Origin of the sequence: Xylanibacillus composti (assembly GCF_018403685.1) — a bacterium.
Classification (GTDB): Bacteria; Bacillota; Bacilli; order Paenibacillales; family K13; genus Xylanibacillus; species Xylanibacillus composti.
Genome location: NZ_BOVK01000032.1, coordinates 1 through 105,020, shown reverse-complemented (window position 1 = coordinate 105,020; position 105,020 = coordinate 1). Strand labels below are relative to the sequence as shown.

The following is a 105,020-nucleotide window of genomic DNA, read 5'->3' as shown; positions in this document are numbered from 1 at the left end:
GTTTGATGCAAGGCTAGTGAATCTACTGGTCTTATTGCGCTCATAATGCATGTCTGCCGCGTGGCTTTACCGTAATAGATACAAATATTCCCGTTACTAGCCTGAATCGGTGAGTTCAAGCGGCAATAAGACCAAAGATTCCACTAATTTGTGTATGCGCCTATGGTGGTCCGAATCGACTGCATAGACTCAGCCTTATGACTATGACGGCCGTCCGCATGACGCCGCATTCGAGCCACGTGCCTGCGCCGCATCCCATGTGCCTTGATCGTATTGTCAGCATTCGCTTTACCGTATTTGCCGAACCAACTATGTTCACGCGGTTTGATCCGCCGCATTCGCCAATCAGCAGTGCACATGTCACCAGCTCCGCGAGCGTTGACATATAGCGCTGCTGATTGCATAAAGCGCGAATGCGCCAAAACCGCTGCTCGTTAGGCTTTGATGCGGAAGCTGGCATATTCCTTCAAGGTTTCGATGGCAAGACGAATACGATAGCCGCCGCCATCCAAACCTTCGATCTCCTTGACCTGGATGCTGCCTTCCGCATGCATCGGCTCAACCGCAGGCTCCACGGAAACGGGCAGCGTCAGTTCCACCTCGATGTGGTGCAGCGGGATGATTTCCAGCACCGGTCGGAAAGGTGCAGATGTGGTGTTGATCGCATGGACCACATAGTCACTGCTGTCGGCAATCCGATTCAATTGGAAGTGCACGCTTTGCGGCGCATTGGATTTCAGCTTCTGTGCGCCACCGAGCAGCATTCGGCATGCATTGGCAAGCAAGGTCCGGAAGTCTTGATGGCCGTGCATCCAAACTTGCTTGTCAACCCCGAATGGGAAGTAGACGGATTGCCCCTGTCCGTAGTTGTGAACGACGCAGGTCGGGAACTTGGTCTCAAAGCTGCGCGGCCAAGCCCGCTCAGGCGACTGCGGATAAATTTGCGGCACGAAGGTAAGCGGGCACACAGCTCCATCCTTCGGACTGACCAGCAGATTCGTCCCCCAGTTCGCCAGCAGTTCCGTCTGTTCAAAGCCTTGCGTCATCGGATGCGCCTGGGCATGCTTGACGTACTGGTAGCCGTAGTGGGAGCCATCCTTGCGCAATCCGGTGAAGCTGCAGCCGAACACTTCGCCAAGGCCGAAGTCATTGCGTTCGCGGCCGTGCTCGTCATACAAAGAAGTTTCATAGGTAGAGATGATTTTGCCTCCTCCATGCACATATTGCCGGATTAAGCGGATCTCTTCATCTGACAGACAAGCGCCGTTCGGAATGACAAGCACTTTCACCTTGCTAAGCGTTTCTTCGGACAAGTCCTGATCCAACAGGAAGTTGTATTGCAATTTCTCACCCAACAGCATCTGCTCCAGCCCGATGATATGAGTAATGTAGGCGTCCTTCTGGCGGTCTGCTTTGTTGAATGTGTTGTTGCTGGCGCGAGAATAGAAGATCGTGACATCTGCTTCCGCATGCTGGGCGGACAAAATATCCTCATACTTCTCCATATAGGCGTAGATATCTTGACACAATAATGCATTGCGGCGGTCATAGGTTGCACCGGGGTGCTGGCCGTTAAAGGTTACATCCCAGACGGAACCGCCGGAACTGACTGCCTCCCACAGCCAAATGCGCGTTTCCGGCACGGAAGAGGCGACATAGCGAAGCTCATTGTTGGTGCCAAGATGTCCGAACAGCATAACCGGTGTCTTGTCCGGTTCCAGTCCTTTCAGGAACTTGATCAGGGTGGACGGGGCGTTCAGCGGCTCGTGATTGGCCGTAAACAGCGGCGTGACCAAGAAATCGAAATGGTCCTTGACTTGATAAAGGTCAGAGCTGTTTTTCGTATACGTCTCATAGAATAAACCGAAAATTTCTGCGCAGTATATTTTGTCTTCGCCGTATTTCTTGATGACCTTCCGATAACGGGCCAGATGCTCATTCAAGTTGCCCGCCTTCCATGCACGGTATTCATCATAGCTTGCGTCTGCGAAGTCGCCGCCGCGCGGGAGCTCCTTGCCCATTTCCTCCCGGTAGCGCGTGCTGCATCTTTCACAATAGCAGACGCGGTTTTGGAACGGAGCATTCTCCCAAATGCCGTCGATATCGTAGCGTTCCAGCAATATCTCCGAAAGCTTGAAGGCATGCTCGTTCCGGTAATAACTCAAATAGCATGGCGCATACAGCGGATTCGGAATATGGGGAAGATCGGCCCAGAACATCGGCTGCCCGTGCTCGTCCATGGCGAACCAGTCCGGATTCAGATCATAAATCTTTTTGTCGACACCGCGAAAATCCATGCGCACTATGACCTTGATGCCGCGCTTATGGCAGGCTTCCGTAATGTCCTTCAATATATCTTGATCGGCGCTCATAAACGGATTGGGATTGGCCGTTTCCAAATCATGGCGGAAGAAATCGATAATGCCGCCGCCATTAATGATGAACGTATTGGCATGTACACTTTCCAAATAATGGGCAATCGCTTCCGCATTATAGTCAACAATGTCCGGTTCGCGCAACACCGTTTGAATCATGCGCAGCTGCTTTTCGTACCATTTCTTATTCTCCATGCGGGGAATCCTCCTTGTAGCTGGGTTGAGCCATTATGCTTAACGAATCGCCTGAACCGGATTGCTAAGGCTGCCAATGCCTTCAATCGTGCACGCCACCGCATCGCCATCGCGCACCATATCCGCGCCGGCCGGCGTGCCAGTCAGGATAACATCGCCCGGCTGCAGGGTCGTAAAGGTGCTGATGTAGGCAATCATTTGATCAACAGGCATAATGATCCGCTCCATCAGACTGTCCTGCTTCATGACGCCGTTGACAGCAGCTTGAATGCGCGCCGAACGGTAATCAAAGTTCGTCTCGATCACGGGGCCAAGCGGACAGAAGGTATCGAAGGATTTGCCGACAGTCCAGTGACCTTCCGGATGAAAGAACTGCAGGGCCGCGAGGTCATTGGCAACCGTGTAGCCGAAGATGACCTCCTCCGCCTGATCCGGGCGGATGCGGGATGCAGTGCGTCCAATAATAACAGCAAGCTCCGATTCAAATTTGACTTCTGCTACGCCTGGCGGGAGCAGGATCGGCTCATCAGGCCCTATGACCGTCGACAGCGGTTTCATGAAAAAAATAGGGAGGTCGGGAACTGGCGGCTTGACTTGGCCTTCCGCGACGAAGTTTTTGCCGATGCCGATAATATTGCCCGGCTTTAGCGGAGCATGCAAGCGCACATCCGCGAGCGGATAAACTTCCCCGGTCGGGGACTTGTCGCCGAATAGATCGCCGGCAAAGGCGCGGACGGTCGTTCCGTCCAGGATGCCGCCGCGCACTTCATTGCGGTCGGGAAGAGAAAATCGAATCAGCTTCATGGGTCACAACTCCTTTGTCATCGATCGCTTGCTTTGTTCTATATATTGAACAATGTTTCCTATGTGGCATTAGCTTTATAGTCTTACATTTTGAATACGTTGTCAATGCGTATTTCCGCTAGATAGGGGGGCGAATAACTCTCTATGATTTTGATCTGCTGCCCAGATTGCGTGTTGACATTTTTCCAAAGGGGCGCTTACAATGACTGTAATGAATACGTATTCAAAATAACCAGAAGGAGTCAATCATGGCTAAAATCATCAAGAGCGGAAAAAGTCTGGAACAGCTGCAATCCGAACAAGCCCGGGTGACAGCAACCGTGCAGGACATGATTCATGAAGTCGAACAGCGGGGAGACGCCGCGGTCAAAGCGTATTCCAGCAAGCTGGACAAGTGGGAGCCGGATGCATTCCGCCTTACGGGGAAACAAATTGAAGAGGTGATGCAGGCGGTCGCGCCCAAAGCGAAGGAAGATATCCGCTTTGCGCAAGAACAGATTCGAAGATTTGCCGAGCATCAGAAAGCCAGCATGCGCGACATAGAAGTAGAGACATTGCCTGGCGTTATTCTCGGTCACAGGCATATTCCTGTCAACAGCGTGGGCTGTTACATACCGGGCGGACGCTACCCGATGGTGGCCTCTGCTCATATGAGCATCCTGACGGCGAAAGTAGCGGGAGTGAAGCGGGTCATTGCTTGCACGCCCCCGATCGACGGACAAATTCCGAAGGAAACAGTGTGCGCCATGGCGATGGCGGGTGCTGACGAGATTTATATTTTGGGCGGTGTGCAGGCACTAGCCGCTATGGCGATCGGCACAGAAACGATTGAACCGGTTGACATGCTGGTCGGACCGGGCAACGCATATGTAGCGGAGGCCAAACGCTTGCTATTCGGACGTGTAGGCATTGACTTGCTCGCCGGCCCGACGGAGACGCTCGTGATTGCCGATGAAAGTGCGGATGCGGAAATGATCGCCTGCGATATACTGGGGCAGGCCGAGCACGGTCCGACTTCGCCTGGAGCGCTGATTACAACTAGCGAAGCGCTGGCGCACGAAGTGATGAAAGAAATCGAAAGACAGCTGGAATCATTGCCGACAGCAGATGTGGCCCGCCAGGCGTGGCAGGACTGCGGGATAGTGATTGTGGCCGATTCCGAGGAGGAAATGCTGAAGGAAGCGGATAAGCTTGCCTATGAGCACGTGGAGGTGCTCACGAAGGAGCCGTCCTATTATTTGGAGCGGCTGACCAATTATGGCGCGCTGTTCCTTGGGCCGGAGACGAATGTCGCGTACGGGGACAAAGTAATTGGAACGAATCATACGCTCCCCACGAAAAAAGCAGCCCGGTACACAGGGGGGCTGTGGGTCGGGAAGTTCCTGAAAACCTGCACCTACCAGCGCTGTACGCCGGAAGCCAGCGCTCACGTAGGAGAATACGCCGCACGGTTATGCGAAATTGAGCGGTTTATGGGCCATCGCGAGCAGGCATTGCTGCGTGTTCGCCGTTATGGTAGCGATGAGCAGCTGAAGCGGGCGACCACTTCCTCAGAGGATTGGGGTTAGGCGTTTGGCCAAGTCTGTGATCGCCTCTATGGCGTCCGCTTTTTTCGCTTCCCACTGGTGAATGGGCATAGAGCAGCTGACTGCTGCCACCGCCTCGCCATTGGCGCGGCGAATGGGCGCGGCAGCGCAGCAGAAGCCCATCACTCCTTCCTGCAAGTCGAGCGCGTAGCCATTCTTCCGAATGCGGGCAAGTTCCAGCAGCAGCGCCTCGCGGCTGTCCAGCGTATGGGAAGTAACAGCCTTCAGCTTGTCGGAAGGGAATAGACGGCAGACCTGCTCGTCCTGGAGACAGGCGAGCAGCGACTTGCCAAGCCCAGTTGCATGAGCGGGGAAGCGCACCCCCGGTCCGGCAACCATCTGTACGGGCGACGGCGCTTCCATCTTCGCCAAGTACAGCACATCGGTCTCTTCGAGCCGGGCAAGCTGCACGGTCTCTTGCAGCTTGCGCATGACGGGCTGCGCGAGCCTGCGAAATTCTTCGATGAGGTCGTATTGTCCGGCATAAGCGCTGACCAGCTTGCCAATGGCGCTGCCCAGCGCATACGTATCATGCCGGTCGCGGTTCACCCAATGCAGTCTTTCCATCGTCAACAGCAGCGAATACATAGTGCTTTTGCTAATATTCAAATGGCGGGACAGCTCGGATAAGGTCCAGGTGTACGGCTCTTGGGCGAGCAGGGAGAGCACTGCGTTGGCTCGTTCCAGCGCAGGCACAGCGTATTTTTCGGACATCCTGTCACACTCCTGTCTTGCACGACGTTGGCGTGCTGTGCATTCTGACATAGATCGTACCACTGCCGGCGGAACGGCGTCAACGATGGTGTGGAAGTGTGCTGTTTCGTGTAAGATTGATGAAGGAAAGGAGTGGTGATCATCGTTTCTTCCAAAGATGTGGCCAAGCTGGCGGGGTGCTCGCAATCGACCGTATCCCGTGTCCTGAACAGGCCGGAGACGGTGCATCCGGACAAGCGCGAGAAAGTGCTGCAAGCCATCGAAGCGCTGCAATACAAGCCCAATATAGCTGCGCGCAGTCTGGTTGCCAAGCGGACAAATACCATCGCCCTTATTTCTGGCACTTTGCGCAATGATTACTTCGCAGAATCGACCGACCGTATCGTCGAATATGCCAGCAAGCACGGTTACCGAACCATGGTCTACTTTGAGAGCGAAGGCAGTCTCGGAGACATTCTGGCGCAGATCAAAAGCTACAAAGTGGACGGCATTCTTATTTCATGCATGAAATTGGACGATCCGCACTACGAGGCATTTGCCGCATCCGGTATTCCTTGCATCTGGTTTAACCGCCGACACCGGCGCGGCGGACATTATGTCAGCATGGACAACGTTCTGGCAGCAAAAATGCTGACTCGCCATTTGCTGGACTTGGGCCATCGCCGGATTGCTTACCTTTCAGGCCCTCTCGATATTTCTACCTTGTATGAGCGCTGGACTGGCTTTGAGGCGGTGATGCGGGAAGCGAGTGTGCCCGTAAGGGAAAGCTATGTGCATATTCTGGAGCCGAATGACCAGGCTGTGCAGAAGCTCACCTGGAAGCTGATGCATCAGCCGGAGCCGCCCACTGCGATTGTTTGCGGCAACGACGAGCTGGCGATTGCCAGCATGGATGCGCTGCTGTCGATGGGCCTGCGAATCCCCGCGGACGTCAGCATTGCCGGGTTCGACGATATTCGCATGTCCGGCCATCAAGCGATTCAATTAACGAGCGTGGGCCAGCATCGATTCGATATGGGGGAAGTGGCGGCGGAGCATCTGATGATGCTGATTGAAGCTAAAGACGGACAGGAGCAGCCAAGCATCCAATTTTTATGCAAGCCCGAGCTGTTCGTCAGAAGATCAACAGGTGTGGCACGCACGGAAAAGAATTAGGAGGAGAGGCTATGTCGGCTTTACCGAAGTGGATCAAGATCAGGCAGCGGTTTGCGGGCAGAGCTGTCGGGGATATAGAGGCGGAAGTAGCTGCTCAGCTGGCATCCATTCAAATTCGCGAACGCATAAAGCCAGGCATGCGCATCGCCTTGACAGCGGGGAGCCGGGGCATATCCAACATTGCGCAGATTTTGAAGGCTGCTGCAGACGTATTGAAAGAGCTTGGCGCCTTGCCATTCTTAATCCCGGCGATGGGCAGCCATGGCGGCGCGACAGCCGAAGGACAGGTCCAGGTGCTGGAAAGCCTGGGCATTACGGAAGCGTACTGCGGCGTGCCGATTCGCTCATCGATGGAGACGGTTTGCATAGGCGCAACGCCGCAAGGCATCCCAGTCCATACGGATAAGCTGGCTTGGGAAGCGGATGGCGTCATCATCGTGAACCGGATTAAGGTGCATACAGACTTCAAGTCGCGAGTCGGTCTGGAGAGCGGGCTCATGAAGATGGCTGCCATAGGCATGGGCAAGCATCGGCAGGCGACGCTCTTGCACCACCGAGGCGTGCATGGCATTCGCGATTTGATGCCGGAAGTGGCCGAAGTAGTCCTAGCCCAGCATCGGATTATTTGCGGCATCGGCATTGTGGAGAACGCATTGGACGAGACCGCGTTGATTGAAGCCATCGAGCCCCGGCGGATTCGAGAACGGGAACAGGCTTTGTTGAAGCTGGCAGCTGCCTGGATGCCGAAGCTGCCAACGGATAAGCTGGATTTGCTGATTGTGGATGAAATCGGCAAGGATCACAGCGGCACCGGGATGGATACGAACATTATCGGCAGAATGCGCATCTTGGGTGAGCCGGAGCCGGAAACACCCTCCATCCAGTACATTATGGCATGTGATCTGAGCGAGGCTTCTCATGGCAATGCGCTGGGAATCGGTCTCGCAGATGTCACCACGAGGAAGCTCGTTGATAAGATCGATCGTCGAGCGATGAACGAAAATGTCATTACGAGCTCCTTCCTGGCCCGGGCGAACATTCCCATTACGCTGGACAACGATTTGGAAGCGGTGCGGGCTGCAATGCGGGGGTTGTGGGGCATAGAAGGACCGGAAGCCCGCATCATGCGCATTCGCAGCACCCTGCACTTGGGCGAGATGTACGTGTCTGAAGCTGTTTTCGAGGAGATTCGCGGCTTTCCTGCAATTGAGCCGATAGGGGAGTGGCAGCAGCCCGCTTTTGATGCGGAAGGTTTCCTTGTTCCTTTTTAGATAGAAGGATAACCCTAAATACGCAGGTCCAATTGCCCTCGCAGAGGGTTGCACCGGATATCGAGCGCTGTTTTCGCCGCAGCGGCGAAAACAGCGGTAATGCGGGAGGAAAAGAAATGTCGAAGACATCCACAGGCGATTCGACCGAATGGTTGGGCAACAAGGTGTTGATTATAGCCGATGACCTGACTGGGGCAGACGACACGGCCGTCCAATTCGTGAAGCGCGGCAAGAGAGCAGTCGTACATATGAATAAACAGATGGAACTGAACGGGGACTATAGCGCAGATGTGCATGTGCTGAATACAGATTCCCGTTCGCAGTCGCCCGAGAATGCCGCGGAGCAGGTGCGCATGAGCTTGGCTTCAGTCGATTGGTCCCGGTATAGCATCGTTTACAAAAAGATTGACTCGACATTTCGCGGGAATATAGGCGCGGAGCTGGATGCGCTCATGGAAGCAGGCGATTTCGATTGCGCTGTGCTGACGCCCGCTTACCCGAATCAGAAAAGAATCGTTGTCGGCGGCTATTTGCTTGTCGATGGACAATTGTTGGAAGACACGCAGGCGGCAAGCGACCCTGTGCACCCGGTACGTTCCTCTTATTTGCCCGATCTGCTGCATGCGCAAAGCCAGACCGGGTTCGTTCCCGTGACTGTCGGAGAGATGAGGGAAGTACTCCGGAATCAGCCTCGGTTGGAGGACAGCGCCCGCACACTAGTTAACAGCTTGCTGGCAAGCAAGAGGCCTGAAAGCGATGGCGGCAAGATAGGCTGGATCTTCGACGCTGTCAGCAGCGAGGACCTGCGTCTGATTGCCGCTGTCGCCAATGCCGCAGCGCCAATGCGAATACTGTGGGCAGGATCGGCAGGCCTTGCCGGCGCGCTGGCAGAGGGTATGTCAAGCGGAGCTTCGTTATCCGGGGAAGCGACGAGCGCAGAGCTTATGGATGGAGTCCATCGAGCTGCGGGCGAGCGTTCAGGCTGTGCGGAAGACGTTCTGGTTGTGGCTGGCAGCGTGCATCCTGCTGCGCGCAAGCAAGCAGCATGCTTGCGCGAGCAAGGGTTCGGATGGCTCGAGTTAGATCCGGTTCAGCTGGCAGCCGGCCGCGCGGAGCTGACGGTAGCTCAGCTCCGGGCTTGGGAGAGTTCGCGGACGAAGGGCGGCTGGGTATTGACGACCGTCTGTACAGAAGGCAGCCGTCAAAGCCTGGAGCAATATTGCCGGGAGCAAGGGTGGACGCAGGCAGAAGCAGGTGCCCGCATCGCGCACAGTTTGGGTCGGCTGACGGCCGAATTGACCAAGGAATGGGATTTGCGCGGACTTGTATTGACGGGCGGGGATGTGGCGTATAGCGCGATGGAAGCGCTCGATGTGCAAGCGTTGGAAGTTATGGGAGAAGTGGAGGAAGGTCTGCCCTGGTGCCTTCCATGCGGCGGGCGCTGGTCGGAGCTGGTCATCGTCACGAAGGCTGGCGGATTTGGCAGTGAGCAATCGTTATGCCGTGCAGCCCGGGCAGCAGGAGCAAGAACGAGGGGAGATAAGCGGGATGAGTAATGCAAGGAAGCCGGTAATTGGAATTACGATGGGGGATGCGGCTGGCATCGGACCGGAAATCATCGTCAAGAGTTTGCATGATGAAGGCCTATATGATCAGTGCAAGCCAATTGTGATCGGGGACGCCAAGCGGTTGAAGCAGGCGGCTCGCATCGTCGGGTTGCCGCTCGTCATCGAGGCGGTCGAACGCGTATCAGAAGGGAAGTACGTTTATGGAACGATTGATTGCTTGGATCTGAACCTTCTGCCGGAAGACATTCCATTTGGAGAAATATCGGGACGCAACGGGGATGCGGCTTTTCAATATGTGAAGCGGGCGGTGGAGCTGACACTCGGAGGGGAGCTCGAGGCAATCTGCACAGCCCCGCTCAGTAAGGAAGCCCTTCATATGGGAGGACATCTTTATCCAGGGCATACAGAAATATTGGCGGCGCTATCCGGCACGAAGGACTACGCCATGCTCTTGTCTACTAGCGATCTCCATGTCATCCATGTGACGACGCATATCGGCCTGTTGGATGCGATTCGCAAGATCACCCCGGAAAGGGTATACACGACGATACGCATTGCGCATGAAACGCTGCTCAGAATGGGAGTCGCAGAGCCCAAAATCGGTGTCTGCGGCATTAACCCGCATGCAGGGGAGAATGGATTGTTCGGTTACGGTGAAGAAGAAGAGAAGATTGCGCCTGCGATTCGTCGTACTGTGTCAGAAGGGATGAATGCGGCCGGACCGCTTCCCGCAGATACGTTGTTTTTCCGTGCGCGGCGGGGAGATTTCGACATGGTGGTCGCCATGTATCACGACCAGGGGCACGGTCCGGTGAAGGTGCTCGGTCTGGAGGCAGGCGTGAACATGACTGCCGGGCTGCCATTTGTCCGGACGAGTGTGGATCATGGAACGGCCTTCGATATTGCAGGCAAAGGGGTCGCGGACGAGCTGAGCATGAAGGAAGCGATTAGGCAGGCGATCCGAATGATCGAATGATTGCAAACGGTTCATGAACGGACTGCGTTTTGCGGGTGAGTGTTCGGTGCTCCCGCAGAACGCTTTTTTTATGTAAAAGGGAAGCCTTTACAAAATGTTCATGGAAAAAAGGTATACGGAGTGACAAATTATCCTGTAAAAATAGAAAAAATGGGTTACAAAATCAACAGGAATGTGATACAATACGTATCAAAATGAACTAAATAAAGAAAATAATCATCGAATTGATACGTTATGGATCGAAAAAAGGAGGGGCTCGGGCTTGATTTCGCCTAAGGGACATAATCTGGTGTTTTTGCTCTGCACGCCTCGCAGCGGCAGTTCCCTCACCACGGTCATGCTGCAAAACCACAGCCAAATATTTGCCTCGCAAGAAATGTGGTTTCTCATGAGCTTGTTCGATTTGCAGCATCCATCCTATCGGCCGTACGGCGGGACTACGATCATCCAGCAATTCTTCAACGGGGTGCTGACAGAAGAAGCCTTTGATGAAGCCTGTCGGGCATTTGCGCTTTCGGTTTACAATGGTCTGCTCCAAAGCTGCAATGCGCGCGTTGTCGTTGACAAGTCCCCGCGGTATTTTTACTGCCTGGAGTTTTTGGATCGGCTCTTTCCCGAGTCCCGCCGCATCTGGTTAATTCGCAATCCGCTGGATGTGGTGGCCTCGTACAAGAAGGTGAACCGCCACGTCCATGACCGGTTCGATTTGAAGCAGGATTTGCGAGCCGATTCCTTTCATATCAAAATGGCGGATATTACAATCGGCTTGCTGCGATACATGTCCTATTTTGCGGAAGAACATCCGAACGCTTACCGACTTCATTATGAACAGTTGGTGCGTTCGCCGCGCGATGAACTTTCCCGGCTGTTTGATTTTCTGGGACTGCAGTATGAAGAGGGCATTGAGAAATATGGCGCATTCATGGAAACTGACAAGTCAGGCATGTTTTACAGCATGGGAGTCGGCGATCCGTTTCTGACCAGGCACGGGGAGCCCCATCTGAACGCAGTAGGAACCTGGCAAACAACGTTGGACAAGGAGGAGGTGGCGCTCTATGTTCAAGCAGTGGGCGCCCGCGTGTTCCGAAGACTAGGGTATGCGGAAGCGCTCGAGGAGGCGGAGCGTTGGACAGGCATGCGGTTTCCGGATGAGCCTGACCTGTCGCTCATGACCAGAAGAACCCGGCAACTGGAGGAGGCGACAGGCTGCAAGTGGCTGCCTGATTATCGGATGAAGGCAGCAACGCCTGGCGCGCCCCTCGCACAGTCCCACGCACCTGCACTGCATTCGTCCGAAGCGGCTGTGCTGCAGCTCCAGAGTACGCTTCGCTCATTAGAGAGAAGGTTGGAGAAAAGCTATATGGAGCAGGAGCGCTTTCGCAAAAAATATGAAGAAATCCGCTTCAAGCTGGAGCGCATCAAAGCTTTGGTGCCGTTCAGACGAACGTTGTCGCGTCTAGCATCCTCTTACCTGACAGGAGGGAGACGGCCATGAGCGCCATAGCCGGCATTGTGCACTTTCACGATGAGCCAATAAGACCGGAAACGGGCGGGAGATTCATGGAGGCGCTGCAGCAATATCCGGCAGATCAGAGCGCCGCATTGTGTACAGAACGGGCATATTTGGGATGCCATGCGCAATGGACGTCGCCAGAATCGGCGATGGAAGAGCTCCCCTTAAAGCACCGGGAGAGGCAGATCTATATGACTGCCGACGTCATTCTGGACAATCGCGAAGCATTATTTGATCTGCTGCAGGTAGACCGGGAACGGAGAAACGGTATCGGTGACGGCGAGCTGATTTTGCTGGCCTATGACAAATGGGGGACGGAAGCGCCCAAGCAGCTGATCGGGGAATTTGCTTTTATGATTTGGGATGAGAAGGAACGCAAGCTCTTTGGCGCTCGCGACCAAACCGGCATGCGGACGCTGTTCTATCACTTTTCGCAGGGGCGCTTCGCCTTTTGCACAGCAATGCCTCCTCTCTTTGCGCTGCCGTGGATAGAACGGCGTGTCAATGAGCGGTGGATGGCTGAATTTTTGGCCATACCCGGCATGATGGAATCGGCCGACTTGTTCTCTACTGCCTATGAGGACATTTGCCAATTGCCGCCTGCGCACACCATTGAGATTAGGGAGGGGCGCATCGTCTGTGCCCATTATGACACTTTGATGCCCCGGAAGACGCTGCGGCTTCGTTCTAACGAGGAGTATGAGGAAGCATTTCGTGAGGTTCTGCAGCAGGCGGTCGATGCAAGAGTCCGTACACCTAAAAAAGTAGGCGCCACATTAAGCGGCGGTCTGGACTCCGGTACAGTGGCCAGTTTTGCTTCCAATACGCTCCGTGAGCAGGGGAAACGGCTGCACACGTACAGCTTTATTCCGGTCCAGAGCTTTGAGGATTGGACGAACCGAAGAATGATTGCCAATGAGCGGCCTTATATCGAGCAAACCGTACAGCATATTGGCAATGTAGAACCGCAGTTTTTGGATTTTGCGGACAGGAATCCTTATCTCGAGATCGACACATGGCTGAGTATGTTAGGCATACCTTATAAGTATTATGAAAATTCCTTTTGGATAAGAGGCATTTACGAACGCGCCCGACAGGACCAGGTTGGCGTCTTGCTTACTGGAGCACGAGGAAACTTCACCATATCATGGGGACCTGCCATCGATTACTACACCCACCTGCTGAAGCAATTAAGATGGGCACGTCTGTACCACGAGCTGCGTCTCTATAGCGGCTACAAACGGATCAAACGCACCAGATTGCTGTCCATTCTCGTTCGAAAGGCGTTTCCGCTGACGGCATTCAAAGGGAAGCTTCAGGAGGAAGTGGTGCCCTCGCTCGCCCACCCTGATCTGGAGCAGAAATACGAGGTTTTGGACAGGATCAGGGAGCATGAGCTGCACAGCGGTGCCTCGCTTGATTCTTTTGACGTCCGGCGCAGGAAATTTTCCAATTTGTCCATTGCCAACAAGAACGGTATGCTGAGCACCAGCCTATCGCTCCGTTATGGCGTTCGGGAGCGTGATCCAAGCGGTGACCCGCGCGTTATACGCTTCTGCCTGTCTGTTCCGGCGGATCAGTTCGTGCAGCACGGCATGGATCGGGCATTAATTCGCCGGGCAACCAAGCAATACTTGCCGGATGCAGTGCGCTTGAACCAGCATGTGCGCGGCGTGCAGGGCGCGGATTGGCTCCATCGGATGCTGCCGCAATGGCCGCAGTTTGTCGGCGAGATTCGCGAAATGCTGGGCCACGACAAAGCTGCTCATTACATGGATATGGCACGAATAAGCGAAGCGCTTGCCGTATTCGTCAATCCGCCCAGACCTGACTTTGCGAGCCATCCGAGTCTGCGCCTGTTGATGCGCAGCCTCATCGTCTACCGTTTTATCCGGCGCATGGATTGATTTTGACTACTGCGGGAAGGGGGTGAGAACTATGCAAAACGCAAAGAAAGAATGGGCTGCTCCAAACCTGGAAGTGCTGAACGTGAACAAGACGATGGAAGGACCAGGATGGAGAAATATTGACTGGGCTACGCCTAGCGATGCAGACCTGTACAACAGCTAAGCACTTGTAACTACTTAACGCTTGCCCTTATGCGGTTGCGGCTGCATAGGGGCCCACTTTTTTGAATTGTAACCAGATGGAGTGAAGCAGATGTCTAATGTTGCGCCATGCACATGGTATCAAGCGTTTGGCATGCGCATAGCCAGCGAATTGATCTTGGCGGAATGGCCTGAGGCGAATGGCTGGACTTGCGAACCGGACATCTCCATTCAATATACTGATCTTGCGGAGTGGAGACCTCGCCTGCAAGAACGCAAGGTGCTTGCACACGGCGGTTCTGTCTATTTCTATCTTGCCGGAGCGGCAGTATTCAAAGTGGAGAGCGGGAAGCATATCTGGATTTCTCCGGAGGACAATGCCGATGAAGAATTGATTCGCCTGTGTGTAACCAGCACTTGCGTAGGGGCGCTGCTCTTGCAAAAGGGGATGCTGCCGCTGCATGGGAGCGCGGTAGTCGCAGGCGACAAGGCTTATGCGTTTGTGGGCCATTCTGGTGCGGGAAAGTCAACTTTGGCTGCAGCATTGGTGAACCGGGGCTTTCCATTCATAAGCGATGATATTGTAGCCGTATGCCGATCACAAGACGGGTACTTGGCGGTGCCCGCTTTCCCCCGTCAGCGGTTGTGGGCGTCCAGTCTGGATCAGTTAGGCATGCGTCGCACAGTTTATGCCTTGGTCGACAAGCATGAGTCCAAATATGTGGTGCCTGCCGCCAGTTCCTTTAGCGCTGCCCCTGTCTCGCTGGGCGGTGTGTTTGAAATGGTTTCCGGACAATCGGAACGCCTCGTCATTCGGCGGCTGGATCGCTTGCAGGGAATACGAATGCTTATGCTGCACACGTATCGCAACTTTCTAATCCCTGCTCTCGGCCTGCAGCAGTGGCAATTCTCGTTCGCCGCAGCACTTGCGTCCGGAACGGAACATTATCGATTGGAAAGGCCCATTCACGGACTTTCGGCTGCCCAATTGGCGGAACATGTAGTTAAGACCATAAGAAAGGAAGGCGAGCGAAATGGATCAGAACATGAAGCTGTCCCTGTCCAACACCGTTGTGCAAACGAACGGCCACCTTGTCAGTGATATGGACGGAGAAAAGGTTATGATGAGCGTGAACACTGGCAAGTATTATAACCTTGGCACAGTGGGAGGACGGATCTGGGAGTTGATTGCCTCTCCAGTCCAGGTTCAGCATTTGATCGAGCAGCTGATGGAGGAATATGAAATCGATGTGGATACGTGCAGAACGCAAGTTCTGGAATTTTTGCAAATGCTGCTGAAGGAAGATTTGATTCAGTCAGCCCATTCCGTTCATTCGTAAAAGGTAGGGAATTGCATTGGGAAATAAGATGAGAACATTTCTCTCGCTGCCTATGCGGCAAAAGCTGCTGTATATAGAAGCGTTTTATTTCTTGGGCTGGGCTCGAGTGTTTAAGATGCTGCCATTTTCCAAGGTGGCACCTGCTCTGGGTGTATACATGCAAGAGACCCCCTATACTTATGAGGATGCTCATGTCCCCGTCATCGTCGATGTATCGAGAGCGGTTCGCACAATGAGCCGATATACATGGTGGGAGAGCAGATGTCTGGTGATGGCTATCGCGGCGATGAAAATGCTGGAGCGCAGAGGCGTGGCTTGTACGCTGTACATGGGAACGGCAAAGGATGAGAATGGCAGGATGATCGCCCACGCTTGGCTGCGCAGCGGCAGACGTACGTTAACAGGTGCGGAGGGAAAAGAGAGGTTCACAGTGGTGGGGAAATTTGCGAAGTACGTGCAGGTAAGGTGAGCGTTGAGCGCTATATCTGCTAACGAGTGCTTGTTCTGATACGAAATGTATCATAATGGATTAACCGTCAGTTTCTTCATGAAAGCTTCAAAGACAAAGTGCGCTTCAAGCAGGGTAAGATAAACGGTCGACGCAAAAAACGACAAAACGAAAAAACAACTTGACAATGATACTAAATGTAACTTACATTTGATATGTAAGAAAATGATACAAAATGTATCTATTCGGAAAATAGCATTCATGCAGACTAAATATTTCAGTGCGAGGTGCACGAGACGGAGGGGAACATGGAATCCATCGAATTCAAAAAGCTATTTCGGATTCTTTCGAAACGAATTTGGCTAATAGCTCTGATTGTCATTGTCGGCTGTGCGATTTCTGCCGTGTATAGCTTTTTCTACGTTACACCTGTCTATCAAGCCTCGGCAAAAATATTAGTCAACAAAACAGATAATGGTTTTGTTCAGGCTCAGCCACTTAACGCCAGTGAGATAACTGCAAATATAATGCTGGTCAATACGTATAAGGAAATTATCAAATCAAGAGCTATTATGGATGAGGTAGTGGCCCAGTATCCGCAATTGAACCTGACCACAGATCAGCTTATTCGAAAGGTAAGCGTCAGTTCGCTCAATGAAACACAGGTTATGACGATTAGTGTAACAGATTTTTCGCATGAAAGGGCTGTTCTGGCAGTCAATGCGGTTTCTCAAGTTTTTCAGGAGCAGATCCCGTTCCTTATGCGGGTGGACAACGTTAAAATTCTGAACGAAGCCAATGTAAGAGATAATCCTGTTCCTATTAATTCCGGACCTTTCGTCAACATGTTAATCAGTTTTATTGCCTCGCTGTTCCTGGCTGTATGTCTTTCATTGCTGCTGGATTATTGGGATGACACAATCAAAAGCGAGCATGATGTGACGATTGTATTGGGAGTGCCGACTTACGGGGTTATCCAGAAAATAAAGCCTAAAGATCTCAACCCATCGTCGAAAAATAAAAAAATGATGGAGAAGAAGGAGAGAGTGGAGGAAAATCGCTATGCCTCGGTCAACCAATGAATGTCCTGTGATCATGCATCAAAACCCGCAGTCTCATATTGCGGAAGCTTACCGTTTGTTAAGAACTAACGTGGAGTATTGCTCGCCTGACCATGATCTGAAAACCATTGCTATTACCTCGGCCATTCCGAGAGAAGGGAAGACTACCACGGCTGTTAATTTGGCAATAGCCTTCGCTCATAAGGAATCTAACGTATTGTTGATTGATGCCGATTTGCGCCAACCATCGATTCACCGAATTTTTCATAAGCACAATAGAGGCGGGCTTACGAATGTGATCCTAAACCAAAACGAACTGTTGGAAATGGTGCAGGAAACATCGATTCCTCATTTATCCATATTGACTTCTGGACCTGTGCCCCCAAATCCGGCAGAACTGCTTTCATCGAAACGGATGACGCAAATTTTGCATCAGCTGGAAGAAAGGTTCGATATCATACTGATTGACACCCCTCCGGTATTGGGTTTTACCGATACGCCGATTGTCGCGACGAAAAGTGACGGGGTATTAATCGTCTTGCAGGCGGGAAAGACCAAACGCGGAGATATCATGAAGAGCAAGCAATTGTTGGGGAACGTGAAGGCCAATGTACTGGGAGTTATTTTGAACCAGGCGACAAGTAAATCTATGAAGGAACAGCTCTCTTAAGAAGCTAGTTTACAACAGGTAGTCTTGGGAGCGGGAACGGTTTTTCAACTATATAGGAAATAGCAATCAGAAATTAATTTTTAATAGGTAATGTCTACTGCACCTCTATCACTGTAGGCACTCGGTCATGCTGTGGGTTCAAGGACCTTAGACGTGTATCGTCGGAGGTGTGATGTGAGGGAGGGTTGAATGCCCTGTATTGACTATCTGCTGTACATAGATAGGAGGGAGTTAGACATGAACAAAGTGAGAAAAGCAATCATTCCGGCCGCGGGCTTAGGGACCCGATTTCTACCAGCGACCAAAGCGATGCCTAAAGAAATGCTTCCTATCATTAACAAGCCGACCATCCAATATATTGTCGAGGAGGCCGTCGAGTCGGGTATTGAGGATATTATTATCGTAACCGGCAAGGGCAAGCGGGCTATCGAGGATCACTTCGATCATGCCATCGAGCTGGAAACGAACCTGGCCGAAAAAGGAAAGCTGAAATTGCTTGAGGAAGTGCAGCGCTCCTCTTCTGTGGACATTCATTACATTCGCCAAAAGGAGCCCAAGGGTTTGGGGCATGCCGTATGGTGTGCAAGAAGGTTCATCGGCGACGAGCCTTTTGCCGTTCTATTGGGCGATGACATTGTTTCTGGCGATGTTCCATGTCTGAAACAGCTTATGCAACACTATGAGATTACACAGTCGTCTGTAATAGGAGTACAACCTGTAGCCGATCAAGATACAAGCAGATACGGCATTATTGATCCAGTTAAGAAGGATGGGCGGCTGTATGAAGTAAGAAGATTTGTTGAAAAACCAAGGCCGGGAACGGCGCCTTCCAACCTCGCTATTATGGGGCGGTATATTCTGACGCCTGAAATATTCGACTTCTTGTCTCTTCAAGAAAAAGGAGCGGGAGGAGAAATACAACTGACCGACGCCATCCAAAAACTGAATGAACATCAGCCGGTATATGGCTATCATTTTGAAGGCACGCGCTATGATGTAGGAGAGAAGCTCGGTTTTATCCTGACGACCATGGATTTCGCAGTTCGCAATGAGGAACTGAGGGCTCCGCTACTGAAAGCGCTGGAGGAATTATTGGAGCGGGAAACGGTGCAAAAGGAAATTGGTTAATTACCACATATCGGGAGTGTTCTATCATGAATCTGGCTGTTATCGGAACGGGCTATGTGGGGCTTGTAACTGGCGTATGCTTCTCGGATATAGGTCACCGCGTTACGTGCGTAGACAAAGATGCGGCAAAGGTAGAAAAGCTGAGAGCCGGTCAATCCCCCATTTATGAGCCCGGGTTGGAAGAGCTTATCCGGAAAAATATGAACGAAGGTCGGCTGCACGTAACGACCGATCTTGAATCAGCTGTGGAAGAAGCAGAGATTGTAGTGCTTGCAGTCGGAACACCGCAATCGGTTAATGGAGAAGCCAATCTGCAATATATCGAGCAGGCGGCGCGCGAAGTTGCGACTGCTATGAATGGTTATAAAATCATAGTCGTCAAGAGCACAGTGCCAGTTGGGACGAATGAGCGGATCGCAGCACGGATCGGCGGGCTGACCGAGCATCCATTTGATGTCGTGTCGGTGCCGGAGTTTCTGCGGGAGGGCTCGGCCATTAAGGATACGTTCCATCCTGATCGCATAGTGATCGGTGCGGCATCCCGGGAAGCTGCCGAAAAAATAAAGGAGCTTCACCAGCCTCTGACAACGAAAATGATGCTGACGGATCTTCGAAGCGCCGAGATGATCAAATACGCTTCTAATGCGTTTTTGGCGACAAAAATTTCATTTATCAATGAAATTGCCAATCTTTGCGAATTGGTTGGAGCAGATGTTGCCCAGGTAGCCCAAGGGATGGGGTACGACCGGCGAATAGGGGATTCCTTCCTGAACGCGGGCGTTGGTTACGGGGGATCCTGTTTCCCCAAGGACACCCAGGCATTGATTCAGATTGCAGGGAACGTGAACTACGATTTCAAATTGCTTCGGTCTGTTGTAGAGGTCAACAAGAACCAAAGATTTAATGTGTTCAACCAGTTAGTCCGTCTGCTTAACGGGCTGCATCATAAGACAGTAGGTGTATGGGGACTATCATTCAAGCCTAATACCGACGATGTTCGTGATGCTCCATCGTTAGAAATTGTCGGAATGCTTCTGGCAAGCGGTGCCAAAGTAAAAATCTATGATCCAGTCGCGATGGAACGGTTCTGCGAAATGCTCAATGATCCTTCGGTCATTTGTTGTTCCAGCGCCTCGGAGGCTGCTTCAAACAGCGATGCGGTATGTCTCTTGACGGAGTGGGACGAGTTCAGGCATTTGGATCTCAAGCATATCGCGAGCTTGATGAGGCAGCCCATACTGGTTGATGGACGAAATGTTTATACGGCTGAGGATCTTAACGGTGCAGGTTTGATTTATCGTTCAGTTGGCAGGCCAATGCTGTCCAGCCCAGTTCAGGAAGAAGAAAATGTCTCCGCTTTGCAGGCATAACAATCATACGCGGTATGGCGGACGGGATGCTTGTTGTTTCCCTATCTCTGCATTCATCGAGCTGCTCCCCTGAGTGATTGATTATAGAAGGGAAAGGTTGCGAATGGTGAAAACAGTGGATTTGGATGCATGCAGCAAGGAATTGGCGTTCTTGTTTGCCATTTTGGGGTTCGAGAATAATCCGGGACGCCTGGAACAGCTGATGAGAAATGAGCAGGAACTGGATTGGGAGCAGTTTTTGGTGCTGGTTGACCATCACCGTGTATACCCGGTTGTGTATGCAACGCTTAAGAAGATCGAGCATCACATTGTTCCGCCGCATATCTTAAGTGCTCTGCACACGAGGTATAGTCAAAATACGTTTCGGATGCTTTATTTGACAGGCGAAATGGAGAGAATATCCAGGGCGTTGAGCGATGCGGGTGTGCATTTGCTCATGATGAAGGGGCCAGTTCTGGCACACAAGTTGTACGGCGATCTGTCCCTGCGTACTTCTAAGGACCTGGACGTTTTAGTACCGCCGCATATGGCAGAAGCTGCCGATCATGTGTTGACTAGTCAAGGATATGTATCTTTAGAAAACAAAAAGAAAAAAGATAGAAAGAAGGATCATCACTTAACCTATAGACATGTTCAAAGCAACGCTGAGATTGAGCTGCATTGGCGATTAAATCGGGAGACGGGTAGGGAGCCGGATTTTTCAGAGCTATGGAGCCGAAGGCAGAAAAGTGCGATTACGACATTCCCGGTTTACTGCTTGGGCGATGAGGACTTATTTTTCTATTTGCTCACGCACGGAGCAAGACATGGATGGTTTCGCCTTCGCTGGCTGGATGACCTGGACCACATGCTGAAACATGACCTCGACTGGAGAGAAATCAATGATCGTTTGCATGAATTTAAGTTCACTCATCTGAAAGACCATACGCTCTTGTTAGCCAGTAGATTGCTGGGGACTCCCATCAAGCATGCGGAAAGGCTGAAGGAAGACAAACGTTCGGTAATGCTGGCAAATCTCGCTCTGCAGTCTATTAGCGGTGAAAATGTCAGTAAGTACAGGTACACCATAAAATCGCCGAGGCAAAAAGTAAAGCACGTGCTGGAACTGTTCGTTCCAAAAGCGAGGGACAAGGAAATGCTGGCACTTCCGGAATCCTTGTCTATACTCTACTTTCCGCTGCGGCCAGTTCTCTGGTTTTGCAGAAGATGTAAGCAGTGGTTTCTTACTAAATCAAACTGAATGTGATCATGCGCCAAGAATGAAAAATTTTTTGAAGTTACCGATACAAAATGTAACATTCCCTTGGGTGGTACAGGAGGTTGTAATTGTGAGTTCTATGGATAGGCAAGATAGGTTAATCGTTAAAAGCACTGTTTCCGTTCAAGAGGCGAGGCCAAGACTTCCTAGAGCGAGCCAAATATATGTGGATGCCAAAAGAGTCTTTGATTGTTTGATCGCGGTTATCGGATTAACCCTTTCTATGCCGATTATGATTTTGTTTTCCATACTAATAAAACTGGAGTCACCGGGACCGATATTGTTCGCCCAAGAAAGAGTAGGCCTGCACGGCAAGGTTTTCAGAATTTACAAGCTGCGTTCCATGGTAAAAGATGCGGAGAAGAATGGCGCGAAGTGGGCGGAGAAGAACGATGCGAGAATTACAAAAATCGGGAAGTTTATCCGCAACACTCGTATTGACGAACTTCCGCAATTTATTAACGTGCTGAAAGGGGACATGAGCTTCATCGGTCCCAGGCCGGAACGGCCCGTATTCGTGGAGCAATTTGCTCGGGAAATACCCGGTTTCAAGGATAGGCAACAGGTCAAACCAGGCATTACCGGATGGGCCCAAGTAAATGGCGGTTACGATATTACGCCGCAGCAAAAGCTTGCATTGGATTTGGAGTACATTGAACATTTTTCATTTTGGATGGATGTTAAAATAATTCTAAAAACAGTAAAAGTTGTCATCACTGGGGACGGCGCCAGATAATCTTTCACACTGAAGAAAAACATTCGGTAATGACAAAACGGAATGGTGGAGAGGAAATATGAACCCGAAAGTAAGTGTCGTGATTCCAACGTATAAAAGACCTGGTCACTTCTTGAAACGTGCCCTAGAATCCGTTCTGAGTCAAACATACGAGAACATCGAGTTGGTTATTGTGGATGACAATCCCGCTGACTCTCCTTTTCGAGGAGAGATTGAGCAATTCATGGAGTCCTACGAGAATGACCAAAGAGTCGTTTACGTGAAAAACAAAAAGAATTTGGGCGGCGGGCTGGCCCGCAATGAGGGGATCGCACGCGCTTCCGGTGATTACATTTCGTTCTTGGATGATGATGATAAATATTTGCCTGAGAAAATATCCAGGCAACTGGCATTTATGGAGAGCAATGAGTATGATCTGACGTTTACGAATCTGCGCGTTCATAACACAGAGGACAAGTTGATCGACTACAGAGACTTTACATTCATTAAAGATTTTAATCAATCAGCATTATTAAAAGCTCATCTGATGCGGCACATTACAGGAACGTCCACTTTCATGTTCAGACAAGAGGCCCTGAGGAAGATTGGCGGTTTTCAACAAGTGAGGATGGGGCAAGAATTTATGCTGATGCTCCACTCTATTGAAAAAAGTCTGAAGATCGGCTACCTGCCAATTTGCGAGGTCGTTCAGTATGTACATAGCGGGGAGAGAATTTCAAACGGTATAAACAAGCTCGACGGCGAAAAAGAAATGATTCAATTCAAGAAACAATACTTCTCCAGATTTACATGGCGAGAAAAGATGTTCATACGATTCAGACATCATGCTGTCATGGCGATAACGGCACGAAGAAGCAACATGCACTTCGTCTTTGCTCTGCATGCATGTCTGGCTGTGTTGAACTCCCCGATCGATGCCGTACTGGAACCGGTGCAATACTTGATGAAGCTAAAGAATTTCAACAAGCCAGCAACCGAAATGTACAAGAATGAAGGGGATGTAAGAGGGTTGTCCCGATAGACAGAAGATTTTTCGTTAGGAGAGAGGAATCATGAAATTTTTAGTTACAGGCGGCGCCGGTTTTATTGGCAGTCATTTAGTAGATGCGCTATTGAACGATCAGCACAATGTGATTGCAATAGATAACTTTGACCCTTTTTACCCAAGAAGCATCAAGGAATCGAACATCGCCGGCCATTTGCAATCGCCTAACTTTCAATTCATCGAAGCGGACATCCGAAGCAGGGATATAATATTCGAAATTTTCAAAGAAAAATCCCCGGAGGTAGTCATTCACTTGGCTGCAAAAGCCGGTGTACGCCCATCGTTGCAAGATCCTCAGGCTTACATCGAAGTCAATATTAACGGGACTGCAAACGTGTTGGATGCAAGTGTGGCCAGCGGCGTACAAAAATTTATTTTTGCTTCATCGAGTTCTGTGTATGGTTTGAATGATAAAGTCCCCTTCTCCGAGGAAGACCCTATATTAAGGTCGGCTTCGCCTTATGGGGCAACGAAAGCGGCAGGAGAAGCCATTTGCACAAGCTACAATAATTGTTATGGATTGCCAATTGTGGCACTCCGATTCTTCACCGTATACGGACCTCGCCAAAGGCCGGATTTGGCCATCCACAAATTTGCTAAGAACATGCTGCAGCGTGAAGTGATTCCCATTTTCGGCGACGGCTCTACTTGCCGGGATTACACTTACATATCCGACATCGTCAAGGGGATCAAGGCAGCTATTCATTATCAAACCTCAGGATACGAGGTATTTAATTTGGGGAACGACAGACCTGTCAGGCTAATCGATTTAGTCCAGCTTCTTGAAAGCGCCTTGCGCTGCGAAGCGAGATGGCAGCGGCTTCCCGAACAGATGGGGGACGTACCACAGACATGGGCCGATATTACCAGGTCCCGAAAGCTGCTGGGTTATGAGCCGGAAATAGAGATTCATGAAGGACTCGAACAGTTTGCAGACTGGCTGAAAAACGGCGAGCTGCACATCATGCGATGAAGCAGGGTGGGGAAAATGAGGAACATCGGAATTGTAGGCCACGTGGCGAGAGGGTTGTCGATGGCTGATGGCCAAACGATTAAAACTAGAATGCTGATAGAGGAGCTTAACGGAAAATTGAACGATGAAGTCCAAGTTGTGGATACGCATAATTGGACGAAAAGGCCGATTCAGCTAATTGTGCAATGCATACAGTTGATTCGCACATGCAAACATATTGTGATCATGCCTGCCTATAAAGGCATACTGGTATTTTTGCCGCTGTTTGTACTGCTCAATATGCTGTACAGGAGAAAAATCCATTACGTCGTAATAGGCGGCTGGCTGGTCGGATACCTAAAAAAGCGAAAAGCGCTTGTGCCATTCGCCAAGAGACTGGAGACGATTCATGTGGAGAGTGCTGCCATGATTGCAGGTCTCGAGGAGCTGGGCTTTGCGAACGCTTATTATATGCCCAATTTCAAGCGGCTTCCCCTAATTGCCGAGCATGAACTAGTGTACGACCACCATCCTCCCTATAAGCTGTGTACCTTTTCGAGAGTGATGAAAGAAAAAGGGATTGAGGAAGCTATTGATGCGGTAACTCAAGTGAATCTTCTGATGGGGAGAACCGTATATACCCTGGATATTTACGGAGCGATCGAAGAAGGGTACAATAGCCGATTCCAATCTGTATTAGGGCAATCCGGGGAGGACGTACAATATCGCGGGATTGTTGCCTATGATCAATCCGTCAATGTCCTGAAGGACTATTTCCTGATGCTGTTCCCTACCTATTTCCCGGGGGAAGGGTTTGCAGGAACCTTGCTTGACTGCTTGGCATCGGGACTGCCGGTATTGGCTACAGATTGGAAGTATAACAAGGAAATTGTGAAAGACGAGGTTACAGGCTATATTTATGACCATCGTGCGAACAGCTTGAAGGAAGAACTGCTGCGGATTCTGCAAAATCCTGAATTGGTCTTGGCATTGAAGGGGAACTGCGTGAAAGAGTACCAACGCTATCATCCGGACCATGTGATCGAACATTTTCTTGCGGTTATTGACAGGGAGGATAGCACCTCCAGTAACGAAGGCAGAAAATTGTATGGCGAAAGGAATCAAGCCCAATGATTCATCGATTTATGTACATGTTGACGAAGTGGAGCAAAATGCTTGCCGGCAACAGCGTCTTTCATGTAGATCAAAATGCCGGCTTGTATTATTCCACAACAGCGGTTAGAGGCTACTACAATGATTTGAGAGGGAAAGTTTCGGAGAACACCATACTTGATTCGGCAGGCGTCCCTATAAATATGAAGACATCTGGGGAGTGGATTTACTTCCCTATCTCTATTTTTCAATACGGGCTAGGGGCATATGATTTGTATTTGGAGACGAATGAAGAGCGCTTTCTGGCCTGCTTCCGAAGCGCGCTGGAATGGAGCGTCAACAATCAGGCCGCCAATGGTTCATGGGACACATTCGGATATGTGGGCAGCCCTGAGTTGTCAGCTGTATCCGCTATGGCTCAGGGCGAGGGGGCATCACTGCTCCTAAGGGGGTATGCCCTGACAAACGAGCTTACATATATGGAATGCGCCAAAAGCGCGATCGACTTTATGCTGCGTCCCATTGAGAATGGAGGGACCGCCGCGTATAAGGACGGCGGCATAATCCTGGAGGAGTACATCGGGAAAGGACAATCAACCGTGCTGAACGGCTGGATATTCGCCGCATTTGGCCTGTATGATTACTGCCTCTCAACGAAGGACGCCGGCTATCGCGACCTGCTGAACACAACGGTTCATACCATGGCTGAACAATTGCACCTGTTCGACAGGGGCTATTGGACCAATTACAACACCAAGGGGACCATTGCAAGTCCGTTCTATCATAACCTGCACATTGCGCAATTGTATGTGATGGCTGAATTGTTCGGTCACGAACAGTTTGTCTACTACCACGACAAATGGATTTCATACAGAGAAAGTTCAATCAAGAGCAAGTATGCGTTTATGGTAAAGGCTTGCCAGAAGCTATTGAACAGCAACCTGAAGGGAGCGCTTGTCAAGTAGCGCAGTCCGAGCAAGGAATCCAGAATAAGAGAGGGCAGGACAGGAAATGAACGAGAACATGAAACTCTCCATCATTGTTGTTACGATGAACCGAAAAGATCAAGTAATCGAAGCGCTAAGGAGTTGTATGGCTTGCAAGCTGCCGGAAAAGACGGAGTTTGTCATCATCGACAATGCCTCTGCAGATGGAACCGGCGAAAGCATCCATTCCTTATTTGCACATGAAGGCAGGGGACACACCTATATTTACCAATACTTGGAGGAGAATGTTGGTCCGGGCGGCGGCCGCAATGAGGGCTATAAACTGTCTAACGGAGAGTACCTCTACTTCTTGGATGACGACGCAGTAATCGATGAGAACAGCCAAGACCGTTTTTTTGTTCAGACGGTCGCATATCTTGATCGAAATACCCAAGTAGGAACGGTTTCCACGAGGGTATGGGATGAATGCTTGCAGAAGAACCGCGAGGTAAGAAAGTCAAAAACAACGGTCATTGACGGATATGCTTCCATCTACGATTTTCATGGCGGCAGTCATTTTTTGCGGAAGAGCGTGTTCGGGAACATGATGCCTTATCTTTACAAGGCATATGGGTTTGAGGAAATATGTCCGTCCCTAATTATCTTGGATAAGGCTTATTATAATGTTTACGCTCCCGATGTCGTGGCGATCCACAAGCCGATCGTGGATAAGTGGAGAGCAGATTCCGAGCAAAGGGGGAATGTGCTTTGCCTGGAACTTGCAGGGTTGTTGGGCTCCAAGTATCTCTTGTATCCGGGAATTCTTAGACCTGTGTTATTCGCTGTTTTCCTTGTACGGTGGTACTTGTATTTAAGAAAGGTTGAAGGGGGCTTTGCGAAAAGCCTGCAACTGTTTAGAGTGCACACCAGGGGAGTGAAGGCACGCAAAATCAAGTTCACCACCCTCTTCAAAATTATAAGGGAGTTTGGGATTAGGGCAGGGGTGTAGGAGTGTGGAGAGAAAAAAGACGATTTTATTTATCATCCATAGGCTGGGATACGGCGGGGCAGAAAAGATGCTGACTTTCACAGCAAATGCCCTGGCGGAGCGGGGGTACCAGGTATTGGTGTATACCTATGAAGATACGTCCCGACATTACCCTTTGCATCCAGACATCAGGCACATAACCGAGGAAAGGATAGCCCGGACAAGGGGAGTAAGAAGACTGATCCAGCTTTTTCAGATCCGGAAAGTCATCAAACGGGAGAAGCCGAGCATGGTCATTTCGTTTTTGAATTATCCGAATCTGTTAACCATATTAGCCAAGCTTTCAGGAAGCGCAGTCCCTGTCGTGATTTCCGAGAGAGGCGACCCGTACCAATATAAGGGGGTATTTGAGAATTTCCGTTCTTACATGTATCGCTTCGCCGATGGATGGGTATTTCAAACTGAAGGGGCCAGGGACTTCTTCAACAGCAAGATCAGGTCTCGGGGCAGCATCATACCGAATCCGGTTATAGTGGAACAGACGGTGCACAGCAAGCAGAAGCATCGGGAAATCGCTTTTGTCGCCAGATTTGAAATGGTGCAGAAACGTCAGGATATCATGGTGCAGGCTTTTCGCAAAGTAGTAGATCGGTACCCGGATATGACGCTTGTGTTCTATGGGGATGGCCCTGATGAACAGCGAGTGCGCGAGATGGTCGAAAAATTGAATCTTGTCGGACATGTGCGGTTTGAAGGAATGGTGAGCAATATAAGCGAGAGGATAAGTACAGCTCTTATGTTTGTGCTTACATCCGACTATGAAGGTATTCCCAACGCTTTAATCGAAGCAATGGCGGCAGGGCTGCCGGTCATTGCGACGGATTGCAGTCCGGGCGGAGCCAGGCTGCTTATTGAGAACAAGAAAAACGGCATATTGGTTCCAAGAGGGGATGTGGACGGGGTGGCTCAATCCGTCATTTATTTAATAGAGAACGAACAAGCGCGTCAAGACCTTGGATTGCAAGCCAGAAACATAACGGAGCGGTTCCACCCATCGAAAATCCAAGAGATGTGGGAGGATTACATTAATCAGATACTAGGTGAGAAGCATGCCGGGTGAATTGCTAAATCGAACATCGGTGAGCGTTAGAAACATGGGCATAGGCTTTGTCTATGTGTATATCGTATTGTCCTATATCGGCCAGCCCTCCATCGTGGATCCAAGACTGCACAGCCTAAGTCTGTATATGTTGCTGGCTGTGAGTATCCTGACTATTTTTTATACCAAAAGATTTCATATCAACCATTATCTCATCTGGTATGTACTATTCCTTGCGATCTCGCTGTTTTCAACCACATATGCCTATAACGCCAATGTTGCGCTAGCGGGCTTGTACAGCATGATTGTCGTCTTGGGGTTAGCTGTAGCCATCACATCCATTCTTAGAGACAGTATGGATATCAAGAACGTGCTGGTTTGCTTTTCGCTTTCCGGATTTCTTCTGTTTACTGTGCTGTTATGGAGAGATCAGCTCTTTGTGGATGAAAGGCTCGGTGAAAGCTTGTTCGGCAATGCCAACATATTTGCCAACCTCATGATGCTTTCGCTCATCTGTTCCATATGGCTTTCTTTGTACAGCCAGGGCATAAAGAGAGCGGCCTATCTGTTTATCATTATGACACAGGTATACACGTTGTTTCTGTCGGGAGGAAGGAAATACATCCTGGTTCCGGCACTTTTCTTTTATTTGCTTCTCATCCTGAAGAAAGACGCGGATGGCAGAAATAGAGTGATCCGGTATACCGTGTTATTTGCTCTTGTTATCAGTTCTGTTTTCTGGCTGATCTTCTCGGTTCCATTGTTTTACGATACCATTGGCTACCGAATGGCAGGCTTTCTGGATTTGCTAACCGGAGATAACCAGAATGTGCTGAATGGCGATATGGAAAGACAGTATATGATGGATTATGGAATCGATTTTTTCAAGGAACGTCCGATTACGGGATATGGTACCGATAACTTCAAAATTTTGTTTGGCGATGCTTACGGCAGGTATGTTTATTCGCATAACAACTTTATTGAAATGCTAGTAAATTATGGCGTAATGGGGTTCATCCTCTACTACTCGTTTTATATGTTTCTGATTTGCAAGCTGTGGCTTATGAAAAATGACAATAGCAAATTGAGGGATTTTTTCCTGGCCTTTATGATTTGCCTGCTTCCATTCGAAATGGGCGTAGTGTCCTACAATCTGTATTTTATACAGTTGTTTATCTGCTTCGGCAGTGTCATCGTTTTGCAGAAGACACCAAAAGAGAATAAGAAATGGGGCTTGCCGACTCATGCGTACAAAGAGCAATTTTGACACAGGATTCTCCGGTGTGTTTTGGATGGGGATGATGACGATTCTCAACTACTGTGCGCAATTGGTCATCACCTACTTCTTGGCGCGTTTGTTGTCCCCAGCTGACTATGGTGAGGTCGTAGCCCTAACCATCCTCATCGGTTTGGCGGAATTGTTCTGGATGTTTGGCGTAGGCCCTGCCATAGTCCAGAAAGCAGATATCAGCAAAGATGACATTATAACTGGAAATACCTTGAATATACTGTTTGGCATTTTTGTATTTATTGTGATCAACATATTGGCCATTCCGCTGGTGAAGCTGTTCAGCATCTCGGATATCGTGATGCTGCGCGTATTTTCGTTTGTATTTATCCTGAACAGCCTCGCCAGCTTGTCGCAGGCACTTAGCCAGAAAAAGTGCAGGTTTAAACGGATCTCTGTCGTCAGGAGCATATCCATAATCTTTTACGGTGGAGCAGCGATATCGTTGGCTTTTATGCAATTTGGTCCCTGGGCGCTTGTCTATGCGAACCTGTTGCAAGCCCTGCTGGTAAGCGTATTGTTCTTAATCCTGGAACCTGTACCAGTGAAGTTCAAGATCCATAAAGAATCGGCAGGCAAGCTGCTGCATTTCGGCGGAGGATTTACATTGGCCAGGTTTTTCAATTATTTGGCTACCCGCGGCGACTCCTTTGTCATTAACAAATTGATGGGCAAGTCAGAGCTGGGACTGTACACCAGAGCCCAACAGCTGCTCATGTACCCGGTCAATCTTGTTGGAGAAACGCTTGACCAGGTGCTGTTCCCTCTTCTATCCCAGAATAACGGAGATAAAAAGAAATTAAAGCAGGTCTTTCTTAATGGCACGGGAACGATTGCTTTTATAACAGCTCCGATCGCAATAGCGGCTTTTATTCGAGCGGAAGAAATGATCGTGTTTTTTCTGGGGGAGAACTGGCTGGATGCTGTACTTCCATTCAGGATGCTGATCATTGGTCTCTTTTTCAGAACCGGCTATAAGCTCAGCGAATCATTGGTGAGAGCGATGGGGAAGGTCTATCAGGGAGCGCTGATTCAGGTGATCTATGCGCTTTTTGTTGTAGCCGGCGCATACCTGGGGCATTTCTATGGCTTGGCAGGTGTGGCATCCGGCGTTACTGTTGCCTTCACAGTCAATTATATTTTGTTGACGGGATTGTGTATGTACCTGGTTCGCATCAGCATGGCGGATCTGCTCAGAACGATCGTTCCTTCGCTGATCTATAGTACAATTGCGATTGCAGCTGTCATGCAAGCCGATCCGTTGTTTATAACCTTGAACAATCCTTTGCTTATCTGTGTTGTGACGGCTGTTTTTGTATTTTTGGTCTATCTGCTGTGCTTTGTGATGTTGAAAAAATGGACGATGTCTGCCGAACTGCGGGCATTTATACTGGCTTTGGCGCAGCGATTTTCCTTGCGCCGCCGAAAGCTGAAGCGAGTACAGGAAGCAAATGCGTAAGAAGTTACATCACTCCATAATAGAAGACTGCGTGGGATCATAGGAATGAGGAGCAAACGTGTTTCCGTTTTACAGTGGTTTTGTTTTTTCTACCCGTTTCTAATTTATCCTTGGGGTCAGGGGGATTATTATACGAATGTCAAAGCCTATTATTTAATAGGATTTGTCATCCTGCTCGGCTGGATGCACGTATGGTCGCTGCTGACACAGTACAAATATGGAAAGTTGAAACCAAAACCGATGGAGTGGCTGATGGTTGCCTTGCTGCTCTTAATCGGTTTTTCTACTTTAAATTCCGATTACCCTTCACTAATTGGCGATCGCACGCAGCATCAGGGAATCGTCATCATGGGTACATATGTTGCGCTGTTTATGCATGCATCCCGCATGTCTGTGCTCGATCAGAGCAAAGTCCTGCAGTATATGGCGGCAAGCTCTTTGGTTTGTGCATGTTATGGGATTGCTCAATATTATGGTTTTGCTATTTTTCCGCAGGATCATATGAACCATCACTTTGCCAATCGAAGCTTTTCCTTTTTCGACAATCCGGATTACTTTGGTTCCTATTTGGTCATGGCCTCACTGCTGGCCTTTACCTTTTTTTTGATGGCTGCCAAGAAATCGGCCGCATTCATGTATTTGCTGTTGTTCGGCATACTCATCGCAGCGTCGCTGCATTCCGAAACACGAAGCGCTTGGGTGGGTATTGCGGCGGGATTAAGCGTATTTCTGCTCTTGTTCGCCAGAACGAGGAAGGGGCTGTGGAAAAAAGGCATGCTTGGCATCGTCACTCTCTTCCTCGTACTGATCGTGCTGAACGGACTGTCTCAGAATACCTATTGGGAACGAGCTCAAAGCATTTGGCACGATACTCATATAATTGTGGCAGATGCCGACAGAAATTGGGCAGGAGCCTCCAGATGGTATATCTGGCAAACAGCGATTCCTCTAATTGAAGCTTACTTTTGGACTGGCTCCGGGCCGAATACGTTTCAACATGTTTTTCATCCGGGTGTTGATCCAGACTATTCGACCTATATTCGTACCCCCATCCACGACATGAATAACGATTATTTGCAAATTGCGCTGACGATGGGCGTACCGGCGCTTCTGCTCTATCTGCTGATTTTGGGGATGGTCTTCAAGAAAGGCGTCCAAAAGGTCAGAACCTCAGAGGGCGCAAACCAAATCTTTCACTGCGGTTTGCTCGCCAGCACAGCAGGATATTTGATTCAAGCCGTCTTCAACATAAGCGTAGTTTCCGTGGCGCCTTTCTTTTGGATTATTTTCGGCTTCTTATATAGCGAGACAAAGGTAACAGGAGTGAAAAGGATGGAGGGATAAGCATTGTCCATACTAGTTACAGGCGGAGCAGGGTATATAGGGAGTCACACCTGTGTAGAGCTGTTAAATGCAGGGCATCAACTTGTTGTGGTGGATAATTTATCGAATAGTAACGCCAAGTCGCTTGAGAGAGTCCAGGAGATTACCAGAAAGCGAATCCAATTTTACAAAGCAGATTTGCTTGACAGATCATCGATAGAGATGATATTCGAACAGAATCCAATTGAAGCAGTTGTTCATCTTGCCGGCTTGAAAGCGGTAGGCGAGTCTGTGCAGACCCCGTTGCAATACTATGAAAATAACGTAACGGGTACAGTCATTCTGTGTGAAGTCATGAAAAAATTCGGAGTAAAGAAACTGGTGTTCAGCTCCTCAGCTACAGTATATGGCGTACCGAAAGTGGTGCCCATACCGGAGCATGCGCCGCTTGGCGCCACAAATCCTTACGGACGCACAAAGCTCATGATAGAGGAGATACTGCGAGATTTGTACAGCTCGGACTCTGCGTGGAGCATTTTGCTGCTGCGCTATTTTAACCCAATAGGCGCCCACCCGAGCGGGCTCATTGGCGAAGATCCTGCAGGAACGCCGAACAATCTGCTCCCTTATATTTCTCAGGTAGCAATAGGAAAGCTGGATGAACTGAACATTTACGGTGCGGACTATCCGACTCCCGACGGAACAGGCATCAGGGACTACATTCATGTGGTTGATCTGGCGAGAGGGCATCAGAAAGCAGTAGACAAAGTGCTAACAGGCCACGGAATTGACGCATACAATCTCGGTACGGGGAAAGGGTGCAGCGTGCTCGAAATGGTTCGGATCTTTGAGAAAGTGTCCGGCAAAGTAATTCCATACAGAATTGTCGAGCGTCGTCCAGGGGACGTCGCGCTTTGCTATGCAGATCCCACTAAGGCCAAAAAGCATTTGGGATGGTGCGCTGAGTATGGAATTGAGCAGATGTGCAGAGATTCCTGGGCCTGGAATGTACAAAATCCTGACGGCTATGGACGTGATATTCATGAGGAACACAAGTCCCAAGTACTCGCTTGATCAATTCACCCTTGAACTGCAAGCGTTCATTCGCGACGCCCAGGAACGTGCGATTCATGCCGATGAAGCTTCTGTTCAATGCTATATCAACGAGCTGAAACCGCTTGTCATGAAGCTGCTGCAAGCTCCCGATCACCAGCAGTCCGAGGTGCGAACGCGCACAGCGTTAAGGGAGAAATAAACCGGTGGGATTTCACTATGGAGAGGAGTTTGCTGATGGAGACAATGGCTGATGCATGGATGTTTCAACGCGGCGATTCGGATAGCCGATCCGAAAGTCTGGCGCAATACCCTTATCTCAACTGCTTTGTGGTTTGGCTGACCGGGTTGTCAGGCTCGGGCAAATCCACGATCGCCTCAGCCCTGCAAGCTGAATTGAGTCGAAGACTCATCCCTTCGCTGGTGCTGGACGGGGATCAAGTCCGTCAAGGGTTGAGCCGGGATTTAGGTTTTTCCATGGAAGAGCGTGCGGAGAATATCAGAAGAGTGGGAGAGGTTGCCAAGTTGCTGCAGGATGCCGGCCTCGTCGTCATCGTCTCGGCGATTTCGCCGCGGCAAGCGGATCGCGTTCGGGTGCGCGACAGTATCGGGGAACGTTTCATTGAAGTTTTTGTCGACTGCCCGTTAGCCGTTTGCGAGCAGAGAGACACGAAGGGATTGTATCGAAAAGCGCGTGAAGGCAAGCTGCACAATTTGACCGGGATCGGCTCGCCTTACGAAATTCCGGAGAATCCGGAAGTGGTGCTGAAAACAGATCGGCTCTCATTGGCCGAGTCTATCGAACAACTCATCAGCTATCTTGAACAAAGACAGCTTGTTTAAGGAGGAATAGCCATGTGCGGCATTGTGGGATACGTAGGGAAGCGAAACGCGCTGGAGGTTTTATTGAATGGATTGCAAAAGTTGGAGTATCGGGGCTATGATTCGGCAGGCGTTGCGGTATTTACGGAAGTGGGACTGCAAATCCGGAAATCGAAGGGGCGATTGGCCTCTCTCGAATCGAAGCTTCGGGAGCAGCCGCTGCAGGGAAACATCGGAATGGGCCACACGCGATGGGCCACGCATGGCAAGCCTTCAGATGTAAATTCGCACCCTCATACAGATAATAGCAGCAAATTTTCGGTCGTGCACAACGGCATCATTGAGAACTATTCCACGCTAAAGGAAGAATTGGTCAGGCAGGGACATATCTTTGTGTCCGAGACAGATACGGAGGTGATTTCGCACTTGATTGCCAGCCTGTATGTGGGGGACATTGTCAAGACAGTTCAACAGGCTGTCAAGCGAATGAAGGGAGCTTTCGCGCTGGGTGTGCTGACCGAATACGAGCCGGACAAGCTGGTAGCCGTTCGCATGGCCAGTCCGCTTATTGTTGGAATCGGGGAAGGGGAGAATTTCATCGGCTCCGATATCCCGGCGTTGTTGGAGCATACCCGCGATATTTACGTTCTGCATGACGGTGAAATGGCTGTGTTAACGGACCGAGCTGTGGAGCTGATGACTGTGGAAGGACAATCCATTGCTCGAGATGTGCTGCACGTGGACTGGGATATAGATACTGCCGAGAAGGCCGGGTTTGACCATTTTATGCTGAAAGAGATTTTCGAACAGCCGGAAGCCTACAGCAAAACGATGCGTGCGCGATTAGATTCATCGGGCACGGAGGTTACGCTTTCGGAAATCGGCGTGGGGCCGGAAGAGCTGCGTCAGATTGATCGGGTGCACATCATTGGATGCGGAACAGCTTATCACGCCGGAGTGGTTGGCAAGAAGTTGATCGAACGTATAGCGGGATATCCGGTAGAGCTCGACATTGCATCGGAATATCGCTATCGAGCGCCGATCGTGACGAGGACGACGTTGGTTATTGTAGTAAGCCAGTCTGGCGAAACAGCCGATACGCTGGCGGCCATGCGTGAGGCGAGAGCGAGAGGCGCGCGTGTTCTGGCGATTACGAATGTGATCGGCAGTTCCATAGCCAGAGAGGCCGATGATGTGCTTCTGACTTGTGCGGGGCCGGAAATTGCCGTCGCCTCCACCAAGGCCTACACGACGCAAGTCATCGCTTTCGCCCTGCTTGCTATTCATATGGGGCAGGCTGTCAACCGCTTGGAGAAGTGTGAAAGGATGGCATGGATCGACGCTCTGCTGAAGCTGCCGAAGCAAGCGGAGCAGATTTTACAGCAAGCCAACTCCTTCAAGCAGATGGCGGAGCAGCTCGCTACGCATCCTAACCTGTTTTTTATAGGAAGAGGCATAGACTATGCTGCAGTGCTGGAGGGTTCGCTGAAGTTGAAAGAAATCTCTTATATTCATTCCGAGGCGCTTGCTGCCGGGGAGCTCAAGCACGGTACGCTGGCGCTGGTTGAGGATGGTTTTCCAATCGTGGCCTTGCTGACGCAAGGAGACGTAGCCGAGAAGACCATCAGCAATATGAAGGAAGTCAAGGCAAGAGGCGCTTATGTTTTCGCTATCGCATCCGAAAACATCCCGCCGTTGGATCATGTGGCAGACCAATGCACGTTCATACCCGCAACTGCAGATTTGCTAAGTCCCGCATTGTCGGTAATTCCGCTGCAGCTTATCGCATACTATGCATCCCTGGCACGGGGGAACGACGTGGATAAGCCGCGCAATTTGGCGAAGAGCGTAACAGTCGAATAATGGGATGCGAAATATTGTTTGATTGATAGGAGCTGATGGTTTGTCTTGCAAAAGCATCGCTACAATTCCAAGTGGGTGATTTCCTATAAGGGGAAAGCTTACGCCACCGTTTATGGGAAGAAGAAAGCTTACGAGATGTATGTAAGGCTCAGCCACTGCATGGTTGGGCTGAGTGTGGAGCCCGCACCCAAGCGGGACAGGAAGCGCACTCCGGAGGAGATAGCTGAGTACAACAGACAGTGGAGAAGAAAAAATCCGGATAAGGTGAAGGCCTATAATCGAAGAAGCTACTTGAAAAAAGCGGCTCAAAGCAGTCAGCGCCAACAGGGCGACGGAAGAAGTCAAAGGCAAGGTCCATAGCCAAAAGCCAAAGCAATGCGAGCAAGAGGGGATTGGAAGGTTTTTCTCTTAGAGAGGAGGAGGAGGGAATGCATAACAGGTCAGGACCCGGACGGGTATCGGGTACTCTTCGCAACAATCTGGAGCCGGCCGGAAGAAATAGGTTCATCAATCGGGACGATCCATTGTATTACGAAAAAATTCTTCGTTATGTGGATCCACATTCCTATGAGGCGCATTACGAGGTGGGACAAGCCTACAAGCAAAAAGGAGAGAACAACAAGGCGCTTTATCATCTGAGGAAAAGCGCTGCGGCAGGTTCCCCCTATGCGGCCAGGGCTCGCGAGGCGTTGAAGGAGTTGGAGGAGGCCAACGAGAGCAGTCCGCCGGATTCCGTGCCAGAGCGAAAGCGTATGCTTCCTGTTCTCCCTCTGGCGGTAGGCGCGATGTTTCTATGCCTGCTTCTATTCCTGCTGCTCGCCAGCTATCAACCGGGGGTCCGCTCTGTCGTTTCGCGTTTCGTCATGGAGCCCGTCGGCATGAGTGTCGTCTATGAGGCCGGAGAACGCCCATTCTACCTGTATTTCGACCCGCAGCGGCCTACCCGCGAGATTGAGCAGGTCTTGTTTGACCAAGCGCTTCAGCTTGGGAAGCAGTATCCGGAGGATCGCATCATCCTGCATGGCGTTTATGCCGCCGGTGAAGAGGACATGCGTGTTCGTCCGATGTCAGACCGCAGCATAGCGGACAGAGCGTTTGTCATCGCGCATTACCATGCCGGCAGTGACAGCCATGTGCATATTCGCTTCGTTCATCCGGATTACGGGGAAGCACAGGCCGCGGCGCAACCGGATTTGCACATTGCCACGAACCTCATACGGACAGCGCTCGAGCAATTCCATCAGGATCACGGTCATTATCCTCAGCAACTGCAGGAATTGGCTGACAGCTACCCCCATAATTATTTGAGTTTTATACCGAAGCCCTTGCACGGCAGGGCAGAACGAACAGACAGGGAGCACGCCACAGGCCCGGATTGGCTCTATCAGCCTTCCTTGACCAACCTGGAAGAGGTGCTGCAGCCTTATAGCCAGGCTCAAATTCCTTATCATCCGATGGAAGTGCTAGTAACCACAAGCAGCCACACGCTCCGGGTTGTAAACGGCCCCTTCCTGCTGCAGCAAAGTCAGGTCGGGCTCGGAGCAGACCATCGCACGCCCGAAGGGATATTCAAAATCGATGAACGTGTATGGGAACCGAATGGCAGTCAGCCGGGAGTGTATGGAACCGCCGCACTGGGATTTGGTCCTTATGCGGTGCATGGAACAAACGAGCTCGCATCGATCGGGGCCAATCAGTCGCAGGGCTGTGTGCGTGTGGCTGATGCAGACATGGCCAAGATATATCCTTTGCTTCCGAAAGGTTCCGTGATTCGGATCGCGGCAGATGAGGGAGCTTCCTTTCAGCAGAAGATTGCCGTGAATAGTCCGCTGTGGAGCGAGCGGTTGTCCTTCGAGGATGAAATCGCCCAGGGTCAAATATTCGCTTGGCTGCAATAAGAGAATGTCCTGTTATCCAAGCAACTAACGATAAAGGGGAATGCGTATGCATGAACAAAAGGTGAGTCTGGATATTTATACTGTCCTGGCGCAAATGGGGATCGATACGGAAAAATGGGAGGCCTGCTGTCGACAGGCAAGAGAGGGGCAAGGCGATCATGGATGCGATCACGACAATGAAGAGCCGCTGTGACCATTGATCAAGGGTAATCCCATATGATGCGCCATGCTCCCTCCAGCTTGACGGCATAGACCTCTTGATGGAGGTCAAATAAGCCGAAGGTCCTTCCTTGAAAATGCTGCGTGACCGGTATTTGATAGACATTGGACAAAGCGGGGGCATCGAAGGACATCGTCCAATTGCCGATCAGCTTGGCGCTGCCGACCGTGAATGCAAATGTGTCTACGCCAAAATGCTCCAGAATCACGTGGTTGCGTGTTTTAATGTACTGGGCCTTGTTGAATTTTTGCTGCATATAGGGGTGGAACATCTCCCAGGCGCTGCCGAAGTCGCCCGTCTGCTCATAGCGATAGAAAACAATGACAGCCTCGCGGGCTTCGGCGCTTTCACCTCGTGAGAAAGAGCGGATCAGAAGCGTGACGACGAGCAGCAGCACGAGGAAAAGCAGGAGCACAAATTTGGCGATTCTTACTTTTCTATATCCGGTTCGGCGGAATCCACCCCTCCCGAACATCGCATGCTCCCACCTTTCCCTGTCCGTTTATCTAAAACTATGAGGGCAGGCCAGCTCTTATGATCAAGTTCAAGAAAGTTCGAAAGTGACGCTCCCGAAGGCAGCCCGGGCAGGTCCTAAAATACACTTCCTCCATATAGAAAGCGATATTCCCAAGCGCCTTCAATGGAATCGATCCGTACGCCGCCGGAATTCTCGGAATACGTATGGAGCATCTCCCCATTTCCCAAATAGATGCCGACATGCGTTACGCGCTGCTTCGCCCGGTTTATGCCAGCGTAATCGGAACGATTCGATCCTTGGTAATCCATGAAGAATACCAGGTCGCCCCGCTTGAGCTGATTCAGGCTGTGAACGAGATTGCCCAGGTCCTTTACATAGCTGGCTTGCTTGCGCGAGTCAGTCGGCAAATACAATCCAATCGCCTCTATAAAGGAACGGCGCACAAAGTCTGAGCAATCGAAAGTGCGGGTCGAATTCCGGTTGGACCCGAATTCGTAAGGGGTACCCCAATAAGATTTTCCCTCGGCAATAACATCTTCTATTGACTTCCTCTTATTTCCGGTTAGTTGATCGGAGTTTTGCGTCATGACATAGTCGGTTTCTATAAACTCCTCTTTGCTGCTGACGAAGCCCGTCTTTCCCTCGCTGTCCTTCACTTTGTACCAGTAGCTGCTCGCTTGCTGAACAATCTCGACCTGTTCGCCGTTCTCCAGATACCTGATCAGCTTTCCAGACACGGAAGGTTCTTCGCGGAAGGAAACTTGTTTTACAATACGACTGTCCGCTGTCTCCGCTTCAGAAGCATCCGCCAGCAACCCCAAGGATGATATCAATAGGGCTGCAGAAATAGTCAACTTGCCTATGCTCGTATTCATCTTATGCACCTCCGACAGCCATATTACCACGAATGGCTCTGCTGTGAGCTAGCAGTTCCTGGAAGTTCTAGGGGAGGGAGATAGAGACGCGTGCATGAAAGTCCTCGGTTTGTGGAATAACAACCGATACTATGTCAAACTCTATGTGTCAACAATGCCGGAGGAAATGAGCGTGGGAGAACATAAAAAAGGGAAGGGTCATTTAAGCTGGTGGGGACTCGCTTTGCTCGGATTAGGCTTTACAACGGGAACGGGATTTTTTCTCGGTTCCAGCATCGCCATCGAAAAAAGCGGATTCTCCATACTGCTGTTATTTTTGATTGCGGCAGTCTGTACCTACTTTGTTTTTGACGCATTGGCGAATATGATTGCCCAGCATGCAGAAGAAGGTTCATTCCGCACTTATTCGAAAAAAGCGTTCGGCCGCTGGTCGGGCTTCAGCCACGGGTGGATGTACTGGTCGTCCGAAATTCTGATTCTGGGCAGTCAGCTGACGGCTATTGGCTTATTTACCCGATTCTGGTTTTCGGATACGCCGCTTTGGCTGCTTACGGCCATCTATGCCTTGTTAGGGGTTGTGATCGTCTTGTTCGGGACCGCGGGCTTTGAGAAGGCGGAAAATGTATTCGCCATTGTGAAAGTATCCGCAATCGTTTTGTTCATTGCCTTAGCCCTGCTGGTCATTCCCGGTGTGCTGGGCAAGGAAAATGCTCACATTCACGAACCCCAAAGTATGGATCACTTCTTTACGGGCGGGGCAATGGGCATGTGGACAGCCTTGATCTATGTGTTTTTTGCATTCGCAGGCATCGAAGTGATGGGGTTGATGGCGGCTGAGCTGAAGCAGCCTAAGGAAGCGCCCAAATCCGGAAAGGTGATGCTCACTATCATCACCATCCTTTACGTGGCTTCCATGGGATTGACTTTGCTGCTGGCGCCGCTGGACAAGTTCAATACGAACGAAAGTCCTTTCGTTACAGCACTCAAGGATCTGAAATTCACGCCTGTTGTGCATGTGTTCAACGGTGTCCTGATTATCGCCGGATTTTCGAGCCTTGTGGCCTCCTTGTTTGCCGTAACACAGATGATGGCCAATATGGCCAAAACGGGCGATGCGCCGAAGCTGTTGAGCAAGAGAACGAAGCGGAAGCTTCCCTATGCTTCCCTGCTGCTGACGATTGGGGGGATGATCGTTTCGATCATTACAGCGCTGGTTTTGCCGGATAAGGTTTTTGAATATTTGACGACGGCCGGCGGATTGATGCTGCTTTATTCGTGGCTGTTTATCGTCTTTGCTTCCCGCAAGCTGTTAAAGCTGACCGCATGGGGCCAGATCAAGACCATCATTGCTGTCGCGATGATCCTGCTGGCTGCAGCAGGCACGCTTTTCGACAAGATCTCAAGACCCGGATTTTTCATCAGCCTGGGGTTTCTTGTAGTACTGGGTGCCGTAACCTGGATCATGACAAGAAGGTGGAAAAGAGAGGAAGAGGCGTCAGAGGCGTGATGCCAGCATATGAACAGCCTGCCAGCCGAAATAAACGCCGAACACGATTAAAGAAAAGCCTGCGATTCTGGTAATCCAGCCGAGCACATGGGAGTTGAGCCATCGGGCAAACAGGCTGGCTGCGGCAGCCATGCCGACGTCCCACAAGAATATGCCAATGAATATGCCCGAACTGTATAGCAGCAGATCCCAGGTCGCATAGGTTTCTGCCGTTTTGGCCAGGATGGAGCCGTAGATGCCGAGCCAAAACAGGATGCTGAGGGGATTGGTCAATGTCATGAAGAAGCCGGAGGAAAAGGAGCGAAGGGAAGACTCGTTTCCCTGCCGCATATCAGCCTGAAGGGCATGCGCGTTCCGCATGCTGTCGATGCCGCAATAAAGCAGGACAAAGCAGCCGAAAGACCACAGGAAGGTCTTCATAAAGGGTGTGCTTAAAAAGTGGGCCAAGCCGAAGTAAATGAGCAGCATGAAGACGGCATCGGCGACCATCGCCCCTAATCCTACGAGCCATGCATGGAAAAAGCCGAAGCGGATGCCTTTGTCAAGCTGAGCCGAGTTGACGGGACCAATCGGTGCGGCTAAGGTCAGTCCTAACACAATATAGCCAAGAAAACTGTTCATGTTCGCTTCTCCTTCTACAAGTAAGAATAAGGCTTGACCAACAAGTACATGCTGTACATTGTATTCCTTGGCTGCCCGGTGTAGAACAGGAGATAGGGGTCATGGACAAAAAAAGAGACTGTCTGCAAGTCGAAAGTCTTGCAGACAGTCCTATAGTTAGGGAAATGAATTCTTTAATTGCGAATGAGATAGTCGAATGCCCCCAAGGCTGCATTCGCTCCAGATCCCATAGAAATGATGATTTGCTTGTAGGGACTGTTCGTGCAGTCGCCTGCGGCGAAAACGCCCGGCACGTTCGTAGCTCCGCGGTTATCGACGACAATTTCGCCGAAGCGGGTACGCTCAACCGTATCGCCAAGCCAGTCTGTATTAGGAACTAGGCCGATTTGCACGAATACGCCCTGCAGGTCGATATGCTTCGTGGCTTCGGTATCGCGTTCTAAGTAGGCAATGCCGTTTACTTTGTCGTCGCCTGTGATTTCCTTCACCTGCACGTTGGTCAATACCGTTACGTTAGACAAGCTGTGCAAGCGGTCTTGCAGAACAGCGTCAGCCTTCATCTCCGGCATGAATTCGAAGACCGTGACATGACCAGCTATGCCGGCCAGGTCGATAGCCGCTTCGACGCCGGAGTTGCCGCCGCCTACTACAGCTACATGCTTGCCTTCGAACAACGGTCCGTCGCAGTGCGGGCAATAGGCTACCCCTTTGTTCTTGAATTCTGCTTCGCCCGGCACTCCTAAATTGCGCCAGCGGGCGCCTGTGGAGAGGATGACTGTTTTGCTCTTCAGCACTGCGCCGTTTTCGAGCTCAACTTCGACCAGTTCCTTCTTCTCCAACCGTTTGGCACGCTGCAGATTCATGATATCGATCCCGTACTCTTTCACATGCTCTTCCAAGCTGGCTACGAGTTTAGGACCTTCCGTATATTTAACGCTGATAAAGTTCTCTATTCCCAAGGTGTCCATCACCTGACCGCCGAAGCGTTCCGCCACAATACCCGTGCGAATGCCTTTGCGCGCGGCATAGATGGCTGCGCTTGCCCCTGCCGGGCCGCCGCCGATGACAAGAACGTCAAAGGGATCTTTGTCGGCAAAGGCCGATGCGTCCGGCGCGCTTCCGATCTTGGCCAGAATTTCTTCAAGCGACATGCGGCCGCTCTCGAAAAACTCGCCGTTCAGGAAGACGGAAGGAACAGCCATGACATCTCTGCTCTCGGCCTCTTCTTTGAAGGCCGCGCCATCGATCATGGTGTGCGTGATGCCGGGATGGACCACGCTCATGACATTGAGCGCCTGCACGACATCCGGACAATTGTGGCAGCTCAGGCTGACAAACGTTTCGAAATGATATTCGCCAGGCAGTGCCTTGATCTGGTCAATGACGCTCTGATCCACCTTGGGAGCTCTGCCGCTAACTTGCAGCAGAGCCAGCACCAAGGATGTGAACTCATGGCCAAGCGGGACTCCGGCGAACGTGACACCCGTGTCTTCGCCAACGCGGTTTACACTGAAGCTTGGTGTACGGGGCAGCTCTGTTTTTTCGATAGTGATTCTGGCGGACATGCTGGACAACTCCTCGACCAGATCCAGCATTTCTTTGGATACAGCATCGGAGCCTGCGCTGACTTTCAGCACAATATCTCCTTCCAATAGTTCGAGATATTGCGCAAGTTGTGATTTGATCTCTGTGTCCAGTGCCATATTCGGGCCCTTAAATCTTTCCTACAAGGTCCAGGCTAGGCTTGAGTGTTTCTGCGCCTTCCTGCCATTTGGCCGGGCACACTTCGCCTGGATGCTTGCGAACATATTGTGCTGCTTTGATTTTGTTGATCAGCGTGCTTGCGTCGCGTCCGATGCCGCCAGCGTTAATTTCTACAGCTTGGATGATGCCGTCCGGGTCGATGATGAACGTACCGCGATCCGCCAGGCCGTCCTCTTCAATCAAGACGTCAAAGTTGCGGCTGATTGTATGGGAAGGGTCGCCAATCATCGTGTAAGTGATTTTGCCGATCGCTTCAGAGCTGTCATGCCATGCTTTGTGAGTGAAGTGAGTATCTGTGGATACGGAATACACTTCCGTGCCAAGAGCCTTCAGCTCCTCGTAGTGGTTCTGCAGATCTTCAAGCTCAGTCGGGCAAACAAATGTGAAGTCTGCCGGATAGAAGCATACTACACTCCATTTTCCCTTCAGATCCTGTTCTGTCACCTCGATAAACTCTCCGTTGCGGAATGCTTGTGCTTTAAATGGGGCAACTTCTTTTCCAATCAGAGACATACTGCATCTTCCTCCTAATGAGTTATTTGTATGATCAATATAGCTGACAGTGTCAAGCAAGGAAGCTCTGCTTGCCTGAACTGTAACTATAATGATTACAATTATGTAATTATTATTACTTACATTCGCCTATCATGTCAAGGGACTTCTCGCATTTTTTCTAATTAGACACAAATTGCAGGATGCGGAGGCTGGCAAACACTCATATTATATGCCCATGAATATGCAGCTAATCTTTCTCGCTCAGGCACATTGGCATTGACCGATGCGGGGCGTAAAAGCAGGGAATGACGCTTCGCCTATGCTTGCCAAGCCAAACTCCCCCTTACTCCTGCCAGCGGAAATAGCTTTCGTTAGTCGCAAGGTAGGGGGCGCCTGTCATGCTTAGTGAAGACGATTTTAATGCCGGCTAGCGTATTTTCCGTAATCAGGGATTGCCATACGGTCAAATTCATTCGCAAGCTTCTTCAAGCCGTTCGCTAACATTTCGCCGGATAGAGGCTTTCCATGACCCGTAATAGCAACGCTTGGCTTGAGTGCTTCCAGTTTTCTGACGGATTCCCAAGCGGCTTGCCAATCCGTGGTCAGATATCTAGGCGGTCCGCTGATTTCCATTTGTTGTGTCAGAACCTTATAGAGCGAATCCTGCTTGACAGCTACGAACGCATCCGCTGCAATGAGTGCACGGTCCTTGTCTCGAAACAACGATATGTGCCCTGGGGTATGCCCGGGCGTATGAATCCAGCGAAAACCCGTTAAATAAGGCACACTTCCATCTGACGGCAGCGTATGGATATGATTTCCCAAATTGACCGGTTCGTTTGGAAAAAGGGGAGACATCTTGGCAACCATGCCTCCTTCTACAGTCGGATCTGGCTCTGGATAGCTCATTTTCCCGGTCAAGTAGGGAAGCTCTAATTCATGAGCATATACAGGAACATTCCAATGCTTGACCAAGTCAATGGCGGCACCTACATGATCAAAATGCCCGTGTGTCAAAACGATAGCTTTCGGCCGACTGTTCGGGCCAAAGCGTTCTTCTGTAACCGAGATAATTTCGTCAGCAGATTTCGGCATTCCTGTGTCAACTAAGACAAAATCCTTAGATCCCGGGTTTCCGACCAAACAGATATTGACGATTTGGATAGTGTGACCCAAGAGATCGGGAAGTACCTCGTAGCTAAGACCGCTGCCGACAGATGTAACCGGAATGTAGTTGTAATCACTTCCATATTCCATCTCTGTGTCCATTGGCTCATGCACTCCTTTCATTATAATAGGCAACAGCATTATCGTTCCAATCCCCCGGGATGGTTATGCAGCCTCCAGAAGTACGGGTGCCAGATAAAGGGCGACACAGCGATCTAGCTTTGACTTAATACGCGCGCCGTACCTAAAGCCAAGTGATGCCAAAGTATTTCCTCAACCGTATCGCCTTGCTGTTCTTCACATTCGATGATTAAGATGACCTCAAGGTTCTTGCCACGGAGCAGACGTTGATGCTTCTTAATCACCTTGTAATAAAAGAAGTTAATGAGAAATCCTAAGAAGAAGCCTGAAGCTGCTCCGATCAATCCCCAATAGATCGGCCCCCAATTCAACTTGAATCCTATGCTTGCTCCTATAACAGCTAAGGCTGTTCCCAATGCAGCTCCTGTACTGATGAGAGAAATGCCGTCAGCATTATGCATGCTATCGAACATCCTGCGCTCTGTCTTGCGATTGGTTAGCGGAACAGCGAAAATCTTTTCCTTGTTTATTCCGTTTTTCTCCAGATAACTGATAGCCAGCTCCAAATGAGTTGAATGTTCAAAGGCAGAAAAAATTTGAATCACGGTTGTCCACTCACCACTTTCCCTCGCATTACCTTGAAACCGGGGTTTTGAAAATCTTTTATAAGAAAGCTTTTCTGTTCAGCGCCATACAGTTTATTGTTTTCAACCGTATTGACATACGAATCGTACACAGCAAACCCCCACATGGACGGCATAAAGAGAAGCCACTGCTTGTTAAGGACAGCCGTTCCACTCGCGATGTCCCCCATAAACAGAAAATGGACAGCGACGAGCAAATTTGAAAAATACAGAAAGACAATGGTCCATACCTGCGCAAAAAATGCGGTCAATAGCCGGTGAATATGCAGCTGCCCTAATCCGGGCATGAACAGTGACCAGATGACGGACATAAGCGGGCTGCGCTTGTCCAAATAATTAATTTCAAGCGCGCCGATGCTGAAGGAATTAAAGGGCGCGTCTTCCCGTTCAGCAAGCAGATACACATTGTTCATATCTATTGTTGTCCGGTAGCTGTCCCAGATGCCGAACAAATAGACGGGAATATACAAAAGCATCCATCTAGTCTCGAGCACTTCCTTGGCCAGCGCAATATCACCGCAAAAGGAGTGAACCATCGCCAGATTGATTTTTGCCTGAATATTGACGAATACTTCCCAGCAAAACAAAACGAGCCCCCGCAAATACTTGCTGAGCAACAGATGTCCAAAGCCCGGAAACGCGGCTGACCACCAAGCGATGACATAGGGGTTCCGCAGGTGGAACTGCGTTGTGCCGGCGATACTGACATGAGCTTTGTATCGTCTGAATTTGTTCTCGGTGTTTTCGTAGTTTTTCGTCGGAATCGCAACCTTTGCTTGTTATAGCATTATTATCCTAAATTTCACAATGGCTATACGTATGATTCCAACTTTTTGTCTTCATGTACACGTTGTTTGGCTGACAATTTGAATCTTCCCCACGTACAGGCACACATAGGCGTACCCCCACATACAATGGTAACAGTCCGCTCCTTGATGAGCGGTTCTGTTGCCTTTTTTGCAGGTGGACCTCATGACGGGGCGCTCAGCCAGCCATCCCTTTGGCGATACGCTGTGGGGGTTGCAGGTCCACTTCCGGGCAAGTCAGGCTTCAACCTTAACCTTTGCGGCCAGTTCCTGCCGCTCTGACTCTGATGGAGGTGTGAACAGCGTGCCTGGATTATTTGCTGCCATTGCCATGTTCGTCAAAGAATTGATGCTGCTGGTTTCGTATGTGAAGAGCAACGTCTTTCCCCAACCGCTTGAGGAGCAGGAAGAAGCGCTTCATCTGAAGCGCATGGCAGAAGGAGATGCCGTATCCCGCAATATTTTGATTGAACATAACTTGCGCTTGGTCGCGCATATTGTCAAAAAGTTCGACAATACCGGGGAAGATCAAGAGGATCTCATCTCGATTGGAACGATCGGGTTAATTAAGGCAATTGAGAGCTATAGTCCGAATAAAGGAACGAAGCTGGCGACCTTTGCGGCACGCTGCATCGAGAATGAGATTCTCATGCACCTGCGCTCGCTGAAGAAAACCCGCAAGGACGTATCTCTGCACGATCCGATCGGCACGGACAAGGAAGGAAATGAAATTACGCTTCAGGATATTCTCGGAACGGAGCACGACGAGGTCGTGGAGAAGGTGCAGGTGAAAATCGAAAAGAATAAAATTTACAGTCATTTGCACATATTGGATGAGCGTGAGCAGGAAGTCATTCGCGGCCGGTTCGGCTTGGATAAAGGGGGCGAAGAACGCACCCAACGGGAAATTGCCAAGGAATTGGGGATTTCGCGTTCCTACGTATCGCGCATTGAGAAGCGCGCCTTAATGAAGCTTTACCATGAATTTTATAAACAAAAGCAGCGGTAAAGCCAAACGCCCGGCCGGTTAACTCCGGTCGGGCGTTCGCTTTAGCTCCATCATGCGTCTGAGTTTGCGGGGAGCAGCAAGCGGAGAATGGCTTCTTCTAGGGTAAAGCGGAAACCTGGGCTTGTCTTTGACAATCGGGAATGTAATCGCAAAGGTTGTCCCTTCCCCGACGGTGCTGTCAACGAAAACACTGCCCTCCATGGCATCTATGATGCTGTAAGCGACCATGAGTCCGAGTCCGGTTCCCTTGCCAGCATGGGCATAGAACGGACTGCCGAGATGCTTGATTTGCTCCTCATCCATACCGATCCCCGTATCGGTGATTGTGATCACGACTTCGCGTGAATGTTTGCCGGGGGCAAGATCGATCACAAGCTTGCCGCCATGGGGCATCGCTTCGATTCCATTTTTCATCACATTGATCAAGCATTGCCTTAGTTTCTGCTCATTTCCGCGTATGTATATGCCTTCTGCAGCTATATAGGATATCATTTGCACGCCGTTCAGTTTGGCGAACGGTCCAAGCAGTGTCAAGCAGGCCTCTGCTTCTTTCCGGAGATCAAGCGTCTGATTAACAGTAGTCTTGGCATGGGTGAGCGACAAATAATCCGAGACGATGCCCTCCGCTTTTTTCAATTCATCCAAGGCTACCTGAATATAAAGATCGCGTTTTTCAGCGGGAAGGTCATGCTGCTTCAACAGCTGGAGGAAGCCGGCTGTAACGGTCAATGGATTGCGCACTTCATGGGATACACTGGCTGCCAATTGATTGACAACTTTGGTTTTCTCCGCTTGCCAAAACTTCAAGCGAAGCGCATGGTTTCGCAGCATTTCCTCTATTAAATAAAAAACTAGCGCCGCGCTTCCGGCTTGAATCAACGCGATTGTTCCGTATTTTTGCAATTGGGTTAAGGTGTACGGTCCGGGGTGGTACAGGGAGTAAATGAATGCGAATACAGCAGAATGGGTCATGCTTAGCGCAACGCCTGCGGCAATTCGTTTTCCTCGATGTGACCTGCTGAAGGCACTTGTGCACAAATAGCCAATCAGAAGCACGGGCAAAACAATTACTAGCGAAACCCAAAATCCTTCTCCCCCAATATAAGCTCGAAAGAGGATAAACACCACAGTGGTCGTGAGTCCAGCCCAAGGACCGCCATATAAGAAACTGACAAGAAGCGGGATGATGCGCAAATCATAATAGTAGCCGGCGCCAATTTCGTATGGAAGCAGCATGCAAAAGATGACTGTGCAACTGCAAAGCAAACCCACATACAGGGCGGGAGGCCTCTTGCTGCGATTGGGACGCTCGTGCCAGAAAAGATGGTAGAGAAATATGGGGAGAATAACAAAAAGTACATTAAGCAGCAGTGCCTGGAAATCTTCGCTCACGCGATCACCCGTAATTTGAATGTCTTACTAGGTATTACTTTGTCTTATTTTAGCGGATTTTGCAACAGCTTTTTTAAGACTGGGGCATGTCGGCAAGCTCATGATGGAGCCGCTCAGACAGCCCCAGCACGGCTCGATGATGAGCTGGGGCTGGGGCGTACCCGAATGCATGAATGAAATTAAAACCCTTTATATTGCGGCTCTTCGTTTTCCAGTTCCTGCACGCGCGAGCTTACTTGGTCCACCACCTGCTGTGTCGTTTGTGCGGCCTGCTCAAACATCGATTTGGCTTCCTGGTTTTGCGTGCTTAGCGCGAACTGTTCCAGGCTGGCCTGTGCGCTCTTCAAGGACGCCAAACAAGTTTTGACATTGGATGCGACGGTCATTGCTTCTACCTCCTTTCCGATAGCCCATCAGTAATTTGTCTGTTCCTTCCCTTTTTATCAATGACAATATTTCACTAATCATAAGTATTTGCCATTGCGCTCATAATGTGTATATCAAACATGCGAAAAAAGGGAGAGAACATGTAAAATGCCACAGTGGTTGGAGGTTGCGCTGCGGACTTTTTCTGCGCTGGTTGTACTGTTTATTATTACACGTTTTATTCTTGGCAAAAGACAAATCACCCAATTGACCTACTTCGAATACATCACAGGCATCACCATCGGCAGCATTGCCGCATTTATCTCCCTGCATCCGGACCAGAACTGGATGTACGGTCTGGTCGCCCTTCTCGTATGGGCCATCGTTATGGCAGGGATCGAATACTTCAGCTTGAAGAGCAAGCGGCTGCGCAGTCTGGTTGAGGGCAAGGGAACTGTCTTAATCAAGGATGGAAAAATCATGGAAGAGAATATGGCCAAGGTCCGGTACACCAGCGAGGATTTGCTGGAGCAGCTGCGCAAGAAAAATGCCTTTCAAGCTGCCGATGTGGAATTTGCAGTTCTGGAGACATCTGGCGATTTGTCTGTCCTCATGAAGCCAAACAAACAGCCCATTACACCGGCCCATCTGGGACTTCGGCTTCCGAATCAAGTAGAGCCGCAAGCCGTCATCATGGACGGGGAGCTCATTACGGAGGGATTGGCCACGCTCGGCCTGAGTCCCGGGTGGCTAAAAACAGAGCTGGACAAGCAGGGCATACTGCAGGAAAACGTCTATTTGGCCCAGGCAAACCAATATGGCGAGCTGTATGTAGATTTGTACGACGATCAATTGAAGGTGCCGTCTCCCTCCGCGAGACCGCTTTTGCAGGCAACGCTGAAGAAATGCCAGGCCGATCTTGAATTGTTTGCCTTGTCCACACAAGATCAGAAGGCCAAAAATCTATATGCGAACTGTGCGGATCAGATGAGGCAAGTGATGGAAGACATGGAGCCGCTTTTAACGACTTCGTAAGCAGAGAGGAGCAGGGACAAATGGCCAATCAAAAACTGAAAAAAACGACGCCTGTTCAGAAAAAATATCAAGCGTTAGCCAAGCAAAAAGAGCCGCCCAGGCCGATTCTGCTGAATTGCATCCGCGCTTTTATAACCGGAGGAGCGATTTGCCTGCTTGGCCAAGGCATTATGGAAGCAATGATACACTGGTTCAATCTGGACAAGGAAAAAGCGAGTGACCCGACAGTGGCCATTCTCATTCTGATTTCAGTCATTCTCACCAGCTTGGGGGTATACGACAAAATCGCGCAGTGGGCTGGTGCGGGTTCCGCCGTCCCTGTAACGGGATTTGCCAATTCCCTCTGCTCCTCCGCCTTGGAGCACAGGAGCGAAGGGCTTGTGCTGGGGGTTGGCGGCAATATGTTCAAGCTGGCCGGATCGGTCATTGTATTTGGCGTGGTAGCCGCGTTTTTTGTCGGTATCCTGCATTACATTTTTGGAGGGGGGCCTCATTGATGCTCACCGGTCAACAAACCTGGACATTCGACAAGCGGCCCGTGATTCGGGCAACAGCTACGGTAGTGGGTCCGTATGAAGGCAATGGTCCGCTTGCACAGGACTTTGACATCATTCATGAAGACAGCATGCTGGGGCAGAAAAGCTGGGAACAGGCGGAACGCCTGCTGTTGGAGGAAGCGGCCAAGCTGGCGATTGAAAATGCAAAGCTGACCAAAGAACATGTGCAATTTTTCGTGGGCGGCGATCTGATGAATCAGATTATTAGCGCAACCTTTTCGGCGCGCACCTTGGGTATTCCTTACATTGGTGTATTCGGAGCATGCTCGACATCGATGGAGAGCTTGGCGCTTGCAGCGATGATCGTGAACAGCGGCGGTGCGAGCCATGTTCTTGCGGGTACTTGCAGCCACAATTCCTCTGTGGAGAAGCAGTTTCGCTATCCGACGGAATATGGCGCACAGAAGCCGCCTACTGCGCAGTTCACTGTGACGGGTGCGGGAGCGGCAATCGTAGCCGCCGAAGGCAGCGGTCCTCGCGTAGCATCAGCGACAATCGGTCGCATTTTGGATTTGGGAATTAAAGATCCGAACAATATGGGAGCCGCCATGGCGCCTGCGGCAGTGGATACCATACAGGCACACTTGAAGGATACCGGCAAACAACCGGGTGACTTCGATCTGATTGTAACGGGCGACCTGGCGCAGGTAGGCCATGACATTGCAGGAGAGCTGCTGCGAGAGCATCGCGTGCCAATAGAGGACACGACATTTCATGATTGCGGTTTAATGATTTATGACCGCGACCGGCAAAGTGTGTGGGCTGGCGGCAGCGGCTGCGCTTGCTCGGCCGTCGTGACCTACGGGCATATTATGAAGAAGCTCCGGGCAGGTGAATGGAAGCGTGTTTTGGTCGTGGCGACTGGCGCACTGCTTTCTCCGTTGACGTATCAGCAGGGGGAGAGCATCCCGTGCATTGCACATGCCGTATGCCTGGAAAGCGAGGTGAATTAGAACATGCAGTTTTTGTGGGCTTTTCTCGTAGGAGGGGCTATTTGTGTGATTGGTCAGCTCATGTTCGATGTGGCCAAGCTGACCCCGGGACACACGATGAGCTTGCTGGTCGTAGCGGGTGCAGTGGCCGACGGTCTCGGCTTGTATGACCCCCTCGTAAAATTTGCCGGGGCTGGCGCGACCGTGCCGATTACGAGCTTCGGCAACTCCTTGGTTCACGGAGCGTTGTCCGAGCTGGAAAGGGACGGCATTATGGGGGTCATTACAGGCATCTTCGAGGTCACGAGTGGAGGGATATCCTCAGCGATCATCTTCTCCTTCCTTGCTGCCCTTGTGTTCAGGCCGAAAGGCTGAACCAAGGGCTTTTCGCTTATATGCTGCGACTGCGAAGCTTCACTTCACTTTCGTGGGTATAAAAATCGGGCCCCGCGAAAGTAATCGGAATAAGCTGCGAAGCTTTTCTTCACTTTCGTGGGTACCTTAGTAGTTTCTGACAATGTTTTTTTGACGTTTTACCGATGTACGTCTCGGCATATCTCCGGTATGATGTTAAGGAGGACCTTTACAATACTGGAGGTATGACCATGACTGTGCAGCAAGCCGATATGGATAAGATCCGGCAACTCATTACTAACCTCGATACCTGCATCATGGGCAAGAAACAAGAGATTGAATGGATCGTCACAACCCTGCTGGCAGAGGGGCATTTGCTTCTCGAAGATGTGCCGGGTACGGGGAAGACGGTATTAATTAAAGCACTATCCAAGTCCATTGACAGCACGTTTCGCCGCGTGCAATGCAACCCCGATCTGTTGCCTACAGATATAACCGGCGTTTCGATTTTTCATCCCAAGGATGAAACGTTCGTGTTCAGGCCAGGACCTGTCATGACGAATATTTTGCTTGCCGACGAAATCAATCGGGCGACGACGAAGACGCAATCCGCCTTGCTGGAAGCCATGGAGGAAGGGCATGTGACGGTCGATGGGGAATCGCACAGGCTGCCGCGGCCTTTTCTGGTATTTGCAACACAAAATCCGATTGATTTTGAAGGGACCTACTCGCTGCCCGAGGCTCAGCTGGATCGCTTTATGATGAAGATCAGCTTGGGTTACCCGGATCAAGAGACCGAAGCCCGGCTTGTCAGCAGCCAATCGGTCCGCCATCCGTTGGATACGCTTGCACCGGTTATGTCGGTGCAGGATGTGCTCCAGCTTCAAGCTGCCGCCAAGCATGTGCATATGGATGAGGCCGTGCTTGAATACGGAATCGCGATTACCCGGCAAACCCGCCAGCACAGCGGCGTATTCCTCGGGGCAAGTCCTCGCGCATCGCTTGCATTGATCGCGGCAGCGAAGGCGTATGCCCTCGTGCAGGGACGGGATTATGTGATACCGGACGATCTGAAGAAGCTGGCTTATCCTGTTCTGGCCCATAGGCTAATGCTTCGCGCCGAGGCAAGAATGGAGGGCGCCACGGAAGCCAAAATTTTGCAATCCATCTTGGAGCAAGTGGCCGCGCCGGTGCGGCTGGGGAGATAACGGATGGACCCGATAACGGCAAAAAACGCCCTGCGCAGTGGAAATGCCAGACGCGCAGCCGTACTGATCGGACTTGCGGTCTGCTCTATATTTTTCGTGATGTTCCAGGGCGGGAAATTGGCGCTGATGCTGTTTATTTTCGTATGCATGCTGGGCATCTACCTGGCTTTGGGCAGATGGAGCGGCATTGCGCACGTCCAAGCGGCCAGAAGTTTGGCGAATGTCGGTAAGGATAACAAGCTTGCAGCCGGCAGCCCGCTCCAAGTGAAGGTTGATGTGACGATCCCTGGACTTTTTCCCATCCCTTATGTTTTGTTTGAAGAACATATCCAATCGAGCAAAGGACAGTCCTATCCTATTTCCTCCACCTTTATCCCCGACTATCGGCGAAGGGGTGAGGTGTACTATGAGACGGCGCCGCTGGAAAGAGGCGTGTATGCCTTCAAGGAGATGGTCTTTGCAACAGAGGATATTTTCGGTTTGTTCGAGCATCGGGGACAGGTCAAAAGCGTTCGCCACGTGCGCGTATATCCCCGCACGGTCGATATCACGGATTGGATGTATTACAAGCAGCTGAGCAAAGGAGCGCATGCGCATACGGCAACATCCAGAGCGACCCGGGAGACTACGCAAATTAATGGCGTCCGGGAGTATGTGTATGGCGACAAGCTTTCGCGCATCCATTGGAATGCCACAGCAAGGACGGGTACATGGAAGTCAAAGGAATATGAGCGGGAGGCCATGCCCAAGCTTGTCCTGCTGCTGGACCGAAGAAAGGCAGCATATCCCGAACAAACGGTGTTGGAGAATGCGGTGTCCGCTGCTGCCTCTCTTATTCGGTATGGGAGCCGCCAACAGATGATGATGGGGCTGATTACGGCAGGGAAGCGGGCAGCTGTATTTCCTGCCAAGCGCGGCGAACTCCATGCGGAATCGATGATGGATCATCTCATTGAAGTGGAGGCGGATTCCGCCTTTACCCCCATGCAGCTGGCAGAAGGTTTTGCCGGCGCGCTCGGAAGAGGCACTATGGTAGCGCTTATTTCCCCCATGCAGGACAAATCTGTCATGGATACGCTTGCGTGGGCGGCCCGCAATCACATGAGCGCCTGCCACTTGCTGCCCATTCGCAGAGGCGAAGAGGAGAAAGCCATGCAGTGGTCAAGCGTGCTGCGCGAGCGCGGTTTTGTCAGCTATCCGTTCGCCCAGCTGAAGGAACTCTCGCAGATGCTGGGGGGGCGGCACTCATGATCAAAGCCAGGTTGAAAGCATTGCTGAGCAAGATAGGACAAAGCTGGATGGCCGCTTGGTCTGATCGGTTGGCTTCGGCCGCGTGGGCGGCAATTGTGCTTCAATTTGCTTTTTGGCTGGGACACGAATCTTATAATGGATATACCTGGTACGCCGAAACGAGGACGGTTGTATTCACATCGCTGATCCTTTGCGGCCTTGCAGAGGCTCTGCTTCCTATGCGAAAAACAATACGGGTCCTTGTGCAGCTTGGAGTAATCTTGTGGGTACATGGACATGTGCTTCAATACGAACCATTCTGGGAGGAGGGACGCTCTTTTGGCGGCAATTTGCTGCAGAATGTTCAGCCGTTCCTGCCTTATTTGTGGTATGCGCTGGCGTTTTGGTGCGCTTATCAATTTGTTCTGGCCTGGGCCAAGTCCAAGATCAGAGTAATCGGCTTGGTGTTGGCAGCTATCCTGGTAATGGCTGTAGCGGACAGTACCGGCAAGATTTATTTATGGCAAGAAACGGCCATCATTGTCTGCAGCGGACTGGTTCTTGCCATACTGTCCCATTATAATGATTTCCGCAAGCGCCATCCGCAAGCCTGGAAGTACCTTGAAGACTACCCCGGTACGATCATATGGCCTGCGGTAATCGTGATCGCTGCAACAGTAGGCGCCGGCACTGCGGCGCCGGAGGCGCGTCCGCTGCTGACTGACCCTTATACAGCCTGGCAAAACTGGAAGGGGAATGATGTATCCAGGATCGGACAGAAACCGTTGAGCAGTTCCAGCGCAACGCAGTCCACAGCGAATGCCTCTTCCGGCTACGGCAGGGATGATCGTGAGCTGGGCGGAGGCTTTGATTACGATCACAGCGAAGTCATGAGCGTCGTGACTGATCGAAGAAGCTACTGGCGGGGGGAAAGTAAGTCCACGTATACAGGGGAAGGCTGGGAAGCCGTATTGACAGAAGCTGTTCCGATCCGCCTGCAGACGCCGATCGCAACCCCAGCAATGGGCGACTATGTGGAAGTCAGGCAGACGGTGACCGTCTTGTCCGAGCATGCTTATCCGGTGTTGTTCGGAGCGATGCAACCGGCTGTCATTGAACAGGTCAATGGGGATTCCGAAGGTCCGACGCCCGATCTGGCGTGGTCGGCTGAAAATGCGGCCTTGCTGTATCGGGGCGACGATGACGAATATCCAAAAACGTATACGCTCGTTTCCCATGTGCCGGTGATCGATGCTGAGGCACTGCGAAACGCGGAGCCCCGAACTTCGAGCATGAACCAGTACACGGCATTGCCGGATACAGTGCCGGAACGGGTCAAGGCGCTTGCCGAGGAGATCGCGGCGGAAGCGAATAATGACTACGACCGCGCCAAAGCGGTGGAAACCTATTTGCGTGAGACGTTCCCTTATACGAATCAGCCTGATATCGGCAAAGGGAGCAGTCCGGATTTCGTAGACCGCTTCCTCTTTGAGATTCAGGAAGGCTATTGCGATTATTATTCCACGGCAATGGCCGTGATGCTGCGTACCCTGGATATACCGACACGCTGGGTAAAGGGATACACGTCCGGATCGAACCGTCTTGAGATTTACGGGTTCGAGGACGCAATCAATCGCTTTTCGGATCCGAATGGCGCGGGCGATTACATGGTGCGGAACTCCGATGCCCATTCTTGGGTAGAAGTATATTTTGAAGGACACGGCTGGATACCGTTCGAGCCTACGGCCAGCTTCTTTATGCCGATAGCCGAATCGGTGGAAGAAACATCTCCGGCATTCGAGCTGCCCGAAGTGGAAACAGGCGGAGTCGAGGAGAGCGAAGCGCCGGCAGGGGATAATCGTTCGGCGATTGGCATTGCGGCTGGCGCCGTTATCCTTGCAGGCTTGCTGCTCTACGTATTATTTAAGAAAGGCATGCTCACCTCTGCAGGCAGCTACTTGCTGCGGCCTATACGGAAGAAGCCCAGAGGACACGATGAGCAGGTGATCCTTACATTCGAAGCCCTGCTTAAATTCGCCCGCAAGCGCGGATATACCCGCCATGATTCGGAGACGGCTAGGGAATCGATTGAAAGGTGGATCGCGAATAACCGCGGTCTCGAGCCTGAATTGACCGCGGTGCTGCAGCTATTTGAAGAGGCCAAGTACAGCGGGGTCGCCGTGAAGGAGCAGGATGCGGAGCGCATAGCCGAGCTTTTGGAACACCTGAAAAAGGCGATGTAGCCGCACAGTGTTCATCCACCCGTCTGCGGCCGGGGAACAACCTTGTTGTCCCGGCAGCAGCGGGTTTTTGTTTTTTGCAACAAAATGGTGGGATGTGGTATAGTTTGTTCCATGAAAACACTTCTGAGGTGAACGGATATTGCTGAATAAGCTTGTACCGAAGGAAATGGTCGAATCCATCTATCAGATTGATCTGGACCGGCTATGGCTGCAGGGGAAACGTGGAATTATAACGGATTTGGACAATACATTAGTGGGCGCCGAGGACCCGCTGGCTACGCCTGAACTGGTTGCTTGGCTAAAGAGTATTCGCGAGCGCGGCTGGAAAGTGGCGATTGTCTCCAACAATAACCGGACGCGTGTTTCTGCGTTTGCGGAGCCGCTGAATGTGCCGTTCCTGCACAGCGCCCGCAAGCCGTCTGCCAGAGCGTTCGTTCAGGCAATGCAGGCGCTGCAAACGGACACGGCTGAGACGGTCGTAGTCGGGGACCAAATGCTGACTGATGTATTGGGCGGCAACCGGCTGGGCATGCATACGGTTCTGGTGAAGCCTGTATCGCTTGCGGGCGAGGGCATCTTTACAAGGTTCAATCGCAGACTGGAGAAGATCGCCGTGTCGCGGCTGAAAAAGCAGGGCCATCATATGTTCAAGGAGGAGAAGCGATGACAGCGGCAGACATAAATAACGACAGCAAGCGCTGCTTTGGCTGCGGCGCCGCATTGCAAAGCGGGGACACTGCGAAGCCCGGCTTTGTTCCTGCTTCGGCCTTGAAAGCGGAAACAGCGATTTGCAAGCGCTGCTTTCGCATCCGTCATTACAATGAAATCTCGACCGTTACGGTAGACCAGAACGCTTTTGTACAACTGCTGTCCTCCATAGCGGATACAGACAGCCTGGTTGTAGCAATCGCAGATATTTTTGATTTTGAAGGCAGCTTAATCTCCGGGCTTCACCGCTTTATCGGCCGCAATCCGGTGCTGCTGGTCGCTAACAAGATGGATTTGCTGCCGAAGGGATTGAACTGGAACCGGATATTGAATTGGGTGCAGCAGCAGGCGAAAGCGCAAGGATTGAAGGTGGAAGGTGTCGCGCTGTGCAGCGCCAAGCGGAATGTGGGCTTTGAGCGTGTAGTCGAGCGCATCGACCAGCTGCGAAAAGGACGGGATGTTTATGTAGTCGGCGCAACCAATGTCGGCAAATCCACATTGATCAATCGGCTCATTCGCGATTACAGCGACATGGATGCAGAGCTTACGACCTCGCCTATTCCGGGCACGACACTCGATGCGGTCCGGATTCCGCTGGAGGACGGCAAAGCTGTAATCGATACGCCGGGCATTGTGTATCCGCACAGGCTTACCGAAGTCGTGCCGAAGCGAGTTCTGAGCAAGTTAATGCCGGATAAGCCGGTGAAGCCTCTCGTTTATCAGCTGCAGGAGAAGCAGACGTTGTTCTTCGGCGCTTTGGCCAGATTCGATTTTGTTCAGGGCGAACCGCAATCGTTCACCTGTTATGTTTCGAACAGCATCAAGGTGCATCGAACGAAGCTGGAAAAGGCGGATGCCCTGTATGCCGAACACAAAGGCGGCTTGTTATCTCCGCCGGATTCGGAAGAATGGAACGAGCTGCCTCCTCTCGCAAGGCATCGTCTGTTCATACCGAAGGGGAAAAAAGCGGATGTCTATGTGTCTGGATTGGGATGGATAGCGGTAAACGGAGAAAGCGGAGCGGAATTGTCCCTTCATCTTCCGGAAGGGGTTAAGTACGCGGTTCGCGACCGATTGATATAGAGACAGGGAGGAGTTTCATGTTGAGCGGACTAGAGGGGCTTGGGAATGCTCGGCTTAATAGCGATACGGTCATCTATGGTGTGCTTGGCCATCCGGTTCGGCAGTCCAAATCGCCCATTATGCTGAACCGCGCTTTCCAGACAGCGGGAGTCCATGCGGCTTATGCGGCATTTGACGTAGCTCCCGAACGGATTGGCGACGCATTGGCAGGCATTCGTTCATTGGGATTCGGCGGAGCGAATGTCACCATTCCGCACAAGGTTGCCGTGATGGGCCACCTGGACGAGATCGATGAGGCTGCGCGCGTGATCGGCGCTGTCAATACGATTGTGAACAAGAATGGCAGATTAATCGGGTATAATACGGATGGCATCGGTTACGTACGCTCCCTGAAGCAAGAGACGGGCGTTTCCTTAAAGAGCAAGCGCATATTGGTGCTTGGCGCAGGGGGAGCGGCCAGAGGAGTCGTATATGCGCTGCTAAGGGAGCACCCGGCTTCTGTAGCGATTGCCAATCGAACAGAACAAAAAGCCTTGGAGCTGGCAGCGGCTCTTAAGGATTACGGGACGGTTGACAGCGTTCCCTGGTCAAGCTGCAGGCAATTTTCTTACGATCTAATCATCAACACTACGCCGATCGGCATGCACCCGAATGAGGATGAATGGCCGGCAGATCCTGCTTGTTGGCCGGATGCGGAAGTGTTCAGCGATCTTATTTACAACCCGCTGGAAACCCGGTTTCTGCAGGAAGCCAAGCGGCTTGGCCGCACGATCCACGGGGGGCTCGGGATGTTCGTGTATCAAGGTGCGTATGCATTCGAATATTGGACAGGTATGACAGCTCCTGTTGCGGAGATGCGGAGCGCGGTATTGCAGTCCTTTGAAAAGTGAGGTGAAATCATTGCTGACAGGGAAACAAAAGCGCTATCTTCGCGCACTCGCCCATCATTTGGACCCGATCTTCCAGGTAGGCAAGGGAGGCGTCAATGACCATTTAATCCGCCATGTGCAAGAAGCGATAGAAAAGCGGGAATTGATGAAGATCAGCGTGCTGCCGAACTGCATGGAAGAGCGCCATGAGGTAGCGGCCGAAATTGCGGAGAAAGCTGGCGCAGAGCTGGTGCAGGTCATAGGCAAGGTCATTGTGCTGTACAAAGAATCCAAAGATCACAAGCAGATCGATCTGGTGGGCATGCCATGAGAATCGGAATCCTTGGCGGCAGCTTCGATCCTGTACACCTCGGTCATCTCATCGCTGCTGAAAGGGCGAGGGAAGAGCTGAGACTGGATGAAGTGTGGCTGATGCCGGCCTTCGTTCCGCCGCATAAGCGCCAAGCCGGCGATGCCGCGCCGGCAGCCGACCGCTTGGCCATGCTGGAAAGGGCAATCGCCCCTTATGCCGGAATCCGTGTGACGGATATAGAAATAAAGCGCGGCGGCATTTCGTATACGGCCGACACGATGAAGACATTGACGGAATTGTATCCCGAACATCAGTTCAGCTTTATTATCGGTGCGGATATGGTACAAATACTGCCGGCTTGGCAACGAATCAACGAACTGATCCGTTATGTGCGATTTGCGGCGCTGGATCGCCCCGGCTTTCCGGCAGTAAGCCAAATCGCGCTCCCCAAGGATCTTGCGTCGCAGATCGATTGGGTGGAGATGCCGGCGATCGATCTGTCGTCAACCTATGTTCGATCATTGTGCAAAAAAGGGCGGTCTGTCCGTTTCCTCGTGCCGGATTCGGTCTATGATTATATAAAGGAGCGTAGATTGTATGAAGCCTGATTTGCAAGCCGTCATGGAGAGCGTACGGGCCCAGATGCCGGAAAAGCGGTGGCAGCATACAATCGGCGTGCGGGACACGGCGATCAGACTCTCCCTGCAATACGGAGCCGATCCGGTGCAAGCAGAGTGGGCGGCTGTCCTGCATGATGTTGCAAAATATTGGCCTGTTGAAAAGCAGCGCCAAACGCTTGTCGACGCTGGGGAGCAGGAACCATGGCTGCAGTATGACAAGCCGCTTTGGCACGCTCCCGCAGGAGCCATAGTAGCTGAGCGACAATACAGCGTGACGGACAGCATGATCCTGGACGCGATTCGTTACCATACATCAGGCCGGCCTGGAATGACTTTGCTGGACAAGGTGGTCTGCCTGGCCGATTACATGGAGCCCGGCAGAGCCTTTCCGGGTGTTGACCGAATTCGGGAATTGGCCGAAAGGAGTCTGGAGGCTGCGCTGATAGCCGGCTTCGAAGGAACGATCGGCCAGTTGATCGAGCAAGGCGCACCCATCTTCCCGATGACCGTACTTGCGCGCAACAGCTTGTTGGAGGAACTGGATGCAGCCCGGCAAGAAAAAAAGGAGGAAGGACATTCATGACGCAATCCGCACAGTTGATGCAAACTATTATGAAAGCCATTGAAGAGAAGAAGGGGCATGACCCGGTAGCGCTTGATCTGCAGGGTCTTTCGACGATTGCCGATTACTTTGTCATATGTCACGGCAACTCGGATATTCAAGTGCAGTCGATCACGACGGAAGTGAAGCAGCAGGCGGAAAAAGCGGGATGGCGCATGCGGGGCATGGAAGGGTTCGACACCGGCAGATGGGTGCTCATGGATTTCGGAGATGTGATTGTGCACATCTTTCATCGGGAGGACCGCCAATTTTACAATATTGAACGCCTCTGGTCGGATGCCCGCACCGTGGAAACGGTATGAGACTCCGGGCAGGCATGAAGGCGAGTATGATTGTTGCCAGGGAAGTGCCGCCTATCGGGTACTTCCTGACTTTGCCCGATGTGCCGGACGTGCTGCTGCACTACAGTGAAGCACTCGGCGAGGTGAAGACAGGCGAGCGGGTTGAAGTGTTCCTGTTCCACGACAGCGAAGACCGATTGGCCGCAACGATGCGTCAGCCTTACATCGAGGAGGGCAAGGTATCGCGGCTGCAGGTCGCGGACATACACCCTCGCCTTGGCTGCTTTCTTGATATGGGATTGAGCCGGCATTTGCTCTTGCCTGTCAGGGAGCTTCCCGAGCTCAGGGAGTTGTGGCCCCAGGTAGGCGATCACGTATTCATTGTGCCGTCACATGACAAGCAGGGCAGGCTGCTGGCCAAGGCGGCGGGGGAGGAAGAACTGGCGCCCCTCATGTTGCGCGCTCCCGAAGACTGGAAGAATCGAACGTTGAAAGCAACGGTGTATAAGCCTTTGCAGATTGGAGATTTCGCGGTGGTGGATGCCGGCGTGCTGGGCTTCGGCGCGTTCGGATTCGTCCATGAGTCGGAACGGACAAGGAAGCTTCGCATGGGGGAAGAGGCGGAATTTCGCGTGATTTTTGTGCGCGATGACGGCCGTGTGAACTTGTCCATGCGTCCCCTTAAACAGGAAAGCCGCAGTGAAGATGCCGAGAAGCTGCTCGCCGTACTGCGGGAGCGGCCGAACGGAGCGATGCCTTATTCAGACGAAACCCCCGCAGATATTATCCAGAAGCGCTTCGGGATCAGCAAATCAGCGTTCAAGCGTGCGCTTGGAAAACTGCTGAAAGACGGTATTGTGATCCAGGAAGGAAGCTGGACTAAGCTGAAGCACCATGCGCCAGCTGAGCGGGAGGAATAGCTATGGCCTACAATCAATTCGCTTATGTATACGACCGTTTGATGGCAGAAATGCCGTACGACCAGTGGGTCGGTTATGCTGAGGCGATGTGGGAGCTGCTTGGCAAGCCGGTGCGAATTGCCGACATTGGCTGCGGAACGGGCAACATTACGATCCCGCTGGCATTGAAAGGCTATGAACTGACGGGCTTAGATCTGTCGAAGGAAATGCTGCAGGTGGCTGCAGGGAAATGGGAGGCAACCGCCCGCCAACAGCCGTTCGGCGTCACCGGCACTTGCGAGTGGCAGCAGCAAGACGCCCGGAACTGGCGGCTGCCCGAGCCAACGGATGCAGTCATTTCGTTTTGCGACTGCCTGAACTACTTGCTGGAGCCGGAGGAGTTGAAGCAGGCGTTTCATTGCGCTTATGAGGCATTAAAGCCGGGCGGCACCTTTCTGTTCGATCTGCACCACCCCAGACAGCTGCAGGCGTATGCGGAGGAGCAGCCCTTTATCTGGAATGAGCCGGACTTGGCCTATTTATGGGCTTGCCTGTTCGATGAAGAGCGCTGTCAGGTGGAGCATCAGCTGACGATCTTCCGCCGTTGTGAAGGGGACGTACGCTATGAACGGATCGATGAGATCCACCGGCAGCGAACCTATGAGCCGGAGGTTGTGGTTGATCTGCTGCGCGACGCAGGTTTCGGCGAAGTGCTGGTCCATGCTGATTTCACGATGGAAGCGCCGGAGGAGCACGCGCAGCGAGTCTTTTACACAGCGGTCAAATGATCTTGGAGCCCGTATCTTGACAGCGGGAATGGAAGTTTTTTATAATCGGTTACATATGAATGTCGAAAGGCAAAGAAGAGGAGTAGTAGCTTCGGATATGCTGTTCAGAGAGCCGGCGTCGGGTGCAAGCCGGTCAGCAGCCGCGGTGAACTCGCCTCAGAGCCGCACGCACATGCTCTCGGAGGCAAGGGAGCACAGCTTGCCGTTTTGTCCGCGTTAAGGATTTGAGTGGGCTTCCATGACCAGGCAGGTCTAGTAAGCCAACTAGGGTGGTACCACGGGAATGCAACCTCTCGTCCCTAGCGATAGCAGCTAGCGGCGTGAGGTTTTTTTGCATAATGGGCATGCGTCATTCCCGATGTGCAATGTTCGGGACCCCGCGAAAGTAATCGGAATAGGCTTCGGAGATCTGCTTCGCTTTCGCGGGTGGAGAATCGGGCTCTGCGAAAGTAATCGGAATAGGCTTCGGAGGTCTCTTCGCTTTCGTGGGTGTAAGAATCGGGCCCCGCGAAAGTAATCGGAATAAGCTTCGGAAGCGCATCTTCACTTTCGTGGGTAATTAAAGGAGGATAATGCGATGCAAGAGGGGAAAGGACACAGTTATGATCCGCAAACAATAGAACCGAAATGGCAAACGTTTTGGGACGAGCACAAAACATTTCGCGTAGAGGAAGGTACGGACAAGCCGAAGTTCTACGCGCTGGATATGTTTCCGTATCCGTCCGGCGCGGGCTTGCACGTCGGCCATCCCGAAGGGTACACAGCAACAGACATCGTATCCCGTTACAAGCGCATGCGCGGCTACAATGTGCTGCATCCGATGGGATGGGATGCGTTTGGACTTCCGGCAGAGCAGCATGCGCTGGATACCGGCGAGCATCCGCGCGACATTACGGTCAAAAATATCAACAATTTCCGGCGCCAAATCAAGTCGCTGGGCTTCTCCTATGACTGGGACAGGGAAATCAGCACAACGGATCCGGCGTATTATAAGTGGACGCAGTGGATTTTCCTCCAGCTTTACAAGAAAGGCCTTGCGTATGTAGCGGAGGTTCCGGTGAACTGGTGTCCGGCACTCGGCACGGTGCTCGCCAACGAGGAAGTCATAGACGGCAAGAGCGAGCGGGGCGGCCATCCGGTCATTCGCAAGCCGATGCGCCAATGGATCTTGAAAATTACCGAATATGCGGAACGGCTGCTGGAGGACCTCGAGGAACTGGATTGGTCCGAGAGCATCAAGGATATGCAGCGCAACTGGATCGGCAAATCCAAAGGAGCCGAAGTGCGCTTCCCCATTGAGACAGAAGCAGGAGAAGCCGGCGAATTAACGGTATTTACGACCCGGCCGGATACACTGTTCGGCGCCACTTACTGTGTGCTTGCGCCGGAGCATGAGCTTGTGGAGCGCATTACGTCCTCCGGGCAGCGGTCTGCTATTGCAGCCTATCAAGAACAGGCGGCGCGCAAAAGCGATCTGGAGCGGACAGATCTGGCCAAGGATAAAAGCGGTGTGTTTACGGGCGCATATGCAGTCAATCCGGTCAACGGCGCCAAGCTGCCAATCTGGATTGCCGATTACGTGTTGGCAGGCTATGGAACGGGCGCCATTATGGCCGTGCCCGGCCATGACCAGCGGGATTGGGAATTTGCGAAGAAGTTCGAGCTGCCGATCATCGAGGTCATTGAGGGCGGCGATGTGGACAAGGAAGCCTATACAGGAGACGGTCCGCATATTCGTTCCGACTTTCTGGATGGATTGAACAATGAGCAGGCGATTGCCCAAATGATTGAATGGCTGGAGAGCAGCGGCAAAGGAGCGGGCAAGGTTACTTACCGGCTGCGGGACTGGCTGTTCAGCCGCCAGCGGTACTGGGGAGAGCCGATCCCGATCCTTCACCTGGAAGACGGCACGATGAAGCCTGTGCCGGAGGACCAGCTGCCGCTCTTGCTGCCGGAGGTTGACGAGATCAAGCCTTCCGGCACAGGGGAATCGCCTCTGGCCAATGTGACCGAATGGGTGAATACCGTAGATCCCGAGACCGGCCAGCCGGCAAGGAGGGAAACGAATACGATGCCGCAGTGGGCCGGCAGCTGCTGGTACTATTTGCGGTTCATCGATCCGCATAATGATGAGGCGCTGTGTTCGCCGGAGAAGCAGAAGGAATGGCTGCCGGTGGATCTCTACATTGGCGGCGCCGAGCATGCTGTCCTGCACCTGCTTTATGCCCGTTTCTGGCACAAGGTGCTGTATGATCTTGGAGTTGTCTCCACGAAGGAGCCTTTCCACAAGCTCGTCAATCAGGGGATGATCCTTGGCGAGAACATGGAGAAGATGAGCAAATCCCGGGGCAATGTCATTAATCCTGATGAGATTGTTGCTGAGTATGGCGCGGATACGCTGCGCATGTACGAGATGTTCATGGGACCGCTTGAGGCGACCAAGCCGTGGAATGCGAGCGGCGTAGAAGGCACGCATCGCTTCCTAAGCCGCGTGTGGCGGTTGTTCATTGGCGACAATGGCGAAATGAATCCGAAGATCGCGGAAGCGGGCGGTACGGAGGAGTTCAAGCGCGTGTGGCATCGTACCGTGAAGAAAGTTACCGATGATTTCGAGCATCTGCGCTTCAACACTGCTATCAGTCAGCTCATGATTTTTGTTAACGAAGCTTACAAAGCGGAGACGCTGCCGAAACAAGCGATGGAGCATTTCGTGCAGCTGTTGTCTCCTCTTGCGCCGCATATTGCCGAGGAACTGTGGAGCCGCCTGGGCCATCGCGATACGATAACGTATGAGCCGTGGCCGACCTATGACGAGGCAATGACAGTGGACAATGAGGTGGAGATCGTCGTGCAGATTAGCGGCAAAATCGTCGACCGCATCCAAATCCCGAGCGGCATGGAGCAGGAAGAGATGGAGCGTGTCGCGATGGAAGCCGAGAAGGTCAAGGCGGCGCTTGCGGGCAAGACGGTAAGGAAAGTCATTGCGGTAAAAGGCAAGCTGGTGAATATAGTAGCAAATTAATAGGTTGACATTCGTGTACCGAGCATCAACATACAACAGCAGTCAGGCATTCCGTGAAGCGAACAATACGGTGCCCGACTGCTGTTTTTTTTGTCCGGCCGAGAAGCTGGGGTTTGCTGCCGTCCGCTCTCAAGCGGACAGGGGAGACTGGCAGCCGGGGCTAATCGACACGCGTAGAAAAAAACATCGTTTCCACCTTTTCGATGTCTTCCCTGTACTTTTTATGCGTTGTTTGGATAAGCCTGTCGAACATGCCATGCAGCTCTTGATCCATCAGGCGGATGCCCTCGGCTGTTATGCCCCCCGGAACGGAAACCCGTTCGCGCAGCGCATCCGGCGTAAACTTCCCCGATGTAAGGAGCTTGCCGGTGCCGAGCGTCATTTCAGACGCCAGCCGCTCGGCATCGATTTTGGGAATGCCGGTTTCAGCGACGGCCGCATGGATGAACTGCTGGATGAAGAAGGCCAAAAAAGCCGGCCCGCAGCTCGACAGGTCTGACGCGACGCGCGTGTAGTCCTCTTCGATTTCAATGGGCTCGCTCATATGCCGGAACAGACGTTCCAGGAGCTCTCGGTCGGCACTTCCGATTCTGCTTCCGTATACGCAGAGGGTAGCTCCGCTGCATACATAGTTGGTGATGCTTGGAACAACCTTGGCGATTTTGCAGGGAAGCAGTTCTTCCAGGTGCCGGACGAGAACCGGGCTGGTAATGGATACGAGGATGTGGGAAGGCTGGACGATTGCCCCAATTTCATCGATGACAGGCTTGTACTCGCCCGGCTTGACGCACAAAAACACAATCTCGCTTTCCGCGATCACCTCTGCATTTGATTTCGCCGCACACAAGCCCGGATACATCTCAGACAGCCGTTCGGCCTTCCAGTGCGAGCGATTGCTGGCAGTAATGTTCTCGGGAAGCAAGGCGCCGGAACGAAGGAATGATTCAATAAGTATGCTCCCCATGCTTCCTGTTCCTATAAATCCCACATTCATATGAAACCCTCCTACGCGCAAAAATTGCAGTCTACCTCATCTATATGCGGCGCAGCCAATAATATACAAGAAAGGAGAAGCGCATGTCGGAAAAAAGAAAGCAAACAGGCTGGCTTTCCATGAAGAGAGGGTCAGCCACGCTTAAGGGGAAAAGCATAAGCGGCAAGGTCGATGTCCGCATCGAGGTGCGCCAATGGCTGCTGTGGGCCCTATTGGCGACGGCTGTCGTGATTATGTGGATTTGGATTATTGTTGATCAATCGGCAAGCCCGGTGCAGCTTGGGGATGCCGCTGACGGGCAAGTGGAGAGGGCGCTCGGCGAACAGACAGGGGAAGGGAGTCCCGAGGATAGCGGAGGAGCCGATCCCGGCCCTGCAACGAGTGAGGAGCCTTCCCCTTTCCCCGTTCGGATTAACCGGGCCGGCATTGAAGAACTGCAGCAGCTGCCGGGCATCGGACCGGCCAAAGCGCATGCGATTGTGCAGCATCGCATGCTGCATGGATTGTTCGAATCCAAGGAAGAGCTGCAGGAGGTCAAGGGCATCGGTCCCAAGACACTGGAGAACTTGCGGGATCTGATCGCAGTCGATTAGAGCGGCCGCGTGTCCAGATGTGGCAGAGCGATCAAGCGAGCCAGGCATTCAGCTCGGCAAACCGTCGCTTCGCCGCTTCATACCCTTCCTGGTAAAGGGCCGTCAGTTTGCGCTTGTCCTTCTCCATACGTCCCACCTTGCGGGCATATTCCGGACGAAATACGAACGCGGTGCCGTCCTTCTCCATTGCAGAAATGCGGTCCAGCGTGTCGTTGTAATGCTTATGCCTCCTCTCCATTGTCTCTACCAATCGCGGGTATTGCCGAAATAAGCGCTTGTTCAACCACGACATGCGGGAGGGGGTTTTGCGGTAGCCTGCCTCGCGGGTAAGAACAATGATATGCCTCTCGTTGCCGTCCTGTTCTGATTTCGCTACGGGAATCGGCTCGGATATGCCGCCATCCAGATAAGGGACGCGGTCGATCTCCACGATTGGCGAGATGATCGGAAGGCTGCTGGATGCTCTGACGACACGGAGCACGTCATCTGATTCATTTTTATGGAAGAAGCGGGCTTGCCCGGTCCGGCAATCAGTGGTGCCGATCCAAAACTGCTGGTCAGGGGAGTGAAAGGTCTTGTAGTCAAGAGGAACGAGCACATTCGGGAGTTCGCCGAAGACGAAGTCCATACCGAAGAGGCTGCGCTCGCGAAACCAGTTGCCGATCCCGATATAGCGTGGATCATCAATATAGCCGATTGTAATTTTTTCGTTGCGTCCTCGCTGACGGGACACATAGGAGGCGCCGATGGAGGCGCCGGCAGATACGCCGGTCACATGCGGAATATGAAATTCCTGCTCTAAGAAATATTCCAGCACGCCTGCCGTGTAGACACCGCGCATGCCGCCGCCCTCCAATACCAAGCCTGTTCTATTCATGAAGTATCGCTCCTCCGGCTTTAATAGGTTCGAACTCTTACAATCGTTGTAAGAGCGTAAAGGATTCTACCTTTTATTCTACAGGAAATTATGAGAAAATAAACGACAAGAAGTGGACAAGTTTATTATAAGAAGAGAGGAAGATGCTGAGATGGCAGAAGAACGCAAGCTGTCCTTAGAAACTTTGGCGGTACATGCCGGACAGGAAATTGATCCGACGACGATGTCCAGGGCGGTGCCGATATACCAAACAACCTCATACGGCTTCCGCGATTCCGAGCACGCTGCAAATCTGTTCGCCTTGAAGGAATTCGGCAACATCTATTCCCGTATCATGAACCCGACGAATGATGTGTTTGAACAGCGTATCGCGGCATTGGAGGGAGGCGCTGCCGCGCTGGCAACCTCATCGGGACAGGCCGCAATTACATACGCCATCCTGAACATTGCCGGTGCGGGCGATGAGATCGTATCCGCTTCCAGTTTGTATGGCGGCACTTATAATCTGTTCTACATCACATTGCCGAAGCTGGGCATCAACGTCAAGTTTGTGGATCCAACCGATCCGGAAAATTTCCGCAAGGCAATTACTCCGAAGACGAAAGCGATCTATGCAGAATCGGTAGGCAATCCGCGCGGCGACATTCTCGACATCGAGGCAGTGGCCCAAATTGCCCACGAGAACGGGCTCCCGCTTATTGTGGACAATACGCTGCCGAGCCCATACCTGCTCCGTCCGATTGAGCACGGCGCCGACATTGTGGTCCATTCCGCTACCAAATTTATTGGCGGTCACGGCACGTCGATCGGCGGCGTAATCGTAGACGGGGGCAAGTTCGACTGGAAAGCCAGCGGCAAGTTCCCCGGACTGACTGAACCGGATCCAAGCTACAACGGCGTGGTCTATACAGACGCAGTTGGCCCAATCGCTTACGTTATCAAGGCGCGTGTTCAACTGCTGCGCGATATGGGCGCATCGCTTTCTCCATTCAACAGCTTCCTGTTGCTTCAAGGCTTGGAGACTTTGCATTTGCGGTTGGAGCGGCATAGTGAGAATGCGCTGGCGACAGCCCGCTTCCTGGAGAAGCATGAGGCGGTGGAGTCGGTCAGCTATGCAGGATTGCCGAATCATCCATCCTACCATTTGGCCCAGAAGTATATGCCTAAAGGACAAGGCGCGATTCTGACCTTTGAAATCAAAGGCGGTGTAGAAGCCGGCAAGAAAGTCATAAATGCCTGCAAGCTGTTCTCGCATCTGGCCAATGTCGGCGATTCCAAGTCGCTGATCATTCATCCAGCAAGCACGACCCATTCCCAGCTGTCAGGGGAACGGCTTGCGTCTACAGGTGTAACGCCAGGGATGATCCGCCTTTCCGTCGGCACAGAAAATATCGATGATATTTTGTACGATTTGGATCAAGCGCTAAAGGCCAGCCAACAATAAGAGCAATCCGGCTGCACAGGAAAGGAGAGGCAGGCGATGAGCGTACCTCCACGGAAAGATTGGGACACGTACTTCATGGATATCGCATACATGGCCTCTACCCGGTCGCGCTGCGGCAGGCGGCAGGTCGGGGCTGTGCTTGTACTAGGCAAGAAGCTGCTCGGGACTGCATACAACGGTGCGCCTACCGGAGTAGAGGACTGCTCCGAGGCCGGCTGTATGCTGGTAGAGGAGTACGAAATCGTTCAGCGCGACAGCAAGGAAGAAATGGTCAAGAAGCAGCGCTGCATCCGCACGATTCATGCGGAACAAAATTTGCTGCTGTTCACGGACCGGAGCGACCGCGAGGGAGCGACCGTATATGTCACCGACCAGCCTTGCTGGACATGCGCGAATATGCTGGCCAACAGCGGGGTGCGTGAAATTGTGTACCACCGCGGATATCCGAAGGACAGCGACAAGGTGATCAAATTGATGGAGCAGTGCGGAATCGCTATTCGCCGTTTGGAAGACTACGCGATTCCTACTGGCATACAGACGTTGGAACCGCAGCGTTGAGCTGTGTGCAGATCGGCAGTTTGGAACGGCTGTAAGTCCATATACACAAAAAGCATGAGGAAGAACCTCTGCTTGCCTTCAAGCAAAGTCTGTTGAACAGACGATGTTTGGGGCGGGCAGAGGTTTTTTTTTCGGTTTCTCAGTATCTGGCGGACTAAGTGTGACGCAAGGCTGAATAGCTGCGGCAATGTGAACCGCGGTGAAGAGAGGGAAGACAAAATGGACGAGTCGCAGAGCAAAAAACAATCGCAGGCCGGCAAGAGCGGGCGGATGACCTCAATGACAGCGGGAGCCGTATGCTGGATATGTGGGACGGCGGCAGGTTTCATGCTGCCCTTAGTAGCTGTTGCTAGTGCATGTACCCTCGCAGGGATCGGACTGCTGCTTGCATGGCGCAGACTCGGGCAGGCGCGCATTCCTGCGTTAACATGCGCGCTGATCGCGATTGCGGCTGTCCTCTATACGACGGCCGTCATTCGATACAATCAAACCATGCTGCACCTGCCGGATGAAGGGGAGACCAGCAAGGCAACGAATTTCGCAGGTACGATAGCCGGGAAAATCAAGATGGATGGGGATCGGCTCTCCTTCGTGCTCAAGCTGCCAAATGGCGAGGATGTGCAAACCTTCCTCTACTTGGCCAGCGAGGAAGAACGCGAAGCTGCTTATGTCTGGGGGAGAGGAGATCGTCTGCAGCTTGCTGCAGGCACACTCAGCCGTCCTGACACAGCGCGCAATGAAGGTTTGTTCGATTATCGCGAATATTTGCTGCGCAAGCGCATTCATGCGGTGCTGCGAGTGGACGGTTTGGATGCAGTAACCCGAGAGGCTGCACGCTTCGATCCCGTCAGTCCTCATACAGCCTTTCTGCGTGTTTTGGACCGATTGCAGGCAGCGATGGCCGTCAAGTTGGACCAGATTTATCCGCCTGCCTGGAGCGGCTTGATGCGCAGCCTGCTGCTTGGGGACCGCAGCGAATTGGATCCGCTGCAGTTCGATGCTTTCGCAGCGCTCGGATTGACGCATCTGATCGCGATCTCCGGACTGCACATTGGCATATGGCTGGCGATCTGGTACGGTCTGCTGCGCAGGCTGGGCATGCCCGAGGAATGGGTTCGCGTATGTGCATTTGGGCTTGTGCCCTTTTACGTGCTGCTCACCGGAGCTTCCCCTTCGGCAGTGAGAGCGGGCTGCATGGCGCTTGTCGGGCTTTGGTTCTGGAAAAAGCGCAGTCTGCGCGGAGGAATGACAGCAATTGCCTGGACGGCTTGCGCCATGCTGATCTATGATCCCTATTACCTCATGGACGTCGGCTTCCAATTGTCCTTCGCCGTTACCTTTAGCCTGATCGTCGCCGTGCCCTCCCTGGTTCGGGTCCTTCCGCTGCCGGGTATCGGATTAAGAAGCTTTCTTGCTGTCTCGATTGTAGCGCAGGTTGCTTCATTTCCGCTCGTGATGTACCATTTCAACGGCATTTCCCTGCTTTCCCTTCCTGCCAATTTGGGGATAGTGCCCATTTTTACCGGTCTTGTGCTTCCGCTTGGGCTGGCCTCCGCAGCTTTGGCGATCTTCTGGGAGTCAGGCAGTCAACTGCTGGCGTTCCCTGTAAGCCGATTGCTGACATTCGTATTTGAAGCGGCGGATTGGATGGCCGGCGTGCAGTCCGTGCTGCTGGTCGGGGCTTCGCCCTCCTTGGCCTGGATGGGGATATTTTGGGGCACCTCCGCCTGCTTGCTGCATCTCAGTTTGAGGAAGAAGCCGCTGCCCGCATTGCTGGCTGGGCTGAGTTTGCTGGCACTAGTGACCTTCGGCTTTCAAGCCGAACGGTGGAGCCGTGAAGGCTGGGTGGAGTTCATCGATGTCGGACAAGGGGATGCCGCACTGGTCCGCACGCCGCAAGGGAAGGCTTTTCTTATTGACGCGGGCGGGACATTCCGCTTCGGCAAGCAGGAAGCATGGCGTGCGCGCCGCGACCCGTATGAGACAGGCAAAGATCTGATCGTTCCGCTGCTGCGCAAGCGCGGCATTGCAAAGCTGGATGCCGTGATCGCCACACATGGCGATCACGATCACATTGGGGGCATGCCTGCAGTGCTTCAAAGGATGAAGGTCGGCACGCTACTATTCAATGGGCAAGTCCGGCAAGCAGAGTCTTCGAAGGCATTGTTTCAGACAGCGCTGGAGAAGCAAGTGCCGATAAAATCCGTTAGAGCTGGGCATGTGCTGCAGGCCGATGCGCAAACAGAACTCCGCATTCTGTGGCCGAAGGAGGACGTATACCGAAACAACAGCGAAAACGAGAACTCCATTGTCATCTGGATGCGCATGGGAGAAGCGACTTTTTTGTTCACTGGAGACACCGGAACGGTCAGCGAGACGGCTTGGCTTTCCGCATTCAAGGGCGGCGAACTCATCCCTGCTTGCGAGTTTCGCGCTGAATGTGCAGTTGATGTGATGAAAGTTGGCCATCACGGCAGCCGGCATTCCACATCGCACGAGTGGTTGCAATACTGGCAGCCTCAGCATGCGGTTGTGTCTGCAGGCTCTCGCAATGCATACGGCCATCCGCATCCGGATACGCTTGGTCGATTGGCCTCCGCGGAGGCTCGGATTTGGCGCACGGATCGGCAAGGCGGTATCCGCATTGTCGTGAAGCAAGGCGGACGCGAGCTGCAAGTTCGGCCAACGTTAACCCCCATATCATGATATTGGAAGTTTGCACTATTCGGCGCGGGCATTATAATAGGAATGTAAAGAGATAGAGAAAAATATCGTACTGATCACGCAGGTAGTGCAACATATTCGGAATACTTTCCGTCTAGAAGGTTGCAAGAGAGGAGGATCAGGGTGGTAGAGCAGGATCTCATCATAGCCGCTCAATCGGGCGATCGCGACGCTCTCGTCACTCTTTTGCGCGATATTGAAACCCACGTATACCGGACGGCTTATTATATCTTGGGGAATGAACAGGACGCGATGGACGCTGCCCAAGAAGCGCTCATCCGCATTTATACGAAGATTGATACCTACGAGGAGAAGGCCTTGTTCAAAACATGGGTACAGCGGATCGTCACCAACATTTGCATTGACAAGTTCCGACGCAGAAAACCGACTGTATCCATCGAAGAGCATAACATGGTGTTTCAGTCGGAGCGCGATGTGGAGGATGAAATTGTGTCCGCTTACGTTGCCAAGGATATTCAAGAGGCGATAGAAAAGCTGCCCGAGCACCACCGTGCTGTCGTGGTACTCCGGTATTTACAGGATTTTTCATACAATGAGATTGCAGAATCGCTGAACCTGCCCCTCAACACCGTGAAGTCATATTTGTACAGGGCGAGGCAGCAGCTGCAATCGTTACTTCATGAGTATCAGAAGGGTGGTGTTCGCGGATGAAGTGCCAAGAGGTGATCGAACTGATACAGAGACATCTGGATCAGGAGTTGACAGAAGAAGAAACGGTGGCGATGCACAACCATATGGAGCATTGTGATGAATGCGCGGGAATGTTTGCACGCATGGCGAAGCTCTCCGAGGAGCTGGTCAGCTTGCCCAAGGTCGCGCCGGCATTCAGTCTGGTAGATCAAATTCTTCCCCGTCTCCAAGAAATTGACGAGCTTCGCAACCAAGGGATTGCCCTGGATGAGAATGGCCGTCCGTTGAACGAACCGACCGTTCCGGAGCGCAGGGTTGGCTTTTTGGGCCGGATTCAACATAGCGCATCCATCAAGACAGCGGGCGGCATTGCCGCTGCAGCCGTACTGCTGCTCGTCGTGTTTGCCGCTATTCAGCCGATAGGCACTCCACTGGATAATGCCGGCGAGGCGCGTCTGGATGATGCTGATCGGGCGGGAGCCAATGGACTGGCGAATCACGCGGAAGCAGGGGATGTGGCGCAATCTGCCGCCCTCACAGCCAAATCGCAGGTAGTGACCAGCGGCGGGCAATCCGGTGCGGATAACGATGCTTCCAGCGGGCAGGAACCGGCGGAAGGCCAGCGCCATGAAGCGAACCATGAGTTGGGGCCATCTGTCGAGACGCCTGATGATAACGGGGTCGCTTTTGAAGGCCTTGCGCAGGACTATGCCGCTTCTGGCCATGATCCGGATGAGTCTGTTACCAGTTATGGGGAGCCAGGGAAACAGCCAACGCAACAAGGTCGTTCTCCCCTTGGCGATGACGAGGATAAGGAGCTGTTTGCGTTGCAGGAGCCCTCCGAAGAGTCGGGGAAGCCAGCAACAGAGCTTGAGCCAGGGATGGAGGAGCAGAGGTATGCCGTTGCGGATTATCCGGTGGCTACTTCATCAGTGGAAGTTCAGCGACTGGACAGCAGCTTGTCCGATACGGGCGAGCTTACCGCGTATGTGGAAGAGTCCGGCGGAATGTACAGATTGGCTGTGTACGAGACTGCAACAGGGGCTGCCCTTTATGTCGGCGCCTTTATGGAGATGGAGGATGTCCCTCAATTGGTGTGGAGCACCGAGGAGGAAGAGCTTGTCTTCATGCGCTACAGGATTGAGAATGAGTCCTATCGGCTTGCCGTGAATGCAAGAGCGAAATCAGCCGAAAATATTCGGGAGTAGGCTGCACATTTAGCCAGAGGCTGACGTATAGTGAAAACAAATGAAGGATTCGACAGCACTGCACGGTACGCCTTGTATGGCCACTGCCGGGGAAGATCCTAGGCATTCTCCCGGAGTGTTTATATAGATGTGCCGACGAAGGGACGTCACCTGATAATCAGGGGCGTCCCTTCGTTGCTCAATGGCCGAAATTCCTGTACGATGAATAGAAAGCGGGCCAGGATTCCGTATCCTAGTTAAGTACGAAAAGAGGATGAAACATGAGCGATCGCACGGTATGGAGACAAATGACAAAGGGCCAGCTGAAGCCCGTTTATGTCTGCTACGGATCCGAGGGCTACCTGATGGAGGAATTTCTGAGACAGCTGACAGCTCAAGTCGTGGAGCCCGGGACAGAGGAGCTGGCAGTGAGCAAATATGACTGTTCGGAAACACCGCTTGCGCATGTGCTGGAGGATGCCGAGACTCTTCCCTTCATGGCGGCCCGCAAGCTTGTGGTCGCTGTGAATGCAGTGTTCCTGACGGGAAGCAAGGACAAGAGCAAGGTAGACCACGATGTAGAGCGTCTGCATCAATATCTCGAAGCGCCCTCCGAGACGACGGTATTGCTGTTCACCGTTCATGAGAACAAACTCGACGAGCGGAAAAAAATCGTCAAGAAGCTGAAACAGCTGGACGGCATGGTGCCTTGCACCTCCCTGACACCAGGAGAATTGGCCGTATGGATCGAGCGGAGGCTCGAGAAGCTTGGCTGTCGAATTGAAGGGGAAGCGTTGGAGACGGTCGCCGCTTCCGGCGGGAATAATTTGCAGCTGCTGGCTGGCGAGTTGGATAAGCTGGCTGCCTTGGCCGGGAGAAACAGCACTGTGACGCAGGAGATGGTGCTGGCAATTATGACGCGGACCGTAGAGCAGAACATATTTCAGATGGTCGATGATATCGTCAATAACCGGATGGACAAGGCGTTCGCGATGCTGGATGAGTTGTTGAAGCAAAAGGAAGAGCCGATCAAGATTGCATCCCTCATCGCAAGGCAATATCGAATCATCGCACAGGTGAAAGAGCTTAGTCGGCGGGGATATTCGCAGCAGCAGATCGCTTCATCCATTGGGGTGCATCCCTATGCGGTAAAAGTTGCTGTCGGACAAAGCCGTCATTATGAAGACAGACGGCTGGCGAATATTTTGCAATGGCTGGGGGAACTGGATTACGATATGAAGACGGGGCGCGTGGAGAAGCAGCTCGGTCTCGACATGTTCCTGCTTCAATTGGCTGCCGGATCAAGGGCAAGCGGTTGAAACGAAAAAAGAACGGGGCTGCTCCTGCTAAGTCAAACTTAGAGGAACAGCCCCGTTTTTGTCGTTCGATTACTGGGCAAGCTCATTGATTTTTTTGGCAAGGCGGGACTTTTTGCGAGCCGCCGCATTTTTATGAATCAAGCCTTTCGTAACGGCTTTGTCCAATTTCTTGGTCGCCTCAATAAAAGCTGACTTCGCTTGCTCCACGTCGCTGGTTTGGATCGCGCTGTCCACGGCTTTAACCGAAGTTCTCAGCGCAGACTTTTGCGATGCGTTGCGAAGACGACGCTTTTCGCTTGTTTTTACACGTTTGATTGCGGATTTAATGTTTGGCACTGCATTCACCTCCTAAACTGCTTTACACGGGCGAGCCGTGAAGGTGGATTTCCGTGAATACGCTGGTATGCGATGGCTGGCAGCCGCTTTGCAGACAACGAATCCTAGCGTTTTCTAGTCACAACTCTGAACATTTTACCATGCAGTGAGCGAAAAATCAATAGAGCACAGAGGAGACACATGCTGGAGCTACCTGTGCCTGCGGCTCAAAGGCAGGAAATTTGCATAAGGAACCTCCGAATATCGCACAATAGGGATCAAAAACATCCGGGAGGCATGCGCAGCATGAACAACAAAGCAAGCGGTCAGGACAAATTGGAAGAAATTCGATTGGACTTGGCCCTGGAGGCGCGCGAACTGGCAAGCCAAACCTATGGCGATCAAATACCGGGCGTGACGATGGAACAGTCGGAACAGGATGGCATCCGAATGTCCCGCATAGATGTGGAGTCGGATGAAGGCGCGCGCGCAATGGGCAAGTTGAAAGGCCACTATATTACGATAGAGGTTCCGGGGCTGCGGAACAAAGATTCTGACTTGCAAGACCGGGTAGCGAAGGCGTTCGCCAAGGAATTTGAACGTTTCCTGGAAAAGGTGAACATCCCGAAGGACGCCAAGGTTCTCGTGATCGGACTGGGCAATTGGAACGTCACTCCCGATGCGCTCGGCCCGATTGTAGTAGAGAATGTGATGGTGACTCGCCACTACTTTGAACTGATGCCGGACCAGGTGAGCCCGGGATACAGACAGGTAAGCGCCATTGCGCCCGGCGTGCTGGGAACCACCGGCATCGAAACGAGCGAAGTGGTGCAGGGCGTGGTCGAAAAATCCAGGCCGGATTTGGTCATTGCAGTGGATGCGCTGGCGAGCAAGGCCATCGATCGCGTCAACACGACGATACAAATTGCGGATACCGGCATCCATCCGGGCTCCGGCATTGGCAACAAGCGGAAAGGGGTAACGCAAGAGATTCTGGGCGTGCCCGTCATCGCAATCGGCGTTCCAACGGTCGTGTACGCCTCCACGATTGTCAACAACAGCATCGAGATGGTCATGCAGCACTTCCGCCAGCAAACGAGCAATACGGAATATATATTTGGGGCTCTGGACAAGATGAACGAACAGGAGCGATTGGCGATGGTAAGGGAAGTGCTCAATCCGCTTGGCCATGATCTGTTGGTCACCCCCAAGGAGATTGACCAGTTTATTGAGGATATAGCCAATATTATCGCCAATGGCTTGAACGCCTCGCTGCATGAAGCGGTCGATGTCGACAACGTTGCAGCCTATACCCATTAAATTTCCGCTGAATAAGCTTCCCGGCAGTCAGGAAAGACAGCCGGGGCATTTTTTTTGTATATGTGTAAGGCTCAAATGCCATCATGATGCTAGTTATCGGTTCTATTCGTTCTTCCCGGCTCATAGATTCATAGTGAAATAGATTACGAGCTTGGGCGGCAGATGTTGACACCTGCTGTCAGAAACGGAGGAACAATCGTGAACCGAAAGCACAAGTGGACCTTGCACCCGTTCGTACTGTTATCGATCAGCACTTTGGCGTTATTTATCGTACTGGGCATAGGAGGACTGGCACAAGCGAAATGGAGCCATAACTCCCCGCTTTCCTCCATACAAGGCGCGGCTGCGTCGTTATCCGGCAAATTTTTTTCGGATATGATGGCAATGGAAATTCCGTATATGTCAGAAGGGAACGCCGAATCCTCTTTTTCGAGCGACAAAATCTTCAGTTTCGTCTTTCAAATGGCTACGAACATAAATCCGCACGATCCCAAAACATTGCTGGCAAGCGGCGTGCCGGGAATGGCTTCCGAGAAAACAGTCAATCTTCGCAGCGCGGTCGGCAATCCCGGCTTTCACGAGCCGGCGGACTATGCGCCGCCGAGAGAGGTTCTCCAGCCAGCGGACGATGCTGCGCCCGGCGATGAGCCCACAGGCAGAGAAGCGGTCACCGAGGAGGATATGCCGCTTGATGCTGCCGAGCCCAATCCTTCGGACGGCCAGCAGGAAGACAGCGGTGCGGGAAGCGGTGCGCCTTCCCCGGCGTCGGTGGCGGACGAAGTGCTCGCCTTCATCTACCATTCCCACAACCGGGAATCCTACTTGCCTGAACTGGAAGGAAAAACAGAGCTGCATGAGGCGTTCGACGATACGATTAACGTGACTTTACTAGGCAAGCGCATGGCGGAGAGGCTCAAGGAGCTTGGGATTGGCGCTGCCAGCTCGGATAAGGATTATTCCACAGAGGAACCTGAGTACAATTGGAACTTTTCCTACAAATACTCGCAGAAGACAGTCAAGGAAGCATTTGCCTCCTTTCCCAAGCTGAATTATTTGTTCGATATTCACCGGGACGCCCAGCCCCGGGACCTGACTACGGCCACCATCAACGGCGAGGACTATGCGCAGGTTTACTTTATTATTGGAAGGCGAAATCCGCAGTGGGAGAAGAATGAGTCGTTTGCCAATGCGATCCACTCCAAGCTGGAAGAAGCGTATCCGGGTCTGTCGCGGGGCGTCTGGGGAAAAACAGCCAGCAGTGGCAACGCGGAGTACAACCAGTCTTTATCCGAGAACAGCATTCTGATTGAGATCGGCGGTCCCGAGAATACACTGGAGGAATGCTACCGGACGGTGGATGTGCTGAGCAAAATCATTGCAGAGCAAATTCTTGAAGCGGAACGGGTGAACAACGAGCAGTCAGGGCCCGGTCAGGCAATCTAGCCATTTCGCGCAATTGAACGTTAGAGAGGTGGGGAGCAAATGGATTGGAAGGGAAAGCTTGCGGTGTCCCTTGTCCTGCTTGCTTTGGGCGTTTGGATTGGCATGAATGGGGCAGCGGGCGGCATGGAACGGATCCATGGGCCTTTCTCAGAACCTGTGACCGACGGTAGCCAATCATTGCAGGAGAGTTTCCGCGATGCGCGGGAGCAGCCCGTGCCGGCCGGTCTTTCTGTACAACCTTGGAGCGAGCATGAAGGCATGCAGGACGGTGAGGCGCCTTGGCACGCCGCGCATGATCCTCGGCAGCCGCATGAAGCAGGCAGCCTGGATCAGCCAGCAGACGTTGATCCATGGCGGCCTGAGCCGAGGCGCTCTTTCGTGGAGAAGGCAGCGGATCAGACAGGCGCATTCGTGCAGCATACGGCACAAAAATCGCTGGAAGCATTAATCGCCTGGTTTGAGTCTGCAACGGATTGATGCCGGGCCCGACAACTGTTATAATGAATGGTATTTACGAATAGAATTGACGGGTTCATTTCGGGTTGGAGGGTAAGCATGGATCGCAGAGAACGGCAAAAAAAGATTAGGAATTTTTCCATTATCGCGCATATTGACCATGGGAAGTCGACGCTTGCTGACCGCATCCTGGAATATACGGGGGCTTTGACCAAACGGGAAATGCAGGAGCAGGTGCTCGACCAGATGGACTTGGAGCGGGAACGTGGGATTACGATCAAGCTGCAGGCTGTACGCTTGACCTATAAAGCTGACAACGGCGAGGAATATTTGTTGAACTTGATTGACACGCCGGGCCATGTCGACTTTACCTATGAGGTATCCCGGAGCTTGGCCGCCTGCGAAGGCGCTGTGCTGGTCGTCGATGCCGCGCAGGGTATTGAGGCGCAGACGCTGGCCAATGTGTACTTGGCCCTGGACAACAATCTGGAGATTTTGCCTTTGGTGAACAAGATCGATCTGCCGAGCGCGGAGCCGGAACGGGTAAAGCAGGAAGTAGAGGACATTATCGGACTGGATACGAGCGATGCCGTGCTGGCGTCGGCCAAGAACGGCATCGGCATCAAGGAAATTTTGGAGCAGGTGGTGCACAAGGTGCCGGCACCGACCGGAGACCCGGACCAGCCGCTCAAGGCATTGATCTTCGATTCCCATTACGATGCATACAAAGGCGTTATCGTATACGTCCGTGTGATGGACGGCACGATCCGCTCCGGTTCGAAGATCAAGATGATGGCGACCAACAAGACGTTCGAGGTCATTGAAGTCGGTGTATTCTCGCCGCGCATGACGATGGTGGACGAGCTGACCGTCGGCGATGTCGGCTTTGTAGTGGCAGGCATCAAGAACGTGAAGGATACGCGCGTCGGCGATACGATTACAGATGCGAAGAATCCGGCGCCCGAGCCGCTGCCGGGCTACCGCAAAATTAATCCGATGGTGTTCTGCGGCTTGTATCCGATCGATACATCCGATTACAACGATTTGAGAGAAGCGCTGGAGAAGCTGGAGCTGAATGACGCGTCGCTCCGATACGAGCCCGAGACGTCAAGCGCGCTTGGCTTCGGATTCCGATGCGGCTTCCTCGGGCTGCTGCATATGGAAATTATACAGGAGCGCATCGAACGGGAATTCAACATTCCGCTGATTACAACTGCTCCGAGCGTGGTCTATCAGGTGACGAGAACAGACGGCGAGATGATCCGCATCGAGAATCCGTCACACATGCCGGAGGTAGGCAAAATTGAATATATTGAGGAGCCATACGTCAAGGCTTCCATTATGGTGCCGAACGATTACGTAGGCGCAATCATGGAGCTATGCCAAGGCAAACGCGGCGAGTTTATCAATATGGAGTACCTGGACGCCAACCGCGTCACGCTTACGTATGAGATGCCATTGTCCGAAATCGTCTATGACTTTTTTGACCAATTGAAATCGGGAACGAAAGGCTATGCCTCCTTCGACTACGAGTTCTCGGGCTACAAGACGTCGAAGCTGGTGAAGATGGACATTCTGCTGAACGGCGAGCAGGTGGATGCCTTGTCCTTTATCGTTCATCGCGACAAGGCATATCAGCGCGGCAAGGTCATGTGCGAGAAGCTCAAGGATTTGATTCCTCGCCAGATGTTCGAGGTGCCGATCCAAGCGGCTATCGGACAGAAGATCGTTGCGCGTGAGACGGTCAAGGCGATGCGCAAGAACGTGCTTGCCAAATGCTACGGCGGGGACATCTCGCGGAAGCGCAAGCTGTTGGAGAAGCAGAAGGAAGGCAAAAAGCGCATGAAGCAGGTGGGCAACGTAGAGGTGCCTCAGGAAGCGTTCATGGCTGTACTGAGAATTGACGACTAGAGGGAATTCAGAAGTCGGCGGCGGGTTTTGAAGGAAAACCTTCAAAATCCGCTGTTTTCCTTAGGGAAGGAGGAAGCACGGCATGCACCATCAGCAGGCGCCGCGTTCGGTTTATGTGCACATTCCGTTTTGCAAGCACAAATGCTATTATTGCGATTTCAATACGTATGCGGTTCAAGGTCAGCCGGTATGGGACTACCTCCATGCCCTGGCAGCCGAAATGCAGCAAACCGTTAAGCGCGTGCCTCCCGGGCAGATTGATACCATATTTGTCGGCGGGGGCACCCCCACCATTCTGGACAACGAGCAGATGCGGTTTCTTACGGACATGCTCGATCAGGCCTTCCCCGAACGCAGCCCGGATTTGGAGTTTACAATGGAAGCCAATCCGGGAACGACAGCGCCGGACAAGCTGCAAATTATGCGCGAGGGCGGCGTCAACCGCATCAGCTTCGGCGTACAGTCGTTCCAGAACGAGCTGCTGGAGGCGATCGGCCGCATTCATCGTGTGGATGAAGTTTATCAGAGCATTGAATGGGCAAGAGCGGCCGGACTGAACAACTTGTCGATCGACCTGATGTTCGGCTTGCCCAAGCAGTCGCTGGACCATGTGGAACAGAGCGTGGACAAGGCGCTGGCCCTGGAGCTTCCCCATTATTCGCTGTACAGCCTGAAAGTGGAGGAGCACACCTTGTTCCATACGCTGTACGAGCAGAACCGTCTTCCTCTTCCGGAGGAGGAAGAAGAGCTTGCCATGTACCGGCTCATTATGAAAAAGCTGGAGTCTGCGGGTTACAGGCAATACGAGATCAGCAATTTCGCTTCACCCGGCAAGGAAAGTCGGCATAATATAGGCTACTGGCGCAATCGAAGCTATTATGGGCTGGGCGCTGGCGCACATGGATATGTACAAGGCCGCCGGCATGTGAACGTGAAGGGCGTGCAGGCCTATATCGAGGCGGCAGCAGGCGGTCTTCCTGTCGCTGAGCAATGGGATGTCAGCCGCGAAGAGGCAATGGAGGATTTCATGATGGTCGGGCTGCGGATGAACGAAGGCGTGAGCGAGGCGGATTTTGCGGAACAGTTCGGCATCAGCCTGGAGGAAGGCTTTGCTCCCGAGCTTGCCGTCTGCGTCGAGAAAGGGCTGCTGGAGAAGTCGGACAAGGGCTATCGCCTGACAGCAGTCGGCCGCGAGCTTGGCAATGAAGTATTCGCCGCCTTTGTAGGCGTTCACGCATAGACGAGGGCATGGGAAGCGGTGTGAAGCCGGACTGTCAGGAATTTTTATAGAGTGCTTGAGAGTTTATTCATGATATCGTATATTTATAAAACGTAGTATGCAGAAATGTGGTGAGGACAATGAATGTCACATGCCGAAAAGCGAAGACGGAGGATATTGAACAATTGCATGAGCTGATTGCGCACTATGCGGAGCGGGGCATTATGCTTCCCCGATCCAGAGAAGCGCTGGCCCGGCAATTGGCAAGCTTTGTGGTAGCGGTAGAAGAAGCCTCAGATAGATTGGTCGGCTGCGGTTCGTTATGCCAGCTCGGCAGCGACTTGGTAGAAATTCGCTCACTTGGGGTCAGCGAGGACTTCAAGGGGAGGGGAATCGGCAGCAGAATTGTGGAAATCTTGGAATGCGAAGCGCGCAGCAAGCAGATTCCCAAGCTTATGGCGCTTACCTATGAGGTGCTTTTCTTTAAGCGGAACGGCTTTGAAGTAGTGGAAAAAGAGATTTTCCCGGAGAAGGTTTGGCGGGATTGCGTGCACTGCAAAAAACAGCATTGCTGCGATGAAATCGCGGTGTTGAAAAGGCTCGATTGACTTGACAACGAGCCTTTTGTTTTGGTATTTTTGTTATAAAGCTTAGCACTCGTCAATGATGAGTGCTAATGAAAAAAACGAATGACTTTTGTAAGATTAATGCCCACTGGGGGGTGATAGGAGATGCTGTCCGACAGACAACGACTGATCCTGAGCGCCATAGTCGATGATTACATTCGCTCTGCTGAGCCGGTCGGCTCCCGCAGCATTTCCAAGCGTGAAGACGTTTCATTCAGTCCTGCGACGATCCGCAATGAAATGTCGGATTTGGAGGATATGGGCTTTTTGGAACAACCGCATACATCGGCAGGACGCATCCCGTCCCACAAGGGATACCGATATTACGTGGACCACTTGGTCGATCTGGCCCGTATGAACAACATGGAAAGTCGCGAGCTCAAGCGATTTTTCACTGCGCAGATCCAGCAGACAGAGAAAGTGATGCAGCAGGTGGCTGTGATTTTGTCCAACATTACGAATTACACTTCGATTGCGCTTGGTCCGGAGATGTTCCATACGACATTGAAGCATCTGCAGCTCGTTCCGATTTCCGACGATGCCGCAGTGGTGATTATCGTGACGAATACCGGACAAGTCGAGAATCGCATGGTGTCCATCCCGAAGGATGTGCCTGTGTCCGAGATCGAACGCTTCGTCAACTTCTTCAACGCCAAGCTGACCGGTGTGCCACTGCTTCGCATGAAGTCCAAGCTGTACAATGAGATTGGCGATGAGTTGAGCCGCCATGTCGCCGGCTACGAGGAACTGATTCGGCTGGTGGAAGGCGTGTTGGATGAGAACAAGGAAGAAAAGCTGTATACTAGCGGCATGACTCATATGCTGGCCCAGCCTGAGTTCAAGGATGTAGAAAAGGTTAAGTCCCTGCTCGAGCTGTTCGATGAGAGCCGGACGCTAGTCAGGCTGCTGTCCAGCCAGAGAGAGGGCATTCAGGTACAGATTGGCGCTGAGAACAATGTCGAGGCCATTCATAATTGCAGTCTGATTACCGCGACGTATAGCTTGAATGGCATGCATATAGGAACGATCGGCATATTAGGCCCTACCCGCATGGAGTATGCCAAGGTAATCAACCTGCTCCAGTATTTGTCCGACGACATATCGGATATCTTGTCCAGATGGTACAAATAGTCGGAGAATAGGGAATAATAGGCTTACTTTCGTTTCAATTGCAAGTATAAGCGCGCCGGAACGGTTCGCCGGACCGGCGCTTGCCTTTTGCCCAAATTTACAAGGAGGTGAGGAGTGGAGTGAAGCAACAGGAGGATCAAGTGCGGGAGGAAGAAATCCGCGAGGAAGCCGTGCAACAAGAACATGTGGAACAGGCGGACAAAGGGAAGCAGAATGCGGACGAGGCCGCTCCGGAGGCTACATACAGCGAACAGCCTGAACCAGAAAACAAAGAGGAGCAGGAGGAGGCTGCCAAGCTGCGCGCCGAGAATGAGGAGCTCTCGCAGCGCCTGCTTCGCCTGCAAGCCGATTACGATAATTTCCGCAGAAGAACGCGGCAGGAGAAAGAGGAATTTGCGAAATATGCGTCCAGCCGCCTGCTGGAGGAGCTTTTGCCTGTCGTGGACAATTTCCAGAGGGCGCTGACCGCCAGCTCGGAAAACAGCGACTACGAAGCGCTGTCCAAAGGAGTGGATATGATCTATCGCCAATTCGAGCAAATCTTGGAGCAGGAAGGCCTGCAGCCGATTGAAGCAGTCGGCCAGCCGTTTAATCCTGAACTACACCAGGCGATCATGCAGGTTGAATCCGATGAGCATGATGAGGGAATTGTCGTGGAGGAAGTCCAGAAGGGTTACAAGCTGAAGGACAAAGTGCTGCGGCCGTCCATGGTGAAAGTAAGCATGTAGATTGCGACTACACGTATAAGGAGGAACATCGTATTATGAGTAAGGTCATTGGTATCGACCTGGGTACAACGAACTCTTGCGTAGCAGTAATGGAGGGCGGTGAGGCGGTTGTTATTCCGAACGCGGAAGGCAATCGCACTACCCCGTCTGTTGTAGGCTTTAAGAAAGACGGCGAGCGTATTGTCGGGGAAACGGCAAAGCGCCAAGCGATCACCAATCCGGATCGCACCATTATTTCGATCAAGCGTCATATGGGAACCAGCCACAAGGAATCGATTGACGGCAAGGATTTCACGCCGCAGGAGATCTCCGCTATCATTCTGCAGAAGCTGAAGGCTGACGCGGAGGCATATTTGGGCTCGCCGGTTACGCAGGCGGTCATTACCGTTCCGGCTTATTTCAACGACAGCCAGCGTCAGGCGACGAAGGATGCGGGCAAGATCGCCGGCCTCGAAGTGCTGCGGATCGTGAACGAGCCGACAGCTGCGGCTCTGGCATATGGTTTCGAGAAGGAAGAGGATCAGACGATTCTCGTATTTGACTTGGGCGGCGGCACATTCGACGTCTCCATTCTCGAGCTCGGCGACGGCTTCTTCGAGGTGAAGGCGACGAGCGGTGACAACAATCTGGGCGGAGACGACTTTGACCAGAAGGTTATCGATTATCTTGTAGCGGAGTTCAAGAAAGAGCAGGGCATTGATCTTAGCAAAGACAAGGCTGCTGTACAACGGCTGAAGGACGCTGCGGAAAAAGCGAAGAAAGAGCTGTCCAGCGTATTGACGACGACGATCTCGCTGCCGTTCATCACGGTTGCAGATGGCGTGCCTCAGCACTTGGAAGTAAATCTGACCCGCGCCAAGTTTGAGGAAATTACAGCCGATCTGGTTGAGCGTACGATGGGACCTAGCCGTCAGGCGCTGAAGGATGCGGGCCTTGACCCAAGCGAAATCGACAAGGTTGTGCTTGTTGGCGGCTCCACGCGTATTCCGGCCGTGCAGGAGGCTGTGAAGAAGCTGACCGGCAAAGAGCCGCATAAAGGCGTGAATCCGGACGAAGTCGTTGCCCTGGGCGCGGCTGTGCAGGCCGGGGTGCTGACAGGCGATGTCAAGGATGTCGTGCTGTTGGATGTGACTCCGTTGTCTCTTGGCATCGAAACGGCGGGAGGCGTCTTCACGAAGATGATCGATCGCAACACAACGATTCCGACAAGCAAGTCGCAGGTGTTCTCTACCTATGCGGATAACCAGACTAGTGTGGAAATCCACGTGCTGCAAGGGGAACGCGCGATGGCTGCGGACAACAAGACGCTTGGACGCTTCATGCTGAGCGAAATTCCGCCTGCTCCGCGCGGCGTACCGCAAATCGAAGTGACATTCGATATTGATGCGAACGGCATCGTGAATGTTTCGGCACAGGACAAAGGAACCGGCAAGACACAGAAGATTACGATTACCTCTTCAAGCGGCTTGAACGACGAGGAAATTGATCGGATGATGAAAGAGGCGGAAGCCAACGCCGAGGAGGATCGCAAGCGCAAGGAATCCGTTGAGGTGCGCAATGAAGCTGATCAGCTTGTCTACACGACGGAGAAGACGATTAAGGACCTTGGGGACAAGGTAGACCAGTCGGAGATAGACAAGGCGAACGAAGCGAAGGAGAACGTCAAGAAAGCGTTGGAAGGCGATGACTTAGAGGCAATCAAGTCGGCAACCGCTGCATTGTCCGAAGTCGTGCAGCAGCTTTCCGTCAAGCTATACGAGCAAGCGGCGAAAGAAGCGGAGGCCGCTCAAGGCGGGGCAGGAGCCGCAGAAGGCGCCGGAGGCAAGAAGGACAATGTCGTAGACGCAGACTATGAGGTAGTCGACGACAAGAAATAAGCTGTTTTCCGGAACGGGAAGCACAAAACAGTGAGCATGGATGACCGCTTTGCACGGTCTGGATGTTCCAGACGAGCAGGGGCGCCAGCGAGCGGGAGTCAAAGCCGGAATTGAGAAGGCTTTGACTTTCGCTTTGTCTCGGCCCCAAATGGGAGTGGAAGCAATTTGAGCAAACGTGATTATTACGAAGTGTTGGGGCTGGACCGCAACGCTTCGCCGGAAGAGATCAAAAAAGCATATCGCAAGCTGGCCAGGCAATATCACCCGGATGTCAATAAAGCGGCGGATGCCGAGGAGAAGTTCAAGGAAGTCAAGGAAGCCTACGACGTACTGAGCGACAGTCAGAAGAAAGCGACCTACGACCAATACGGACATGTAGATCCTAACCAAGGCATGGGGGGAATGGGCGGATTCGAAGGCGGATTCGGCGACATCTTCGACATGTTTTTCGGAGGCGGCGGAGGCCGTCGCAATCCGAACGCCCCGCAGAAAGGCGCTGATCTGCAGTATACGATGCAGATCGAGTTCAAGGAAGCCGTATTCGGCAAGGAAATGGATATTCAGATTCCGCGCACGGAAACGTGCGACCGCTGTTCGGGAACGGGTGCGAAGCCGGGTACGAAGCCGGATACTTGCTCCGTCTGCGGCGGAAGCGGGCAGCAGGAAGTGGTGCAGAATACGGTCTTCGGCCGTATTGTCAACCGCCGGGTGTGCTCAGCCTGTAACGGCCAAGGGACGACGATCAAGGACAAATGCGGTCAGTGTCACGGCAGCGGCAAGGTGAAGAAGACGCGCACGATTCATATCAAAATCCCGGCAGGTGTGGACGACGGCGCGCAAATGCGGGTGTCCGGCGAAGGGGAAGCCGGCAGCAAAGGCGGCCCTCCAGGGGATTTGTATGTCGTGATTCGGGTCAAGTCCCATGATTTCTTCGAGCGTGAAGGCGACGATATTTACTGTGAAGTGCCGCTAACGTTTGCGCAAGCTGCCTTGGGGGACGAGATCGAGGTCCCTACGTTGGATGGCCGCGTCAAGCTGAAGATTCCGCCAGGAACCCAGACAGACACGCACTTCCGCTTGAAGGGGAAGGGCGTCCCCCGTTTGCGCGGGTACGGGATTGGCGACCAGCATGTGAAGGTCGTCGTTGTAACGCCGACGAAGATCAGCGACAGACAGCGCGATCTGCTGCGCGAATTCGCTGAGCTTAGCGGGGAAGAGACGCATGACAAGCAGCAAACCTTTTTTGAACGGATGAAAAAAGCATTTCTGGGCGAGTAATCAATCCGCTCCATGTATTGCTATTGCAGCTGCCTCCATCGTGATGGAAGGCAGCTGCTTTTTTGTGCGCGCGATAAATCATGTACGATGCTGCCGGTAACCGAGCGGGGGAATTCAGCCTATCTGACATAATTTCTGGCCAATTGGGAAAAACATAAAGGATATCCAACCAAGACCAGAGAGAGGGGTGTTGCAGTGGAAGCAAAGGAACAGCGCCAAGAAGGCAAGCGCGGTGACGGCAAAGCGGAGGATGTGGAATTTTCCATGGAACTAGCCGATGAGGATGACATGGAAGCATGGAAAAGAGGCGAAGCCGCAGACAAGCGGGCACAACAATCCTGAGAACGGAGGTGATCCGTAATGGCAGACCGACTGGCGGTCTATTTTGACAGCGAGGATGAGGCGCAGAGAGCAGTCCCGCAGTTAAGAGCCCTCGGTGTCCGCGAAATTACTGTGGAGCGGTTGGAGGAGGATGATGATCGAGAGGCAGCTCCATTCCTTGTCGGATACAACACCTCGACAGCGAGCACCATTCCTTCAACCGGCACGCTGCCGAGTGCGAGCGGAGCCAGAGCGGCTGATGTTGAATTCGGGGCGGGAGACAATGGAGATCGGGATCAAGAAGGGCAGCGCAATCGATATTTGCTTGAGTGCGAAGTAACAAGCGAGTTGGCGCCGAAGGCAACGGAAATCCTGATCGAGCACGGCGCTGCGTTCAAAGATTGACAGGCTGTAGGAGGTATCTAGATGGCAGAGAAGAACATACTGGCCTATTTCAAATCCCCCGAGGAAGCGGAAGGTGTCAAGGCGAAGCTGGAGGTGCTGCGTGCCATAGACATCAGCATTGACCGGTTTAGCCGATATCCGGGCGATGGCGTAGAGCACATCGAAAATCCAATTACCGGCGACATCACCAGTTTGGCAGATTTGACACTGGGAGCAGATGTGTCTTCCAGATCGGCAGGAATTCTCACTGCCGTTGATCCCGGCGCAAGCGGTCTAAGCGATGGCGGGCAGGACGATCCGGTCGGCCGCGACATCCTGTTGACAGCGGTAATGCCCGAAGAGACTCATGAGCAAGCCATTCAGGTCATCGAGCAGGCAGGCGGCATGCTCTAACAACAGGTTTCGTCCAGCTCATATGTCGCGAGCGCAGGCCGCTCCCACGGTCATAAAACGGCCGGGGGGGGCGGCTTCTTGTGCTGGGGCGGAAGGTTGCTTTTCAAGCGAGTGCTCTTAAGGTACAATAGGAAAATGCTACTATGGACCAAAAGGATGGTGCGCAATGCTTTGGCATGAAATTACGATATATACGCGCGAGGAAGCGACCGAAGCGATCGCCGATCGTCTGCATCAGATGGGGGCGGGAGGCGTGTCGATCGAGGAATCGGGCAATCTGGAACGTCCTCGGGATACTTCCCTTGGCCAGTGGTACGAGCTACCGCTTAACAATATCCCGGAAGGGGATGCGGAAATCAAGGCTTACTTTGCGGATACTGCCGATCCCGAAGCGCTCATTGAGCAATTGAAGCCGTTTATCGGGGAATTGCCCTCCTTCGGCCTCGATCCGGGGAATGTTCAGTACAGCTGGCGCGCTGTGGACGAAGAGGATTGGGCGAATGCATGGAAAACTTACTTCAAACCGATTCGGGTGACGGAGACGCTCACCATCAAGCCAACATGGGAGTCCTATGAACCGTCCCAAGGGGAGAAAATCATCGAGCTGGATCCGGGGATGGCCTTCGGCACTGGCACGCATGAGACGACGGCATTATGCTTGCGGACGCTGGAACAAACAATTCGAACTGGCGATCAGGTGATTGATGTGGGTACCGGCTCCGGTGTGCTCGCCATTGCAGCGGCAAGGCTTGGCGCATCCAGAGTGCTTGCGATTGACCTTGATCCGGTCGCCGTATCGAGCGCGTCTGAGAATGTCCGGTTGAATGGCTTGCAGGAGGAAGTGACCGTTCGCGAGAGCGATCTGTTGGGCTTGCTGAAGCCGGCCGCGAACGGGACAGCCGGCCGCGATCCGGCGGCGCTGGGCGTGTCCCTGCCGGTCGATCTTGTCGTGGCCAATATTTTGGCCGAAATTTTGGCGCTGTTCGTCGATGATGTGTACCAGGCTCTGAAGCCGGGCGGCTTGTACATAGCTTCCGGCATTATCAGCCAAAAGGAGGAGCTTGTCCGCGAGGCGCTTGCCAAAGCCGGATTTACTGTGGTCGAGCGAAATGTCGAGCATGATTGGGTTGCCTTGACGGCACGCAAAGGAGGGTAAGCTTATGGAAGGCCTTCAATCCCGGATGGCCTTTATTGCAGAATACTGGCCTTTTCTTCTGCTCAGCATCATCATTGCGTTCACGGTTCATGAATTTGCTCATGCGTACGCTGCTTATCGCTTTGGCGATGATACGCCGCGCAAGCAGGGACGTCTCACGTTGAATCCGATGGCGCATCTGGACTGGCTGGGCATGCTGCTTATCTTCATTGCGGGCTTTGGATGGGCGAAGCCGGTCATGGTCAATGCGGGGAACTTCGCCAAGCCCCGCCAGATGAATATTGTTGTCGCCTTGGTCGGTCCTTTAAGCAATCTGCTGCTGGCCGTGCTGGGCGCTGCCATGCATACGGCTGTGCTGGGCAGCGCTTGGAGCGCCGGCTGGTCCGCCGGGACGATATATGCGTTTGAGTCCTTTTTCATCTTATTTGTTTCCTTGAATATCTTGCTCTTTTTCTTTAATTTGATCCCGCTGCCGCCGCTTGACGGATATCGCATTGTGATCGAGATGCTGCCGCTCCAGGTGAGCCATCGCTTGCGCCAGTTCGAGCATTGGTCGTTCTTAATCTTTCTGTTGATTATTTTTATTCCGCCGCTGAGAGCGGTCACGATTGATCCGCTTTTCGGATGGATCACAAAATTGCATACTGCGCTTCTGCTTTTTTGGTCCGGTATCTTTTAGCAGGTGTGGCAATCGCCGCGAAAAAGTTGTAAGATGTAGGTTGGACGTCGGCCGTCAGTTGTGATCGGCTGCCGTTAAAGGTGAAGCACATTTTTTGAACGAGAAGGAGAGACCCGGTTTGCAGCGGTATTTCGTTCCAGGAGACCATTGGCAGGAGGACAGTGTGACGATCACAGGCGACGATGCTCATCATGTGGCGAATGTGATGAGGGGACGCGCAGGCGATCGTTTTCTTTGCTGTGCGCCGGATGGACGGGTCGCTGTTGCAGAGATTACAGCGATTTCGAAGGGCCAAGTGGAAGCGGCCATAGTGGAGTGGAGCACGGACAGCCGCGAGCCGGGGATCAACGTCTATATAGCGCAGAGCTTGCCCAAGGCGGACAAGATGGAGACGGTGATTCAACGCTGTACTGAAATCGGCGCAGCCGGATTCAGGCCGTTTGTTTCGTCGCGTACGATCGTGCAGTATGATGCGAAGAAGGAAGCGAAGCGGCTGGACCGCTGGCACAAAATCGCCAAGGAAGCCGCAGAGCAGGCACACCGCAACCGCATACCAGCTATTGCTTCAGTAATAGACTGGAAAGAGCTGCTGAAGCAATCGGCCGCAGCGGATCTTGTGCTTTTGTGTTACGAGCAGGAGGGCAATAACGGGATCGGCCAGGTGCTTCAGCGCTGGCGTCAGCAGGCAGGCGGTGCAGCTTTCGAGTCGCGGCCAAAGAACATATGGATCGTCGTCGGCCCCGAGGGGGGCTTTACTGATCAGGAAGCGGAGGAAGCGGCAGCTGCAGGCGCGAATCGGGTTCATTTGGGCCCGCGTATTTTGCGGACGGAAACGGCTGCCCTTGTAGCCTTGACATGTGTATTGTACGAATGCGGAGAAATGGGGGGGTACCGATGAAACCGACAGTGGCCTTTCATACATTGGGCTGTAAGGTGAACTTTTACGATACGGAAGCGATCTGGCAGAAATTCAAGCAAGCCGGCTACGAGCAGGCAGATTTCGAATCGGATGCGGATGTGTATGTGATCAATACATGTACGGTGACGAACACCGGAGACAAGAAGAGCCGACAGATCATTCGGCGGGCGGTGCGGCGCAACCCGGACGCTATCATTGCGGTTACCGGCTGCTATGCGCAGACGGCCCCGGCCGAAATATTGGAAATCCCGGGCGTGGACATTGTGATCGGGACCCAGGATCGGGAAAAAATCATGGATTATGTAGAACAGTTCCAGCGTGACCGCCAGCCGGTAAATGCTGTACGCAATATTATGAAGACACGCACTTTTGAAGAACTGGATGTGCCGGATTTCTCCGACCGCACGCGTGCGTTTTTGAAAATACAGGAAGGCTGCAATAATTTCTGCACGTTCTGCATCATTCCGTGGACACGGGGGCTGAGCCGCAGCCGCGACCCGCAAAGCGTCTTGGAGCAGGCGCGCCAACTGGTTGCTTCCGGCTACAAGGAAATTGTGCTGACCGGCATTCATACAGGCGGCTATGGCGATGACTTGGAAAATTACACGCTGACCAGCCTGCTGCGTGATCTGGACAAGATCGAGGGCTTGGAGCGAATTCGCATCAGCTCGATTGAGGCCAGCCAAATTACCGATGAAATGATCGAGGTGCTCAACCAGTCCGAGAAGATGTGCAGACATCTGCATATTCCGCTTCAGGCTGGCGACGATGATGTGTTGAAGCGCATGCGCCGCAAATACACGACCGCCGAGTTCGCCGAGAAAATCCGCAGGCTGCATGAAGCGCTGCCGGGTGTGGCGATCACCACGGATGTCATTGTCGGATTCCCGGGGGAAACTGAGGAGATGTTCGAGCGGGGATACCGGTTTATGCAGGAGATGCAATTCGCGGAAATGCATGTATTCCCTTACTCCAAGCGAACAGGTACGCCTGCCGCCCGGATGGAGGACCAGGTCGATGAAGAAGAGAAGAATCGGCGCGTGCATGCGCTTATTGATTTGTCCGAACAGATGCAGCTGGCGTACGCTGCGCAATTTGTGGGCGAAGTGCTCGATGTCATTCCGGAACGTCTGCAAAAAGGGCGTGAGCAGGAGGGGATCGTCATTGGCCATACGGACAACTATTTGAATGTTGCCTTTGCGGGCGGAGAAGAGCTCATTGGCTCTCTGTGCCGCGTTAAGATTGAGGAAGCGGGTGTGAATGAATGCCGAGGCAAGCTCGTTCGGGTGCTGGATGAGCAGGTGCAGGCCGTCTAGCCCACATGGAGGATTTCCTCGTCGCAATCGGTTTGAGTGCCGATTGCGCGGCGGGAAATCCTTTTTTCACGATGTTGTCGAATCGCGCAGGCAGGGAAAAATGGGAGGCTGCTTTCGAAACCGTGCATCACGTTCGCGTGTGCTATTCATACTTTTTAGCAAGGGAGAGATACACAATGGCAAGCAAAGAAATTTCCGCAGGCGGAGTCGTCTACAAGAAGGAGAATGGCAAAGTGCTCGTACAGCTCATTCGGGACCGTTTCGGGCGGGTTACGCTGGCAAAAGGGAAGATGGAAGCCGGAGAATCCATTGAACAGACAGCTTTGCGGGAGATTGAGGAAGAGACGGGCACAGTCGGAAAAATCATCGAGCCTTTGGACACGACGGTTTATTTGTACAGGCATGCGGAAAAAGGAGAGGTACAAAAGGTCGTTCACTATTTTCTGATCGAAGCTGTCGGGGGGGGAGGATCGGGTGCAGGAAGAGGAGATCGGCGGCGTGCTGTGGCTGCCCCCGCATGAGGCAGCAGCCTGCCAGCAGGCGGAAGGGTATGAGAATGTTCATCCCGTTCTGCAGCTGGCGTTGGCAAAGCTGCCTGCCGGCTAGCGGGTGCGAAGCCGCAGCCATGGCAAGTAGCATAGGGGCAGAGCCAGCAGGGAGCAGGCGATGTTGAATATGGTTTGGGCGTGTGCGATCTGGCTGGCAGGATTTGCGGCAAGTGCCCCTGACCATTGTGCCAGCAACGGTATGAATGGCAGGAAGAGCAGCGTGCCGGCGACATTCAGCACAACTTGGGCCCAGGCAACCATCTTGCCTGCGCGGGTGCCGCCAATAGCGGCAAGCAGGCCTGTGACGCAGGTGCCAATATTCGCGCCCAGCACCATGGCGATGGCCAGCTCGGGAGTAATCGCCTGTACGGCTGCAAGACCCATGACAATGGCTACCGCCGCGGAGCTGCTCTGAATAATAGCGGTAATGCCGGTGCCAGCAGCTATGCCCCACAGCATGCCGGCTTGCGAAAGCTCCAGAAACCAGGCGAACAGCCCGCGCGCATGCAAGGCCGGAACGATGGTGCCCATCACCTGCATGCCGAGCAGGATACAGGAGAAGCCTGCAGCAGCCATAGCCATCAGCTTGACCGGACGCATTACCTTGCCCATGCGGGCTGAACGCCTGATTTCTGCCGAACGGCGCACAATGCGCCGCGTCGGGAGCAGCGAGCGAATGCGCATCGGTCCATGGCTGTTCACCCGGACTTGGGAGTCGTCGGTCTCGACATGCAGCATCCATGCGATAAGCCATACGGCAGAGGAACCGATAAGCATGGGCACTGCGGCGTGGTTCAGGTTCAGGCCCAATAGCTCCGTGGTCAGGCAGGTGCCGATATTGGTGCCCAGAATTATGCCGAGCGTGCGCGGGAAGGTCAGCATGCCGGCGTTCACCAGACCGATTGTAATAACGGTGATCGCACTGCTGCTCTGCACAACGGCTGTCAGCACGGTCCCGGCAACCATCCCCCTAAGCGGCGTTGAGGTGAAGGTGCCGAGTGCGTTTTTCAAATAGGCTCCCGCCCATGTGTGCAGCGCAAGCTCCATGACCTTCATGCCGAACAGGAACATGGCAAGACCTGCAGCAAGGGGGAAAATCAGTTCTGCCATCATGGAGGGACATCTCCTTATCGGTTACATAGATTGACCGTAGAACATCTTGCGACTGTCAATGTTGCCGTCTTTATCATCAACTTGCGAAAGGCCGTATCGGCTTCGGCCTATTCGCTTTGCTTTTGCGGTTTTGCGGGTTATCACTATCATATGAACAAGCCTGAACAGGCATGACAAGGAGGAGCGCAAGTCGGGATGACTACGAATAAGGAAACTCTTCAGCACAGGGCCGCGCTCGTGCTGAGCGCAAAGCGCAAAAAGCGGCTGGAAGCAGGACACCCCTGGATATTTGAAAATGAAGCGGAGCGTCTGGACGGTTCGGCAGAACCGGGAGATCTCGTGGATGTTCTGGATCATCGCGGAAAATTTTTGGCTACAGGCGCATACAATCCGCATTCCCGCATTCGGGCCAGGGTCGTTTCGTTTCAGCGGCTAGTGGAAATGGATGCAGCCTTCTTTACAGAAAGGCTGGCTGCCTGCAAGCGGTATCGCCAGCGTTTTCTGGGTCAGGCAGGCGCATACCGGGCCGTTTATGGCGAGGCGGACGGGCTGCCGGGACTCATCGTGGACAAATATGGCGATGTGCTGGTTGCGCAGTTTCTGACCTATGCCATGGACAAGCGCAAGGCGCAAGTGACAGAAGCTTTGGCCGCGGTGTTTCAACCGCGCACGATTTACGAGCGAAGCGATGTGGGAGTCAGGGAATTGGAAGGCTTGCCCGAAACGAAGGGGCTGCTTTATGGCGAGGCGGTTCGGTATGTGCAGATGGAAGAGAACGGGTTGAAGCTGCAGGTCGATATAGAGGAAGGGCAAAAAACCGGCTATTTTTTCGATCAGCGGGAGAATCGGGCGGCCATTGCGCCACTCATGAAAGGCTGGGGCTGGCGCAGCGGCATCGAGCACAAGGAAGCGGAGCTTGATGGAGGTATGCAGGTTGTTCCGGTGAACAAGAACGGCAAGCCGGTTACGTTTCCGTACTGGGACGGAGCTACAGTGTTGGAGTGCTTCTCCCATACAGGGAGCTTTACGCTGCATGCGTGCCATTACGGCGCCAAAAAAGTGACCTGCCTGGACATTTCCGAACATGCGATTGAAAGCGCCCGCCGCAATGTGGAGTTGAACGGCTTCCAAGACAGAGTGGAGTTCGTTGTGGCCGATGCTTTTCAATATTTGCGCGAGCAGGTGGCAGGCTTGGCGGCAAGGCAAGCACGAGGCGGTCTGGAGCACGTGCCGGCGGGCAAGCGGCCGGATACTTCCCGGGCACTCGAAACCGGCGGCCGGACATGGGACGTCGTCATACTCGATCCTCCGGCCTTTGCGAAGAACCGCGCTGCGGTAGCCGGCGCTTGCCGCGGATACAAGGATATCAATCTGCATGCGCTGAAGCTCGTGAATGAAGGAGGATTTCTGGTAACGGCGAGCTGTTCCTATCATGTCCGTCCGGATTTGTTCCTGGAAACGATTCGCCAGGCGGCGCAGGATGCAGGAAAACGATTGCGGCTTGTCGAATTTAGGGGGGCGGGCAAGGATCACCCGCAAATCTTGGGTGTGGATGAAGGCCATTACTTGAAATTCGCGATATTTGAAGTGACTGCTTTATAACCAGCCGTTTCGGCAAGTGATAGAGATACACAAACCCCCCGCGAAAGTAATCGGAAATAGCATCGGAGCTGTTCTTCACTTTCGTGGGTATAAATCGGGCCCCGCGAAATTGGCATCAGCTTCGAAGCTTCCATTGCTTTCGCGGGTGTTAGAGAAAGGAGAGGAGACGCTTGGCTGTCCAGTTGATCATCGGCCGTGCCGGAAGCGGCAAGAGCCGATACTGCCTCGAACAAATACGCGAAGGTCTGCGGCGGGACCCCGCAGGCCAGCCAATCGTCCTGCTGGTGCCGGAGCAAGCGAGCTTCTCTGCGGAGAAGGCGCTGGCAGCCACTCCAGGCCTCCACGGGGTCATTCGCGCGCAAGTGCTCAGCTTTCGCCGGATGGCCTTTCGCATTATGCAGGAGACAGGCGGCATGGCGAAGCCCCCGATCGGCGAGATGGGCAAGAAGCTGCTGCTCTACTCCTTGATGCAGAAGCGCAAGGATGAGCTGCGCGCGCTGCGGGCGCAGGCAGACCAAGTAGCCTATACGGAAAAGCTGCTGCAGTTCATCACAGAATGCAAGCGGTATGAAATCGGGCCCGCGGAGCTTGAGGCCCATCTGCAGGAAGCCGGGCTGGCAGAAGGCGCAGGCGGCAGGGATTTTGCAGCCAAGCTGGGCGACTTGGCTCTTCTCTACGCCGATTACGAAGCAGCCGTGAAGGAAAGGTATCTGGACACGGAGGATGCGCTCGAGCTGCTGGCCGAGAAGCTGCCGGAGTCTGTTTACGCGCGCCAGATGGAAGTGTGGATAGACGGCTTCAACGGCTTTACCCCGCAAGAATATCGCGTGCTGGGCCAGCTGTTTCGGGTATGCCGGCAGGTGACGATTACGTTGTCCGCCGACCGCGACCGAGAACCGGGCGAGCAGCCGGAGGAGCTGGATTTGTTTCATCCGACCGCTGTAACGCTGCTGAAGCTGAAGCAGCTCGCAGAAGACTGCGGAGCCGAGCTGGGCGAGACACGGCGTCTGGAGGAATTGCGCGGAGAAGCGCCGGCCATGTTCCCGCATCGCCATGCGGACAATCCCGTGCTGGCCCATCTTGAACGCCATTATGCAAGCCGGCGCAAGTGGACAGACCGGGATACATACGAAACCGGGAAGCGGCCGGAATCGGCGATAGTCGTGGCGGCTGCCGTGAACAGGCGGGCGGAGGTCGAGGGCATCGCCCGCGAGATGCTGCGCCTCGCCCGGGAGTGCGGGTACCGCTGGCGGGATATGGCGGTGCTGCTGCGTCATCCCGCTACATATGAGGAATTGATTTCTCTCGTATTCGGCGATTATGGCATTCCGCATTTTTTGGATCGCAAGCAAACGGCGGTGCATCATCCGCTGCTCGAATTTATTCGCTCCTCTCTGGAAACTGCGCTGCATTTTTGGCCCTATGAAGCGGTGTTCCGCTGTGCCAAAACCGGCTTTTTCGGGCCTGTCGGGGAACATGCCGAGCTTACTTACCGGCAGCGTATGCAGCAGCATCGCGAGGCGCTGGACCGGCTCGAGAATTATGTGCTGGCATTCGGCCTGCAGGGCGCTGCCTGGCTGGACGATAAGCCGTGGGTATACAGGCTTCGCTATTCCCTGGAGGACGAAGACGCCGAGCAGGACAGATATGATCTGAACGAAATCCATGCGCTGCGCATGGCTATTGCAGCGCCTCTGCGGCAGTTTCAGGAGCGGCTCACGCGGGCATCCTGCGTGCGCGAGCAAGCTGAAGCGGTATTTGCCTTGCTTGAGGATGCCGCCATCCCGACCCATCTGGCGCAGTGGAGCGAGCAGGCGGTGCGGGACGGAAGACCAGAGCGGGCAAGGGAGCATACACAAGTATGGGATGGCGTCATCGACATGCTGGAGCAGATGGTGGACGCTACAGGGCAAGAAGCGATCTCTTCGGCGACGTTCGCTGATTGGCTGCAGGCTGGACTGGATCAGGTCAAGCTCGCGCTGGTTCCGCCTTCGCTGGACGAGGTGCTGGTCGGCAGCATGGAGCGGACGCGACCCGGCAGCGTGCGCGCAGTTTTTGTGCCGGGAGCCAACGACGGCGTATTGCCTGCCCGGCCTGCGGAGGATAGTGTCATTACGGAGCACGAGCGGGATCTGCTGGCCGACGGCGGATTGGCGCTCGCGCCCGGAAGCAAGCGCAAGCTGCTGGACGAGCAATTTCTGATCTATTCCACCTTATCGGTTCCGTCAGACAAGCTGTGGCTCAGCTATCCGGTCGCCGATGAGGAGGGAAAGGCGCTGACCCCTTCGGAAGTAGTGCGCCGGGTGAAGGGGATGTTCCCGACGCTGCCAGCCGTTTGGCTCGGCGGCGAACCGGAGCCGGCCATGCCGGAGGACGAGCAGCTGACCTTCATTCAATCGCCGGAAAGGGCAGCAGCCTATTTGGTTAATCAGATCCGCCACTGGCTTGGCGGCACGCCGATTGCGGAGGGCTGGTGGGATGTGTATGCCTGGCACTTGGCTGATCCGTCTCGCCGACTTTCGCTGCAAACCCGTCTTGGCGGCTTGTTCTTTACGAATCGGGAAGAGGCGATCTCCGGGGGTACAGCCAAACAGCTGTATGGGGAACGGTTGAAAGCGAGCGTATCCCGCATGGAGAAGCATGCGGCTTGTCCATTTGCGCAGTTTGCCGCGTACGGCTTGCGTCTGGAGGAACGCGCGGTGTACAGGCTGGAGGCGCCTGATATCGGCCAATTTTTCCATGCGGCTCTCAGCTGGATTGCGGGCGAGCTGCTGGCAGCCGGGAAGAGCTGGAGCGAATTGGGCGATGAGGATTGCGAGCGCATGGCCGAACGGGCCGTTGCGCATTTGACCCCTCGCTTGCAGAGTGAGATTTTGCTCAGCTCGCACCGGTACAGGTATATGGCCCGCAAGCTGAAGGACATCATCAGCCGAACGACGGCGATGCTGGCCGTTCAGGCGGCGAGAGGAGAATTTACGCCTGCCGGTCTGGAAATCCCGTTCGGCCGCAAGGGGCGTATTCCGCCGCTGCGCTTCACTCTGGCAGACGGCACAGAAATGGAAGTGGCCGGGCGAATCGACCGGGTGGACCAGGCAGAGCGTGACGGGGCTCTGCTGCTGCGCGTGATTGACTACAAGTCCGGCTCGGTGCAGTTGAACATGGCTGAGGTTTATTACGGCTTAAGCCTGCAGCTGCTGGCGTATCTGGATGTAGCAGTCAGTAATGCCGAAGAGTGGCTGGGCCGCCCGGCTGAAGCGGCAGGCGCTTTCTATGTTCACGTGCACAATCCGATTGTGGCCTTCGCTGGGCCGGTTGAGCGGGAGAAAGCACGCAAGGAAGCCTTGAAGCGGTTCAAGCAGCGCGGCCTCGTCATGGGACGAAGCGATGTCATCCAGGCGATGGACCGCACGTTGGACTCCGGCTACTCGGACATTATTCCGGTCAGGCTCAAAACCTCCGGCGACATCGTTGAAAGCCAGTCCTCCACGTTCTTGCCCGAGCAATGGCCGCATTTGCGCAAGGCGGTGCGCCGGCGCATGCATGAAATCGGCGCCAGCATCGCAGGCGGAGAAGTAGCCATTGCCCCGTATCGGCTTGGAACGAAGACACCATGCGGCTTTTGCCCGTACAAATCTGTTTGCCAATTCGATCCGTTATACGCAGGCAATGCCTACAATCAGCTTAATGGAATAGGCAAGTCGGATGTCTGGCGCAAGCTGGAGGAGGAGGGGATGCGCGATGAGTAACCAGCAGAATACGACGGTCTATACGCCTGTCCCCAAGCCTCCTGATGTAACTTGGACGGATGAGCAATGGGCGGCCATTACAGCGCGCGGCACAGATATATTGGTGGCGGCGGCAGCCGGTTCCGGCAAGACCGCCGTGCTCGTAGAGCGGATTATTCGCCGCGTGCTGGATACGGACAACCCGGTTGATATCGACCGGATGCTCGTTTCGACCTTCACCAAAGCTGCGGCAGATGAGATGCGCGGCCGTATTCGCGAAGCGTTGGAAGGGGAGCTGGAGAAAAATCCGGATTCGCCGCATATTCGCAGGCAGCTAGCGCTCATTCACCGCGCTTCCATCACTACGCTGCACGCGTTCTGTATGGAAGTGATCAGTCAGCATTATGAGCATATTCCGCTTGACCCGGGCTTTCGCATTGCCGGAGAACACGAAGCGGAGCTGCTGCGTACGGAAGCAATGGAGACTTTGCTGGAGAGCTCTTACGAGACCAAGCCGGAGGATAGCTTGTTTTGGCAGCTTGTGGACGTATTCGGGGGCGAGCGCAGCGATGCCGATTTTATGAATCTGGCGCTTCGGCTGCACGAATTTTCCCGCAGCCATCCATGGCCGTCTCATTGGCTGGCCGATATGGCGCAATCGTTCGCCGATGCGGCGAATGACACGCAGCTCAATCATTGGACATCCAGCCTGTTTGCTGCCGTTCGGCAGCAAGTGGATGCGGCAATGTCCCTTCTCCGACGAGCCATTGATTTATGTGCGGAACCGGGAGGCCCGATTCCCTATGCGGATCAATTTCAAAGCGAGCTTGAGATGGCGGCGGCGCTGGCGGAAGCTTGCGAGCAAGGCGAATGGGAAACGCTGTACAACGCGTTTCAGTCCGTGGCGTTCAGCAGGCTGAAGCCATGCAGAGGGGACGAATACGACAAAAGCTTGCAGGAGAAGGCAGCCGGACTGCGGAAAAAAGCGAAGGAGAAGCTGGAGAAAGCAAGCCGCGAATGGTTTGCGCGCACACCGGACGAAATGCGGAACGAAGTGCTGGCGCTGGCTCCGCTCATGGGAGAGCTGGCCGGCTTTGTAGAAGCGTTCGACACACAGTATGCCGCGCTCAAGCGGGATAAGGGCCTGCTTGATTTCTCGGATTTGGAGCATTTGACCTTGCGGATATTGCGTCATCCCGATTCGACTCCGGCGCATATGCTTCCATCGGATGCAGCGCTTGCTTTTCGGGAGCAATTTGCAGAGGTGCTGGTGGACGAATACCAGGATACGAATCTGGTGCAGGAGACGATACTTTCCTTGCTCTCGGGGGGAGCAGGCGAGCAGGCGGGCAGCCGCTTCATGGTCGGCGACGTGAAACAAAGCATTTACCGGTTCCGGCTGGCGGATCCCGGGTTGTTCCTCGGCAAGTACAAGCGCTTCACGCGATTGGACAGCCATATGGCAGAGACAGGGCCGTTCTCCGAACAGGAGGAATGTCTTGCTGAACCGGGAACGCCGGTACAGGCAGGCCTGCGCATAGACTTGGCACGAAATTTCCGCAGCCGTCAGGAGGTCGTTGACGCGGTCAATTTCTTGTTCAGGCAGATGATGCGCGAGCAAGTCGCGGAGATCGAATACGATGAATCGGCAGAGCTGAAGTACGGCCATGGCTTTCCGCAGCCTGCCGAAGGCGGGCAGGACTTGGCAGTGGAGCTTCTGGTTGTCGATCGCGAAGAGGAAGCTGCCGGCTCAAGCGGAACCGCATCTGACGAAAGCAGCGACAGCGAAAGTGAAGATGTTCAGGGCGCAGATGAGGATGCGTCTGAGCTGCTTGCCGCCCAGCTGGAAGCCAGGATCATCGCACGGCGGATACGTCAGTTGATCGGTGCGGACGGCAGCGCCCCGATGCAGGTGTATGACAAAAAGCTGAAGGGCTGCCGGCCATTAGCATACCGGGATGTGGTCGTGCTGCTGCGGGCCACGCAGCAATGGGCGCCGGAGATGCTGGAGGAATTTCGTTTGATGGGCATTCCGGCCTTCGCTGATCTGCAAACCGGCTATTTCCGCGCTGGCGAGGTGGAATGGGCGCTCGCGCTGCTGTCGCTGATCGACAATCCGCAGCAGGACATCCCGCTGGCGGCTGTGCTCCGCTCGCCGGTAGTCGGCTTGCAGGCGGAGGAACTCGCTGCGATCAGGGCAGGTCGTCAGGGAATGACCTATTATGATGCGGTTGTGGCTTACGCAGCCGCGGAGGAAGGAGCGCGGACAGAGCTGCAGGACAGGCTCAGCTTGTTCCTGCAGCGCTTGCAGGCGTGGCGCGAACAAGCCGCGCAGGGCGCCCTGTCCACTTTGATCTGGGATTTGTACAGGGAAACCGGCCTTTACGATTTTGCCGGCGGACTTCCCGGAGGCGCGCAGCGGCAGGCCAATCTGCGAGCGCTGTATGATCGCGCCAGGCAGTATGAGGCCACTTCGTTCCGCGGCCTGTTCCGCTTCCTGCGGTTTATCGAGAAGATTCGCGACAGCGGCAGCGATCTGGGCGCGGCCCGCGCGCTTGGCGAGCAAGAGGATGTCGTGCGAATCATGTCCATTCATAAGAGCAAAGGTCTGGAATTTCCGGTAGTCTTCGTTGCGGGGCTAGGCAAAAAGTTCAATCAGCAGGATGCCCGGTCAGCGTTCCTGCTGCACAAGGAGCTTGGATTCGGTCCGAAGGTGGTGGACCGCGAGCTGCACGTCAGCTATCCGTCGCTGCCTTACATGGCGATTCGTCACCGGATGCGCATGGAAATGTTGGCAGAGGAGATGAGAATTTTGTACGTGGCTCTGACCCGGCCGAAGGAAAAGCTGATTTTGATCGGCACCGTGCAAAATCGGGAGAAAGCCTTGCAGCAATGGGAAGCAGCCGCAGATATAACCGGGCTGCAGCTGCCGTCCACGCTGCTGGCGGAGGCCAATTCCTTCCTCGATTGGCTCGGCCCTTGCCTGATTCGGCATCCGGCGTCCGAGCCGCTGCGTCGGCAAAGTTCTTCGCGCCAAGCCCCAGAGTGGCTTCGCCGGGATACATCCCGGTGGAAGGTGGCGGCTTTGGGACCGGACGCTGCGGGACAAGCGGCGCCTGCAAGCGAGTGGATGGCCGATGAAAGACGCATGGCTGCCATTCGCAACAATGAGCCGTTGCCGGATTGGGACGGCAGCGCTTGGCGGGAAGAGCTCGGCAAGCGATTGGATTGGCATTATCCCTACCGCGCCGCCTCGGCATTATTGTCCAAAACGTCCGTATCCGAATTGAAGCGCATGGGCGAGCGGCACTGGCAGGCAGAAGCGGAGGATTACCAGGCGGCGGGCGTCCTGCCGGATGGGACCGTTGTGCATAGCGACACGGCTGCCGCCTATCGCCACAGACTGCTGAGACGACCGCGCTTCGTAGAGGAGCGGGGCTTGTCCGCCGTAGAAAAAGGGACGGTCTATCATGCCGTCATGCAGGCGATTTCGCTGACGGGGCCCCTGTCCGAAGAGACCGTCCTTCAGGAGCTGGAGCGAATGCGGGAAACCCGGATGCTCCGGGCTGATCAGCTTCGCGAAATTGACCCCGGCAAGATTGCAGCCTTTTTCGCAAGCGAGCTTGGCAGACGAATGCTCGCCTCGTCTGATGTGCGCCGGGAGCTACCGTTCAGCTACGCGCTGCCGGTGGAAGAGGTGTATGGCGACATAGACGATAGCCTTGCGAGTGAGACCGTGTTGATGCAAGGGGTGATTGACTGCCTGTTTCGCGATGAGCAGGGATGGGTGCTGCTGGATTACAAAACGGATTCCCTGCGCGGGAGAAAACCGCAGGAAGCGGCGGAGGCTTACCGGACGCAGCTGAAGCTTTATGCCCAGGCGATTGAGCGAATCTGGGGCGAGCCGGTGTCGGAGAAATATGTTTTCCTGTTCGACGGAGGTCATGTGGTTCAATTG

Annotated in this window: 96 protein-coding genes, 1 pseudogene and 1 other annotated feature; of the genes and pseudogenes, 80 read left to right on the top strand and 17 right to left on the bottom strand. The window is 53.0% G+C overall.

Features of this window, described 5'->3' with window-relative positions; genetic code table 11:
• Positions 1-434: 434 nt before the first annotated feature.
• Positions 435-2,570 carry an alpha-amylase family protein gene (locus XYCOK13_RS12960; protein WP_213412577.1) on the bottom strand — a complete coding sequence of 712 codons (2,136 nt, stop codon included), beginning with the start codon at positions 2,568-2,570 and terminating at the stop codon, positions 435-437.
• A gap of 39 nt (positions 2,571-2,609) precedes the next feature.
• On the bottom strand, positions 2,610-3,374 hold the full coding sequence (locus XYCOK13_RS12955; protein WP_213412576.1) for a fumarylacetoacetate hydrolase family protein: 765 nt from the start codon (positions 3,372-3,374) through the stop codon (positions 2,610-2,612).
• A 248-nt stretch (positions 3,375-3,622) separates the two neighbouring features.
• Here XYCOK13_RS12955 and hisD point away from each other — a divergent pair, with 248 nt between their 5' ends.
• Complete coding sequence (gene hisD / locus XYCOK13_RS12950) at positions 3,623-4,942, top strand: histidinol dehydrogenase (protein WP_213412575.1); 1,320 nt, start codon at positions 3,623-3,625, stop codon at positions 4,940-4,942.
• Here hisD and XYCOK13_RS12945 read toward each other — a convergent pair.
• On the bottom strand, positions 4,925-5,674 hold the full coding sequence (locus tag XYCOK13_RS12945) for an IclR family transcriptional regulator (protein WP_213412574.1): 750 nt from the start codon (positions 5,672-5,674) through the stop codon (positions 4,925-4,927). The two genes, hisD and XYCOK13_RS12945, sit on opposite strands and share 18 nt — an antisense overlap.
• Before the next feature lie 135 nt (positions 5,675-5,809).
• Between XYCOK13_RS12945 and XYCOK13_RS12940 the strand changes: the two genes are divergently transcribed.
• The 32 genes from XYCOK13_RS12940 (at position 5,810) to XYCOK13_RS12785 (ending at position 38,238) form a co-directional block, all read left to right on the top strand.
• The gene (locus XYCOK13_RS12940) at positions 5,810-6,829 is read left to right on the top strand and encodes a LacI family DNA-binding transcriptional regulator (RefSeq protein WP_213412573.1); all 1,020 of its coding nucleotides are present in this window, start codon (positions 5,810-5,812) and stop codon (positions 6,827-6,829) included.
• A gap of 11 nt (positions 6,830-6,840) precedes the next feature.
• Entirely contained in the window at positions 6,841-8,100 is a 1,260-nt protein-coding gene (locus XYCOK13_RS12935) for a nickel pincer cofactor-dependent isomerase, group 22 (RefSeq protein ID WP_213412572.1), read from the top strand.
• Positions 8,101-8,216: 116 nt separating this feature from the next.
• Positions 8,217-9,656, top strand: coding sequence for a four-carbon acid sugar kinase family protein (locus XYCOK13_RS12930; protein WP_213412571.1), 1,440 nt, complete (start codon positions 8,217-8,219; stop codon positions 9,654-9,656).
• Positions 9,649-10,644, top strand: a complete 996-nt coding sequence (gene pdxA / locus XYCOK13_RS12925) for a 4-hydroxythreonine-4-phosphate dehydrogenase PdxA (protein ID WP_213412570.1) — start codon at positions 9,649-9,651, stop codon at positions 10,642-10,644. The genes XYCOK13_RS12930 and pdxA overlap by 8 nt, the downstream gene beginning before the upstream one ends.
• A 262-nt stretch (positions 10,645-10,906) precedes the next feature.
• The gene (locus tag XYCOK13_RS12920; protein ID WP_213412569.1) at positions 10,907-12,139 is read left to right on the top strand and encodes a sulfotransferase family protein; all 1,233 of its coding nucleotides are present in this window, start codon (positions 10,907-10,909) and stop codon (positions 12,137-12,139) included.
• The gene (locus tag XYCOK13_RS12915) at positions 12,136-14,064 is read left to right on the top strand and encodes an asparagine synthase-related protein (RefSeq protein ID WP_213412568.1); all 1,929 of its coding nucleotides are present in this window, start codon (positions 12,136-12,138) and stop codon (positions 14,062-14,064) included. Before XYCOK13_RS12920 ends, XYCOK13_RS12915 begins: the two co-directional genes overlap by 4 nt.
• Positions 14,065-14,095: 31 nt before the next feature.
• Positions 14,096-14,227 (top strand): paeninodin family lasso peptide, encoded by a 132-nt coding sequence (locus tag XYCOK13_RS12910; RefSeq protein WP_213412567.1) that lies wholly within the window; start codon positions 14,096-14,098, stop codon positions 14,225-14,227.
• Between the two features lie 90 nt (positions 14,228-14,317).
• Positions 14,318-15,307 (top strand): phosphoenolpyruvate carboxykinase (ATP), encoded by a 990-nt coding sequence (locus XYCOK13_RS12905; protein WP_213412566.1) that lies wholly within the window; start codon positions 14,318-14,320, stop codon positions 15,305-15,307.
• Positions 15,240-15,545 (top strand): lasso peptide biosynthesis PqqD family chaperone, encoded by a 306-nt coding sequence (locus tag XYCOK13_RS12900; protein WP_213412565.1) that lies wholly within the window; start codon positions 15,240-15,242, stop codon positions 15,543-15,545. Before XYCOK13_RS12905 ends, XYCOK13_RS12900 begins: the two co-directional genes overlap by 68 nt.
• A 28-nt stretch (positions 15,546-15,573) precedes the next feature.
• The gene (locus tag XYCOK13_RS12895; RefSeq protein ID WP_373314398.1) at positions 15,574-16,014 is read left to right on the top strand and encodes a lasso peptide biosynthesis B2 protein; all 441 of its coding nucleotides are present in this window, start codon (positions 15,574-15,576) and stop codon (positions 16,012-16,014) included.
• Positions 16,015-16,301: 287 nt separating this feature from the next.
• The gene (locus tag XYCOK13_RS12890; protein ID WP_244865137.1) at positions 16,302-17,075 is read left to right on the top strand and encodes a YveK family protein; all 774 of its coding nucleotides are present in this window, start codon (positions 16,302-16,304) and stop codon (positions 17,073-17,075) included.
• Positions 17,056-17,724: a CpsD/CapB family tyrosine-protein kinase gene (locus XYCOK13_RS12885; protein WP_213412564.1), complete on the top strand. Its 669-nt coding sequence runs from the start codon at positions 17,056-17,058 to the stop codon at positions 17,722-17,724. The genes XYCOK13_RS12890 and XYCOK13_RS12885 overlap by 20 nt, the downstream gene beginning before the upstream one ends.
• Positions 17,725-17,961: 237 nt before the next feature.
• A complete protein-coding gene (galU, locus tag XYCOK13_RS12880) occupies positions 17,962-18,852 on the top strand; it encodes a UTP--glucose-1-phosphate uridylyltransferase GalU (protein WP_213412563.1) in 891 nt (296 codons plus the stop codon).
• 26 nt (positions 18,853-18,878) lie between these two features.
• On the top strand, positions 18,879-20,222 hold the full coding sequence (locus XYCOK13_RS12875; protein ID WP_213412562.1) for a UDP-glucose dehydrogenase family protein: 1,344 nt from the start codon (positions 18,879-18,881) through the stop codon (positions 20,220-20,222).
• Between the two features lie 103 nt (positions 20,223-20,325).
• Positions 20,326-21,462 (top strand): nucleotidyltransferase domain-containing protein, encoded by a 1,137-nt coding sequence (locus tag XYCOK13_RS12870; protein ID WP_213412561.1) that lies wholly within the window; start codon positions 20,326-20,328, stop codon positions 21,460-21,462.
• Between the two features lie 97 nt (positions 21,463-21,559).
• Entirely contained in the window at positions 21,560-22,216 is a 657-nt protein-coding gene (locus XYCOK13_RS12865) for a sugar transferase (RefSeq protein WP_213412585.1), read from the top strand.
• A 58-nt stretch (positions 22,217-22,274) separates the two neighbouring features.
• Entirely contained in the window at positions 22,275-23,237 is a 963-nt protein-coding gene (locus XYCOK13_RS12860; protein ID WP_213412560.1) for a glycosyltransferase family 2 protein, read from the top strand.
• Between the two features lie 31 nt (positions 23,238-23,268).
• Positions 23,269-24,234 (top strand): NAD-dependent epimerase/dehydratase family protein, encoded by a 966-nt coding sequence (locus XYCOK13_RS12855; RefSeq protein ID WP_213412559.1) that lies wholly within the window; start codon positions 23,269-23,271, stop codon positions 24,232-24,234.
• Positions 24,235-24,249: 15 nt separating this feature from the next.
• A complete protein-coding gene (locus tag XYCOK13_RS12850) occupies positions 24,250-25,347 on the top strand; it encodes a glycosyltransferase family 4 protein (RefSeq protein WP_213412558.1) in 1,098 nt (365 codons plus the stop codon).
• A complete protein-coding gene (locus XYCOK13_RS12845) occupies positions 25,344-26,291 on the top strand; it encodes a D-glucuronyl C5-epimerase family protein (RefSeq protein ID WP_213412557.1) in 948 nt (315 codons plus the stop codon). Before XYCOK13_RS12850 ends, XYCOK13_RS12845 begins: the two co-directional genes overlap by 4 nt.
• 46 nt (positions 26,292-26,337) lie before the next feature.
• Positions 26,338-27,261 (top strand): glycosyltransferase family 2 protein, encoded by a 924-nt coding sequence (locus XYCOK13_RS12840; RefSeq protein WP_213412556.1) that lies wholly within the window; start codon positions 26,338-26,340, stop codon positions 27,259-27,261.
• A gap of 4 nt (positions 27,262-27,265) precedes the next feature.
• Entirely contained in the window at positions 27,266-28,360 is a 1,095-nt protein-coding gene (locus XYCOK13_RS12835) for a glycosyltransferase (RefSeq protein ID WP_213412555.1), read from the top strand.
• Positions 28,350-29,606 (top strand): O-antigen ligase family protein, encoded by a 1,257-nt coding sequence (locus XYCOK13_RS12830; protein WP_213412554.1) that lies wholly within the window; start codon positions 28,350-28,352, stop codon positions 29,604-29,606. Before XYCOK13_RS12835 ends, XYCOK13_RS12830 begins: the two co-directional genes overlap by 11 nt.
• On the top strand, positions 29,584-31,086 hold the full coding sequence (locus XYCOK13_RS12825) for a lipopolysaccharide biosynthesis protein (RefSeq protein WP_213412553.1): 1,503 nt from the start codon (positions 29,584-29,586) through the stop codon (positions 31,084-31,086). Before XYCOK13_RS12830 ends, XYCOK13_RS12825 begins: the two co-directional genes overlap by 23 nt.
• A 45-nt stretch (positions 31,087-31,131) precedes the next feature.
• A complete protein-coding gene (locus XYCOK13_RS12820) occupies positions 31,132-32,430 on the top strand; it encodes an O-antigen ligase family protein (RefSeq protein WP_213412552.1) in 1,299 nt (432 codons plus the stop codon).
• 3 nt (positions 32,431-32,433) lie between these two features.
• Positions 32,434-33,483, top strand: a complete 1,050-nt coding sequence (galE, locus tag XYCOK13_RS12815; protein ID WP_213412551.1) for a UDP-glucose 4-epimerase GalE — start codon at positions 32,434-32,436, stop codon at positions 33,481-33,483.
• The gene (locus XYCOK13_RS12810) at positions 33,452-33,664 is read left to right on the top strand and encodes a hypothetical protein (RefSeq protein WP_213412550.1); all 213 of its coding nucleotides are present in this window, start codon (positions 33,452-33,454) and stop codon (positions 33,662-33,664) included. Before galE ends, XYCOK13_RS12810 begins: the two co-directional genes overlap by 32 nt.
• 35 nt (positions 33,665-33,699) lie before the next feature.
• Entirely contained in the window at positions 33,700-34,305 is a 606-nt protein-coding gene (gene cysC, locus XYCOK13_RS12805) for an adenylyl-sulfate kinase (RefSeq protein ID WP_244865136.1), read from the top strand.
• Positions 34,306-34,317: 12 nt separating this feature from the next.
• Positions 34,318-36,147 carry a glutamine--fructose-6-phosphate transaminase (isomerizing) gene (glmS, locus tag XYCOK13_RS12800; protein WP_213412549.1) on the top strand — a complete coding sequence of 610 codons (1,830 nt, stop codon included), beginning with the start codon at positions 34,318-34,320 and terminating at the stop codon, positions 36,145-36,147.
• Between the two features lie 45 nt (positions 36,148-36,192).
• Positions 36,193-36,507 carry a hypothetical protein gene (locus tag XYCOK13_RS12795; RefSeq protein ID WP_213412588.1) on the top strand — a complete coding sequence of 105 codons (315 nt, stop codon included), beginning with the start codon at positions 36,193-36,195 and terminating at the stop codon, positions 36,505-36,507.
• Positions 36,508-36,575: 68 nt separating this feature from the next.
• Positions 36,576-38,045, top strand: a complete 1,470-nt coding sequence (locus XYCOK13_RS12790; protein ID WP_213412548.1) for a L,D-transpeptidase — start codon at positions 36,576-36,578, stop codon at positions 38,043-38,045.
• Between the two features lie 46 nt (positions 38,046-38,091).
• On the top strand, positions 38,092-38,238 hold the full coding sequence (locus tag XYCOK13_RS12785; protein WP_213412547.1) for a hypothetical protein: 147 nt from the start codon (positions 38,092-38,094) through the stop codon (positions 38,236-38,238).
• A 7-nt stretch (positions 38,239-38,245) separates the two neighbouring features.
• Here the strand turns inward: XYCOK13_RS12785 and XYCOK13_RS12780 are convergent, their stop codons facing one another.
• Both XYCOK13_RS12780 and XYCOK13_RS12775 read right to left on the bottom strand, forming a co-directional pair.
• Entirely contained in the window at positions 38,246-38,740 is a 495-nt protein-coding gene (locus XYCOK13_RS12780) for a hypothetical protein (protein ID WP_213412546.1), read from the bottom strand.
• 116 nt (positions 38,741-38,856) lie between these two features.
• Positions 38,857-39,618: a C40 family peptidase gene (locus XYCOK13_RS12775; protein ID WP_213412545.1), complete on the bottom strand. Its 762-nt coding sequence runs from the start codon at positions 39,616-39,618 to the stop codon at positions 38,857-38,859.
• Between the two features lie 166 nt (positions 39,619-39,784).
• On the opposite strand from XYCOK13_RS12775, the gene XYCOK13_RS12770 reads away from it, so the two are divergent.
• Positions 39,785-41,125 (top strand): amino acid permease, encoded by a 1,341-nt coding sequence (locus XYCOK13_RS12770; RefSeq protein WP_213412583.1) that lies wholly within the window; start codon positions 39,785-39,787, stop codon positions 41,123-41,125.
• On the opposite strand, the gene XYCOK13_RS12765 is transcribed toward XYCOK13_RS12770, so the two are convergent.
• From XYCOK13_RS12765 to XYCOK13_RS12740, 6 genes are all read right to left on the bottom strand, one after another.
• A complete protein-coding gene (locus XYCOK13_RS12765; RefSeq protein WP_213412544.1) occupies positions 41,114-41,746 on the bottom strand; it encodes a LysE family translocator in 633 nt (210 codons plus the stop codon). The two genes, XYCOK13_RS12770 and XYCOK13_RS12765, sit on opposite strands and share 12 nt — an antisense overlap.
• Before the next feature lie 173 nt (positions 41,747-41,919).
• A complete protein-coding gene (gene ahpF, locus XYCOK13_RS12760) occupies positions 41,920-43,449 on the bottom strand; it encodes an alkyl hydroperoxide reductase subunit F (RefSeq protein ID WP_213412543.1) in 1,530 nt (509 codons plus the stop codon).
• A 10-nt stretch (positions 43,450-43,459) separates the two neighbouring features.
• Positions 43,460-44,023 carry an alkyl hydroperoxide reductase subunit C gene (gene ahpC / locus XYCOK13_RS12755; protein WP_213412542.1) on the bottom strand — a complete coding sequence of 188 codons (564 nt, stop codon included), beginning with the start codon at positions 44,021-44,023 and terminating at the stop codon, positions 43,460-43,462.
• Positions 44,024-44,422: 399 nt separating this feature from the next.
• Positions 44,423-45,274, bottom strand: coding sequence for an MBL fold metallo-hydrolase (locus tag XYCOK13_RS12750; RefSeq protein ID WP_213412541.1), 852 nt, complete (start codon positions 45,272-45,274; stop codon positions 44,423-44,425).
• Between the two features lie 113 nt (positions 45,275-45,387).
• The gene (locus tag XYCOK13_RS12745) at positions 45,388-45,855 is read right to left on the bottom strand and encodes a hypothetical protein (protein ID WP_213412582.1); all 468 of its coding nucleotides are present in this window, start codon (positions 45,853-45,855) and stop codon (positions 45,388-45,390) included.
• Positions 45,855-46,661 carry a hypothetical protein gene (locus XYCOK13_RS12740; protein WP_213412581.1) on the bottom strand — a complete coding sequence of 269 codons (807 nt, stop codon included), beginning with the start codon at positions 46,659-46,661 and terminating at the stop codon, positions 45,855-45,857. Before XYCOK13_RS12740 ends, XYCOK13_RS12745 begins: the two co-directional genes overlap by 1 nt.
• A 346-nt stretch (positions 46,662-47,007) precedes the next feature.
• Here XYCOK13_RS12740 and sigK point away from each other — a divergent pair, with 346 nt between their 5' ends.
• Positions 47,008-47,712, top strand: a complete 705-nt coding sequence (sigK, locus tag XYCOK13_RS12735) for an RNA polymerase sporulation sigma factor SigK (protein WP_213412580.1) — start codon at positions 47,008-47,010, stop codon at positions 47,710-47,712.
• Positions 47,713-47,730: 18 nt separating this feature from the next.
• Here the strand turns inward: sigK and XYCOK13_RS12730 are convergent, their stop codons facing one another.
• Entirely contained in the window at positions 47,731-49,104 is a 1,374-nt protein-coding gene (locus XYCOK13_RS12730; RefSeq protein WP_213412540.1) for an ATP-binding protein, read from the bottom strand.
• A 179-nt stretch (positions 49,105-49,283) separates the two neighbouring features.
• Positions 49,284-49,490 carry a DUF1657 domain-containing protein gene (locus tag XYCOK13_RS12725; protein WP_213412539.1) on the bottom strand — a complete coding sequence of 69 codons (207 nt, stop codon included), beginning with the start codon at positions 49,488-49,490 and terminating at the stop codon, positions 49,284-49,286.
• A 148-nt stretch (positions 49,491-49,638) separates the two neighbouring features.
• Between XYCOK13_RS12725 and XYCOK13_RS12720 the strand changes: the two genes are divergently transcribed.
• From XYCOK13_RS12720 to leuS, 17 genes are all read left to right on the top strand, one after another.
• Positions 49,639-50,505, top strand: coding sequence for a DUF421 domain-containing protein (locus XYCOK13_RS12720; RefSeq protein ID WP_213412538.1), 867 nt, complete (start codon positions 49,639-49,641; stop codon positions 50,503-50,505).
• Positions 50,506-50,525: 20 nt separating this feature from the next.
• Entirely contained in the window at positions 50,526-51,002 is a 477-nt protein-coding gene (gene spoVAC, locus XYCOK13_RS12715) for a stage V sporulation protein AC (protein ID WP_213412537.1), read from the top strand.
• Positions 51,002-52,015: a stage V sporulation protein AD gene (gene spoVAD, locus XYCOK13_RS12710; RefSeq protein ID WP_213412536.1), complete on the top strand. Its 1,014-nt coding sequence runs from the start codon at positions 51,002-51,004 to the stop codon at positions 52,013-52,015. The genes spoVAC and spoVAD overlap by 1 nt, the downstream gene beginning before the upstream one ends.
• A 3-nt stretch (positions 52,016-52,018) precedes the next feature.
• Entirely contained in the window at positions 52,019-52,369 is a 351-nt protein-coding gene (gene spoVAE / locus XYCOK13_RS12705) for a stage V sporulation protein AE (RefSeq protein WP_213412535.1), read from the top strand.
• A gap of 230 nt (positions 52,370-52,599) precedes the next feature.
• Positions 52,600-53,556, top strand: coding sequence for an AAA family ATPase (locus XYCOK13_RS12700; protein WP_213412534.1), 957 nt, complete (start codon positions 52,600-52,602; stop codon positions 53,554-53,556).
• Positions 53,557-53,559: 3 nt separating this feature from the next.
• Complete coding sequence (locus XYCOK13_RS12695) at positions 53,560-54,807, top strand: DUF58 domain-containing protein (protein WP_213412533.1); 1,248 nt, start codon at positions 53,560-53,562, stop codon at positions 54,805-54,807.
• The gene (locus XYCOK13_RS12690; RefSeq protein WP_213412532.1) at positions 54,804-57,029 is read left to right on the top strand and encodes a transglutaminase TgpA family protein; all 2,226 of its coding nucleotides are present in this window, start codon (positions 54,804-54,806) and stop codon (positions 57,027-57,029) included. The genes XYCOK13_RS12695 and XYCOK13_RS12690 overlap by 4 nt, the downstream gene beginning before the upstream one ends.
• Before the next feature lie 139 nt (positions 57,030-57,168).
• Complete coding sequence (locus XYCOK13_RS12685; protein ID WP_213412531.1) at positions 57,169-57,696, top strand: YqeG family HAD IIIA-type phosphatase; 528 nt, start codon at positions 57,169-57,171, stop codon at positions 57,694-57,696.
• Positions 57,693-58,820 (top strand): ribosome biogenesis GTPase YqeH, encoded by a 1,128-nt coding sequence (gene yqeH, locus XYCOK13_RS12680; RefSeq protein WP_213412530.1) that lies wholly within the window; start codon positions 57,693-57,695, stop codon positions 58,818-58,820. Before XYCOK13_RS12685 ends, yqeH begins: the two co-directional genes overlap by 4 nt.
• Positions 58,821-58,837: 17 nt before the next feature.
• Positions 58,838-59,710 carry a shikimate dehydrogenase gene (gene aroE, locus XYCOK13_RS12675; protein ID WP_213412529.1) on the top strand — a complete coding sequence of 291 codons (873 nt, stop codon included), beginning with the start codon at positions 58,838-58,840 and terminating at the stop codon, positions 59,708-59,710.
• Between the two features lie 10 nt (positions 59,711-59,720).
• Positions 59,721-60,020: a ribosome assembly RNA-binding protein YhbY gene (yhbY, locus tag XYCOK13_RS12670; RefSeq protein WP_213412528.1), complete on the top strand. Its 300-nt coding sequence runs from the start codon at positions 59,721-59,723 to the stop codon at positions 60,018-60,020.
• Positions 60,017-60,610, top strand: coding sequence for a nicotinate-nucleotide adenylyltransferase (locus XYCOK13_RS12665; protein ID WP_213412527.1), 594 nt, complete (start codon positions 60,017-60,019; stop codon positions 60,608-60,610). The genes yhbY and XYCOK13_RS12665 overlap by 4 nt, the downstream gene beginning before the upstream one ends.
• The gene (gene yqeK, locus XYCOK13_RS12660; RefSeq protein ID WP_213412526.1) at positions 60,600-61,205 is read left to right on the top strand and encodes a bis(5'-nucleosyl)-tetraphosphatase (symmetrical) YqeK; all 606 of its coding nucleotides are present in this window, start codon (positions 60,600-60,602) and stop codon (positions 61,203-61,205) included. Before XYCOK13_RS12665 ends, yqeK begins: the two co-directional genes overlap by 11 nt.
• Positions 61,202-61,546, top strand: a complete 345-nt coding sequence (gene rsfS / locus XYCOK13_RS12655; RefSeq protein ID WP_213412525.1) for a ribosome silencing factor — start codon at positions 61,202-61,204, stop codon at positions 61,544-61,546. Before yqeK ends, rsfS begins: the two co-directional genes overlap by 4 nt.
• Positions 61,543-62,445, top strand: a complete 903-nt coding sequence (locus XYCOK13_RS12650) for a CvfB family protein (RefSeq protein WP_213412524.1) — start codon at positions 61,543-61,545, stop codon at positions 62,443-62,445. The genes rsfS and XYCOK13_RS12650 overlap by 4 nt, the downstream gene beginning before the upstream one ends.
• Positions 62,446-62,447: 2 nt before the next feature.
• Positions 62,448-63,212: a class I SAM-dependent DNA methyltransferase gene (locus XYCOK13_RS12645; protein WP_213412523.1), complete on the top strand. Its 765-nt coding sequence runs from the start codon at positions 62,448-62,450 to the stop codon at positions 63,210-63,212.
• 63 nt (positions 63,213-63,275) lie between these two features.
• Positions 63,276-63,516, top strand: a binding site (T-box leader).
• Between the two features lie 273 nt (positions 63,517-63,789).
• Positions 63,790-66,234: a leucine--tRNA ligase gene (gene leuS / locus XYCOK13_RS12640; RefSeq protein WP_213412522.1), complete on the top strand. Its 2,445-nt coding sequence runs from the start codon at positions 63,790-63,792 to the stop codon at positions 66,232-66,234.
• A gap of 160 nt (positions 66,235-66,394) precedes the next feature.
• Here the strand turns inward: leuS and comER are convergent, their stop codons facing one another.
• Positions 66,395-67,228, bottom strand: a complete 834-nt coding sequence (comER, locus tag XYCOK13_RS12635) for a late competence protein ComER (RefSeq protein ID WP_213412521.1) — start codon at positions 67,226-67,228, stop codon at positions 66,395-66,397.
• A gap of 83 nt (positions 67,229-67,311) precedes the next feature.
• Here comER and XYCOK13_RS12630 point away from each other — a divergent pair, with 83 nt between their 5' ends.
• The gene (locus XYCOK13_RS12630) at positions 67,312-67,821 is read left to right on the top strand and encodes a ComEA family DNA-binding protein (protein WP_213412520.1); all 510 of its coding nucleotides are present in this window, start codon (positions 67,312-67,314) and stop codon (positions 67,819-67,821) included.
• A 31-nt stretch (positions 67,822-67,852) separates the two neighbouring features.
• Here XYCOK13_RS12630 and XYCOK13_RS12625 read toward each other — a convergent pair whose 3' ends face one another.
• Positions 67,853-68,698, bottom strand: coding sequence for a patatin-like phospholipase family protein (locus XYCOK13_RS12625; RefSeq protein WP_213412519.1), 846 nt, complete (start codon positions 68,696-68,698; stop codon positions 67,853-67,855).
• 151 nt (positions 68,699-68,849) lie between these two features.
• Here XYCOK13_RS12625 and XYCOK13_RS12620 point away from each other — a divergent pair, with 151 nt between their 5' ends.
• The 6 genes from XYCOK13_RS12620 (at position 68,850) to holA (ending at position 76,581) form a co-directional block, all read left to right on the top strand.
• Positions 68,850-70,142, top strand: coding sequence for a homocysteine synthase (locus tag XYCOK13_RS12620; protein WP_213412518.1), 1,293 nt, complete (start codon positions 68,850-68,852; stop codon positions 70,140-70,142).
• A gap of 36 nt (positions 70,143-70,178) precedes the next feature.
• Positions 70,179-70,700 (top strand): deoxycytidylate deaminase, encoded by a 522-nt coding sequence (locus XYCOK13_RS12615; protein WP_213412517.1) that lies wholly within the window; start codon positions 70,179-70,181, stop codon positions 70,698-70,700.
• Between the two features lie 219 nt (positions 70,701-70,919).
• Positions 70,920-73,406, top strand: coding sequence for a DNA internalization-related competence protein ComEC/Rec2 (locus XYCOK13_RS12610; protein ID WP_213412516.1), 2,487 nt, complete (start codon positions 70,920-70,922; stop codon positions 73,404-73,406).
• Between the two features lie 141 nt (positions 73,407-73,547).
• Entirely contained in the window at positions 73,548-74,096 is a 549-nt protein-coding gene (locus tag XYCOK13_RS12605) for an RNA polymerase sigma factor (protein WP_213412515.1), read from the top strand.
• A complete protein-coding gene (locus XYCOK13_RS12600; RefSeq protein WP_213412514.1) occupies positions 74,093-75,283 on the top strand; it encodes an anti-sigma factor family protein in 1,191 nt (396 codons plus the stop codon). Before XYCOK13_RS12605 ends, XYCOK13_RS12600 begins: the two co-directional genes overlap by 4 nt.
• Before the next feature lie 260 nt (positions 75,284-75,543).
• Positions 75,544-76,581: a DNA polymerase III subunit delta gene (gene holA / locus XYCOK13_RS12595; RefSeq protein WP_213412513.1), complete on the top strand. Its 1,038-nt coding sequence runs from the start codon at positions 75,544-75,546 to the stop codon at positions 76,579-76,581.
• Positions 76,582-76,650: 69 nt separating this feature from the next.
• Here the strand turns inward: holA and rpsT are convergent, their stop codons facing one another.
• Positions 76,651-76,917: a 30S ribosomal protein S20 gene (gene rpsT, locus XYCOK13_RS12590; protein WP_213412512.1), complete on the bottom strand. Its 267-nt coding sequence runs from the start codon at positions 76,915-76,917 to the stop codon at positions 76,651-76,653.
• Between the two features lie 285 nt (positions 76,918-77,202).
• Between rpsT and gpr the strand changes: the two genes are divergently transcribed.
• The 18 genes and pseudogenes from gpr (at position 77,203) to XYCOK13_RS12500 (ending at position 94,680) form a co-directional block, all read left to right on the top strand.
• Positions 77,203-78,216, top strand: a complete 1,014-nt coding sequence (gene gpr, locus XYCOK13_RS12585) for a GPR endopeptidase (RefSeq protein WP_213412511.1) — start codon at positions 77,203-77,205, stop codon at positions 78,214-78,216.
• Between the two features lie 198 nt (positions 78,217-78,414).
• Positions 78,415-79,659 carry a stage II sporulation protein P gene (gene spoIIP, locus XYCOK13_RS12580; protein WP_213412510.1) on the top strand — a complete coding sequence of 415 codons (1,245 nt, stop codon included), beginning with the start codon at positions 78,415-78,417 and terminating at the stop codon, positions 79,657-79,659.
• Between the two features lie 39 nt (positions 79,660-79,698).
• Positions 79,699-80,136 (top strand): hypothetical protein, encoded by a 438-nt coding sequence (locus XYCOK13_RS12575; protein ID WP_213412509.1) that lies wholly within the window; start codon positions 79,699-79,701, stop codon positions 80,134-80,136.
• A gap of 78 nt (positions 80,137-80,214) precedes the next feature.
• Entirely contained in the window at positions 80,215-82,026 is a 1,812-nt protein-coding gene (gene lepA / locus XYCOK13_RS12570) for a translation elongation factor 4 (protein ID WP_213412508.1), read from the top strand.
• A gap of 82 nt (positions 82,027-82,108) precedes the next feature.
• A complete protein-coding gene (gene hemW / locus XYCOK13_RS12565; RefSeq protein WP_213412507.1) occupies positions 82,109-83,266 on the top strand; it encodes a radical SAM family heme chaperone HemW in 1,158 nt (385 codons plus the stop codon).
• Positions 83,267-83,385: 119 nt separating this feature from the next.
• Positions 83,386-83,853 (top strand): N-acetyltransferase, encoded by a 468-nt coding sequence (locus XYCOK13_RS12560; RefSeq protein ID WP_213412506.1) that lies wholly within the window; start codon positions 83,386-83,388, stop codon positions 83,851-83,853.
• Between the two features lie 123 nt (positions 83,854-83,976).
• A complete protein-coding gene (hrcA, locus tag XYCOK13_RS12555) occupies positions 83,977-85,002 on the top strand; it encodes a heat-inducible transcriptional repressor HrcA (RefSeq protein ID WP_213412505.1) in 1,026 nt (341 codons plus the stop codon).
• A gap of 119 nt (positions 85,003-85,121) precedes the next feature.
• Positions 85,122-85,730 carry a nucleotide exchange factor GrpE gene (gene grpE, locus XYCOK13_RS12550; protein ID WP_244865134.1) on the top strand — a complete coding sequence of 203 codons (609 nt, stop codon included), beginning with the start codon at positions 85,122-85,124 and terminating at the stop codon, positions 85,728-85,730.
• A 35-nt stretch (positions 85,731-85,765) separates the two neighbouring features.
• Complete coding sequence (gene dnaK / locus XYCOK13_RS12545; protein ID WP_213412504.1) at positions 85,766-87,607, top strand: molecular chaperone DnaK; 1,842 nt, start codon at positions 85,766-85,768, stop codon at positions 87,605-87,607.
• Between the two features lie 165 nt (positions 87,608-87,772).
• Positions 87,773-88,885 carry a molecular chaperone DnaJ gene (dnaJ, locus tag XYCOK13_RS12540; protein ID WP_213412503.1) on the top strand — a complete coding sequence of 371 codons (1,113 nt, stop codon included), beginning with the start codon at positions 87,773-87,775 and terminating at the stop codon, positions 88,883-88,885.
• Between the two features lie 195 nt (positions 88,886-89,080).
• A complete protein-coding gene (locus tag XYCOK13_RS12535) occupies positions 89,081-89,227 on the top strand; it encodes a YfhD family protein (protein ID WP_213412502.1) in 147 nt (48 codons plus the stop codon).
• Positions 89,228-89,245: 18 nt separating this feature from the next.
• A complete protein-coding gene (locus XYCOK13_RS12530) occupies positions 89,246-89,611 on the top strand; it encodes a hypothetical protein (RefSeq protein ID WP_213412501.1) in 366 nt (121 codons plus the stop codon).
• Between the two features lie 21 nt (positions 89,612-89,632).
• Complete coding sequence (locus tag XYCOK13_RS12525) at positions 89,633-90,004, top strand: hypothetical protein (protein ID WP_213412500.1); 372 nt, start codon at positions 89,633-89,635, stop codon at positions 90,002-90,004.
• A gap of 166 nt (positions 90,005-90,170) precedes the next feature.
• Entirely contained in the window at positions 90,171-91,160 is a 990-nt protein-coding gene (gene prmA / locus XYCOK13_RS12520; RefSeq protein ID WP_213412499.1) for a 50S ribosomal protein L11 methyltransferase, read from the top strand.
• 4 nt (positions 91,161-91,164) lie between these two features.
• Positions 91,165-91,839, top strand: a complete 675-nt coding sequence (locus XYCOK13_RS12515) for a site-2 protease family protein (RefSeq protein WP_213412498.1) — start codon at positions 91,165-91,167, stop codon at positions 91,837-91,839.
• Positions 91,840-91,957: 118 nt separating this feature from the next.
• A complete protein-coding gene (locus tag XYCOK13_RS12510) occupies positions 91,958-92,737 on the top strand; it encodes a 16S rRNA (uracil(1498)-N(3))-methyltransferase (protein WP_213412578.1) in 780 nt (259 codons plus the stop codon).
• Positions 92,734-94,074, top strand: coding sequence for a tRNA (N(6)-L-threonylcarbamoyladenosine(37)-C(2))-methylthiotransferase MtaB (mtaB, locus tag XYCOK13_RS12505; RefSeq protein WP_213412497.1), 1,341 nt, complete (start codon positions 92,734-92,736; stop codon positions 94,072-94,074). Before XYCOK13_RS12510 ends, mtaB begins: the two co-directional genes overlap by 4 nt.
• A 176-nt stretch (positions 94,075-94,250) precedes the next feature.
• Positions 94,251-94,680 (top strand): annotated as a pseudogene (locus XYCOK13_RS12500) (NUDIX hydrolase).
• Here XYCOK13_RS12500 and XYCOK13_RS12495 read toward each other — a convergent pair.
• Positions 94,677-95,735: a Na/Pi cotransporter family protein gene (locus tag XYCOK13_RS12495; protein WP_213412496.1), complete on the bottom strand. Its 1,059-nt coding sequence runs from the start codon at positions 95,733-95,735 to the stop codon at positions 94,677-94,679. The pseudogene XYCOK13_RS12500 and the gene XYCOK13_RS12495 overlap by 4 nt on opposite strands.
• A 195-nt stretch (positions 95,736-95,930) precedes the next feature.
• Here XYCOK13_RS12495 and XYCOK13_RS12490 point away from each other — a divergent pair, with 195 nt between their 5' ends.
• From XYCOK13_RS12490 to addA, 3 genes are all read left to right on the top strand, one after another.
• Positions 95,931-97,337, top strand: a complete 1,407-nt coding sequence (locus XYCOK13_RS12490; protein WP_213412495.1) for a class I SAM-dependent rRNA methyltransferase — start codon at positions 95,931-95,933, stop codon at positions 97,335-97,337.
• Between the two features lie 170 nt (positions 97,338-97,507).
• The gene (gene addB, locus XYCOK13_RS12485) at positions 97,508-101,083 is read left to right on the top strand and encodes a helicase-exonuclease AddAB subunit AddB (RefSeq protein WP_213412494.1); all 3,576 of its coding nucleotides are present in this window, start codon (positions 97,508-97,510) and stop codon (positions 101,081-101,083) included.
• The coding region (gene addA, locus XYCOK13_RS12480; RefSeq protein WP_213412493.1) for a helicase-exonuclease AddAB subunit AddA at positions 101,076-105,020 on the top strand (3,945 nt) is incomplete at its 3' end. The genes addB and addA, both read left to right, overlap by 8 nt.

What these genes read in the sequence shown, in the direction of transcription:
- XYCOK13_RS12650 (WP_213412524.1), top strand. Translation starts at nt 61,543, where the DNA reads ATGAGACTCCGGGCAGGCATGAAGGCGAGTATGATTGTTGCCAGGGAA.
- XYCOK13_RS12495 (WP_213412496.1), bottom strand. Translation starts at nt 95,735, where the DNA reads ATGATGGCAGAACTGATTTTCCCCCTTGCTGCAGGTCTTGCCATGTTC.
- XYCOK13_RS12700 (WP_213412534.1), top strand. Translation starts at nt 52,600, where the DNA reads ATGACTGTGCAGCAAGCCGATATGGATAAGATCCGGCAACTCATTACT.
- XYCOK13_RS12955 (WP_213412576.1), bottom strand. Translation starts at nt 3,374, where the DNA reads ATGAAGCTGATTCGATTTTCTCTTCCCGACCGCAATGAAGTGCGCGGC.
- XYCOK13_RS12890 (WP_244865137.1), top strand. Translation starts at nt 16,302, where the DNA reads ATGGAATCCATCGAATTCAAAAAGCTATTTCGGATTCTTTCGAAACGA.
- XYCOK13_RS12490 (WP_213412495.1), top strand. Translation starts at nt 95,931, where the DNA reads ATGACTACGAATAAGGAAACTCTTCAGCACAGGGCCGCGCTCGTGCTG.
- XYCOK13_RS12630 (WP_213412520.1), top strand. Translation starts at nt 67,312, where the DNA reads ATGTCGGAAAAAAGAAAGCAAACAGGCTGGCTTTCCATGAAGAGAGGG.
- XYCOK13_RS12765 (WP_213412544.1), bottom strand. Translation starts at nt 41,746, where the DNA reads ATGAACAGTTTTCTTGGCTATATTGTGTTAGGACTGACCTTAGCCGCA.
- XYCOK13_RS12810 (WP_213412550.1), top strand. Translation starts at nt 33,452, where the DNA reads ATGAGGAACACAAGTCCCAAGTACTCGCTTGATCAATTCACCCTTGAA.
- mtaB (WP_213412497.1), top strand. Translation starts at nt 92,734, where the DNA reads ATGAAACCGACAGTGGCCTTTCATACATTGGGCTGTAAGGTGAACTTT.
- gpr (WP_213412511.1), top strand. Translation starts at nt 77,203, where the DNA reads ATGAACAACAAAGCAAGCGGTCAGGACAAATTGGAAGAAATTCGATTG.
- XYCOK13_RS12825 (WP_213412553.1), top strand. Translation starts at nt 29,584, where the DNA reads ATGCGTACAAAGAGCAATTTTGACACAGGATTCTCCGGTGTGTTTTGG.
- XYCOK13_RS12770 (WP_213412583.1), top strand. Translation starts at nt 39,785, where the DNA reads ATGAGCGTGGGAGAACATAAAAAAGGGAAGGGTCATTTAAGCTGGTGG.
- hemW (WP_213412507.1), top strand. Translation starts at nt 82,109, where the DNA reads ATGCACCATCAGCAGGCGCCGCGTTCGGTTTATGTGCACATTCCGTTT.
- galU (WP_213412563.1), top strand. Translation starts at nt 17,962, where the DNA reads ATGAACAAAGTGAGAAAAGCAATCATTCCGGCCGCGGGCTTAGGGACC.
- XYCOK13_RS12720 (WP_213412538.1), top strand. Translation starts at nt 49,639, where the DNA reads ATGCCACAGTGGTTGGAGGTTGCGCTGCGGACTTTTTCTGCGCTGGTT.
- yqeH (WP_213412530.1), top strand. Translation starts at nt 57,693, where the DNA reads ATGACAGCGGCAGACATAAATAACGACAGCAAGCGCTGCTTTGGCTGC.
- XYCOK13_RS12910 (WP_213412567.1), top strand. Translation starts at nt 14,096, where the DNA reads ATGCAAAACGCAAAGAAAGAATGGGCTGCTCCAAACCTGGAAGTGCTG.
- yqeK (WP_213412526.1), top strand. Translation starts at nt 60,600, where the DNA reads ATGAAGCCTGATTTGCAAGCCGTCATGGAGAGCGTACGGGCCCAGATG.
- holA (WP_213412513.1), top strand. Translation starts at nt 75,544, where the DNA reads ATGAGCGATCGCACGGTATGGAGACAAATGACAAAGGGCCAGCTGAAG.
- XYCOK13_RS12930 (WP_213412571.1), top strand. Translation starts at nt 8,217, where the DNA reads ATGTCGAAGACATCCACAGGCGATTCGACCGAATGGTTGGGCAACAAG.
- XYCOK13_RS12625 (WP_213412519.1), bottom strand. Translation starts at nt 68,698, where the DNA reads ATGAATAGAACAGGCTTGGTATTGGAGGGCGGCGGCATGCGCGGTGTC.
- XYCOK13_RS12775 (WP_213412545.1), bottom strand. Translation starts at nt 39,618, where the DNA reads ATGAATACGAGCATAGGCAAGTTGACTATTTCTGCAGCCCTATTGATA.
- XYCOK13_RS12600 (WP_213412514.1), top strand. Translation starts at nt 74,093, where the DNA reads ATGAAGTGCCAAGAGGTGATCGAACTGATACAGAGACATCTGGATCAG.
- XYCOK13_RS12820 (WP_213412552.1), top strand. Translation starts at nt 31,132, where the DNA reads ATGAGGAGCAAACGTGTTTCCGTTTTACAGTGGTTTTGTTTTTTCTAC.
- XYCOK13_RS12530 (WP_213412501.1), top strand. Translation starts at nt 89,246, where the DNA reads ATGGCAGACCGACTGGCGGTCTATTTTGACAGCGAGGATGAGGCGCAG.
- XYCOK13_RS12645 (WP_213412523.1), top strand. Translation starts at nt 62,448, where the DNA reads ATGGCCTACAATCAATTCGCTTATGTATACGACCGTTTGATGGCAGAA.
- XYCOK13_RS12945 (WP_213412574.1), bottom strand. Translation starts at nt 5,674, where the DNA reads ATGTCCGAAAAATACGCTGTGCCTGCGCTGGAACGAGCCAACGCAGTG.
- XYCOK13_RS12695 (WP_213412533.1), top strand. Translation starts at nt 53,560, where the DNA reads ATGGACCCGATAACGGCAAAAAACGCCCTGCGCAGTGGAAATGCCAGA.
- rsfS (WP_213412525.1), top strand. Translation starts at nt 61,202, where the DNA reads ATGACGCAATCCGCACAGTTGATGCAAACTATTATGAAAGCCATTGAA.
- XYCOK13_RS12620 (WP_213412518.1), top strand. Translation starts at nt 68,850, where the DNA reads ATGGCAGAAGAACGCAAGCTGTCCTTAGAAACTTTGGCGGTACATGCC.
- XYCOK13_RS12615 (WP_213412517.1), top strand. Translation starts at nt 70,179, where the DNA reads ATGAGCGTACCTCCACGGAAAGATTGGGACACGTACTTCATGGATATC.
- XYCOK13_RS12915 (WP_213412568.1), top strand. Translation starts at nt 12,136, where the DNA reads ATGAGCGCCATAGCCGGCATTGTGCACTTTCACGATGAGCCAATAAGA.
- XYCOK13_RS12830 (WP_213412554.1), top strand. Translation starts at nt 28,350, where the DNA reads ATGCCGGGTGAATTGCTAAATCGAACATCGGTGAGCGTTAGAAACATG.
- lepA (WP_213412508.1), top strand. Translation starts at nt 80,215, where the DNA reads ATGGATCGCAGAGAACGGCAAAAAAAGATTAGGAATTTTTCCATTATC.
- XYCOK13_RS12960 (WP_213412577.1), bottom strand. Translation starts at nt 2,570, where the DNA reads ATGGAGAATAAGAAATGGTACGAAAAGCAGCTGCGCATGATTCAAACG.
- XYCOK13_RS12785 (WP_213412547.1), top strand. Translation starts at nt 38,092, where the DNA reads ATGCATGAACAAAAGGTGAGTCTGGATATTTATACTGTCCTGGCGCAA.
- XYCOK13_RS12560 (WP_213412506.1), top strand. Translation starts at nt 83,386, where the DNA reads ATGAATGTCACATGCCGAAAAGCGAAGACGGAGGATATTGAACAATTG.
- ahpF (WP_213412543.1), bottom strand. Translation starts at nt 43,449, where the DNA reads ATGGCACTGGACACAGAGATCAAATCACAACTTGCGCAATATCTCGAA.
- XYCOK13_RS12725 (WP_213412539.1), bottom strand. Translation starts at nt 49,490, where the DNA reads ATGACCGTCGCATCCAATGTCAAAACTTGTTTGGCGTCCTTGAAGAGC.
- spoVAE (WP_213412535.1), top strand. Translation starts at nt 52,019, where the DNA reads ATGCAGTTTTTGTGGGCTTTTCTCGTAGGAGGGGCTATTTGTGTGATT.
- XYCOK13_RS12610 (WP_213412516.1), top strand. Translation starts at nt 70,920, where the DNA reads ATGGACGAGTCGCAGAGCAAAAAACAATCGCAGGCCGGCAAGAGCGGG.
- XYCOK13_RS12575 (WP_213412509.1), top strand. Translation starts at nt 79,699, where the DNA reads ATGGATTGGAAGGGAAAGCTTGCGGTGTCCCTTGTCCTGCTTGCTTTG.
- XYCOK13_RS12875 (WP_213412562.1), top strand. Translation starts at nt 18,879, where the DNA reads ATGAATCTGGCTGTTATCGGAACGGGCTATGTGGGGCTTGTAACTGGC.
- hisD (WP_213412575.1), top strand. Translation starts at nt 3,623, where the DNA reads ATGGCTAAAATCATCAAGAGCGGAAAAAGTCTGGAACAGCTGCAATCC.
- ahpC (WP_213412542.1), bottom strand. Translation starts at nt 44,023, where the DNA reads ATGTCTCTGATTGGAAAAGAAGTTGCCCCATTTAAAGCACAAGCATTC.
- XYCOK13_RS12840 (WP_213412556.1), top strand. Translation starts at nt 26,338, where the DNA reads ATGAACGAGAACATGAAACTCTCCATCATTGTTGTTACGATGAACCGA.
- XYCOK13_RS12780 (WP_213412546.1), bottom strand. Translation starts at nt 38,740, where the DNA reads ATGTTCGGGAGGGGTGGATTCCGCCGAACCGGATATAGAAAAGTAAGA.
- XYCOK13_RS12690 (WP_213412532.1), top strand. Translation starts at nt 54,804, where the DNA reads ATGATCAAAGCCAGGTTGAAAGCATTGCTGAGCAAGATAGGACAAAGC.
- XYCOK13_RS12515 (WP_213412498.1), top strand. Translation starts at nt 91,165, where the DNA reads ATGGAAGGCCTTCAATCCCGGATGGCCTTTATTGCAGAATACTGGCCT.
- XYCOK13_RS12845 (WP_213412557.1), top strand. Translation starts at nt 25,344, where the DNA reads ATGATTCATCGATTTATGTACATGTTGACGAAGTGGAGCAAAATGCTT.
- XYCOK13_RS12885 (WP_213412564.1), top strand. Translation starts at nt 17,056, where the DNA reads ATGCCTCGGTCAACCAATGAATGTCCTGTGATCATGCATCAAAACCCG.
- XYCOK13_RS12750 (WP_213412541.1), bottom strand. Translation starts at nt 45,274, where the DNA reads ATGGACACAGAGATGGAATATGGAAGTGATTACAACTACATTCCGGTT.
- XYCOK13_RS12850 (WP_213412558.1), top strand. Translation starts at nt 24,250, where the DNA reads ATGAGGAACATCGGAATTGTAGGCCACGTGGCGAGAGGGTTGTCGATG.
- XYCOK13_RS12905 (WP_213412566.1), top strand. Translation starts at nt 14,318, where the DNA reads ATGTCTAATGTTGCGCCATGCACATGGTATCAAGCGTTTGGCATGCGC.
- aroE (WP_213412529.1), top strand. Translation starts at nt 58,838, where the DNA reads ATGTTGAGCGGACTAGAGGGGCTTGGGAATGCTCGGCTTAATAGCGAT.
- XYCOK13_RS12895 (WP_373314398.1), top strand. Translation starts at nt 15,574, where the DNA reads ATGAGAACATTTCTCTCGCTGCCTATGCGGCAAAAGCTGCTGTATATA.
- pdxA (WP_213412570.1), top strand. Translation starts at nt 9,649, where the DNA reads ATGAGTAATGCAAGGAAGCCGGTAATTGGAATTACGATGGGGGATGCG.
- XYCOK13_RS12855 (WP_213412559.1), top strand. Translation starts at nt 23,269, where the DNA reads ATGAAATTTTTAGTTACAGGCGGCGCCGGTTTTATTGGCAGTCATTTA.
- spoVAC (WP_213412537.1), top strand. Translation starts at nt 50,526, where the DNA reads ATGGCCAATCAAAAACTGAAAAAAACGACGCCTGTTCAGAAAAAATAT.
- spoVAD (WP_213412536.1), top strand. Translation starts at nt 51,002, where the DNA reads ATGCTCACCGGTCAACAAACCTGGACATTCGACAAGCGGCCCGTGATT.
- XYCOK13_RS12790 (WP_213412548.1), top strand. Translation starts at nt 36,576, where the DNA reads ATGCATAACAGGTCAGGACCCGGACGGGTATCGGGTACTCTTCGCAAC.
- hrcA (WP_213412505.1), top strand. Translation starts at nt 83,977, where the DNA reads ATGCTGTCCGACAGACAACGACTGATCCTGAGCGCCATAGTCGATGAT.
- XYCOK13_RS12935 (WP_213412572.1), top strand. Translation starts at nt 6,841, where the DNA reads ATGTCGGCTTTACCGAAGTGGATCAAGATCAGGCAGCGGTTTGCGGGC.
- cysC (WP_244865136.1), top strand. Translation starts at nt 33,700, where the DNA reads ATGGAGACAATGGCTGATGCATGGATGTTTCAACGCGGCGATTCGGAT.
- prmA (WP_213412499.1), top strand. Translation starts at nt 90,171, where the DNA reads ATGCTTTGGCATGAAATTACGATATATACGCGCGAGGAAGCGACCGAA.
- comER (WP_213412521.1), bottom strand. Translation starts at nt 67,228, where the DNA reads ATGAATGTGGGATTTATAGGAACAGGAAGCATGGGGAGCATACTTATT.
- dnaK (WP_213412504.1), top strand. Translation starts at nt 85,766, where the DNA reads ATGAGTAAGGTCATTGGTATCGACCTGGGTACAACGAACTCTTGCGTA.
- XYCOK13_RS12870 (WP_213412561.1), top strand. Translation starts at nt 20,326, where the DNA reads ATGGTGAAAACAGTGGATTTGGATGCATGCAGCAAGGAATTGGCGTTC.
- XYCOK13_RS12900 (WP_213412565.1), top strand. Translation starts at nt 15,240, where the DNA reads ATGGATCAGAACATGAAGCTGTCCCTGTCCAACACCGTTGTGCAAACG.
- XYCOK13_RS12865 (WP_213412585.1), top strand. Translation starts at nt 21,560, where the DNA reads ATGGATAGGCAAGATAGGTTAATCGTTAAAAGCACTGTTTCCGTTCAA.
- XYCOK13_RS12665 (WP_213412527.1), top strand. Translation starts at nt 60,017, where the DNA reads ATGAGAATCGGAATCCTTGGCGGCAGCTTCGATCCTGTACACCTCGGT.
- XYCOK13_RS12860 (WP_213412560.1), top strand. Translation starts at nt 22,275, where the DNA reads ATGAACCCGAAAGTAAGTGTCGTGATTCCAACGTATAAAAGACCTGGT.
- XYCOK13_RS12525 (WP_213412500.1), top strand. Translation starts at nt 89,633, where the DNA reads ATGGCAGAGAAGAACATACTGGCCTATTTCAAATCCCCCGAGGAAGCG.
- leuS (WP_213412522.1), top strand. Translation starts at nt 63,790, where the DNA reads ATGCAAGAGGGGAAAGGACACAGTTATGATCCGCAAACAATAGAACCG.
- glmS (WP_213412549.1), top strand. Translation starts at nt 34,318, where the DNA reads ATGTGCGGCATTGTGGGATACGTAGGGAAGCGAAACGCGCTGGAGGTT.